At 69.5% G+C, this 113087-nt stretch carries 104 protein-coding genes, 1 tRNA gene and 1 pseudogene (1 of these 106 running past the window's edge); 51 read left to right on the top strand and 55 right to left on the bottom strand.

From position 1 onward, the window contains the following. On the bottom strand, positions 1 to 27 hold the 5' portion of the coding sequence (gene scpA, locus MKK54_RS20785; protein ID WP_244013771.1) for a methylmalonyl-CoA mutase. 2139 nt of this gene lie to the left of the window's left edge; the window shows 27 of its 2166 coding nt (coding positions 1-27); the start codon lies at positions 25 to 27; its stop codon lies beyond the left edge, outside the window. Positions 28 to 209: 182 nt separating this feature from the next. Continuing rightward, complete coding sequence (locus tag MKK54_RS20780) at positions 210 to 1118, bottom strand: N-formylglutamate amidohydrolase (RefSeq protein ID WP_244013769.1); 909 nt, start codon at positions 1116 to 1118, stop codon at positions 210 to 212. Positions 1119 to 1348: 230 nt separating this feature from the next. Here MKK54_RS20780 and cpdR point away from each other — a divergent pair, with 230 nt between their 5' ends. The 4 genes from cpdR to MKK54_RS20760 all read left to right on the top strand — a co-directional run bounded on the left by cpdR (position 1349) and on the right by MKK54_RS20760 (position 3409). Continuing rightward, positions 1349 to 1705 (top strand): cell cycle two-component system response regulator CpdR, encoded by a 357-nt coding sequence (gene cpdR / locus MKK54_RS20775; protein ID WP_003603128.1) that lies wholly within the window; start codon positions 1349 to 1351, stop codon positions 1703 to 1705. A gap of 104 nt (positions 1706 to 1809) precedes the next feature. Then, complete coding sequence (grxC, locus tag MKK54_RS20770; protein WP_244013768.1) at positions 1810 to 2067, top strand: glutaredoxin 3; 258 nt, start codon at positions 1810 to 1812, stop codon at positions 2065 to 2067. After that, positions 2064 to 2909 carry a carbon-nitrogen hydrolase family protein gene (locus tag MKK54_RS20765; protein WP_244013767.1) on the top strand — a complete coding sequence of 282 codons (846 nt, stop codon included), beginning with the start codon at positions 2064 to 2066 and terminating at the stop codon, positions 2907 to 2909. The genes grxC and MKK54_RS20765 overlap by 4 nt, the downstream gene beginning before the upstream one ends. Before the next feature lie 20 nt (positions 2910 to 2929). After that, positions 2930 to 3409, top strand: a complete 480-nt coding sequence (locus MKK54_RS20760) for a DUF1178 family protein (RefSeq protein ID WP_244013766.1) — start codon at positions 2930 to 2932, stop codon at positions 3407 to 3409. Positions 3410 to 3413: 4 nt separating this feature from the next. On the opposite strand, the gene MKK54_RS20755 is transcribed toward MKK54_RS20760, so the two are convergent. After that, entirely contained in the window at positions 3414 to 3902 is a 489-nt protein-coding gene (locus MKK54_RS20755) for a disulfide bond formation protein B (RefSeq protein ID WP_244013765.1), read from the bottom strand. A 23-nt stretch (positions 3903 to 3925) separates the two neighbouring features. After that, a complete protein-coding gene (locus tag MKK54_RS20750; RefSeq protein WP_244013764.1) occupies positions 3926 to 4507 on the bottom strand; it encodes a YqaA family protein in 582 nt (193 codons plus the stop codon). 180 nt (positions 4508 to 4687) lie between these two features. On the opposite strand from MKK54_RS20750, the gene MKK54_RS20745 reads away from it, so the two are divergent. Further along, a tRNA-Leu gene (locus MKK54_RS20745) sits at positions 4688 to 4771 on the top strand. A 261-nt stretch (positions 4772 to 5032) separates the two neighbouring features. Here the strand turns inward: MKK54_RS20745 and MKK54_RS20740 are convergent. Then, positions 5033 to 6865 (bottom strand): glycosyltransferase 61 family protein, encoded by a 1833-nt coding sequence (locus tag MKK54_RS20740; protein ID WP_244013763.1) that lies wholly within the window; start codon positions 6863 to 6865, stop codon positions 5033 to 5035. Positions 6866 to 7238: 373 nt separating this feature from the next. Beyond that, positions 7239 to 8444 carry a ceramide glucosyltransferase gene (locus MKK54_RS20735; protein ID WP_409564217.1) on the bottom strand — a complete coding sequence of 402 codons (1206 nt, stop codon included), beginning with the start codon at positions 8442 to 8444 and terminating at the stop codon, positions 7239 to 7241. A gap of 235 nt (positions 8445 to 8679) precedes the next feature. Here MKK54_RS20735 and MKK54_RS20730 point away from each other — a divergent pair, with 235 nt between their 5' ends. Next, positions 8680 to 9579, top strand: a complete 900-nt coding sequence (locus MKK54_RS20730; protein ID WP_244013762.1) for a histone deacetylase — start codon at positions 8680 to 8682, stop codon at positions 9577 to 9579. A 30-nt stretch (positions 9580 to 9609) separates the two neighbouring features. Here MKK54_RS20730 and chrA read toward each other — a convergent pair whose 3' ends face one another. Together chrA and MKK54_RS20720 are read right to left on the bottom strand one after the other, a co-directional pair. Then, positions 9610 to 10770 carry a chromate efflux transporter gene (gene chrA, locus MKK54_RS20725; protein ID WP_244014609.1) on the bottom strand — a complete coding sequence of 387 codons (1161 nt, stop codon included), beginning with the start codon at positions 10768 to 10770 and terminating at the stop codon, positions 9610 to 9612. Positions 10771 to 11002: 232 nt separating this feature from the next. Beyond that, the gene (locus MKK54_RS20720) at positions 11003 to 11602 is read right to left on the bottom strand and encodes a TetR/AcrR family transcriptional regulator (RefSeq protein ID WP_244013761.1); all 600 of its coding nucleotides are present in this window, start codon (positions 11600 to 11602) and stop codon (positions 11003 to 11005) included. A gap of 203 nt (positions 11603 to 11805) precedes the next feature. On the opposite strand from MKK54_RS20720, the gene MKK54_RS20715 reads away from it, so the two are divergent. Genes MKK54_RS20715 through MKK54_RS20705 form a run of 3 tightly spaced genes read left to right on the top strand, consistent with a single transcriptional unit; the run spans position 11806 to position 17191 of the window. Then, complete coding sequence (locus MKK54_RS20715; RefSeq protein ID WP_244013760.1) at positions 11806 to 12951, top strand: efflux RND transporter periplasmic adaptor subunit; 1146 nt, start codon at positions 11806 to 11808, stop codon at positions 12949 to 12951. Then, a complete protein-coding gene (locus tag MKK54_RS20710) occupies positions 12948 to 14024 on the top strand; it encodes an efflux RND transporter periplasmic adaptor subunit (protein ID WP_244013759.1) in 1077 nt (358 codons plus the stop codon). The genes MKK54_RS20715 and MKK54_RS20710 overlap by 4 nt, the downstream gene beginning before the upstream one ends. A 59-nt stretch (positions 14025 to 14083) precedes the next feature. Further along, complete coding sequence (locus MKK54_RS20705; RefSeq protein ID WP_313898405.1) at positions 14084 to 17191, top strand: efflux RND transporter permease subunit; 3108 nt, start codon at positions 14084 to 14086, stop codon at positions 17189 to 17191. 24 nt (positions 17192 to 17215) lie between these two features. Here MKK54_RS20705 and tsaA read toward each other — a convergent pair whose 3' ends face one another. Next, entirely contained in the window at positions 17216 to 17722 is a 507-nt protein-coding gene (tsaA, locus tag MKK54_RS20700; RefSeq protein ID WP_244013758.1) for a tRNA (N6-threonylcarbamoyladenosine(37)-N6)-methyltransferase TrmO, read from the bottom strand. 191 nt (positions 17723 to 17913) lie between these two features. Between tsaA and MKK54_RS20695 the strand changes: the two genes are divergently transcribed. Next, positions 17914 to 19407 (top strand): AMP nucleosidase, encoded by a 1494-nt coding sequence (locus MKK54_RS20695; RefSeq protein ID WP_409564216.1) that lies wholly within the window; start codon positions 17914 to 17916, stop codon positions 19405 to 19407. Positions 19408 to 19411: 4 nt separating this feature from the next. Here the strand turns inward: MKK54_RS20695 and MKK54_RS20690 are convergent, their stop codons facing one another. From MKK54_RS20690 to MKK54_RS20640, 11 genes are read right to left on the bottom strand one after another with little or no spacing between them, the layout of a single operon-like run. Further along, complete coding sequence (locus tag MKK54_RS20690; protein WP_244013755.1) at positions 19412 to 20689, bottom strand: ATP-binding protein; 1278 nt, start codon at positions 20687 to 20689, stop codon at positions 19412 to 19414. A 28-nt stretch (positions 20690 to 20717) separates the two neighbouring features. Beyond that, positions 20718 to 21779: a lysylphosphatidylglycerol synthase domain-containing protein gene (locus MKK54_RS20685; RefSeq protein ID WP_244014606.1), complete on the bottom strand. Its 1062-nt coding sequence runs from the start codon at positions 21777 to 21779 to the stop codon at positions 20718 to 20720. Positions 21780 to 21836: 57 nt separating this feature from the next. Continuing rightward, positions 21837 to 22547, bottom strand: a complete 711-nt coding sequence (locus MKK54_RS20680; protein WP_244013753.1) for a uracil-DNA glycosylase — start codon at positions 22545 to 22547, stop codon at positions 21837 to 21839. Beyond that, positions 22537 to 23301 (bottom strand): PIG-L deacetylase family protein, encoded by a 765-nt coding sequence (locus MKK54_RS20675; protein WP_244013751.1) that lies wholly within the window; start codon positions 23299 to 23301, stop codon positions 22537 to 22539. Before MKK54_RS20675 ends, MKK54_RS20680 begins: the two co-directional genes overlap by 11 nt. A 5-nt stretch (positions 23302 to 23306) precedes the next feature. Then, entirely contained in the window at positions 23307 to 24530 is a 1224-nt protein-coding gene (locus tag MKK54_RS20670; protein ID WP_244013749.1) for a glycosyltransferase family 4 protein, read from the bottom strand. Beyond that, positions 24527 to 25372: a sugar phosphate isomerase/epimerase family protein gene (locus MKK54_RS20665; protein ID WP_244013747.1), complete on the bottom strand. Its 846-nt coding sequence runs from the start codon at positions 25370 to 25372 to the stop codon at positions 24527 to 24529. The genes MKK54_RS20670 and MKK54_RS20665 overlap by 4 nt, the downstream gene beginning before the upstream one ends. Beyond that, positions 25369 to 26958, bottom strand: coding sequence for a YcaO-like family protein (locus MKK54_RS20660; protein ID WP_244013745.1), 1590 nt, complete (start codon positions 26956 to 26958; stop codon positions 25369 to 25371). The genes MKK54_RS20665 and MKK54_RS20660 overlap by 4 nt, the downstream gene beginning before the upstream one ends. Before the next feature lie 14 nt (positions 26959 to 26972). Beyond that, the gene (locus tag MKK54_RS20655; protein WP_244013743.1) at positions 26973 to 27989 is read right to left on the bottom strand and encodes a Gfo/Idh/MocA family protein; all 1017 of its coding nucleotides are present in this window, start codon (positions 27987 to 27989) and stop codon (positions 26973 to 26975) included. After that, positions 27989 to 29173 (bottom strand): class I SAM-dependent methyltransferase, encoded by a 1185-nt coding sequence (locus MKK54_RS20650; RefSeq protein WP_244013741.1) that lies wholly within the window; start codon positions 29171 to 29173, stop codon positions 27989 to 27991. Before MKK54_RS20650 ends, MKK54_RS20655 begins: the two co-directional genes overlap by 1 nt. 46 nt (positions 29174 to 29219) lie before the next feature. Beyond that, a complete protein-coding gene (locus MKK54_RS20645; protein ID WP_244013739.1) occupies positions 29220 to 30143 on the bottom strand; it encodes an HD domain-containing protein in 924 nt (307 codons plus the stop codon). Then, the gene (locus tag MKK54_RS20640; RefSeq protein ID WP_244013737.1) at positions 30143 to 31333 is read right to left on the bottom strand and encodes an inositol-3-phosphate synthase; all 1191 of its coding nucleotides are present in this window, start codon (positions 31331 to 31333) and stop codon (positions 30143 to 30145) included. The genes MKK54_RS20645 and MKK54_RS20640 overlap by 1 nt, the downstream gene beginning before the upstream one ends. Before the next feature lie 356 nt (positions 31334 to 31689). Here MKK54_RS20640 and MKK54_RS20635 point away from each other — a divergent pair, with 356 nt between their 5' ends. Next, complete coding sequence (locus MKK54_RS20635; protein WP_313898404.1) at positions 31690 to 32859, top strand: lytic transglycosylase domain-containing protein; 1170 nt, start codon at positions 31690 to 31692, stop codon at positions 32857 to 32859. 36 nt (positions 32860 to 32895) lie between these two features. On the opposite strand, the gene MKK54_RS20630 is transcribed toward MKK54_RS20635, so the two are convergent. Next, positions 32896 to 34542 (bottom strand): DHA2 family efflux MFS transporter permease subunit, encoded by a 1647-nt coding sequence (locus MKK54_RS20630; protein WP_409564215.1) that lies wholly within the window; start codon positions 34540 to 34542, stop codon positions 32896 to 32898. Beyond that, positions 34539 to 35756 carry an HlyD family secretion protein gene (locus tag MKK54_RS20625; RefSeq protein ID WP_244013733.1) on the bottom strand — a complete coding sequence of 406 codons (1218 nt, stop codon included), beginning with the start codon at positions 35754 to 35756 and terminating at the stop codon, positions 34539 to 34541. The genes MKK54_RS20630 and MKK54_RS20625 overlap by 4 nt, the downstream gene beginning before the upstream one ends. Before the next feature lie 265 nt (positions 35757 to 36021). Between MKK54_RS20625 and MKK54_RS20620 the strand changes: the two genes are divergently transcribed. After that, complete coding sequence (locus MKK54_RS20620) at positions 36022 to 38526, top strand: PBP1A family penicillin-binding protein (protein WP_244013731.1); 2505 nt, start codon at positions 36022 to 36024, stop codon at positions 38524 to 38526. 10 nt (positions 38527 to 38536) lie between these two features. Here MKK54_RS20620 and MKK54_RS20615 read toward each other — a convergent pair whose 3' ends face one another. From MKK54_RS20615 to MKK54_RS20600, 4 genes are all read right to left on the bottom strand, one after another. Then, entirely contained in the window at positions 38537 to 38800 is a 264-nt protein-coding gene (locus MKK54_RS20615) for a GCG_CRPN prefix-to-repeats domain-containing protein (RefSeq protein WP_244013729.1), read from the bottom strand. A 172-nt stretch (positions 38801 to 38972) separates the two neighbouring features. After that, positions 38973 to 39290 carry a sensor histidine kinase gene (locus MKK54_RS20610; RefSeq protein WP_244013727.1) on the bottom strand — a complete coding sequence of 106 codons (318 nt, stop codon included), beginning with the start codon at positions 39288 to 39290 and terminating at the stop codon, positions 38973 to 38975. A 67-nt stretch (positions 39291 to 39357) separates the two neighbouring features. Continuing rightward, positions 39358 to 39573: a hypothetical protein gene (locus MKK54_RS20605; RefSeq protein WP_244013725.1), complete on the bottom strand. Its 216-nt coding sequence runs from the start codon at positions 39571 to 39573 to the stop codon at positions 39358 to 39360. After that, on the bottom strand, positions 39573 to 40304 hold the full coding sequence (locus MKK54_RS20600; RefSeq protein ID WP_244013723.1) for a response regulator: 732 nt from the start codon (positions 40302 to 40304) through the stop codon (positions 39573 to 39575). The genes MKK54_RS20605 and MKK54_RS20600 overlap by 1 nt, the downstream gene beginning before the upstream one ends. A gap of 162 nt (positions 40305 to 40466) precedes the next feature. Here MKK54_RS20600 and MKK54_RS20595 point away from each other — a divergent pair, with 162 nt between their 5' ends. From MKK54_RS20595 to MKK54_RS20585, 3 genes are all read left to right on the top strand, one after another. Then, entirely contained in the window at positions 40467 to 42941 is a 2475-nt protein-coding gene (locus MKK54_RS20595) for a heavy metal translocating P-type ATPase (protein WP_244013721.1), read from the top strand. After that, positions 42938 to 43420 carry a Cu(I)-responsive transcriptional regulator gene (gene cueR, locus MKK54_RS20590; protein WP_244013719.1) on the top strand — a complete coding sequence of 161 codons (483 nt, stop codon included), beginning with the start codon at positions 42938 to 42940 and terminating at the stop codon, positions 43418 to 43420. The genes MKK54_RS20595 and cueR overlap by 4 nt, the downstream gene beginning before the upstream one ends. A 111-nt stretch (positions 43421 to 43531) precedes the next feature. Beyond that, entirely contained in the window at positions 43532 to 44704 is a 1173-nt protein-coding gene (locus MKK54_RS20585; RefSeq protein WP_244013717.1) for a M20 aminoacylase family protein, read from the top strand. A 109-nt stretch (positions 44705 to 44813) separates the two neighbouring features. Here MKK54_RS20585 and truB read toward each other — a convergent pair whose 3' ends face one another. The 7 genes from truB to rimP form a co-directional block, all read right to left on the bottom strand. Further along, entirely contained in the window at positions 44814 to 45842 is a 1029-nt protein-coding gene (truB, locus tag MKK54_RS20580) for a tRNA pseudouridine(55) synthase TruB (protein ID WP_244013715.1), read from the bottom strand. A 123-nt stretch (positions 45843 to 45965) separates the two neighbouring features. After that, the gene (rbfA, locus tag MKK54_RS20575) at positions 45966 to 46385 is read right to left on the bottom strand and encodes a 30S ribosome-binding factor RbfA (RefSeq protein ID WP_244013713.1); all 420 of its coding nucleotides are present in this window, start codon (positions 46383 to 46385) and stop codon (positions 45966 to 45968) included. A gap of 150 nt (positions 46386 to 46535) precedes the next feature. Beyond that, positions 46536 to 47411, bottom strand: coding sequence for a hypothetical protein (locus tag MKK54_RS20570; protein WP_244013711.1), 876 nt, complete (start codon positions 47409 to 47411; stop codon positions 46536 to 46538). Between the two features lie 213 nt (positions 47412 to 47624). Further along, positions 47625 to 50552: a translation initiation factor IF-2 gene (gene infB, locus MKK54_RS20565; RefSeq protein WP_244013709.1), complete on the bottom strand. Its 2928-nt coding sequence runs from the start codon at positions 50550 to 50552 to the stop codon at positions 47625 to 47627. Positions 50553 to 50625: 73 nt separating this feature from the next. Continuing rightward, positions 50626 to 51372 carry an RNA-binding protein gene (locus MKK54_RS20560; protein ID WP_244014604.1) on the bottom strand — a complete coding sequence of 249 codons (747 nt, stop codon included), beginning with the start codon at positions 51370 to 51372 and terminating at the stop codon, positions 50626 to 50628. 74 nt (positions 51373 to 51446) lie between these two features. Next, a complete protein-coding gene (gene nusA, locus MKK54_RS20555) occupies positions 51447 to 53045 on the bottom strand; it encodes a transcription termination factor NusA (RefSeq protein WP_244013706.1) in 1599 nt (532 codons plus the stop codon). Positions 53046 to 53126: 81 nt separating this feature from the next. Then, positions 53127 to 53924, bottom strand: a complete 798-nt coding sequence (rimP, locus tag MKK54_RS20550; RefSeq protein WP_244013704.1) for a ribosome maturation factor RimP — start codon at positions 53922 to 53924, stop codon at positions 53127 to 53129. A 234-nt stretch (positions 53925 to 54158) separates the two neighbouring features. On the opposite strand from rimP, the gene MKK54_RS20545 reads away from it, so the two are divergent. Beyond that, entirely contained in the window at positions 54159 to 54809 is a 651-nt protein-coding gene (locus tag MKK54_RS20545; RefSeq protein WP_244013702.1) for a CatB-related O-acetyltransferase, read from the top strand. A 42-nt stretch (positions 54810 to 54851) separates the two neighbouring features. Here the strand turns inward: MKK54_RS20545 and MKK54_RS20540 are convergent, their stop codons facing one another. Next, positions 54852 to 56819 carry a methyl-accepting chemotaxis protein gene (locus tag MKK54_RS20540; RefSeq protein ID WP_244013700.1) on the bottom strand — a complete coding sequence of 656 codons (1968 nt, stop codon included), beginning with the start codon at positions 56817 to 56819 and terminating at the stop codon, positions 54852 to 54854. A gap of 444 nt (positions 56820 to 57263) precedes the next feature. Between MKK54_RS20540 and MKK54_RS20535 the strand changes: the two are divergent. Further along, positions 57264 to 58162 (top strand): annotated as a pseudogene (locus MKK54_RS20535) (IS630 family transposase). Positions 58163 to 58588: 426 nt separating this feature from the next. Here MKK54_RS20535 and MKK54_RS20530 read toward each other — a convergent pair. The 6 genes from MKK54_RS20530 to MKK54_RS20505 form a co-directional block, all read right to left on the bottom strand. Further along, complete coding sequence (locus MKK54_RS20530) at positions 58589 to 58885, bottom strand: hypothetical protein (RefSeq protein WP_244013697.1); 297 nt, start codon at positions 58883 to 58885, stop codon at positions 58589 to 58591. 232 nt (positions 58886 to 59117) lie between these two features. Beyond that, positions 59118 to 59855 (bottom strand): hypothetical protein, encoded by a 738-nt coding sequence (locus MKK54_RS20525; protein WP_244013695.1) that lies wholly within the window; start codon positions 59853 to 59855, stop codon positions 59118 to 59120. Positions 59856 to 59885: 30 nt separating this feature from the next. Then, positions 59886 to 60575 carry a hypothetical protein gene (locus MKK54_RS20520; RefSeq protein WP_244013693.1) on the bottom strand — a complete coding sequence of 230 codons (690 nt, stop codon included), beginning with the start codon at positions 60573 to 60575 and terminating at the stop codon, positions 59886 to 59888. Next, positions 60572 to 61687 carry a hypothetical protein gene (locus tag MKK54_RS20515; RefSeq protein WP_244013691.1) on the bottom strand — a complete coding sequence of 372 codons (1116 nt, stop codon included), beginning with the start codon at positions 61685 to 61687 and terminating at the stop codon, positions 60572 to 60574. Before MKK54_RS20515 ends, MKK54_RS20520 begins: the two co-directional genes overlap by 4 nt. Before the next feature lie 279 nt (positions 61688 to 61966). Next, positions 61967 to 62998 carry an aspartate-semialdehyde dehydrogenase gene (locus tag MKK54_RS20510; protein ID WP_244013689.1) on the bottom strand — a complete coding sequence of 344 codons (1032 nt, stop codon included), beginning with the start codon at positions 62996 to 62998 and terminating at the stop codon, positions 61967 to 61969. A 283-nt stretch (positions 62999 to 63281) separates the two neighbouring features. Then, positions 63282 to 64295 (bottom strand): LLM class flavin-dependent oxidoreductase, encoded by a 1014-nt coding sequence (locus MKK54_RS20505; RefSeq protein WP_244013686.1) that lies wholly within the window; start codon positions 64293 to 64295, stop codon positions 63282 to 63284. 158 nt (positions 64296 to 64453) lie between these two features. On the opposite strand from MKK54_RS20505, the gene MKK54_RS20500 reads away from it, so the two are divergent. Both MKK54_RS20500 and MKK54_RS20495 read left to right on the top strand, forming a co-directional pair. Then, a complete protein-coding gene (locus MKK54_RS20500) occupies positions 64454 to 65404 on the top strand; it encodes a hypothetical protein (protein ID WP_244013684.1) in 951 nt (316 codons plus the stop codon). 104 nt (positions 65405 to 65508) lie between these two features. Further along, on the top strand, positions 65509 to 65916 hold the full coding sequence (locus tag MKK54_RS20495) for a hypothetical protein (protein ID WP_244013682.1): 408 nt from the start codon (positions 65509 to 65511) through the stop codon (positions 65914 to 65916). Between the two features lie 98 nt (positions 65917 to 66014). On the opposite strand, the gene leuB is transcribed toward MKK54_RS20495, so the two are convergent. Together leuB and MKK54_RS20485 are read right to left on the bottom strand one after the other, a co-directional pair. Continuing rightward, on the bottom strand, positions 66015 to 67121 hold the full coding sequence (gene leuB, locus MKK54_RS20490; protein WP_244013680.1) for a 3-isopropylmalate dehydrogenase: 1107 nt from the start codon (positions 67119 to 67121) through the stop codon (positions 66015 to 66017). 99 nt (positions 67122 to 67220) lie between these two features. Then, positions 67221 to 68198 (bottom strand): polyprenyl synthetase family protein, encoded by a 978-nt coding sequence (locus MKK54_RS20485; protein ID WP_244013678.1) that lies wholly within the window; start codon positions 68196 to 68198, stop codon positions 67221 to 67223. Positions 68199 to 68311: 113 nt separating this feature from the next. On the opposite strand from MKK54_RS20485, the gene mtgA reads away from it, so the two are divergent. The 4 genes from mtgA (at position 68312) to MKK54_RS20465 (ending at position 71411) form a co-directional block, all read left to right on the top strand. Then, the gene (mtgA, locus tag MKK54_RS20480) at positions 68312 to 69004 is read left to right on the top strand and encodes a monofunctional biosynthetic peptidoglycan transglycosylase (protein WP_244013675.1); all 693 of its coding nucleotides are present in this window, start codon (positions 68312 to 68314) and stop codon (positions 69002 to 69004) included. An 83-nt stretch (positions 69005 to 69087) separates the two neighbouring features. Beyond that, entirely contained in the window at positions 69088 to 69666 is a 579-nt protein-coding gene (locus MKK54_RS20475; RefSeq protein ID WP_244013673.1) for a hypothetical protein, read from the top strand. A gap of 90 nt (positions 69667 to 69756) precedes the next feature. Next, on the top strand, positions 69757 to 70518 hold the full coding sequence (locus MKK54_RS20470) for a histidine phosphatase family protein (protein ID WP_244013671.1): 762 nt from the start codon (positions 69757 to 69759) through the stop codon (positions 70516 to 70518). Next, the gene (locus MKK54_RS20465; RefSeq protein ID WP_244013668.1) at positions 70515 to 71411 is read left to right on the top strand and encodes an NAD(P)H-hydrate dehydratase; all 897 of its coding nucleotides are present in this window, start codon (positions 70515 to 70517) and stop codon (positions 71409 to 71411) included. Before MKK54_RS20470 ends, MKK54_RS20465 begins: the two co-directional genes overlap by 4 nt. A 42-nt stretch (positions 71412 to 71453) precedes the next feature. On the opposite strand, the gene MKK54_RS20460 is transcribed toward MKK54_RS20465, so the two are convergent. Next, entirely contained in the window at positions 71454 to 72695 is a 1242-nt protein-coding gene (locus MKK54_RS20460; RefSeq protein WP_244013666.1) for an argininosuccinate synthase, read from the bottom strand. A 189-nt stretch (positions 72696 to 72884) separates the two neighbouring features. Between MKK54_RS20460 and MKK54_RS20455 the strand changes: the two genes are divergently transcribed. From MKK54_RS20455 to atpC, 8 genes are all read left to right on the top strand, one after another. Continuing rightward, the gene (locus tag MKK54_RS20455; protein ID WP_244013664.1) at positions 72885 to 73511 is read left to right on the top strand and encodes a 2-hydroxychromene-2-carboxylate isomerase; all 627 of its coding nucleotides are present in this window, start codon (positions 72885 to 72887) and stop codon (positions 73509 to 73511) included. Between the two features lie 82 nt (positions 73512 to 73593). Next, complete coding sequence (locus tag MKK54_RS20450; protein WP_244013662.1) at positions 73594 to 74310, top strand: DsbA family protein; 717 nt, start codon at positions 73594 to 73596, stop codon at positions 74308 to 74310. 280 nt (positions 74311 to 74590) lie between these two features. After that, positions 74591 to 75163, top strand: a complete 573-nt coding sequence (locus MKK54_RS20445; protein ID WP_244013659.1) for a F0F1 ATP synthase subunit delta — start codon at positions 74591 to 74593, stop codon at positions 75161 to 75163. 65 nt (positions 75164 to 75228) lie between these two features. Further along, on the top strand, positions 75229 to 76758 hold the full coding sequence (gene atpA / locus MKK54_RS20440) for a F0F1 ATP synthase subunit alpha (RefSeq protein WP_055948223.1): 1530 nt from the start codon (positions 75229 to 75231) through the stop codon (positions 76756 to 76758). A gap of 117 nt (positions 76759 to 76875) precedes the next feature. Next, entirely contained in the window at positions 76876 to 77751 is an 876-nt protein-coding gene (locus MKK54_RS20435; protein WP_244013657.1) for a F0F1 ATP synthase subunit gamma, read from the top strand. Positions 77752 to 77798: 47 nt separating this feature from the next. Continuing rightward, positions 77799 to 79259 carry a F0F1 ATP synthase subunit beta gene (gene atpD / locus MKK54_RS20430; RefSeq protein WP_244013655.1) on the top strand — a complete coding sequence of 487 codons (1461 nt, stop codon included), beginning with the start codon at positions 77799 to 77801 and terminating at the stop codon, positions 79257 to 79259. A 4-nt stretch (positions 79260 to 79263) separates the two neighbouring features. Then, positions 79264 to 79512, top strand: coding sequence for a hypothetical protein (locus MKK54_RS20425; RefSeq protein ID WP_244013653.1), 249 nt, complete (start codon positions 79264 to 79266; stop codon positions 79510 to 79512). An 82-nt stretch (positions 79513 to 79594) separates the two neighbouring features. Beyond that, complete coding sequence (gene atpC, locus MKK54_RS20420; protein WP_244013651.1) at positions 79595 to 79996, top strand: ATP synthase F1 subunit epsilon; 402 nt, start codon at positions 79595 to 79597, stop codon at positions 79994 to 79996. A 4-nt stretch (positions 79997 to 80000) separates the two neighbouring features. Here the strand turns inward: atpC and MKK54_RS20415 are convergent, their stop codons facing one another. Genes MKK54_RS20415 through MKK54_RS20400 form a run of 4 tightly spaced genes read right to left on the bottom strand, consistent with a single transcriptional unit; the run spans position 80001 to position 82818 of the window. Beyond that, on the bottom strand, positions 80001 to 81251 hold the full coding sequence (locus tag MKK54_RS20415) for a CCA tRNA nucleotidyltransferase (protein ID WP_244013649.1): 1251 nt from the start codon (positions 81249 to 81251) through the stop codon (positions 80001 to 80003). Next, entirely contained in the window at positions 81248 to 81505 is a 258-nt protein-coding gene (locus MKK54_RS20410) for a DUF6111 family protein (protein ID WP_244013647.1), read from the bottom strand. The genes MKK54_RS20415 and MKK54_RS20410 overlap by 4 nt, the downstream gene beginning before the upstream one ends. A 45-nt stretch (positions 81506 to 81550) precedes the next feature. Further along, entirely contained in the window at positions 81551 to 82240 is a 690-nt protein-coding gene (locus tag MKK54_RS20405; RefSeq protein ID WP_244013645.1) for a CoA pyrophosphatase, read from the bottom strand. Then, complete coding sequence (locus MKK54_RS20400; protein WP_244013643.1) at positions 82237 to 82818, bottom strand: DUF1285 domain-containing protein; 582 nt, start codon at positions 82816 to 82818, stop codon at positions 82237 to 82239. Before MKK54_RS20400 ends, MKK54_RS20405 begins: the two co-directional genes overlap by 4 nt. Positions 82819 to 83089: 271 nt before the next feature. Between MKK54_RS20400 and MKK54_RS20395 the strand changes: the two genes are divergently transcribed. From MKK54_RS20395 to MKK54_RS20370, 6 genes are all read left to right on the top strand, one after another. Next, complete coding sequence (locus MKK54_RS20395; RefSeq protein WP_244013641.1) at positions 83090 to 84094, top strand: AAA family ATPase; 1005 nt, start codon at positions 83090 to 83092, stop codon at positions 84092 to 84094. A gap of 3 nt (positions 84095 to 84097) precedes the next feature. After that, positions 84098 to 85033 carry a DUF58 domain-containing protein gene (locus MKK54_RS20390; RefSeq protein ID WP_244013639.1) on the top strand — a complete coding sequence of 312 codons (936 nt, stop codon included), beginning with the start codon at positions 84098 to 84100 and terminating at the stop codon, positions 85031 to 85033. Positions 85034 to 85043: 10 nt separating this feature from the next. After that, positions 85044 to 87863: a DUF4159 domain-containing protein gene (locus tag MKK54_RS20385; RefSeq protein ID WP_244013637.1), complete on the top strand. Its 2820-nt coding sequence runs from the start codon at positions 85044 to 85046 to the stop codon at positions 87861 to 87863. Between the two features lie 61 nt (positions 87864 to 87924). Continuing rightward, positions 87925 to 88185, top strand: a complete 261-nt coding sequence (locus MKK54_RS20380; protein ID WP_244013635.1) for a type II toxin-antitoxin system HicA family toxin — start codon at positions 87925 to 87927, stop codon at positions 88183 to 88185. Continuing rightward, entirely contained in the window at positions 88182 to 88511 is a 330-nt protein-coding gene (locus tag MKK54_RS20375) for a type II toxin-antitoxin system HicB family antitoxin (protein WP_244013633.1), read from the top strand. Before MKK54_RS20380 ends, MKK54_RS20375 begins: the two co-directional genes overlap by 4 nt. A gap of 25 nt (positions 88512 to 88536) precedes the next feature. Further along, positions 88537 to 90621 carry a hypothetical protein gene (locus MKK54_RS20370; RefSeq protein ID WP_244013631.1) on the top strand — a complete coding sequence of 695 codons (2085 nt, stop codon included), beginning with the start codon at positions 88537 to 88539 and terminating at the stop codon, positions 90619 to 90621. A 163-nt stretch (positions 90622 to 90784) separates the two neighbouring features. Here MKK54_RS20370 and MKK54_RS20365 read toward each other — a convergent pair whose 3' ends face one another. From MKK54_RS20365 to MKK54_RS20345, 5 genes are read right to left on the bottom strand one after another with little or no spacing between them, the layout of a single operon-like run. Then, on the bottom strand, positions 90785 to 91675 hold the full coding sequence (locus MKK54_RS20365; RefSeq protein WP_244013629.1) for an alpha/beta fold hydrolase: 891 nt from the start codon (positions 91673 to 91675) through the stop codon (positions 90785 to 90787). A gap of 40 nt (positions 91676 to 91715) precedes the next feature. Continuing rightward, the gene (locus tag MKK54_RS20360; protein ID WP_244013627.1) at positions 91716 to 92219 is read right to left on the bottom strand and encodes a GNAT family N-acetyltransferase; all 504 of its coding nucleotides are present in this window, start codon (positions 92217 to 92219) and stop codon (positions 91716 to 91718) included. Continuing rightward, complete coding sequence (locus MKK54_RS20355) at positions 92216 to 93319, bottom strand: microcin C ABC transporter permease YejB (RefSeq protein ID WP_244013624.1); 1104 nt, start codon at positions 93317 to 93319, stop codon at positions 92216 to 92218. The genes MKK54_RS20360 and MKK54_RS20355 overlap by 4 nt, the downstream gene beginning before the upstream one ends. 9 nt (positions 93320 to 93328) lie before the next feature. Continuing rightward, positions 93329 to 95182 (bottom strand): extracellular solute-binding protein, encoded by a 1854-nt coding sequence (locus MKK54_RS20350; RefSeq protein ID WP_244013622.1) that lies wholly within the window; start codon positions 95180 to 95182, stop codon positions 93329 to 93331. Beyond that, positions 95179 to 97062 (bottom strand): extracellular solute-binding protein, encoded by a 1884-nt coding sequence (locus MKK54_RS20345; protein WP_244014603.1) that lies wholly within the window; start codon positions 97060 to 97062, stop codon positions 95179 to 95181. The genes MKK54_RS20350 and MKK54_RS20345 overlap by 4 nt, the downstream gene beginning before the upstream one ends. A 260-nt stretch (positions 97063 to 97322) precedes the next feature. Between MKK54_RS20345 and MKK54_RS20340 the strand changes: the two genes are divergently transcribed. Both MKK54_RS20340 and MKK54_RS20335 read left to right on the top strand, forming a co-directional pair. Next, a complete protein-coding gene (locus tag MKK54_RS20340) occupies positions 97323 to 97565 on the top strand; it encodes a hypothetical protein (protein ID WP_244013620.1) in 243 nt (80 codons plus the stop codon). After that, entirely contained in the window at positions 97558 to 97893 is a 336-nt protein-coding gene (locus MKK54_RS20335) for a type II toxin-antitoxin system PemK/MazF family toxin (protein WP_244013618.1), read from the top strand. Before MKK54_RS20340 ends, MKK54_RS20335 begins: the two co-directional genes overlap by 8 nt. Before the next feature lie 97 nt (positions 97894 to 97990). Here the strand turns inward: MKK54_RS20335 and MKK54_RS20330 are convergent, their stop codons facing one another. Then, positions 97991 to 98887 carry a c-type cytochrome gene (locus MKK54_RS20330; RefSeq protein ID WP_244013616.1) on the bottom strand — a complete coding sequence of 299 codons (897 nt, stop codon included), beginning with the start codon at positions 98885 to 98887 and terminating at the stop codon, positions 97991 to 97993. Between the two features lie 308 nt (positions 98888 to 99195). On the opposite strand from MKK54_RS20330, the gene MKK54_RS20325 reads away from it, so the two are divergent. From MKK54_RS20325 to MKK54_RS20305, 5 genes are all read left to right on the top strand, one after another. After that, positions 99196 to 99939, top strand: a complete 744-nt coding sequence (locus MKK54_RS20325) for a 3-deoxy-manno-octulosonate cytidylyltransferase (protein ID WP_244013614.1) — start codon at positions 99196 to 99198, stop codon at positions 99937 to 99939. Positions 99940 to 100028: 89 nt separating this feature from the next. Further along, entirely contained in the window at positions 100029 to 100886 is an 858-nt protein-coding gene (locus MKK54_RS20320; protein ID WP_244013612.1) for a prephenate dehydratase, read from the top strand. Positions 100887 to 101175: 289 nt separating this feature from the next. Then, entirely contained in the window at positions 101176 to 102462 is a 1287-nt protein-coding gene (oxlT, locus tag MKK54_RS20315; RefSeq protein WP_244013609.1) for an oxalate/formate MFS antiporter, read from the top strand. A gap of 145 nt (positions 102463 to 102607) precedes the next feature. After that, a complete protein-coding gene (locus MKK54_RS20310) occupies positions 102608 to 102808 on the top strand; it encodes a hypothetical protein (protein ID WP_244013606.1) in 201 nt (66 codons plus the stop codon). 198 nt (positions 102809 to 103006) lie between these two features. Next, positions 103007 to 103204: a hypothetical protein gene (locus MKK54_RS20305; protein ID WP_244013604.1), complete on the top strand. Its 198-nt coding sequence runs from the start codon at positions 103007 to 103009 to the stop codon at positions 103202 to 103204. Positions 103205 to 103314: 110 nt separating this feature from the next. On the opposite strand, the gene MKK54_RS20300 is transcribed toward MKK54_RS20305, so the two are convergent. Next, positions 103315 to 104040, bottom strand: coding sequence for a fused DSP-PTPase phosphatase/NAD kinase-like protein (locus MKK54_RS20300; protein WP_244013602.1), 726 nt, complete (start codon positions 104038 to 104040; stop codon positions 103315 to 103317). Between the two features lie 213 nt (positions 104041 to 104253). On the opposite strand from MKK54_RS20300, the gene MKK54_RS20295 reads away from it, so the two are divergent. From MKK54_RS20295 to ppa, 3 genes are all read left to right on the top strand, one after another. Then, entirely contained in the window at positions 104254 to 104760 is a 507-nt protein-coding gene (locus MKK54_RS20295; protein ID WP_244013600.1) for a GNAT family N-acetyltransferase, read from the top strand. Positions 104761 to 104845: 85 nt separating this feature from the next. After that, positions 104846 to 105175 (top strand): hypothetical protein, encoded by a 330-nt coding sequence (locus tag MKK54_RS20290; RefSeq protein ID WP_244013598.1) that lies wholly within the window; start codon positions 104846 to 104848, stop codon positions 105173 to 105175. Positions 105176 to 105301: 126 nt separating this feature from the next. After that, entirely contained in the window at positions 105302 to 105850 is a 549-nt protein-coding gene (gene ppa / locus MKK54_RS20285) for an inorganic diphosphatase (protein WP_244013596.1), read from the top strand. A gap of 97 nt (positions 105851 to 105947) precedes the next feature. On the opposite strand, the gene MKK54_RS20280 is transcribed toward ppa, so the two are convergent. Continuing rightward, positions 105948 to 107219 carry an FAD-dependent monooxygenase gene (locus MKK54_RS20280; RefSeq protein WP_244013594.1) on the bottom strand — a complete coding sequence of 424 codons (1272 nt, stop codon included), beginning with the start codon at positions 107217 to 107219 and terminating at the stop codon, positions 105948 to 105950. A gap of 239 nt (positions 107220 to 107458) precedes the next feature. On the opposite strand from MKK54_RS20280, the gene tesB reads away from it, so the two are divergent. The 4 genes from tesB to MKK54_RS20260 all read left to right on the top strand — a co-directional run. Further along, positions 107459 to 108337: an acyl-CoA thioesterase II gene (gene tesB, locus MKK54_RS20275; protein ID WP_244013591.1), complete on the top strand. Its 879-nt coding sequence runs from the start codon at positions 107459 to 107461 to the stop codon at positions 108335 to 108337. Positions 108338 to 108674: 337 nt separating this feature from the next. Beyond that, the gene (locus MKK54_RS20270) at positions 108675 to 109013 is read left to right on the top strand and encodes a P-II family nitrogen regulator (RefSeq protein ID WP_244013589.1); all 339 of its coding nucleotides are present in this window, start codon (positions 108675 to 108677) and stop codon (positions 109011 to 109013) included. A 106-nt stretch (positions 109014 to 109119) separates the two neighbouring features. Next, positions 109120 to 110625 (top strand): ammonium transporter, encoded by a 1506-nt coding sequence (locus MKK54_RS20265; protein ID WP_244013587.1) that lies wholly within the window; start codon positions 109120 to 109122, stop codon positions 110623 to 110625. Between the two features lie 230 nt (positions 110626 to 110855). Continuing rightward, a partial coding sequence (locus MKK54_RS20260) for a DNA translocase FtsK (RefSeq protein ID WP_244013585.1) occupies positions 110856 to 113087 on the top strand: 2232 nt, incomplete at its 3' end.

Raw genomic sequence — 113087 nt, 5'->3', positions numbered from 1 at the left:
CGCGAAATCGGGGATGCGAGACGTCATGGGCTCTGGCTCGTGGGGCGGCGGCGTCCCGTGCATTATAGGTACGCGCCCGGTCTGGGCTACTCCTAACCGGAGTCGGGCCGGATGCAGCCGGCAAAACCGTCACTTTCGCGCGCGGAGCGGACAAATCTTTTCCGCCCAGCCCCAAATGTTTCTTCTCGGCGAAGGTTTTCAGGGAGGCGCTATTCGGCGGCCATCCGCGCGGGCGCGAGGCCCTGGACCTCGGCCGCCACGGCGGCCACGACGTTGCGCAGGTGCCAGATGAGGTCCGAGAAGCCCGGCGTGATCGCGAGGGTCGCCTCGTTCATGTAGAGGCCTCGGTTGATCTCGATCTGGAGGGCGTGGCGCTCGACGTTGGGCTCCCCGTAATGCTCGGTGATGAAGCCGCCCGCGTAGGGCTTGTTGCGCAGGGTCCGGAAGCCACGCGCCCGCAGGTGATGCTCGAACGTGTCGATGAGGATCGGCGCGCAGGCCGTCCCGAAGCGGTCGCCCAGGACGATGTCGGCGCGCGCCGCCTCGTCGCGGCCCAGGCTCGACGAGGGCATCGAGTGGCAATCGATCAGGATGGCATGCCCGAACTGCCGCGCCGTGCGCTGGATCAGGCCGCGCAGGGTCCGGTGATAGGGCTTGTAGAGCGCCTCGATCCGCTCGATCGCGACCTCGACGGGCAGGCGGCCGCGATAGATCTCCTGTCCGTCGGCGACGAGGCGCGGGATGGTGCCGAGGCCGCCCGCGACCCGCATGGAGCGGGTGTTGGCGAAGGCCGGCAGGCGCCCGTCGAACATGCGCGGGTCGAGTTCGTAGGGCTCGCGGTTCACGTCGAGATAGGCGCGCGGGAAGTGCGCCCGCATCAGCGGCGCGCCGAGGTCGACCACGGGCGCGAACAGGCGGTCCACGTGCGCGTCCTCCGAGCGCCGCAGGGCGAGGCCCGTCAGCCGCGAGGCGGCGAGGAAGGCCGCTGGATAGACCGCGCCGGAATGGGGCGTGTTGAACACGAAGGGGATCGTGTGCGCCGTCGGCTCGTCCACCGCGAAGGGGGGATCGAAGGCGGCCGCTCCGGACGCGTCGTTGGTCGGGGACGGCTCTGTCATCGCGGCGCGGGCGCCTCGGTGCGGACGGGACAACGCATTCGGCCACTTTGCGGTTTGCCGGCTGGCCTGTCCAGCGCGGCGCGGCGCTGCGGCGTGGACCCGCGGTGCCGTTCGACACCCCTCGCGGGGCTCGGGGGCACCCGCGCGGCGGGCGCTTGGCAACGTTCTGTTTACCAAGCCGGTGCTTTGTGGAAAGAACACACCGAATCAAGAGTACGGGACGCCGCTCGATGAAGATCCTCCTGGCGGAAGACGACAACGACATGCGCCGGTTCCTGGCCAAGGCGTTGCAGAACGCCGGCTACGACGTGCTGTCGTTCGACAACGGCCTCTCGGCCTATAACCGCCTGCGCGAAGAGCCCTTCGAACTGCTGCTGACCGACATCGTGATGCCGGAGATGGACGGCATCGAGCTGGCGCGCCGCGCCACCGAGCTCGACCCCGACATCAAGGTGATGTTCATCACGGGCTTCGCCGCCGTGGCGCTGAACCCGGATTCCAAGGCTCCGAAGGACGCCAAGGTGCTCTCGAAGCCGTTCCACCTGCGCGACCTCGTCAACGAGGTCGAGAAGCTGCTGGCCGCCTGAGCGGGCGCCGAGCGCGCGTCCCCGTCGGCCCATCCCATACGGCAGTAGGAAGAGCCGCCCGGCTCGCCTATATGCTGTCGGGATTGGAGTGGGGCGTTGCGACGATGAAGCCGGTCACGATCTACACAACCGCGTGGTGCCCGTACTGCTCGGCGGCCAAGAGCCTGCTGCGCGACAAGGGCATCGCCTTCACGGAGATCGACGTCGAGAAGACGTCCGGCGCGCGCGCGACGATGGTCCAGCGGGCCGCCGGCCGCACCAGCGTGCCGCAGATCTTCGTCGGCGACACGCATGTGGGCGGCTGCGACGACCTCTACGCCCTCAACGGCGCGGGCCGGCTCGACCCGCTGGTGGCCGCATGAGCGAGCCGCGATTCACCGCCGCCTGCGTCCAGATGCGCTCGGGCCGCGACCCCCTCGCCAACCGCGATGCCGCCGTGGCCCTGGTGCGCGAGGCCGCCGATGCCGGCGCGCATTACGTGCAGACGCCCGAGATGACCTCGCTGGTTGAGCGCAGCAAGACGAGCCTCTTCGAGAAGGTGACCGGGCAGGACGAGGACCCGACGCTCGCGGCCCTGCGCGAGGTCGCGCGCGCGCGCGGAATCGTGATCCAGATCGGGTCGCTCGCCGTGCGCAACGGCGACAAGATCGCCAACCGCGCCTTCCTGATCGACGCGGAGGGCGCCATCACCGCCGCTTACGACAAGCTCCATCTCTACGACGTGGACCTGCCCAACGGCGAGCGTTGGCGGGAATCCGCCACCTACACGGGCGGGGCCTGCGCCGTCGTCGCGGACACGCCCTGGGCTCCGATCGGGCTCGCCATCTGCTACGATATCCGCTTCCCGGCGCTGTACCGCGCGCTCGCCGAGGCGGGCGCCACGGTGCTCACCGCGCCGGCCTGCTTCACCAAGCAGACCGGCGAGGCGCATTGGCACGTGCTGCACCGCGCCCGCGCCATCGAGACCGGCGCGTTCATGATCTCGGCGGCCCAGGGCGGCCACCACGAGGACGGGCGCGACACCTACGGCCACTCGCTCATCGTCGATCCCTGGGGCAAGGTCCTGGCCGATGCGGCCGGGGCCGAGCCCGGCGTGATCCTGGCCGAGATCGACCTCGCCCGCGTCACCGAGGCCCGTGCCCGCATCCCGGCGCTCCAGCACGCCCGGCCATTCACCGTCGAGCGGGTCGGCCGTCCCGGCTGACCCGAAAACATCCTGGCGCCATGATCCGCTACACCCTCGTCTGCGAGGCCGAGCACGGCTTCGAGAGCTGGTTCCCGTCGAGCGATTCCTACGACGCGCAGGCCGCCCGCGGCCTGGTGACATGCCCGATCTGCGGTTCGGCCGCGGTCAGCAAGGGCATGATGGCGCCCTCCATCGCCCGCACCGATCGCGGCCGGCGCCCGGAGGCATCCTCCGCGCCGGAGCCGGAGACGCCCTCGGTGCCGCAGGCGGCCCCGATCCTCGCGCCGACCGAGCCCGAGCAGCGCCTGCGCGCCCTGATGCGGGCGATGCGCGCGCAGGCGACGCAGGAGGCCGACGACGTCGGCGCGCGGTTTCCCGAGGAGGCGCGCCGGATGCATTACGGCGAGGCCGAGACCCGTCCGATCTACGGGGAGGCGAGCCTCGACGAGGCACGGGCGCTTCTCGACGAGGGGATCGACGTCGTCCCCCTTCCGCCGGCCGCCGACGACCGGCACTGAGGTTTCAGCGCTTCAGCGCCGCGACCCCCGAGATTGAGGCGAGCGCGAAGGCGACCAGCGCGTTCCAGCCCGCCAGGGAGATCCCGAACAGGCGCCAGGCGGCCGTCGAGCAATCGGCGACCCGCGTGGTCTGGAGTGTGTTCAGGAAATCGCCGACGTCCTTCGGAGTGGCGCCCGAGCCGCCGCCGCAATCGGTGGGGCCCGGCCAGAACGCCCACTCGGCGCCCGCATGGTAGACGCTAAGGCCGGCCCCGTAGAGGAGGCCGAGCGCCGCGAGGCCGAGCACGAGGCGCGTGCCCCGGGCGGGCAGGACGAGCCCGAGAAGCGCGAGGGGAATGGCCGCGTAGTAGGGAATGCGCTCCTCGAGGCAGAGCTTGCACGGCACGTAGCCGAGCCCCCACTGGAAGTAGAAGGCTCCGCCCAGCGTCAGCGCGGCGCCGACGAGGAGGAGGAGGGCGGCCCGGCGCAGGCGCAGCAGCGAAGCGTCGTTCATCTCCATCGAAGCACCCTGCATCTCTATAGAACCACCTTGAACAGGACGAAGCCTAAGATGATCACCGCGACGGAGATCGCCGCCACGACGTTGAGGTGCCGGTCGAGTACCCCACGGATCTGAACGCCGTAGCGCCCGAGAAGTCCCGCCAACAGGAAGAATCGTGCCCCGCGCGTGAGCAGCGACAGCACCACGAACCAGAACAGGTCGTAATGGGCGAAGCCCGAGGTGATGGTGACGAGCTTGAACGGGATCGGCGTCAGGCCCTTCAGCAGGATCACCCAGTGGCCGTACTGGGCGTAGGAGGCCTGGAAGGTCGCCGCCTTGTCGGACAGGCCGTAGACCCGGAACACCCATTGCCCGATGGAATCGAACAGCAGAGCGCCGATCGCGTAGCCGAGGAGCCCGCCCGCCACCGAGCACAGCGTGGTGACGAGCGCGTAGAACCAGACCCGGTCGGGCCGGCTCACCGCCATGGGCACCAGCATCACGTCGGGTGGCACGGGGAAGAACGAACTCTCCGCGAAGGCCACCGCTCCGAGCGCGTAGGGCGCCGACGGCTTGCCCGAGAGGGCGAGGATCCACTCGTAGAGGCGACGGATCATGAGGGGTCCGGATTGGCTGCAAGGGTGGGCGGCGCCCTTTGATCACACCCCGCGCGGGCTGGCGAGCGGCCGCGGGCCGCAGGCGGGGAGAAAACGCGCCTCACCCGGGCTCGAACGCGGCTCCCGCCTCCCGGCACAGGTTGACACGCGCAGGCCTGCGCGGCAGGAGATCGGGCGCGTGCCCGCGTGGTGGAATGGTAGACGCGTCCGACTCAAAATCGGAAGCCGAGAGGCGTGGGGGTTCGAGTCCCTCCGCGGGCACCACGAGCGGTTCAGGCGAAACGCCGAACTGACGGCCGGTCACGAGACGCTGGCCGCATATCGCTCCGAATGAACCTCCATCTCAGCACGATCACGCGACGGCCTCGTCCTGTCGAAGATAGGACGCCACGAGATGGCTATCCAAGCCGATGGAGAGACTGCCGGAGGGTGATTTTCAACGCCGGACGGCGCGTGCCTCCCGCGTCCGCTCGTTCCGATGGATTGAGCGGAGCGGCTTATGTCAGACCTCGATGAGACCGAGTATTATGATCGGCCCAGCGCTTGAGCCAGCGCGCCGGGATTTTGGTATGACGATGTCGAGACCGTTTCGACTTCCTGCATGAAGCCGGCAACAGTCAAATCTTCCAGATCCATCGTCAGCATTTCTTCGACGATTGTGGTGTAGTTTGCGCTGAGGAACGTCGACGAGGGATTGAGATTCGAGATGAGCACGAGGCCTGTCGGGGCGGCATCCAGGCAAATGATATTCAGATCTCTACGATGACGTTTGAGTGCCAGAACGGTCCGCCACACATCCCCGGTCCACCAACCGCCTCTGTGGGGTGCGATCGGCGCCGTGCCGTTTTGGGTTCTGTCCGTCATGGGAATTTCGACCGGCAGACAGTCGTGCAGCGCAATGACCCCGTGAGAAGCTGAATTCCGCTCCGCGTTCATGAAGTCGCGGAGTAGGAACTCGCACCGGTGCATTCCATCCAGAAACGCGAAATCCAGCCGCGCTCCGAGGATGGCTTTCGGGTCGTAATTCTCAAAAAACCTATCGCTTTCCATCTGATAAAATAAGCATAACGGTTTCTGTCCAATGACTTCGGTCGCGATCTGAAACTTGGGGTCGATGGAAATCGATGGAGCTTTTGAGAGATTGAGGGTTCCACCCGTCAAAGTGCCAATTTCCAGATACGAAATCGGATTCAATTCTGTATGCAGGCGTTCAAGTACGGAGCGATAGTTTTCTCCATCATGATCAGGTAAGCAGTTATCATTGTAAATCATGACGGGTTCCGTGCTGGTGTGGCTCTGAAGCCTGAATCCAGGAGTCATCGAGTGAGATGGCAGATGCGTGACGTCTAGAAGATCCGATACGAATTTGCCAACATCTCGAATTTTCCGGGAGATGGCGTAATTAGGAAGATGCGCATTCTCAATGTTGTCGATCGGGTAATAGTAATTTGCTTCGGTATGTTTCAGTTTATCGAGAAGCAAAAAGTTCGTGTTCAAGATCGGATCGAGTGCAACGCATGTGATGTGAGGTGATTGATGGGCGAAAATATGATTATGGAAGGCCGATCCAGCGAAGCCGGCTATATTTTGGCGCGTCGAGAACAGATAGATCTGATCGGAAATCGATAGTTGTTCGGGGAAAACGATATCGAAGCCGTGTTCGGCGAGAGCGTTCTCGATTTCGTGTTCATTTTCGATATGTGAGACACTGAAGGCCGCCAAGCGTGATTTGGACAGCCATACCGGCCGTGTATTCGGTTCTAGGCTTCGGCCTGCGAGCAGCGTGCGGCCGATACGACCCATCGGCTCGACGAAAGCTTCGTGCGCTCGGTTTTGCTCCACAAAAGCCGGGCTCGGAATGGTCAGATTCGTAAATCTGATCTTTTTCGTAGGGCTTACAAATCGACTTTGATGAAGCCCGAGCCCGGATGTCAAAACACCCATGTAGCCTTTAAAATGGGCATCGATCGCCAGATCGGAATGACACAAGAGCGGTTTGTTCTGAAACTCAGGATGAGCGCAATACCACGCTCGAGCAAGGCTGCTGACGAGGAAGTGGCCATAATGCGGGATCAACGGTCCGAAATAGATATGCTCGCGGGACTCGATGTCCATCGTCTCCGAATCGAAATCTTGAAATCGACTTTGACCGATAAGTGCGGATGTTGCGCCTCGGATATAGGAAGCGGCTTCGACAAGCTCTCCATTGGTCTGATAGATTCCCCAGGATGGGTCCTGATCAAAGAATATCTCTTGTGAAAACGGGGCGTACACACAGTCGACACGATGCTGAATTGTCGGTTCGTGCGATACAACGGTCGCTTCGCCGAAAAGCTGCAAGGAGGACGAAAAGGACATCAAGCGCCCGTGATCAGAAGCGAGGATTATGGGCCCTTTTCTAGCCGTCCCAGCTTCAACCGCAACCCGTCGGAGCGCCGCGTGTGAACCTCCGCCACCTCAGATTCTTGACTAAAATTAGAATACTCAGCCGTATATTTGGCATTAATATTATAAAGCGACAATGTAAATCTAAGATAATTTCGCTGCTTTTTGATTAAAATCAAATAAACATTTAATCATATTTAGTTTAAACTCTGTTCTTTTAATTTGGAAGCCGATAAGAGGCGCCTTGCGTCCCGCTCGTGGAAGGTTCACCCGCACTCGGGCAGCGCTTTGCCTCGGCTCTACGCCGAAGAGGCTCCGGTGGGATGCGGAAACCCCTGACGACCGCTCAAGCGGCGCTCGGGCGCGGGCGCCGCCAGGTTCGGCGCGGCCCGGCGCTCGCGTCGAGGTCGGCGCCGCGCGTGCGGATGTCCATCGCGTTGCCGCGCCACAGGATGGCGCCGCGCATCCAGGCGCTGGTCCACACCAGCGGAATCAGCGCGTCGCGGATCAGGAAGGCGAGGAGGAGCCTCGGGCGCCGGTACCAGCCGGCGCGCGCGGCGAGCGCGATCTCGGCGCCGTACCAGAGGCCCAGCAGTCCCAGAAGGCCGGCGGCGAGGGTGAGTGAGGGGGCGGCCGCCAGCGCGAGTCCGAAGGGCAGGAGCGGGCCGCAGGCGATCTCGGGTGCGAAGAAGAGCGGGAAGGTCACCCGGCGCAGACGCGCCCAGCGCAATTGCCGCGACCAGATCTCCGCCAGGGTCCGGCGGCCCAGGGGCTGGTCGAAGGGCATGGCGACGAGGTGGACCCGGGCGCCCGCCGCGCGCACGAGCTTGGTGGCCGCGGCGTCCTCGGCGATCTCGGCCGCTAGGGCCCGGATGCCGCCGCGCGCCTCGAGGAAGGGCTTGTGCCAGAGCATGCTCTTGCCCTGCGCGAAGCCGAGGCCGAGCGCCTCGCCGGTATATTGCCAGCGCGCCTGCAGGGTGTTGAGGAAGGCGCATTCGACCTCGGCGAACAGCCCGAGGGGCCGGGCGCCGATCGGCGTCGAGCAGACGAGGCCGGTATCCGGGCGCCACGCCGCCTGCAGGCGTTGCAGATAGTCCGGCGGCATCGCGACGTTGGAATCGGCGAGCACCACCCAGTCGTGGCGGGCCGCCTCCCAGCCGCGCACGCAATTGTTGAGCTTCGGGTTGTCGCTGATGCGCTCGTCGCCGACGATGAGGCGCGCGGGAACCCCGGGATGCGCCGCCATCAGCCGTCGCAGTAGCGGGACGATGGGGTCCGCCCCGTCCGCGACGCACAAGATCAGTTCGTAGCGCTCATGCGCGAGGCGGAAGCCGCGCGTCAGCAATTCCTCGCTGAAGGCCTCGATTCCGCAGACCGGCCGCACCAGGGAGACCGGGGCGTTCGCCGGAAACACCGGCCGGTGGTTGCGCCGTCCGAGACGACAGGCCGTCACCGCGATGCCGACGAGGTTGAGCAGTGTCAGGGCGGCGCAGAGCCCCAGGGCGACGCTTCCGCCGGTCCCGATCCCGTCCCACATCGGCGCATCCCACATCGGCGACACCTCATCCGGTGAGGCTCGCGGTCTCGCGGCGCGCGGTCCCGGACACGACGCCGCGGCCCGAGCCGCTTCAGCGCCCCTAACAGCCGTGATGCTTCAGTCGTATGACAGGCCTGAGCGGCGAGGGAGGTTTGGGCGTGGCGAGACGGGTGCCTGTGGCTATCGTGGAGACCGGGCCGACCCCCGTGCGGCGGTTCCCGGGGGAACGAACTGACTTGACCCACCGCTCATGAGCCTGCCCATCGCCTTTCACCCGGCCTACGAGGCGACGCTGCCGGAGGGCCATCGCTTTCCCATGCGCAAGTATGGCCGCCTCGCCGAGATCCTGGTGGCGCGGGGCCTCGTGCCCAACGGCTTCGTCCGGCCCGAGCCCGCCGGAGCCGACCTTCTCTCGGCCGCCCATGACCGCGCCTACGTGGAGGCGGTCCTCGCCCTCGACGTGCCACGCGCGGTCGAGCGCAACATCGGCCTGCCCGTGGGCGAGGCGGTCGTAGCCCGTTCCCGCGCCTCCGTGGGCGGCACCCTGCTGGCGGCTCGCCTCGCCCTGGCCCACGGGATCGCGGGCAGCACGGCCGGCGGCAGCCACCACGCCCGGCGGGAGACCGGGGCCGGCTTCTGCATCTTCAACGACGTGGCGGTGGCGGCGCGCCAGCTCCACGCCGAGGGCACCATCGCGCGCTGCCTCGTCGTCGATTGCGACGTCCACCAGGGCGACGGCACCGCCGATTGCCTGAGCGGGACGCCCGACCTCTTCACCCTGTCGATCCATGCCGAGAAGAACTACCCGACCCGGAAGATCGCCAGCGACCGTGACGTCGGCCTGCCCGACGGCGTCGACGATGCCGGGTATCTCGCCGTGCTGGAGGCCCATGTCGGGCCGCTCCTCGACGCGCTCAGGCCCGATCTCGTGTTCTACAACGCGGGTGTCGACCCGCACCGTGACGACCGCCTCGGCCGCCTCGCCCTGACCGATGCAGGACTCCTGGCGCGCGACCGCTTCGTGGTCGGAGCGGTGAGGGGCCGGGGCATCCCGTTCGTGGGCGTCATCGGCGGTGGCTATTCCACCGACATCGACGCCCTGGCCGGCCGCCACGCCCTCGTCTTCTCCGCGATGGCGGAGGCGGCGTAGCGGGCCGCGCGGGGCGCGTGCCACGTCGGGTCAGGTCAGGGTGATCCCACAGAGGGCGGTGAGCAGTACGACGAGCCACGGGGGCGCCCGGCCCACCGTGAGGAGCACGAAGGCCAGCACGACCACGGCGAAATCCCGGGAATGGCCGACCGCCCCGGTCCAGACGGGATCGTAGAGCGCCGCGGCGAGGATGCCGACGACCGCCGCGTTGGTCCCCCGCATGGCCGCCCGCGCGAGCGGGCGCGTCCGGAGGGCGTCCCAGTAGGGCAGGGCGCCGTAGACCAGCAGCAGCCCCGGCAGGAAGATCGCCACCAGCGCGATGGCGGCGCCGAGGACGCCGTGCGGGACCGGCCCGGCCACCGCACCCAGATAGGCGGCGACGGTGAACAGCGGTCCCGGCACGGCCTGGGCCGCGCCGTAGCCGGCCAGAAAGGCGTCGGGGCCGACCCAGCCCTGGCCCACCACCTCGGCGCGCAGAAGCGGCAGCACCACGTGGCCGCCGCCGAAGACCAGGGCGCCGGAATGGTAGAACGCATCGTACAGCGCCAGCGCCTGCGAGCGCAGGGCGACCGCCAGCACCGGCGGCACGACGAGCAGTAGTCCGAACGCGACCAGCGCGGCGGCACCGGCCCGGCGGGAGACTGGAACGGTCAGGCGTCCGCCCGGCGCCTCCGGACCCGTTCGGCAGAGCACGAGGCCGCAGAGGGCGCCGAGCGCGATGGCGCCGAGCTGCCCGAGCGCGCCCGCGACGAACACGGTCAGGAACAACGCCGCCACCGCGATGCCGGCGCGGGGCCGGTCGGGCGCCAGCGTGCGGGCCATGCCCCAGACGGCCTGGGCGACGACGGCGACGGCCACGAGCTTGAGGCCGTGGATCAGGCCCTCCGCCACGGGACCGGTGAGGCTGTTGGCGCCGTAGGCGAAGGCCAGCAGGAGGAGCGCCGAGGGCAGGGTGAACGCCGTCCAGGCGGCGAGGCCCCCCAGCAGGCCGCCGCCCCGCATCACACCGAGGGTGAAGCCGACCTGGCTGGAGGCGGGGCCGGGCAGGAACTGGCACAGGGCCACGAGATCGGCGTAGCCGGCTTCGTCGATCCAGCGGCGGCGGGTCACCAGTTCGTCGCGGAAGTAGCCGAGATGCGCGATGGGGCCGCCGAACGCCGTCAGCCCGAGCGTCAGGAAGGCCCGGAACACTTCGCCGGGCGTCCCCGGGACTCGGGGCGTTTCGGCGGCCCCGGACGGTCCCGAGACTTGCGATCCGTCCGGCCCGCTCGCGTGGCCGACCTGATCCGATGGTAGCGAGGTCACGCGGGAAATCCTCTTGGGCCGAATCGGGTGATCGGCGCCATCGTGTGTGCGCCCGCGGACGGGTGCAGGGCGAGACCAAGCGGGATGCCGCCCGGACGTCCGATGCTGACGCCGCGCGTCAGGTCTCGCCATCCCGGTCCGACGCCGCCGGCGCCCCGGTCTTTGGCAGGCTCTGCGCGGCGTGCTCCATGGCGTCGAACAGCCTCTCCAGTTCGGGGCCCTCCAGGCAGTGGAAGCCGAGCGTCCGGGTGAGGAGCAGGCCGAGGGTCGCGAAGGTCAGCATGGCGCCGGCGCCCGGGCAGCAGGCGACGTCCTCCATCAGGGCGAGGCGCTGCTTCAGGTAGGCGCTGAAACCCGCGAAGGCCTCCGGATTCTCGGCCGAGGCCAGCAGCAGCGCGCGCGGAAACCCGTCCTCGTCGGCGTAGACCTGACGCACGTGCGCGATCAGCGCGAGGGGGAGGGCGGCCGGGCCCGGGCCCTGCTCGGCCTCGTGCGCCGCCACGCTCTCGCGAATCTCCCGCAGCTTGCGCTCGGCGAGCGCCGAGATCAGCGCATCCTTCGAGGCATAGTGATGGAGGACGCCCCCCTTGCTCAGGGAGGCTTCGGCCGCCACCGCGTCGATGGTGAGCGTGCGCGTCCCGACGCGCCGAATCAGGCGCTCGGCGGCGTCGAGGATGACCAGCGGCCGGTCTTCGCGGCGGGTGCGCGCCTTCGTCATCGACAAACCAGCGGGGCGGACGGGGGCCGAAAGGCGGCCCGCATCACCGAGAAGATCGGAAGCATCAAGCACTTACCTGGGAACGTGGCGAGGGAGAAGCCGAAATGTCCAGATAAAAACCGTCTGGACGGTCGGTAAGTTAGCCGATATGGGTGTCCGCCGATAGGGTCCTGTCGAGGCTTGGGCACGCGATGGTGGATTGGATGATCGTTCGGCGGCGCGGATGCGGGGCCGCGTCCCTGTGCGCCGCGATCCTCACCGCCATTCCCTCGGCCAGGGCGGCCGGCGAGCCGGCTGCCACGCGATCCGCGACGCCGGCCCTGGCGCTCGTGCGCACCGTGGTCGCGCGGCCCACCACCATCGCGTCCGACCTGATCTTCACCGGCGACATCCAGGCTCAGTCGCAGGTCAACGTCGCCTTCCGAACCAACGGCAAGATCGCCAAGCGTCTGGTGGAAGTCGGCGACCACGTCAGCGCCGACCAGGTGCTGGCCAAGCTCGACCCGCAGGAGCAGCGGGCCAATCTCAACAACGCCCAGGCCGCGCTCACCTCCGCCGAGGCGCTGCTGACCCAGGCCAAGCTCAACTTCAAGCGCCAGGAGCAGCTGCTCTCCAACGGCTACACCACCCGGCCGAGCTACGACGACGCCGAGCAGCAGCTGCGCACCACCCAGGCCTCGGTCGATTCGGCCAGGGCGGCCTTGGGCACCGCGGAGGAGCAGTTCTCCTATACGGATCTCAAGGCGGGCGTGGACGGCATCGTTCTCAGCCGCACCTTCGAGATGGGCCAGGTGGTCCAGTCCGGTCAGACCGTGCTGGCCCTGGCACAGGACGGTCCACGCGACGCGGTGTTCAACATCTTCGAGGCGGTGCTGGCCGCGCCCCCCGAGAGCAAGACCGTGGAGGTCACGCTCCAGGCCGATCCGCGCGTTAGGGCGGTCGGGCGGGTGCGGGAAATCTCGCCCAGCGTCGACGCCGCCTCCGGCACCGTGCGGGTCAAGGTCGGGCTCGACGAGACGCCCCAGGCCATGGGCCTCGGCGCCGTGGTGATCGGCACCGGCAAGTTCCGGCCGCGCCAGGCGGTCGTCCTGCCCTGGTCGGCCCTCTACCGTTGGGAGAACGGACCGGCGGTCTGGATCCGCGATGCCGCGAACGGCACCGTGAATCCGCGCCCCGTGGCGATCGAGCGCTACGGCCCGAACACCATCGCGCTGAAGGGCGGCATCGCACCCGGCGAGGAGGTCGTCGTCGCGGGCATCCAGCTGCTTCGTCCGGGCCAGACGGTCGAGGTCGCTCAGACCCTCGAAGGCACGGTTCCGGAAGCCAAGGTTCCGGAGGGCACCCGATGATCCGGTCCGTTCGCGGAGTCCTGGCCCTCGTCGCCGTCCTCGGCGCCTGCCAAGCGTCCGAGGAGCCGAAGGCGCCGCCGCCCGTGCGGCCGGTGCTCTTCCGGGTCGTCAAGCCGGTGGATCACAAGGCCTTCGGCCCCTTCGCGGGCGTGGTCGCGCCGCGCTACCAGTCCGAGATCGGCTTCCAGATCGCGGGCCGCATGATCGCCCGCGACGTGACGATGGGCGACATCGTGCGGAAGGGCCAGCGCATCGCCGCCCTCGATCCGGTGGTGACCCGCTTCGCCCTGACCCGGGCGGAAGCCGACCTCGCCGACGCCAAGGCACAGGCCGAGAACGCCAACGCCACGGAGATCCGCCGTCGGCGCCTGTTCGGTGGCGGCAACGTCACCCAGGCGCAGCTCGACACCGCCGTGGCGGGCCGCGACACCGCCCAGGCCCGCCTCGCCCAGGCCGAGGCGAACCTGCAGAAGGCCCGGGACCAGATGGGCTACACCGAGCTTCACGCGGATTTCGACGGCGTCGTCACGGTGCGCAGCGCCGAGGTCGGGCAGATGCTCAGCGCCGGCCAGGCGGTGGCGACCCTCGCGCGCCCCGAGGAACGCGAGGCCGTGGTCGACATCCCGGAGGAACTCGTCGGCACGATGCCCACGGATGCGCAATTCACGGTGGCGCTCCAGAGCGCGCCGGAGGTCACCGCGACGGCGCGGGTGCGCGAGACCGCGCCCTTCGCCGACCCGACCACGCGCACGCGGCGCATCCGCATGACGCTGGTCAAGCCTTCGGAGGCGTTCCGCCTCGGCTCGACCCTCACCGTGACCCTGATGCGGGCGGAGCCCCCCCACGTCGATCTACCCGCCACCGCGCTGCTCACCGAAGGGGGGCGCGACAGCGTCTGGCTCGTCGCGGAGGACGGTCGGAGCGTCCGCCGGCAGGCGGTCACCGTCGCGCATCGCGAGGGCGACCGCGTGTCCATCGGCGACGGCCTGAAGGCCGGGGACCGCGTGGTGCTGGCCGGAATCCACACCCTGAAGGAGGGGCAGGCCGTGCGCCTGTCCGACACGGCGCCGTGAGGCGCGGAGCCGCCCGTTTCGAGATTCAGCCGCCACCCCGGTGAGGCGAGAGCAATTCCGTGAAGAACTTCAATCTCTCCGAATGGGCGCTGGAGCACCGCTCCTTCGTCTGGTTCCTGATGCTGATCTCGGTCGTGGCCGGCTTCCTGGCCTACGAGCGCCTCGGCCGCGAGGAGGACCCGCCCTTCGCGATCAAGACCATGATCGTGCAGGCACGCTGGCCCGGCGCCACCATCAGCGACACCCTCGATCAGGTCACCGAGCGGATCGAGAAGGAATTGCAGCAGATCGACGCCGTCGATTTCAGCCGCAGCTACACCACGCCGGGCCAGGCCACGGTGTTCGTGCAGCTGCGCGAGACGACGCCGCCGAAGACCATTCCGGCGATCTTCTACCAGGTGCGCAAGCGCATCGGCGACATCCAGAACACCTTCCCGCAGGGCATCCAGGGGCCGTTCTTCAACGACGAGTTCGGTGACGTGTTCGGCAACGTCTACGCCTTCACGGCCGATGGCGTGACCCCGCGCCAATTGCGCGACTACGTCGAGCGCGTCCGCGCCGAGGTGAAGAAGGTGCCGTCGGCGGGCAAGATGCAGCTGCTCGGCGCGCAGGACGAGGTGATCTACCTCGACTTCTCCACCCGCAAGCTCGCGGGCCTGGGCCTCGACACCAATTCGGTGATCAAGACCCTGCAATCCCAGAACGCCATCGCGCCCTCCGGCGTGATCCAGGGGGGACCCGAGCGTGTCTCGGTCAGGGTCGGCGGGCAGTTCGTGTCCGAGGACAGCCTGCGGGCCGTGAACCTGCGGGTGAACGACCGCTTCTTCCGCCTCTCCGACGTCGCCGAGATCTCACGCGGCTTCACCGATCCGCCGACCGACCTGTTCCGCTTCAACGGCCGGCCCGCGATCGGTCTGGCCATCGCCATGCAGCCCTCGGGCAACCTGCTCACCTTCGGCCACGACCTGAAGGAGCGCATGCGCAAGCTCGAGGGCGAATTGCCCGTGGGCGTCGGCATCCACCTCGTCTCGGACCAGCCTAGAATCGTCGAGGAGGCGGTGGGCGGCTTCACCAAGGCGCTGGTCGAGGCCGTGGTGATCGTGCTCGCGGTGAGCTTCCTCAGCCTCGGCTGGCGCGCGGGGCTCGTGGTCTCGCTGTCGATCCCGCTGGTGCTCGCCATCGTGTTCGTGGTCATGCAGGTGATGGGCGTGACCCTCCAGCGCATCTCGCTCGGGGCGCTCATCATCGCGCTCGGGCTCCTCGTCGACGACGCCATGATCACCGTCGAGATGATGGTGGCGCGCCTGGAGGTCGGCGACAGTCTGAAGAAGGCCGCGACCTTCGCCTACACCTCCACGGCCTTCCCCATGCTCACCGGCACGCTTGTGACGGTGGCGGGCTTCCTGCCCATCGGCTTCAACGGCTCGTCGGCGGGCGAGTACACCTACTCCCTGTTCGTGGTCATCGCGGCCTCGCTTCTCGTCTCCTGGGTGGTGGCGGTGCTGTTCGCGCCCCTCATCGGCGTGAAGCTCTTGCCCAAGCAGCTCAAGCACAAGCACCAGGACGCACCGAGCCGCTCCATGAGGCTCTTCACCGGGCTGCTCACGGCCGCCATGCGCTGGCGCTGGACCACCGTCGCCGCCTGCGTGGCCATGCTGGCGGCCTCCATCGTCGGCATGGGCTTCGTGCAGCAGCAGTTCTTCCCGGCCTCCGACCGGCCGGAACTCCTCGTCGACATGACGCTGCCGCAGAACGCCAGCATCGCGGAGACGAAGGCCCAGATGGACCGCTTCGAGGCGACGCTGGTGGGCGAGCCCGAGATCGTGCGCTGGTCGTCCTACGTGGGCCAGGGCGCGGTGCGCTTCTACCTGCCGCTGGACCAGCAGCTCGGCAACGCCTTCTTCGGCCAGATCGTCATCGAGACGAAGTCGATCGAGGCGCGCGAGCGCATGAAGCGCAAGCTCGACCGGCTCGCCCGTGAAAAGTTCGTCGGCACCGACTTCCTCATCCACTCCCTCGATCTCGGCCCCCCGGTCGGGCGCCCGGTGCAGTACCGCCTCAGCGGACCCGACCTTCAGACCCTGCGCGGGCACGCGCTGGCGCTCGCCAACATCGTCGGCGCCAACCCGCATCTCGACGTGCCGACCTTCGACTGGAACGAGCCCGGCAAGGTGCTCAAAGTCGACATCATCCAGGACAAGGCGCGCCAGCTCGGCGTGACCTCGGAGGACATCGCGGGGCTCCTCAACGGCATCGTCGGGGGCCGCGCGATCACCCAGGTCCGCGACTCGATCTACCTCGTCAAGGTGGTCGCCCGCGCGCAGGCGGTGGAGCGCAACTCCCTCGACACGCTCCAGAGCCTGCAGATTCCCCTCGCCAACGGCAGCGTCGTGCCGCTGCTCGCCTTCGCGACCATCGGCTACGAGCTGGAACAGCCCATCGTCTGGCGCCGCGACCGCCTGCCGACCATCACGGTGCGGGCCTCGATCGCCGACGACACCCAGCCCGCCACGGTGGTGCAACAGCTCGACGCGAAGATCGCCGGGTTCCGCGAGAGCCTGCCGGACGGCTACGTCCTGGCGGTCGGCGGCGCGGTGGAGGAGAGCGCCAAGGGCCAGGGGCCCATCGCCGCCGTGGCGCCCGTCATGCTGCTGACCATGGCGATGTTCCTGATGATCCAGCTCCAGAGCTTCCAGAAGCTGTTCCTGGTGGCGAGCGTCGCCCCCCTCGGGCTGATCGGCGTGGCGGCGGCGCTCCTGCTGTTCGACAAGCCGATGGGCTTCGTGGCGATCCTCGGCATCCTGGCGCTGATCGGCATCATCGTGCGCAACTCGGTGATCCTGGTGACCCAGATCGACGAGTACGAGCGCGACGGCTTGGCCCCCTGGGACGCCGTGGTGGACGCCACCTGCCACCGCATGCGGCCGATCCTGCTCACGGCGGCGGCGGCGAGCTTCGGCCTCGTGCCTATCGCCCGCGAGGTGTTCTGGGGGCCGATGGCCTACGCGATGATCGGCGGCATCCTGGCGGCGACCTTCCTGACGCTGTTCTTCCTGCCCGCCCTCTATGTCGGCTGGTACCGCATCAAGGCGCCGCCGAAGGGCACGCCGCGCCGGGTCCACGGCGCCGACGGACACGTGCACGCCGCGCCGGTTCAGGCGGGGTGAGGACCCGCCCGCCGGTCGGGGCCCTCAGGCCTCCGCCGCGCGCCGGGTTCCCGCCCGGTCGACGACCGCCTCGGGGCGGGAATCCGTCGTGGCGTAATAGGGCTTGATGTCGAGGAGCGGGGTGCCGTCGCGGCAATCGAGGCCGCGCACGTCGAGGCGCCCCTCGTCCCGGCCGAGGAGTTCGACCACCGACAGGGCGATTGGGTTCGGGCGGACGGGGGAGCGCAGCGAGAACGTGCCCCGGCTGCCCTCCGCGTGGCGCGGGCGCTGGAGCGCGAGGTCGCGCACGGCCTCGTCCATCCAGTAGAGCACGATGAGGTGGCTCGCGCCCTCCACGTTCTGGAGGCCGGCGGCGAAGGGTGGGTCCACCAGCAGCGTGCAGGTCGCCTGGGTCTGGAGCCCGTTCTTCGGGCAGTCCGCCCGGCTCGCCCAGGGCGTGCGGATGCGGCCGATGAAGTAGAGCCCGGCATCGAAGCCCTCGGGCAGCGGAATCGCCACCTCGCCGGGCCGATGTGCTGTCGGGTCGCTCATGTCCAGGGCCTCCGCCGCGCGTGGTGCCGCGCGGAGGATCGGTGTCCCGCAGGATGCCGTCCGGGGCAAGTCGGGAAGCGGATCGGGCGGGCAGCCGTGATCCCGAGACTGCTGGTCGGTGCCTCGGGGTTCGCGTCCCGGAGCGGCGCGGTGTAAGAGGCCGGGGACCGAAGGTTTGGCCGGGAGGCACCGTGATCCGCGACGAATTGCGACCGATGGAATCCGTCTCCGATCCCGAGACCGCCGTGGACCGTCTGGCCGCGCTGCATGCGGGAGCGATCGAGGCGCTGCAATCGGCGCTGTCGCGTTATCTCGACGGCGGCCCGCCCCCCGACGCCACCGAGCGGCTGCAGTTCCGCTATCCCGAACTGCGCGTCACCTACCAGCCGTCCGGCCCGATGCCGAGGGTCTCGCGGGCCACGGCGAAGTTCCAGGCGCCCGGCATCTACGCCACCACCGTGACCCAGCCAGGCCATTTCCGCCGGTACCTGCTGGAGCAGCTGGCGCCCCTGGTGCGCGATTACGGCGCCAGCCTCGAAGTGGGCCTGAGCGCCCAGGAAATCCCCTATCCCTACGTGATCGAGCCCGGCGCCGATCTCGGGCGCAGCGGCGTCACGCCCCGCGATCTGGCCACCTACTTTCCCGTGCCGCTGCTCTCGGTGGTGGGCGACGAGATCGCGGACGGTCTCTGGCAGGATCTGCCCGACGCGCCGCGTCCGCTGGCGCTGTTCGACGCGATCCGCTCGGATTACTCGCTGCGCCGCCTGGTGCATTACACCGGCAGCGACTGGCGCGACGTGCAGCCCTGGATCCTGCTGACGAACTATCATCGCTACGTCGACGGCTTCATCCGCCACGGGCTCGAGCGCCTGGCACGCGGCGACGAGGGCTTCGAGCGCTTGATCCTGCCCGGCGGCGTCTCGGTCTCGCGGGACGAGGCCGCCTCCGTCGATCCGGCGGCGCTCATCGCCGCCTCGCCCTGGCACAAGTACCAGATGCCGGCCTACCACCTCGTCGCCCGTGGGGCCGATGGCAGCCAGCAGGGCACCACGCTGGTGAATATCGGCGTCGGCCCCTCCAACGCGAAGACGATCACCGACCACCTCGCGGTGCTGCGCCCGCATTGCTGGCTGATGGTGGGCCATTGCGGCGGCCTGCGCCAGTCGCAGACCATCGGCGACTACGTGCTCGCCCACGGCTACCTGCGCCGCGACCGCATCCTCGACGAACTCGTGCCGCCCGACGTGCCGGTCCCGGCTTTGGCCGAGGTGCAGCTCGCCCTCCAGGCGGCGGCCGCCCAGATCACCGGCGAGCAGAGCGAGGCCCTCAAGCGCCGCCTGCGCACCGGCACCGTGGTGACCTACGACGACCGCAACTGGGAGCTCCGCTTCAGCCAGGAGCGCCGGCGCATCAACCTCTCGCGCGCCATCGGCGTCGACATGGAGAGCGGCACCATCGCGGCCCAGGGCTACCGCCTGCGCGTCCCCTACGGCACCCTGCTCTGCGTCTCTGACAAGCCCCTGCACGGCGAGATCAAGCTGCCGGGCGCGGCCAACGCCTTCTACGAGCGCGCGGTGGCCGAGCACCTGCTCATCGGTCTCGCCGCCCTCGACAACCTGCGCGCCGAGCGCCACGGCCTGCATTCGCGCAAGCTGCGCAGCTTCGACGAGCCGCCGTTCCGGTAGGGGCTCAAGCGGGCTCGATCGCCAAGTCCGAGGTGTCCGGTTCATAGTCCGGAAAGATCGCCTGCACGCTCGTGCCCTGGTCGGGCACGCTCTCGATGACGAGGCGGCCCCGGTGCCGGTTGACGATGTGCTTGACGATGGCGAGGCCGAGGCCGGTCCCGCCCTGGTCGCGGCTCGAGGCCACGTCGACCCGGTAGAAGCGCTCGGTCAGGCGCGGGATGTGCTCGGCGGCGATGCCCGGCCCCTCGTCGCGCACGTTGAGGTGGATGCCGGTCCGGCCCGTGGCCTCGTCGGTCCGGCGCCGGAGCGAGACCGCCACGAGGCCGCCGCTGCCGCCGTACTTCACCGCGTTCTCGACGAGGTTCTCGACCACGCGCAGGAGTTCGTCGCGCTCGCCCAGGATGGGGAACGGCCCCTCGGCGTCCAGGGTGAGGCTCACGCCCCGCTCGCGGGCGAGGGGGCCTTGCGTGTCGACCATCTGGCGCGCGATGCGGGTGAGGTCGACGGGGCGCGTCGGGGGCACGTGCTCGCGCAACTCGATGCGGGAGAGCGAGAGCAGGTCGTCGACGAGGCGCGCCATGCGCTGCGCCTGGGTCTTCATGATGCCGAGGAAGCGGTCCCGCGCGGGCGGATCGTTGCGGGCGGGCCCCTGCAGGGTCTCGATGAAGCCAAGGAGCGACGCAAGCGGCGTGCGCAACTCGTGGCTGGCATTGGCGACGAAATCGACCCGCATCGCCTCCAGCCGCCGGGCCGAGGTGAGGTCGCGCAGGAACAGGACGACGTTCGGCTGGCCGCCGGCCGCGCCGTCCGGCATCGGCAGGGCGCCGATCTGCACCTCGAAGGCGCGCTCGGTCGGCACGCGCGTCGCGTAGAGGGTCTTCAGCGGCGCGCCCGTGCGCAGCACCTCCTCGATGCCGTCGAGCACGTCGGGCGCGCGCAGGGCGAAGGAGAGGGGGTGGCGCAGCTTCAGGGCCGGCAGCAGGGCGCGGGCGGCCGGATTGACCTCGATCACCACGGCGCGGCGATCGACCAGGATGACCGGATCGGGGATGTTGGCGAGCAGCGCCTCGGCCACCGAGTGGCGCGAGGCGGCGGTGCTCTCCGGGGCGCGCACGATGCGGGAGCGGCCGAGGCTGCCGACGAAGCCTCCCAGACCGGCGACGGCGAGGGAGGCCGCCACCATCGGCCAGTCCAGGGTTCCGCGCCCGGCTGAGAACACGCCGAGCCCCGCCGCCGTCACGGCGGCGGCGGTCCAGGCCGATCGGCGCGCGCCGCGTGCCATGGGCAACCCCGGGGAAGATGGGCCCGCGTCAGGCCTGGATGTCTCGGGACGCCTTCGCGTCCCGAGCCCGCTTGGCGATCTCGTACACGGTGAGCATGGCCAGTGCGATGACAAAGGGAACGAGATAGTAGCAGACGCGGAACAGCAGCAGCGAGCCGAGCACCTGGTCGCGCGGCAGGCTGGAGAGCGCGAGCAGAACGGTCGCCTCGAACACCCCGATGCCGCCCGGCGCGTTGGAGGCGATGCCGAGCATCGCGGCGAGGACGTAGATCGCCAAGAAGGTGGTGAAGCCGATGGAGGTGCCCGCCGGCAGGAGCACCCAGAGTGTAGCCGCCGCCGCGCAGACGTCGCCGATGCCCACCACCATCTGGCTCAGCGAGACGGAGGCGCCGGGCAGTTCCAGGCGCCAGCTCCGCACGCGCACGCTGCGGCGCTTCAGCGACACCCAGAGCAGGTAGGCCACCACCGCCAGCAGCGCGCCGAAGCCGATGCCCTGGTTCAGGGCGATGCTGGTGAAGGTGAGGGCGGCGAGCTGGCCTGCCTCCACGATGAGGCTGAGCCCGAGCACGACGCCCATGCCGAGCCAGAAGGTGAAGCCCGCGATCACCGTGAGCGCCGCGATCTTGGCCGCCGACAGGCCCTTGCTCGAATAGATCCAGTAGCGGATCGTGCCCGCCGTCAGGAGCGGAAACCCCAGCGTGAAGCTGACGGCGTAGCTGGTGAAGGACGCCAGCGCCGTCGTCCGGTAGGGCACCTTGAGCCTGAGTTGCCGTAAGGCCAGCGCGTCGTAGCAGGTGAGGAAGAGGTAGCTCAGGCCCACGAACGCGAAGGCGAGGCCGAGCTGCTCGGCGCTGGCGGCCGTGAAGGCCGCGTGCATCTCCGCCCAGGTGACGGACTGGACGAGCTTCCACAGGACGAAGAGCGAACCGCCGAAGATCGCGACGCTGGCGATGGTGCCGAGCCAGGCATAGCGGCCACCCATCCGGGATTTCGGGCGCGCGGTCTCCACGTCCACGGTCTCGCCCGACGATGCCTCGGAAGCGAGCGCTTCGGCGGCCTCGACCTGCTTGTGCTGTCCCGCAAAGTTCATCGTGTCGGCGTCCGCCTCCGCCGGGCTCACCCCGCTCGGCCTCGTCGGCGGCATGGATCAACCCGAGCTTGTGCCGGACCGCGGCCCGTTGCCCGCATTTAGGGGCATCGGCGGGCAATTGCCAGCAATGGAGGCGCAATGCCCACCGCCGATGCAGGCCGCCGCCCGGGCCAGCCCCGCGCGGATGCGCGTCGCGACGCTCGGCGCGGTGCAGACATAGGTCGGGCTCGGATGCGGAACCGGGATCACGGGGAGGTCCGGCCGCAGGGTCGCCAGCGTGGGGGCCAGCATCCCGGCGACGCGTCCGGCCAGCACCACGACGCGTAGATGCGGCAGGCAGGCCAGGAGCGGCGCGAGGTCGGGGATCGCGGCCAGGATCTCGGATCGGCGCGGGGGCCTGTTCAGCGCGCCCGGCGCGTGGATGACCCACGGGATCGTGTTCCAGATCAGGGTGTCGCGCCGGGGAATGCCGGATTCGGCGAGGAAGCGGAACAGGTTGGCGGCGGTGCCGGTCGGGTTGTCGCGCGAGACGAATCCCGTGCCTCGGATGCTCGGCCCCGGCGTCTCCAGCAGCAGGAGCAGGCGGGCCCCGACGCCGCCATCGAGGGGATCGGGGTCCGGCACCTCGGCCCCGCGTGCTTCCGCGATCCGGCGGGCGAGCGCCCGGATCGGGGCGATGTGCGTCCCGTCGAGCCCCGCCTTCCGCGCCGCCAGCGCCACCGGGTCGCGCAGGCTCTTCGGATCACGCGGCGGCGCTTCAGCCGGCATCGGCGACACGGCGCCTCACGCTGTCCGGCAGCGCGCCCTCCCGGCGGAAACGCTCGATGCCGCCCTCCCGCGCGAGCCGCGCGGCCAGACCCGCCGGGCCGCCGAACTGGAAGCCGAGTTGCGTCGTGTAGGCGGCGCAGGCGGCGGCCTTCGCGGCCTGTCCCTCCGGCCCGAACCGGCACTCGGCCTCGGCCAGATCGGCGAAGCGCGCGCGGAGCGGCTGCTTCGGGGCCTGGCTCCGCACGGTGTAGGGGAAATCACGCCACCAGAGGATCGGCGCGCGCGGACCGGCGATGTCGAGGGCACGCACCACCTGGACATGGTCGACGTGGCCGCCGACCGCCTGGGGCGCCAGCACGAGGTCGGGTGCCGTCTCGGCCAAGAGGTCGCGGATCGCGCGCGCCAGATCGGGCACGATCCCGTCATCGGCGCGCACGTCCTGAAACAATTCGTGCGCCCAGCCGTAGCCGCGATGGGGCGCCTCGCGGAAGGGCAGGTGGCGCGGAGCCTCGATCCCGAGGGCCTCGGCCGCGCCCGCGTCCTCCGCTCGGCGCAGGCGCATGTAGTCGATCTCCGGCCCAAGGCCCTTGTCGGTCTGGCAAGCGAGGGCGAAGCCGGTAGGGCTCGCCACCGAGCCCGTGAACAGCGTCGCCATCACCACCCGCCAGCCGTCCCCCGCCAGGGCGTGCAACAGGCCCCCGCAGGAGAAGGCGGCATCGTCGAGATGGGGCGACAGGGCGAGCGCGGTCGGCATCGGCTTTAGAGCAGGTGGGGTTCGGCGCGGAAGCGGCAGGACGGATCGTGCGGCAGGCGCGTGGCGAAGTCCGTGGCCGGGCGCTCGTTCGCCACGCTCCCGTAGACCTCCATGATCTGGCGGCCCACGGCGCGCCAGGAATAGACCCGGCGGCATTCGGCGAGCCCATCCTCGGCGAGCCGGCGCCGCAGGGGCGCGTCCTCGATCACGCGGGTCAGGGCCTCGGCCAGGGCGGGCACGTCGCCCGGCTGGACCATCAGACCGTTCTCGCCGTCGCGCAGGCAGTCGGAGACCCCGACCGCGTGGGTCGAGACCACCGCGAGGCCTGCGGCCATCGCCTCCAGGATGGTGTTGGAGAACCCCTCCGCATAGGTCGGCGACACGAAGACGTCGGCCTCCCGGTAGAGGTCCGGCACGGTGTCGTAATCGGCGTAGCCCGTGAAGCGGATCTCGGCTTCCGAGAAATTCAGCTCGGCCGCGCGCGCCTTCGAGGAATCCACGTCCGGCCCGATGCCGGAGATGGTCGCCGCGAACGGGATAGCGCGGGCGCGCACCAGCCCCAGCGCGTCGATGAAGTCGAGCACGCCTTTCCGGCGGTCGACGCGGCCATGGTAGAACAGCCGCACCGGGCCGGCATGATCCGCCGGGCCGGGGGTGAAGCGCGCGGTGTCGACGGCACCCGGCACGATGGTGAAGCGCGCGGGGTCCGAGCCGAGGCGGTCGCAGACCTCGTCCACGAAGGAGGCGCCGCCGATCAGCAGGGCGTTGGCGTGGGCCAGCACCTCGCACATGGCGACCCGGTGGGTCTCGCAGCACGAGCCGACCCAGTGGCCGTCCCCGCCCTGGATCGAGACTACGTTCGGCACGCCGATCTGGCGCGAGGCCAAGAGCGTGGCCCAGCCGGTGGGATAGCCGTATTGCGCGTGCAGGATGTCGAAGGGCTTCTTCGCGTGCTCGGCCCGGATGGTCGAAACCATGACGTCGATGTCGCGCTCGAAGTCGCCGCTCTCCTGCTCGCCCGCCTGTTCCAGGCCGATGACGGTGACGCCGGGCACGGCCGGCGGCGGACCGCCGCCATAGACCCGCGTGCCGAAGGCGTCGCCGCGATACTGGGAGATCATCGTGACGTCGTGGCCGGCCTCGACGAGTTCGCGCAGCAGGTTCTGCGCGTAGACGCTCATGCCGGAGATCGCCGGGAAGTAGCGGCGCGAGACGAAGCAGATCCTCACGCGGAGGCTCCCGGGTTCGGATTGCGGCAATCGCGCAGGTACTTGAGGGACGCCGGAACCATGAGGTCGGCGCGGTGGCTCTCGCGGGAGAGTTCGACGCAGACGAGCTTGTCGAAGCGGATCGCGTCGAGCGCATTCAGCACGTCGGGCACGTCCATGTCCCCTTCGCCGAAGGGCAGGTGGATGTGGATGCCGCGCGCCATGTCCTCGATCGCCACGGTGCCGATCCGGTCCGCGAATTCCGCCACCGCGGCGGCGGGGTCGCGCTCGCCGGTGACGAGGCAATGGCCGGTGTCGAGGGCGAGCTTGAGGCCCGGCAGGTCGAGGGCGGCGTAGTCGTCGAGGGTTTCGATCAGCATGCCGGGCTCGGGCTCCAGGCAGGCGACCACATTCTGCTCGGCCGCGTAGGCGACGACCTCGGAGAGGCCCTCGCGCAGCCAGCCCTTCGCCTCCTCGGCATCGATGCCGGGCTTGGGCACGCCGGCCCAGAACGAGACGGCTTCCGAATGCAGGATCGCGCCGATGTCGACGGCGCGCTTGAGGAAGCCGACGCGGCGGGCACGGCCCGCGGCGTCGCCGCTGACGAGCGTCGGCTCGTGCTTGGCCTTCGGGTCGAGGAGGAAGCGCGCGCCGGTCTCGATCACCGAGCCGAGGCCGAGGCGCTGCAGCCGGCTCGACACCCGCTGGGCTTCCTGGAGCCAGTTCTCCGCGAAGGGGTCGAGGTGGTGGATGTCGAGGGTGAGCGCCACGCCCTGGTAGCCGGCCTCGGCGATGAGGTCGATCGCGTCGTCCAGGCGATGATTTGCGGTGCCGTTGGTGTTGTAGGCGAAGCGCAGGCTCATGCGGCGCGCCCCTGCTGGGCAAGGCGGAAGGGCGCGTGGTGCGATTCCGGCTCGCGATAGAGCGGGTAATGCGATCCGACGATCCGGTCCGCGAGCGCCGTGTCGAACAGGGGCTGCCCGCCGAAGCGCTCGATGGCCTCCGGCGTCAGGCGCACGGGCTTCAGAGTGTCGGTGGCCGCGCCGAAGCGGATCAGCGGGTGGTCGCGTTCGATCAGCTTCCGCGCGTTGCGCTCGCCGATGCGGTGATAGCTCATGGTCTCGACCTCGAGGCCCGGCACGATGGCCTTGACCACGCCGACGCTGCCGCCGGGCGGCGAGCAATCGACGTAGAGGACGTCGAACCCGGCCCCCTCCAGGCGCTCGCGGGCGATGCGGCCTCGGGCATGGCCGTCCGGCGCCTCCGTGGTGGGCAGGTCCGTGAAGCGCTTGCTGGCGCGCTCGGAATAGACGGTGTCGCGCAGCGTGTCGGCGATGCCTTCGGCCGGTTGGACGATCCATTCGAGCATCGCCTTGAGGGCACGGCTCTCCTCGAGATCGAGGCTCGGCAGCGCCTTGTCGATGAAGGCCTTCACGTAGCCCGGCGGCGTCACCCGCTCGGCGAAGGCCAGCGGCCCGTGGCCGAACGCCTTGCGCACGCGCGCCGCCTGGAATTCGAGGAGCGCCTTGCGCAGGGCCCGCTCCCGGTCCGGGTCGCAGGCCTCGCCGCAGGCCGAGAGCGCGATCGGCACGGGGGTGTCGGAGAGGTTCCGGTCGTGGCCGACGACGTAGAGGTTGGTCAGCCCGAACTGATCGGTGGCGAATTTCGGCAGGGCCTTGATCCCGAGGGAATCCAGCCGGTCGAGCATGCCGCGCGTCTCGGGGCCCAAGCCCTCCGAGAGGTCGAGCACCACCCCCTGGTCGAGGGCGCGGAACAGGAGGCCGTTGCCATCGCGCTGCAGCAGTTCGAGCAGGCCGTGCCCGAGTGCGAAGTCCACGTCTGGCCCGGCGCCGAGGCCGTTGGTGATGAGGTTGGTGAAGGGCTTGTAGCCCTCCGACAACTCGAAATAATCGGTCGCGGCGATGTCGAGCGGCATAAGCACCGTCTCGCCGGTGCGGGCGCGGATCGCGGCCGTCCATTCGAGCGTGGTGGCGCGCCCCACCGGGCTGCCGGCGGGCAGGCACAGGGTGAGGGGGTCGGCCACCGAACCGGCGCCGTAGACCCGCACGAGGTCGTCGTAGCTGGCGCGCTCCTTCCGGCGCGGCATCACCGCCAGCGAGGGCATCAGATTCTCGGCGATCTCGGCCACCGCGCCGATGATCGCCTCGTCGTCGGTGGCGCCGTAGCCGATGCCGCTCGGCATGGCGCCGACGAAGAACGGATCGTCGAGGAAGAGCGACACGAACCAGACCGGGATGCCGGTGCGGTCGAGCGGCGCGAGGGGGAAGCCGACGATGCGTCCTTCCGGCAGGATGTCGAGATAGGCGCGCACCGGTTCGGGCAGCGCCTCGGGCAGACCTTCGATGCGACGGGGGGCGCCGTGGGTGTAGGCGCGCGGCACCTTGATCCGGCTGTGGCGGGCGCGGTCGTCCTGGTCGTGCTCGGTCACGGTCGTGATGTTCCTCAAGGCAGCGCCGCGTAGGCTCGGGCCAGCAGGCGCATGGTGTGGAGATCGCGCGTCGCGCTGTAGGCCTCGCGCTCCGCCGGCCGGCGCAGGGCCGAGCCGAAGGCCTTCACCTGTTCGAGGAAGGGCGAGGCTTGCGCGTCGAAGGGCAGGGCTTCGGACGCGCCGGTCGCCCCGTCGGTGAAGGCGAGGGTGCCGCCCGCGACCTGCCCCACGGTGTCGATGGCCGTCAGCATGCCCCGCGTGCCCGTCACTTCGAGGCGGCGGCGGGGCAGGGCGTCCGGACAATTGTAGGCGACGTGCAGGTTGGCGAGCACGCCCGATCCGGTTCGCCCGATCAGGAGCGCGCCGTCATCGACGGCGTAATCCTGCGCCCGCGCCTGGGTCAGGGCGGCAAGATCCAGGATCGATTCGTCGAGCAGGAAATCCACGAGGTCGAGGCCGTGGGGCGCGAGGTCCATCAGGGCGCCCCCGCCGGCCTTGGCCGGGTCGATCCGCCAATTATCCTGGCCGGTGAAGGAGGCCCAGGCCCGTGGCAGCCAGCAGGCATAGACGATCCGGATCGCCGTCACGGTGCCGAGCCGCCCCTCGCGGATGGCATCGCGCATGACGCGGTGCGCCGGGTGGTGGCGCTGGTCGAAGGCCGTGCCGTAGAACGTCTCGCCGTCCCCCAGAGCCGCCACCATGGCCTCGGCATCGGCCAGGCAGGCCGCCATCGGCTTCTCGCACAGGATCGCCTTGCCGGATCCCGCCAGGGCCTCGATCGCCGCGCGGTGGAGATGGTTCGGCGTCGCGACGTAGACCGCCTCGACGCTGGCATCGTTCACGAGGTCGAGGAGGTCCGCATAGGCCCGCGCGCCCTCGGCCTCGGCCGCCGCGCGGGACGCCTCGCCCGGATCGGCCACCGCGACCAGCCGATGGCCGGCATCCCGGATGCCCGGCGCCATGTAGTCCCGCGCGACCCAGCCGTAGCCGACGATCCCCCAGCGCACCGGATCTTGGGCGATGGGGTCCATCACCAGCGCTCCGGCAGGTCGACATAGGTCCGGTCGCGGACCTGCTCGCTCTCCGGCGCCTCGACGCCCCCGGTCCAGGCGAGCGTCTCGGGCCCGTCATAGGTCGGCGGGTAGGTGGCGCGCCCGGCATATTCAGCCTCGTAGCGCTCGGACGGCCAGTGGATGGCGTGGTGCCCAGCCGCATCGGACGCATAGAGCGGGTTGAGCGGCAGGGACCGGCCGGGACGCGGCATGGCGATGCCGTCGATCACCGCGCGCGGCGCCGGGCGCATGCCGGGCCCGGCCACCACCGAGAACGCCTCGACCCCGGTGAGGTCCTGCGGCGCCCGCGGGGACGGCGCGCGCCGCTCCACCAGGGCGCGGGTCAACTCGTCGTCGTCGTAGACGAGACCGTCCGGGAACAGGTCCTCGATCTCGGCGGCGGAGACGGCGCGCCCGGCGGAGAAGCCGGGGCGGTCGCTGTTGTGGATGTGGCTGAAGGCGAGCCAGCCGTCGTCGCCCGCGTTCTGGCGCAGGCATTCCAGCACCTCGGCCTTCCGGTCGAGGAAGTAGAACGCATCGTTGCAGACCACGAGGTCGATCGGCGCGCCCGGGATCGGCCAATGCTCCGATCCGGCGTCGAAGCAGACGAGTTGGGCCGACTTGCCCACCACCCAGTGACGAGCGACCCAGAGCTTTGCGAAGACCACGTCGGCGCCCGCGACCTTGATGCCGCGCGTCTGGAATTCGCGCAGGTAATGGCCGATGCCGCAGGCGAACTCGAAGACGCAGACCGGGTCGTTCCAATGCGCCTCGAGCAGCGTCAGCCCGGCCAGGAAGGTCGGGTCCGTCCAGCGGTGCAGGAAGTAGTCGCCGACCCGACCCCAGCCGAGCAGGCGGACGGCATCGCGCAGGGAGCGCCCGTCGCGCTCGCGCACGAGTTCGTGCAGGTCGAGGGGATCGGCCGGCGGGCCGGTCCACCAGTCGTCCTGGTCGGCGAGCAGGCCTTCGAGGGCGCGGTCCGTCTCGCCCGCATCGAGCAGCGCGAGGGTCCGCGTGACGAGTTCGGCCCGGTTGGTCCGCAGGTAGGGAATGCCGTCGATGACGGGCCAGCGCGCCCCGCTCTTCGCCTCGCGCAGCGAGTGGGGCGTATCGGCCTTGAGCGGTTCGCCGGATTCCGGCGAGCGAAGATCGAAGGGGATCATGACGGAGCGCCCGCGCGGTCGCGAGGTTGGATCACCGGACGTGGAATCACGGAATCTGCATGTCCGTCAGCACCCGGTCATGGAAGCCCTTCACGGGACCGGCATGGACGAGTTCCATCTCGTCCAGCACCGTGCCCATGGTCAGGGTCGCGGCGCGCAGGTGCTGGGCGATCTGCAGCACACGGTCGATGCAGTCGGCGGCATGGAAGGCGCGGCCCTCCGCCGTGGCGTCGTCCGGCAGGACGCCGCGCGCGCGCGCGACGGTCTCGCGCAGGGTCGGATCGAGTTCGTCGAGCGCCCATTGCGTCGTCCGCGCCATGATCGGCAGGAGGTGGTCGCCGAGGAGCATCTCCCCGGTGAAGCCCGCATCCGGCATCGCCGCGTTGTGGAAGTGATGCGCCATGGCGGCGAGGAAGACCGTGGTCGGGTCGGCCCGGTAGAACGGGCTGAGAACGACGCCGTAGACCGCCACCATCAGGCAGTGCTCGGCGTGATTCTCGGGCGGCTCCAGCAGGATGCGGGGCTTGCCCGGACAGGTGACGCCAGCGCGCGGCTGGTGCGCCAGGGCCGCGACGAAGCCCGGCAGGGGGCCTTGCGCAAATTCGGCGGGCTGGCGCAACGCGGCGCGGAGCCGGTCCCGCAAGCCGGTTTCGATCTCGCCGGTCACGGCATCGAAGCCGGCGACCAGCACATCCGCCACCGCCGGCCCGTCGAGCCCGGCCGCGGCGAGGAACGCCGCGTCGAGATCGCAGAGCCGCGCCGCGGCGAGGGCCTTGGCGGTGATGTCGAAGGTGACCGCCTCGGGCGAAGCACCCCCCGTGAGGGCGCTCCAACCCTGCGCGAACAGGCGCTCGGCGATCGAGCCGGTGCGGCCCGCCGAGCGGACGCGCTTGAGGTCGTTGACCTCGACGAGGAGGGCGCGAAGCGCCAGCGGGGCCGCGGGACCGGCGCCCTCCGTCAGGCCCGACATCAGTGGGCGCCGAGCCACTCGAGCAGCATGGTCTGCTGCTTGCCGAAATCATGCTCGGGGCCGCGGCCGTTCTTCACCATGGGCGCCTTGAAGAAGCTGGAAAGCTGCTCCTGCACGCCACCGTCGCCGCGCTTCTTGGCGAGTTCGAGCACGCGCGCGATCTCGATGACGAGGGGCGCGGCCAGGATCGAGTCCTTGCAGAGGAAGTTGACCTTGATCTGCATGCGCTGGCCCATGAAGCCGCTGACGTCGATGTTGTCCCAGGCCTCCTTGTCGTCGCCGCGCGGACGGTAATAGTGGATGTGGACCAGATGGTCCTCGACCGGATAGCCGAGGATCGAATCCAGCACCGTGCCCTTGGTGTTGAGCTTCGACTGGAGCGAGTCCTTGTCGTTCAGCGCGAGGCCGTCGCGGTTGCCGAGGATGTTGGTGGAGAACCAGCCGTCCACGTGCAGGGCGCGTGCCTTGAGGGCGGGGGCCAGCACGGTCTTCATCATGGTCTGGCCGGTCTTGCCGTCCTTGCCCGCCACGGGCACGTTCAGCTCCCGGGCGAGTTCGAGGAGGGCCGGCACGTCGGCGGCGACGCTCGGGGTGAAGTTGGCGTAGGGCACGCCGCTCTTGATCGCCGCGTAGGCGTAGAGCATCGCCGGGCTGATCGACTCGTCGCTGCTGTCGAGGCCCTTCTCGAAGGCGTCCGGCGAGTTCAGCACGGCGGCGGTGAGGTCGGGCCAGCGCTCGGTGGAGGCGAGGTTGATCACCACGACCTCGTCGAGATTGCTCTCGGCCTTGAAGCGGCGCAGGTCGTTGGCGATGACCGAGACCGCCTCGCGGTGGTCCTTCGCGACGATGCGGTTGGCACCCTCGATGTTCTTGCAGAACTTGGCGCTGCCGACTGCGGGCCAGGGCTTGATGCCCTTGAGGACCTGGGCGCCGTTCTCGATGTCCTGGACGGTGAGGACGCCGTGACCCGTCGCGGCGGAGGCGAGGTCGTCGTCGTTCAGGTCCCAGCCGCCGAACACGAGGTCCTTGTAGTCGGCCATTCCGGCGACCGCGACGCCCGCGAGGGGCAGGCCGTCAAGCCGGTTCGATCCAGATTTGATCATCTCGATGCCAGCGATGGCGGTGGTGGCGACAGCGCCACCCATGCCAACGAAAGCAACGCCGACGCGGCGACCGGTCTGCATGCTCATTGGAAAACGACTTCCTTCCTTCGGGTCGAACGACAGCCGTGACCAACGCGCAGGCCATTCCGCTCGGCCCTCACTAACTGGTCCGCTGTGGCTGTGTTCCAACCCTGGCCAGGACGCCTTTTTGACGCGGTTCGCGTGAACGGCGTCCGAACGAACCGTTAAAATTCTGTAAATACAATGCCTTAACCGGACGTTAAGGCTGCCACCGTTGAATCACGGAGCTGTCCCATTCTGGTCACAGCGACCGGCGAGACGTCCCCTCGCTGAACGGATCGAAGCCGCGCCCATGAAGGCAGCGGCACGAACAAGGACCAATGATGGGGGTTTTCCCGGAGCCGGCGCCTCGCGCCGACGACGTGAGCCGTCTCGTGCCCAACGAGACCTTCGACGCAGACGACACCGTGGCGTGGCTGCCCCGGACCGAGCGCCGAGCGCGCCGGAATCTCGCCGCCCTTCGCCGCCGGACCCGCGCGACCCTGTTCGCCGGCATCGTCCTCGGCGCCGCCCTGCCGCAGAACGCCCTGGCACCCGCTGCGGCCGCGCACGACCGGATCGACGAGCGCGCGATGACCGCGCAGACGCTGGTCCGCGAACAGAACGATGCGACACGGGCAACCCCCAACGTGTCCGACTGGGCCGGGGTTCCCGTCGTCGAGCAGCAGCCCGCGACCCTCGCACTGATCGAGAGCGATCTCGCCAGTCTCGCCCCGAGCCGCGATGTCTCGGGTGCCGAGCGCCTGCGCTTCGGCGACATGGCGGTGCCGCGCGAGATCGTCGACACCATCCTGCGGGCGGCCTCGGAGACCGGCGTCGATCCGGTCTACATGATGGCGCTGGCCGACAAGGAATCGAGCTTCTCCACCACGGTGAAGGCGTCGACCTCCTCCGCCGAGGGCCTGTTCCAGTTCCTCACCGGGACCTGGCTCGAACTCATCCGCACCTACGGCGCCCGGCACGGGCTCGCCGACGAGGCGGCGGCCGTGAAGGGACGCGGCGGCGCCATCACGATTTCCGACGAGGCCACCCGCACCCGCGTGCTGCGCCTGCGCCAGGACCCCTACGTCGCCGCCCTGATGGCGGGCGAACTCATCAATCGCGACAAGAGCCGGATCGAGCAGCGCATCGGCCGCGACCTGTCGACGGCGGAACTCTACTTCGCGCACTTCCTCGGGACCGCGAGTGCCGGCCGCTTCCTCGCGCTCACCGCCGAGAAGCCGGATCAGGTCGCCAAGCAGGTCTTCAAGGCGGCCGCGAGGGCGAACCGCAGCCTGTTCACCGAGAAGGCCGGCAAGGGCCGGCGCAGCCTCACCGTGGCCGAAGTCCGCGAGAAGATCGGCGGCATGATCGACCGCCGCCTGGACCGGTACGAAGGCGTCGCCGCGCTCAGCCCGCCGGAGCCGAAGACCGAAGTGACGCTCTCGGAGATCGGCACCGCATCGGAGATCCGCACCGCATCGGAGGCGGCTCCGGTGGACGTGGCGGCCAAGCGCGTCCACGTCACCGAGGCGCTCGCGCCGGCCGAGTGACACGGCCTCGCCGTCGAACGGATGTCGTCGCGCGGGTCAGTGCCCGGCCGGCGCCCCGCCGCCGAGCTTGACCTTGCTCAGGATCATGGCCAGCGGCACCGCCGCTCCCGAGACGAGGCAGAGGGACCAGAACACGTCGATGTAGCCCCAGAACGCCACCTGCGTCTGGAGCTGCTGGCCGATCCAGGCGATGGCCTGATTCCGGGCCTCGACGCCGCTGGCCCCGTGGGTCTGGAAGTACTGCGTCGCGGTCCGCAGCGCGTCCTGATAGTTCGGGTTGGCGGGGCTGATGCTCTCGCCGAGCCGGCTCTGGTGGAACTGCTGACGGTAGGCGAGCACGTTCTGGGCGAGGCTCACGCCCATCGAGCCGCCGACATTGCGCGCGACGTTGATCAGGGCCGACGCCTGGTCGGTCTGCGACTTGTCGATGCCCTCGTAGGAGGCGGCGGTGATCGAGATGAAGATCATCGGCAGGCCGATGCCGATATAGATGCGCGACCAGGCGAAGAACCAGAAGCTCGTGTCCCCGTAGAGCCGGGTCAGGTCGTACATGGCGGCCGAGACGATCGCGGCGCCGAGCGCGATGAGGTATTTCGGCTGGACCTTGCCCGAGATGCGCCCGATCACCAGCATCATGAACACGGTGACGAGGCCGCCGGGCGCCAGCACGAGGCCGGCCAGCGTCGCGGTGTAGCCGAAATATTCCTGCACCAATTGCGGCACGAACTGCGTCGTCGCGATGAGGATGGCGCCCGTGGCCATCATCACGAGGAAGCAGGAGCCGAACTGCCGGGTGCCCAGCAGCCGCAGGTCGACGACCGGGTTCTTGCGGGTGAGTTCCCAGGGGATCATCGCCACGAAGGCGACGGCGCAGATCACCGCGAAGATCACGATGAAGTTCGAGCCGAACCAGTCCTTGCGCTGGCCCTCGTCGAGGACGACTTCGAGCGCCCCGAGGAAGGTGGCGACGAGAATGAAGCCGACGAGGTCGAAGCGCACGCCCGCGCGGCGCAGGCGCCTGCGCTCCTCGACGGCCCCCGGCGGATCCTCCAGCAGCACGTGCATCAGCCCGAGGGCGATCAGGCCGATCGGGCCGTTGATGAGGAAGCACCAGTGCCAGGAGACGTTGTCGGAGAGCCAGCCCCCCAGGGTCGGCCCGACGACGGGAGCCACCACCACGGCGAGGCCGTAGAGCGCGAAGGCTTGGCCCCGCTTGGCCGGCGGAAACGAATCCGCCAGGATCGACTGGGCGAGCGGCGCCATGCCGCCGCCGCCGAGGCCCTGGAGCACCCGGAAGACGAGGAGCGATTCGAGGTTCCAGGCGAAGCCGCACAGCACCGAGGCCACGGTGAAGAGCGCGATGCTCCACATAAAGAACGCCTTGCGGCCGAAGCGCTTGGCGAGGAAGCTCGAGGCCGTGAGTACGATGGCGTTGGCGACGAGGTAGCTCGTCACCACCCAGGCCGCCTCGTCAGGTCCGACCGCGAGCCCGCCTGAGATGTAGCGCAGGGCCACGTTGGCGATGGTGGTGTCGAGCACCTCCATGAAGGTGGCGAGCGAGACCACCAGGGCGATGGCCCAAGGGCTGTGACCACCCGGCGCCTTCGGCATCGCGCCCGCTTTTTCGCCCGTATCCTGACCGCCGTTGCCTTTGCCGCCCTGCGCGGACGCGGCCGCGCTCATCGCACGTGGACCCGGGGCACGATCGACATTCCGGGCCCGATGGACACGTCGGTGGGCCACTGGTCGACGACGATCTTGACCGGGATGCGCTGGACCACCTTCACGTAATTGCCCGTGGCGTTCTGGGCCGGCAGCAGGCTGAAGGCGGTGCCGGAGCCGGGCTGCACCGAATCCACGTGTCCGGTGATCTTGCGCTCCGGATAGGCGTCGATCTCGATATCGGCGTGCTGGCCGGGCCGCATGTCGGTGATCTGCGTCTCCTTGTAGTTCGCGATCACCCAGATGTCGTCGGGCACGAAGGTTGAGAGGGTCTGCCCGGCTTGCGCGAACTGCCCCTTGGCGCCGGAAAGCTGCACCAGCCGTCCCGCCTGGGCGGCCCTCACGGTGGTGTAGCCGAGGTTCAGTTCGGCCTGCGCCACCTGGGCCATGCCCATGGCGAGGTTGGCCTCCGCGCCCGCCTTCTGCGCGGCGAGCGCGTTCACCTGGGTGCGCGCACCGGCGAGGTTGGCCTGCGCCCGGTCCAAGCCCGCCTGCTGCTGATCGAGGGTGGAGGTCGAGGATTGCGAGCGCTGAATCGTGCCCGCACCCTTCTCGGCGAGATCCCGGTAGCGCGCCGCGTCCTCGCGGGCGAATTTCAGCGAGGCTTCCGCCTGCTTCACCTCCGATTGCGAGGCTTCGATCTGCGCCTTCTGGCCCTCGATCTGCGCGTCGAAGTTGCGGATCGAGGCCTCGGCCGAGGCCACCTGCGCGCGGGCCTGGGCCAGCGCCACCTCGTAGTCGCGCCGGTCGATCTGGAACAGGACCGCGCCGGCCTCCACGTGCTGATTGTCCGTCACCGGGGTGTCCACGATGTAGCCGGCGACCTTCGGCGCGATCGAGAACTGGCGCGCGTCCACGAAGGCGTCGTCGGTGGATTCGAACGGGTGCAGGCGGATCAGCCAGTAGAAGTACCCGCCGACCGCGATGGCGACGATCCCCAGTGCGATGCCGATCGCCCAGAACGGGTGGCGGCGCAGGACGCCGGGTTTCTTCGCCTCGGACGCGGCGTTCCCGGAGCCGGACGTCGCGTCGTCGTCCGGCTTTGATTCCGCGCCGACGCCTCGGTCGCGATCATCCTCGGGAGCATCGTCTTTCCGGCCCTCGGCCGGCGTTGTGCGTCGCGCCTCGTCGCCGCGTGCGGTCCGCCGACGCACGTCCTGCTGGTCTTCAAGCATCGGTTGCTGGTCCGCACGCACGAAGAGCCTCGCGAAATCATCCCGCGAGACTCGGTCACCCGCCTCAGGAGCATCAAGGTGCAACCCAAGCCAATGTTCCGTCGCGCGGCGAAGCGCTTCCGTCCGCGCTTCGACAGGATTGCCTTCGGCAGGGTCGGAGCGGCGTAGCTTTGCCGGCGGGAGATGGTCTAGAACCGGCTCGATGACCGGCGGCACCGATCGAGGCCGATCGGGCGTTCGCCCGTTCCCGTGACCATGGCTTCCGATGACCCCTCCCGACCCGGAACGCCCGAGCCGCGAACATCCGGACCCGGCGCGGGCCGGTCCTGAGACCCGCGATGCCGACGAGACCCGCGCCGCAGCGCGCGAGGCCGCGGCCGCCGCGAAGGTGCTGGGCCGCCAACTCGGTGTCCTGGCGGCCGGTGCCGCGCGGGGGGCGGGCCGCCGGATCGCCGGTGCGACGCGAGCCTCCGGGCCGGCCTGGGCGGGGTTCGCGAGCCGGTTCAAGGCACGTCCGGCCGAACCCGGTCCGGCCTTTCCCGCCGCCCAGCCTCGAATGGAGAGCGCCGCCGAGCCTTCGGTGAAGACCTCCCTCGTCCTACGCCTGCGCCGCCGGCCCTGGATCGCCGCGATCCTGGCGCTCGTCCTGGTCCCCCTGGCCCTGCTCGCGGGGCTCGTCCTCTACAGCTTCGCCACCCTGCCGCCGCTGGGCGGCGTCGTGCCGGAGGCCGGCCAGCGGGCGCTGACCGTCGAGGCCGATGACGGGCGGGTCTTCGCCACGCGCGGCGCCTTCCAGGGCGAGAAGCTCACCGCCGCCGAGATGCCGCCTCACCTCGCCCAGGCCGTCATCGCCATCGAGGACCGGCGTTTCCGCTCCCACTGGGGCATCGACCCGCGCGGGATTCTGCGCGCGGTCTACCGCAACGTCGTGGGCGGCGGCGTGCGCGAGGGCGCCTCCACCATCACCCAGCAATACGTCCGGCTCACCTCCCTGACCCAGGAGAAGAGCCTGCGCCGCAAGATCCAGGAGGCGTTCCTGGCCCTGCGGGTCGAGGCGACGATGTCGAAGGACGAGATCCTGCTCGGCTACCTCAACACCGCCTATTTCGGGGCCGGCGCCTACGGCATCGATGCCGCTGCCCGGCGCTACTTCGGCAAGGGCGCCAAAGCCCTGACCCTGCCCGAGGCCGCGATGCTGGCGGGGCTCGTGCGCGCGCCCTCGCAACTCGCCCCCACGCGCAATTTCGGCGGCGCCAAGGAGCGCGCCGACGTGGTGCTGCAGACCATGGTCGAGACCGGCGCCATCACCGCCGCCGAGGCCGACAAGGCCCGCGCCCAGACCATCACCCTGCGCACGCCGCCCGAGACGCCGCCGGGCACCAACTACTTCCTCGACATGGTCTCGAACGACGCGAAGCGGCTCGCCGAGGCGCCGGGCGACGTCACCGTCCGCACGACCCTCAACCTCGATCTCCAGAGCCTCGCCGAGGGCGTCGTCGCCCGCCGCCTCGATGCCGAGGGGGCCAAGAAGAAGGCGAGCCAGGCGGCCCTCGTGGTGCTGAACAAGGAGGGGGCGATCCTCGCCATGGTGGGCGGTCGCGACTACGAGGACAGCCAGTTCAACCGCGCCACCCAGGCCAAGCGCCAGGCCGGCTCGCTGTTCAAGCTCTTCGTCTACCTCACGGCCTACGAGACCGGCTTCAACCCCGACACGGTGCTGGTCGACCGCCCGATCCAGATCGGCGATTGGGAGCCGCAGAATTCCACCGGCCGCTTCAAGGGCGCGGTGCCCCTGCGCAGCGCCTTCGCGCAGTCGATCAACACGGTGGCGGCGCAACTCGCCGACGAGGTCGGTATCCCGGCCGTGATCGCCACCGCGCGCCGGATGGGCGTCACGTCCGAACTCCCCAACGTGCCGAGCCTCGCGCTCGGCTCGGCCGAGGTGACGCTCCTGGAAATGACCCGCGCCTATGCGGGGGTGCTGGCCGGGTCGGCGCCGGTGGACGTCCACGGCGTCCATGCCATCCGGGGCGCCCAGCCGCAGCCGCTGTATCTGCGCGCCGACGCCAAGGCCGGCACCGCGCTCTCCGCCGAAAGCCGGGCGATGATGCTCGATTCGCTCCAGGCCGTGGTCGATTCCGGCACGGGCAAGGGTGCCCGCGTCCAGGGCCTTCCCGTCGGCGGAAAGACCGGCACGACGCAGGATTACCGCGACGCCTGGTTCGTCGGCATGACGCCGGACCTCATCGTGGGCATCTGGGTCGGCAACGACGACAATTCCTCCATGAACCGCGTCGGCGGCGGCGACATCCCGGCCAGCATTTTCCGCGATTTCGTGCAGCGGGCCACGGCGCAGCTGGCCAAGGGCCGCAAGCGCCCCTCGACGGCCCGGGCCGAACCGGCGCCGGCCAGGGAGGTCGCCACGAACACGGCCGCTCCGGGCGTGCGCGGCGTGCCCGACGTGATCGATACCGGCACGCTGGCCTTCCGGGGCCGGACCGTGCGCCTCCTGGGCGTGGACGGGGAGGGCGGGGCCCTGGCCCGTCAGCTCGCCCGCTACCTCCGCCGCCGCGAGGTGAGCTGCGCCCCGGCCGCCGGGGCCGAGGCGAGCACCGAGCAGCTACGCTGCCAGATCGACGGCGACGACCTCGCATCGCTCATCCTCACGGCCGGCGGGGCCCGGGCCGCCGAGGACGCGCCCGCCGATCTGCTGGCCGCCGAGGAGCAGGCCCGTTCCGAGCGGGCGGGCCTCTGGGGACGGCGGCGCTAAGGCTCCTCCGTCAGTTCGGCCAGCAGCGACGTCCGTAGGGACCGAGATGGAAGCCGGGCGGGCAGGCGCGGCCCCGGACATAGCCACCCCACTGTCCGCCCCGGCGGCAGCCGCCATAGGGCCCGCGATGGCCGTAGGGGCCGCAGCCGCCATAGACCTGGATGATCCGCGCGTCCCCGGCCCCCGTCGCGACCGCGTTGTCGAGCGGCAGGGCGCTGGCGGGCGCCGCCACCGCGAAGGCGAGGATTGTCGCGGAGAGAAATGACTTCAACATGCGTGAACTCCATCCGGTGTCTCGAACCGGGCCGGGCGGGTCGTGAACCGCTCTGCCCCACGCGCCGGCATCGTTGGTCGCCGCGGTGTGAGGACAGGTTCGCCCATGGTGTCTGCCCGCCTGTGACGGGAATGCCGCCGCATGTAACGTTGCGTGACGTTTCGTGTCGGCCTCACGGCTCCAGCGGCAGGACCAGGGTGAGGCGCGCGCCGCCGAGCCCGCCCGCGCCGGCCTCCACCGTGCCGCCATGCGCCTCCACGATCTGCCGCACGATGGCGAGGCCGAGGCCGCTGCCGCCGGTGCGGCGGTTCCGCGATCGCTTGATGCGGTAGAAGGGGCTGAACACCGCCACGCGCTCGTCCTCGGCGATGCCCGGCCCGTCGTCCTCGACGGTGGCGCGGCAGGTGCGCCCGGCCCGCGCGACCGCGACCGCGACCGCGACGGAGAACCGCCCGAACTTCACGCCGTTCTCGATCAGGTTGGCGATCACGGTTCGCGGATCAGCCCGGTCTCGTCCGGGGCCGTGTCCAGGATCTCGGCCTTCAGGGCCTCGCCCGTCACCGCCCTGAGGATCGCTGACCGCAGCGCTGGGTCGGAATCCCGCAGCAGGCTGACGATGCTCGCCGCCTGATCGACGCGGGAAAGCGCGTGGCGTAGGGCGACTGCTCCTGGCTCCGCTGCCAGCGGTCGAGGGCGACGGTGGCGAGCACCAGGATCGAGAGGGCACCCAGCAGGATCGGCATGATCCGGCCGAGCAGGCCGATCCGGCCCATCAGGAGCCAACCGCCGCCACGGGCGCGGCCAGGATGTAGCCGGCGTTTCGCACGGTCTTCAGGAGCGCGGCAACACCGCTGCCGGACGCATCGAGCCGGTGACGCAGCCGGCTCACCTGCACGTCGATGGTCCGGTCGAAGGCGTCCGCCGACCGGCCCCGCGTCCAGTCGAGGAGCTGGTCGCGCGAGAGCACCCGCTGCGGGCGCGTGACGAAGCAGTGCAGGAGGTCGTATTCCGCGCTGGTGAGCGGAACCTCGGCGCCCTCCGGTCCGGACCGCACCGTCCGCGCGGCGACGTCGATCGTGAGGTCGCCGACGCGCAGCCGCTCCGGCGCGGCCACGTCCGGCATCGGGCCGCCGCGCGCGCGGCGCAGCACGGCCCGGATGCGGGCGAGCAGGACGCGCGGGTTGAACGGCTTCGACACGTAGTCGTCGGCCCCCATCTCCAGGCCGAGCACCCGGTCGATGTCCTCGTCCTTGGCGGTCAGCATCACGATGGGCGGACCACCCGCTTCCCGCAGGCGCCGGCAGATCGACAGGCCATCCTCGCCGGGCAGCATCCAGTCGAGCACGACGAGATCGGGCGCCGGCCCCCGCGCCAGCAGCCGGTCGAGGCTCGCGCCGCCCTCGAGGCTCACGACGCGAAAGCCCTCGCCCTCCAGGTAGCCCGCGAGGAGGGCGCGGATGTCGCCGTCATCCTCGACGATCGCGATCGTGGTGTCCTCGTTCATGGCCCGACCATAGGGAGCCGCCCGGGTCCGGCAACGGGAAAGCCGCCGCTGTCACACAACGTTACATCGGCTGCGCGCCCTCCCGTCCTCCGTGGCGGCAACCCGTCGCAGCCACGCGATGCCCTTGACCTTCCCACCGTGGGAAGCCCCACATGAGGGGGCATGGACAATCGCCAGAGCCCGAACCCCGTCGTCCCCGCGCCCGGCCGCCGCCTCAGCATTCCCGTGGAGGGCCTCTCCTGCGCCTCCTGCGTCGGGCGGGTCGAGCGCGCCCTCGCGCGGGTATCCGGGGCCTCCGAGATCGCCGTCAACCTCGCGACCGGGCGGGCCGACCTGCGCCTGACCGGGGCGGATGCCGAGGCGGTCGAGGCCATCCGGCGGGCCGGCTACGCCGTACCGGAGGCCGTCACCACGGTGGGGGTGGCGGGCCTGTCCTGCGCGGCCTGCGTCGGCCGCGTCGAGCGGGCCTTGCGGTCCGTTCCGAACGTCGCGGACGCCTCCGTGAACCTCGTCACGGGGCGCGCCGAGATACGCCACCCCGAGGGGCTGGTCTCGCGGGCGGAGCTGGAGGCCGCCATCGCCAAGGCCGGGTACGAGCCGCTGACCATTGCCGAGGCGACGCCCGACACGCGCGCGGCGCGGCGCTCCGAGGAGGGCGCGCGCCTCCGCCGCGACGTGATCCGGGCGGCCGTCCTCGCGGCTCCGGTGGTGATCCTCGACATGGGCGGGCACCTCGTGCCGGGCTTCGCGCAGGCGGTCCACGGCGCGCTCGGCGGCACGGGGGCCGGGCTGCTCCAGGCCGTCCTGGCCACGCTGGTCCTCGCCGGGCCCGGCGCGCGCTTCTTCCGCCAGGGCATCCCGAACCTGCTGCGCGGGCACCCGGACATGAACCCCCTCGTGGCCCTCGGGGCCGGAGCCGCCTACCTCTATTCCCTGGTCTCGGTGCTGGCGCCCGGATCGCTGCCCCCCGGCACGGCGCATCTCTACTTCGAGGCGGCGGTCCTCATCGTCACGCTGATCCTGCTCGGGCGAACCCTGGAGGCGGGCGCCAAGGGCCGCACGGGCGCGGCGATCGCCCGCCTCGTCGGCCTCGCGCCCGCCACCGCGCGCGTGATCCGCGATGGCCGCGAGGGCGAGGTGGCGCAGGGGGCCCTGACCATCGGCGACGTGGTCCGGGTCCGGCCCGGCGAGCGCGTGGCGGCCGACGGCGTTCTGGTCTCGGGCGCGAGCTACGTCGACGAGAGCATGGTGACCGGCGAGCCGGTGCCGGTCGCCAAGGCACCCGGCGACGCGGTGGTGGGCGGCACGCTGAACACGAACGGCAGCTTCGACCTGCGGGTGACCTCCGTCGGGGCCGACACGGTGCTGGCGCGGATCGTCCGCATGGTCGAGGCGGCGCAAGGGGCCAAGCTCCCGATCCAGGCCCTGGTCGACCGCGTGACGGGCTGGTTCGTGCCCGCCGTGATCGGCGCCGCCCTCCTCACCTTCGCCGCCTGGTTCGCCCTCGGCCCGAGCCCGGCGCTCGGCTTCGCGCTCGTCAACGCCATCGCGGTGCTCATCATCGCCTGCCCCTGCGCCATGGGTCTGGCGACCCCGACCTCGATCATGGTCGGCACGGGGCGCGCGGCGGAGCGCGGCGTACTCTTCCGCAACGGCGGCGCGCTCCAGCGCCTGCGCGAGGTCCGGGTCGTCGCCCTCGACAAGACCGGCACCCTGACGGAGGGGCGACCGACGCTGACCGACCTGATCCCCATGCCCGGTCTCGACGCCGACGAGACCCTGCGCCTCGCCGCGAGCCTCGAATCGCGCTCCGAGCACCCGATCGCCCGCAGCATCGTGGCGGCGGCCGAGGCGAAGGGCCTCGCCCTCGGCGAGGTGAGCGCCTTCGAGGCCGAACCCGGCTACGGCATCGCCGGCATCGTCGACGGCCGGCGAGTGGTCGTCGGCGCGCGGCGCTTCCTCGATCGCCTCGGGATCGCGGCGGAGGGGCTCGACGTCGAGGCCGCCCGCCTCGGCGCGGAGGGACGCAGCCCGCTCCACGTCGCGCTCGACGGGCACCTCGCCGCCCTCGTGGCGGTCGCCGATCCGATCAAACCGGGCGCGGCCGAGATCGTGGCGGACCTGCGAGCGCGGGGCCTCGCGGTGGCGATGATCACCGGGGATGCGCGCGGGCCGGCCGAGGCCGTGGCCCGCCGGCTCGGCATCGCGGAGGTCTCTTCCGAGATCCTGCCCGGCGGCAAGGTTGCGGCGGTTCAGGCCCTGCGCGAACGCCACGGCCCGGTCGCCTTCGTGGGCGACGGCATCAACGACGCGCCGGCGCTCGCCGAGGCGGATGTCGGCCTCGCCATCGGCACCGGCACCGACATCGCGGTGGAGAGCGCCGACGTGGTGCTGATGTCGGGCGCGCTCGGCGGCATCGTCACCGCCATCCGGCTCTCGCGCGCGGTCATGCGCAACATCCGCCAGAACCTGTTCTGGGCCTTCGCCTACAACGTCGCGCTGATTCCGGTGGCGGCGGGCCTGCTCCACGCCTTCGGCGGGCCGCTGCTCTCGCCGGTGCTCGCGGCCGGCGCCATGGCCCTGTCGAGCGTGTTCGTACTGGCCAATGCCCTGCGCCTGCGCCGGGCCGCCGCATGAGCGGGGCGCCCGTCACCATCGGCGAGGCCGCCCGTGCCACCGGCGTCTCGGCCAAGATGATCCGCTACTACGAGGAGACCGGGCTGATCGCCCCGGCCGCGCGCACACGCAGCGGCTACCGCCTCTACGTGGCGTCCGATCTGCACGCCCTGCGCTTCGTGCGCCGGGCCCGCGACCTCGGCTTCGCGGTGGAGGACATCCGGGCGCTGCTCGCCCTCTGGCACGACCGGGCGCGGGCGAGCGCCGAGGTGCGGGCGCTGGCGCTGGCGCACGTGACCGACCTGCGCCGTCGTATCGACGCGCTGGAGGACATGGCCCGCACGCTGGAGGATCTCGCGGCCCATTGCGGCGGGGATGCCCGGCCGGACTGCCCGATCCTCGACGATCTCGCCGCCGGGCCCCCTCCGAAGCCGGCCGCGACACCGACGCGGGGGAGTCGCGCCGGCAAAGCGTCCGCGTTGCCGCTTCGGTCGCGTTGACCGCGCCCCTGGCCTCTTGTTTGCTGCTGGCCTCTTGTTTGCTGAGGAAGCGCCGTCGTAACTCCGGCGCGTCCCGTCTTGAGAGCCGTCGCCTCTCGAAAGTCGCTTCTCATGCCCGTCCTCGACCGGATCGCCGCCTTCGCGGACGAGATCGCCGCCTGGCGCCACGATCTCCACGCGAACCCCGAGCTGCAATACGACGTCCACCGCACCGCCGGCTTCGTCGCCGACAAGCTGCGGGCCTTCGGCTGCGACGCGGTCGTCACCGGGATCGGCCGGACGGGCGTGGTCGGACTCATCCGGGGCCGCGCCCACGGTTCGAACCGGGCCATCGGCCTGCGCGCCGACATGGACGCACTGCCGATCGAGGAGGTGCGCGACCTGCCCTACCGCTCGACCGTACCCGGCCGGATGCACGCCTGCGGGCATGACGGGCACACCGCGATGCTGCTCGGCGCCGCGCGCTACCTCGCCGAGACCCGCGACTTCGACGGCACGGCGGTGATGATCTTCCAGCCGGCGGAAGAGGGCGGCGGCGGCGGCGAGGCCATGGTGCGCGACGGACTGATGGAGCGTTTCGGCGTCGAGGCGGTCTACGGCATGCACAACATCCCGGGGCAGGCGCTGGGCACCTTCGCCATCCGGCCCGGCCCGATCATGGCCTCGACCGACCGCTTCACCATCACCATCGAGGGCAAAGGCGGGCACGCGGCCCAGCCGCACAACGCCATCGACAGCGTGCTGGTGGCGAGCCACGTCATCGTGGCGCTGCAATCCGTGGTGTCGCGGACGGTCGACCCCCTCGACAGCGCCGTGGTCTCGGTCTGCGCGCTGGAGGCCGGCGAGGCCTTCAACGTGTTGCCGCAATGCGTGATCCTGCGCGGCACCATGCGGGCGCTCTCGAAGCCGGTGCGGGCGATGATGCAGGCTCGGATCGCCGAGATCGTCGCCCATGTGCCGCGCGGGTTCGGGGCGACGGGGAGCATCGACTTCAACAGCGGCTATCCGGTCACCGAGAACCACCCGGCCGAGACGGATTTCATCGCGGACGTCGCCGCAAGTCTCGTCGGCGAGGCGGGCATCGACCGGTCGGTGGCCCCGATGATGGCGGCCGAGGATTTCTCCTACATGCTCGCCCATCGCCCCGGCGCCTACATCTTCCTCGGCAATGGCGACAGCGCCGGCCTGCACCACCCGGAATACGATTTCAACGACGCGGCCGCGCCCTACGGCGCCTCGCTCTGGGCGCGGGTGATCGAGGCCGGGCTGCCGATCCGGGCTTAGAGTGCCTCACAAGACTCCCGACCACCGCCGGTCCTTACTCCGGGCACGGCGGCGCAGCGAGAGTTTTGTGAGAGACACTTAGGGGCGCCGCCTCGGCGACGCCAGCGCGTCAGGCCGGGCGGTTGGCCGTCCCGCCGAGGTGGAAGACCCGGTGCGGCACGAGTTCGCCGCGCTCCACGTCGCCGACCGCCACGAGGATGCCGCCGCAGGTGGCGAAGGCCTTGCCCTCCACGGGGGCGTCGCGCCCGCGCAGGATCACGGGCTGGCCGCGCATCAGGCGCAGAGCCATGTCGCGGGAGACCGGCACCGAGGGCACCGCGTCGAGGGCGGTCTCGACCGGATGCAGGGCGGCGGCATTGCCGTCCGGTCCCGCCGCTTCCAGGGCGGCGACCTGGCAGGAATCCGCCACCGTGAAGGGGCCGACGCGGGTGCGGCGCAGGGCCGAGACGTGGCCGTGGCAACCGAGCAGGCGGCCAAGGTCGCGGGCCAGCGCCCGCACGTAGGTGCCCTTGCCGCAGGCGGCCTCGATCACGGTCCGCTCCGGGCTGTGCTCGACCACCGCGAGGTGGTCGATCTGCACGGGACGCGCCACCAGCACCACCTCCTCGCCGTCGCGGGCGAGGTCGTAGGCGCGCTCGCCCGCGATCTTGATGGCCGAGTAGCGCGGCGGCACCTGCTCGATGGCGCCGATGAAGGTCGGCAGCGCGGCCTCCACCGCCTCGCGGGTCGGGCGGGCGTCGCTGGTCGCCACCGGGCGCCCCTCGGCGTCGTCGGTGTCGGTCTCGATGCCCCAGGTCACGGTGAAGACGTAGGCCTTGCGCCCGTCCATCACGAACGGAACGGTCTTGGTCGCTTCGCCGAGAGCGATCGGCAGGATGCCGGAGGCCAGCGGGTCGAGGGTGCCGGCATGCCCGGCCTTCTTGGCGTTGAAGGCTCGCTTCACCACCGCGACCGCGTGGGTCGAGGTCATGCCCACGCCCTTGTCGAGAATGACCCAGCCGTTGACGTCGCGGCGCTTCGGCCGATCCGGGCGCGGGGCGCCGCGCGGCGGGCGACGGCCCTCGGCGGACGTGGGCCGCTCCGCCGCATTCGGCGGGACGACGCCCTCGGTACGCTCGACGGTCGGTTCGTTGATCATGGGGTCCTCGGTCAATGATCGCGGGGGCCGGGCGGCACGCGCTGCGCCGTCATCCGTCCCGTTCAGACGCTGGAATGGGGTTCCTGCCGCCGCCTCGGGCGGGAGAATCGGGGTTGCTCGGCTTCAGGCCGCGTCGGGGTCCGTGTCGGGCGCCGGTGATTCGAGGTCGCGCCGCACCTTATCAGTCCGCAGCAGGGCGTCGATCCGGTCTGCCTCGTCGAAGGTCTCGTCGCGCAGAAAGCGCAGGTCGGGCGCGAATTTGAGGTTCACCCGGCGGGCGACCTCCTGGCGCAGGGCTTTCTTGTTCCGCTCCAGGGCCGCGATCACCGGCGCCTCGTTGAGCCCACCGAGCGGCATGACGTAGGCCGTGGCGAGCTTCAGGTCCGGCGACATGCGGACCTCCGGCACCGTGATGACGTGGGCGTTGAGCACAGCGTCCTGGATGTCCCCGCGCTGGAGCACCTCGGCGATCGCGTGGCGGATCAGCTCGGCGACGCGCTGCTGGCGCTGCGAAGGTCCGGTGGGGGTCTGTCTCTGGGCCATGAAGAATTCTGATCGTCTTGTCGCCGGAACGGTTCGACACCGGCGCACCCGGTGCCGTGGACGACGCGTCGCTGGAACGGAGCATCGGTGTGCCGCCGCACGGAAGAGGCCGAACCGGCCGGAACGCCGCGGATGCCGAAGGCGCCCCTCTTAGCGCAAATACTCGTTCGGGATATAGGCCTGTTGCGCGCGTTTCGCCGTCGCGGGCGTCCGGGCCGGGTGATCGTGGATATGCGCCGTGAACATGCGGTCGATCCATTGCGCGTTTTTGAAGATGCGCTTCGAGCGCAGGAGATTGAACGGCGCGAGCTTGCGCAAGGGATGGCGCGCGTTGAACTCGGCCGCGGCCAGCAACTCGCCGTTCCAGGGATTGGCCCCGTCCATGCCGACATCGTCGAGGTAGACCGGCAGGATCGGAAGGTACTGCTCCGGGCGCCCTTCGAGCACCTTCAGGGTGTTCACGGCCGAGGAGTAATAATCCACGTCCACCGAGACGAACCCGATCGGCGCCTCGGCACCGACGCCCGCGAGGTAGGCGGGAATCGTCTCGGCGACGTCGCCGAGGATGAGCTTGCAACGGCTCGGCAGCGACCGGCGCAGGGCCTCGAAATCCATCGGGTAGTCGCCCTCCTGGAAGTATTCCGGCATATCGCGGTAATCGACGGCCGGCGGCATGCCGCTGCCCGTGTCGAAGCCCACCACCTCGATGGCGATGCCGGTCGCGGCCTCGGTGCGCGCCGCGCAGTCGCAGAGGTTGAGCAGCCCGGCCCCGGTGGCGACGCCGAATTCGAGGACCTGAATGCGGCCGAGCCCGAGCTTGCGCGCCGCGTCGGCGGCGAACAGGACGGGAAAGGCGTATTGCTGGCGCACCATCAGGTCGAAGGCGACCTTGGCCCGGTAGCTGCCGAACAGCGCGACGCCCGCCGAGATCAGGTTGAGATGCAGCGGCTCGGTCAGCCGCTCCACGAAGATCTTCTTGTATTTGCCGTCCGACAGGGCCCGCTTCAGGGCATAGGAACTCAGCATCGCGCCGCCTCGATCACGCCGTCGTGCCGGCTCTTGTGCGTGCCGGCTCCCATGCCGCCAGGTTAGCCGGAGCGGCCTCCGCGCGGAGGAGGCGGCACGGCCGGTCCCCAGGCAATCTGTCGGACGCGGTTAAGGGGCGAAGGCTCCGAAAAACGCGAACGGGGCCGCGATGGATTCGCGACCCCGTTTCCGTTCGTGGTGAAGGCCGGACGCTCAGAGCGTGCGGCGGATCTCCTCGACCCGGTAGCACTCGATGGTGTCACCGGCCCGCATATCCTGGAAGTTCTCGAAGGACATGCCGCACTCGTAGCCGGCGGTGACTTCCTTCGCGTCGTCCTTCAGGCGCTTCAGCTGGGCGAGCTTGCCCTCGTGGATGACCACGCTGTCGCGGATGAGGCGAACATGGGCGCCGCGCTGGACCACGCCGTCGAGAATGCGACAACCGGCGATCTTGCCGACCTTCGACACGTCGAAGATCTGCAGGATCTGGGCCTCGCCCAGGCGCTCCTCGCGGAGCGTCGGCGGCAGCATGCCCGAGAGGGTCGACTTAATGTCATCCACGAGGTCGTAGATGATGTTGTAGTAGCGGATCTCGACACCGTTCCGTTCGGCCAATTCGCGCGCTTCCTTGTGGGCCCGCACGTTGAAGCCGATGACGACGGCCTTGGAGGCCTCCGCCAGGGTGATGTCCGATTCGGTGATGCCGCCGACGCCCGCGAGCAGGATGCGCGCCGACACCTCGTCGTTGCCGAGCTTCTCCAGCGCACCGTTGATGGCCTCGACCGAACCTTGCACGTCGCCCTTGACGACGAGCGCGAGTTCCTTGCGGCCGGCGCCCTCCTTGAGGTCGCGCATCATGTCGACGAGCGAGCGGTTGGCGCCACCGGTGCGGGCGGCAATGCGCTCGCGCTTCTGGCGGGCACGATACTCGGTGACCTCGCGGGCACGGGCCTCGTTCGGAACCACCGCGACGCGGTCGCCCGCATCCGGCGTGCCGTTGAAGCCGAGCACCTCCACGGGGACCGAGGGACCCGCGTAGGGGACGTTCTCGCCCTTGTCGTCGATGAGGGCGCGGACGCGGCCCCACTCGGCGCCGGCGACCACGATGTCGCCGGTGAACAGGGTGCCGCGCTGCACGAGCACGGTGGCGACGGGGCCGCGACCGCGATCGAGCTTGGCCTCGATGACCGTGCCCTCGCCGTCACGCGCCTCGTTGGCGCGCAGGTTCAGGATCTCGGCCTGGAGCTGGAGACCTTCGAGAAGGTCCGGCAGACCGTCGCCGGTCTTGGCCGAGACCTCGAATTCGAGGGTTTCGCCGCCCATCGACTCCACCTGGATGTCGTGCTGCAGAAGCTCGGTGCGCACCCGCTGCGGGTTCGCGTCGGGCTTGTCGATCTTGTTGATCGCCACGATGAGCGGCACGCCGGCCGCCTTGGCGTGGGAGATCGCCTCGACCGTCTGGGGCATGACGCCGTCATCGGCGGCCACCACAAGCACGACGACGTCCGTCACCTTGGCGCCACGGGCGCGCATGGAGGTGAAGGCCGCGTGGCCGGGAGTGTCGATGAAGGTGACCATTTCCCCCGAGGGCGTCGACACCTGATAGGCGCCGATGTGCTGGGTGATGCCGCCGGCCTCGCCCGAGACCACGTTGGCCTTGCGGATCGCGTCGAGCAGCGAGGTCTTGCCGTGGTCGACGTGGCCCATGATCGTGACGACCGGGGGACGCGGATCGAGATCCTCCTCCAGGTCCGGCTCGTCGTTGAACAGGCCCTCTTCCACGTCCGATTCCGCGACGCGGCGCACGGTGTGGCCGAGTTCCTCGGCGATGAGCTGCGCGGAGTCCGAATCGATCACATCGGTGATCTTGTGGATCTGACCCTGCTTCATCAGCAGGCGGATCACGTCCACGGCCCGCTCCGACATGCGGTTGGCGAGTTCCTGGATGGTGATCGTCTCGGGAATCGTCACCTCGCGGGAGAGCTTTTCCTTCTGCTCCACCTGCCGGTTGCCGCTCATGCGCTGCTGTCGGCGGCGGAATGAGGCGACGGAGCGCGTGCGCTCGTCCTCGCCCGACGTGGCGGTGGCGATGGTGAGACGGCCGCGATTCCGGTCGCCGCCCGGCTGCTTCGGGGTCTTGGGCGGCGTGATGATCTTCAGCGGCATGCCGGGGCGGCGGATCACGCGCTTCTGCTCGTTCTCCTCCTCGGCGGCCTGCGGCCGGCCGGCCGTACGGGCCGGCGTCGCGCCACCGGCGGGACGCGCGGCAGTGGCCGCCGTCGGTGCCGTGGGCTCGGGCTCGGGCGCCGGAGCGGGCCGGGCCATGAAGTTCAGGTCGCGCGGCTTGCGCACGTCGGCCGTGATGGTCTTGCGCGGCTCGGCGGGGGTCGGGCGAGCGGTCAGCGGCGGACGGGCCGCCGGGGTGGCCGGACGCGCAGGCGCCGCCGGACGGGCGGCCGGAGCGGGACGCTCGGCCACCGGGGCCGCAGCGGCGGGTGCCGGGGGGGCGGCGCGCACGATGGTCGGGGCTGCCGGCATCGGAGCGGTCTTCGACACGGTCGGCGTGGGCGCCGGCGTGCCTTCGGTGGCGCTGGCAGCCTTGGCGGCTTCCTGGGCCGCGGCCTCGGACGCGCGGCGCGCCTCCTCGGCGGCGAGGCGATCCTCTTCCTCCTTGCGGCGGCGGGCGTCCTCCTCGCGCTTCTTGGCCTCGACGGCCTCACGCTCGCGCTGCTCGGCGGCGAGGCGCTCGCGCTCGGCGGCGGCCTCGGCTTCCACGCGCTTCTGGGCCTCGGCCTCGCGGCGCTTGGCGTCGGCGAGCGCGGCCGCGCGGGCATTGCTCTCCTGCTCGCTGAGCGTACGCAGCACGACGCCGTTGGCGGAACGCTGAGCTTGGCGCGGCGCGGCGGGCGGCGGGGGCGGTGCCACGCGCGTCGCGGGAGCGACCGGTGTCGTCTCGCGCGCGGGTGCGGCCGGCGCCGCGCCGATGACGCGGCGCTTCACCGTCTCGACCACGACCTGCTTGGAGCGGCCATGGGAGAAGCTCTGACGCACCGTTCCCTGCTCGATCGGGCGCTTCAAGGACAGCGGCTTCGAAGGGGGTCTCGCCTGCGTCTTGTCGCCCGGATTGTTCGTATCGCTCATTCAGTCCAAACCCTGAGGGTTTCCATCGTCCCGTGAACCGGCAAACTGCTGTGCGCCGGGTAAATCCGTCATCTCAGTCGTCGTGCAGATCGAAGGCGGCCTGCCCATCGCGGACGGGACCGGCCTCCTCGGCCGTCGTCGCCAATCCCTCGAAGGAGCGGAGCCGACGCCAACGCGCAAGGCAGCCGGAAGCTCCGACTCCTGCGACGAGAGCCGCATGTATCACATGATCCCGACCCAAGGCCATGTCCAATTCGGTGTTGGACAGGTCATCGATGACGGGAATGCACGATATGGCACTGCCATGCCGCCTGTGCAATGCCGCGACGATCTTGCGCCGTCCGTCGGCGGAGCCGTCGGAGGCCTGGATCACCGCCGCGACACCGGCCTTGTCGCCGATGGCCGATTCGACCTTGGCGAACCCCGCCACCACGCATCCGGCCTTATTGGCCAGCGACAGGGATTGGCGCAGATCCGCCCGCAGGCCTTCCGCGACCCGGTCGGCGAGGTCCGCCGGGGCGGCGGCCTCCTTGGTCTTGAAGGCGCGCTGGAAGGCGCGGCGCTTCACCGCCTCGTTCAGCACGGCGCGGGTCGGCGTGAGCCAGGCCCCGCGGCCGGGCAGGCGCGCCCGGAGGTCCGGCACCACGGCGCCGTCCGGGCCGAGAACGAAGCGGATCATCCCGCCGGGGGCTTGCGAGACGCGGGTGACGAGGCATGTGCGCAGCGCATTGGCCCGGCCGCGCCCGAGGCCGGAATCGAGCAGGGTGCTCGGGTCCGGCTCGGCCGCCTCTGGGTTCGGGTCTGCGGTCTCGCCCGTCATGCGGCGCTGGAGGCTTTCGTCTGGGGACATCACGTCCCCGCGATCCTTCGAATCGCGGGGGTCGGGGAGGGGGCTCAGGCGGTGGCGGTCTCGTCCTCGGCCGCCTCGGGCTCCGGCTCGGCCGGGGCCTCGATCCAGCCCGCATGGACGCGGGCGGCCATGACCATGGCCTCGGCCTCGGCGCGCGAGACCTCGAAGCCGTCGAGATAGCCCGCGTGGCGCTTGGCCTCGGGGCCGCGCCCCTCGGTGTAGCCGACGAGATCGTCGGTGGCGCAGCCGGCCAGATCCTCGATGGTCTTCACCTCGTTCTCGCCCAGCGCCACCAGCATCGGGGTGGTGATGCCGTCGATCTCACGCAGTTCGTCCTGCACGCCGAGTTCCTGGCGCTTGGCATCGAATTCCGATTCGACGCGGGCGAGGTGGTCCTGGGCGCGGGCCTGGATCTCGGTGCCGCTCTCCTCGTCGAGGCCCTGGATGTTGGCGAGTTCGCCGGGCTCGACATAGGCGATCTCCTCGACGTTGCGGAAGCCTTCCGCCGCGAGGAGCTGGCCCACGGTCTCGTCCACGTCGAGGGCTTCCATGAAGATGGCGGTGCGCTCGGCGAATTCCTTCTGGCGGCGCTCCGATTCCTCGGCTTCCGTCAGGATGTCGATGTCCCAGCCCGTGAGCTGGGAGGCGAGGCGCACGTTCTGGCCCCGGCGGCCGATGGCGAGCGAGAGCTGGTCGTCCGGCACCACCACCTCGATGCGGTCGGCCTCCTCGTCGAGCACCACCTTGACGACTTCCGCCGGCTGGAGCGCGTTGACGATGAAGGTGGCCTGATCCTCGGACCAGGGGATGATGTCGATCTTCTCGCCCTGGAGTTCGCCGACCACCGCCTGGACGCGCGAACCGCGCATGCCCACGCAGGCACCGACCGGATCGATCGAGCCGTCGCGCGAGATCACCGCGATCTTGGCGCGCGAGCCCGGATCGCGGGCCACTGCCTTCACCTCGACGATGCCGTCGTAGATCTCCGGCACTTCCTGGCCGAAGAGCTTGGCCATGAATTGCGGGTGCGAGCGCGAGAGGAAGATCTGCGGCCCGCGCACTTCGCGGCGCACGTCGAACAGGTAGGAGCGGATGCGGTCGCCGGGGCGGAAGGTCTCGCGCGGGATCATCTCGTCGCGGCGCACGATGCCCTCGCCGCGCCCGAGATCGACGATGACGTTGCCGTACTCGACGCGCTTCACGAGGCCGTTCACGACCTCGCCGATACGGTCCTTGTACTCGTCGAACTGGCGGTCGCGCTCGGCGTCGCGCACCTTCTGCACGATCACCTGCTTGGCCGACTGGGCGGCGACGCGGCCGAAATCGAAGGGCGGCAGGGTGTCGGAGATCACGTCGCCGACCAACGCCCCGGGGTTGTAGCGCCGGGCCTGCTCCAGGGTGACCTCGCGGGCGTCGTTTTCGACCTCGTCCACCACCACGAGATGGCGCGACAGGCGAAGCGCCCCGGTCTTGGGGTCGATCTCGGCGTGCACGTCGGTCTCGGCGCCGTAGCGCGAGCGCGCGGCCTTGGCGATGGCCTCCTCCATCGCGTCGATGACGATGGAGCGGTCGATCACCTTCTCGCGGGCAACCGCTTCGGCGATCTGCAGGAGTTCGAGCCTGTTGGCGCTGACGACGGCCATCGGTTTTCGTCCTTCTCTTCGTCGTAAGGTGTTCGCATCCGGGCCCCGAACCGCTGCGCGATGTTCGGGACTCCGACGAAATCAGTGCAGCTTGCCGTCTTCCTTCACCCGCACCGCCTTGGTGCGGACGGGCTTGGCCTTGTTCTTCGCCTTGATGGCGAGGCTCTCCTCGGTCTCGACCTTCACGGGCTTCGGCCGCTGCGAGGCCTTGGGCTTGAGGGGCCGCGAGACCTTCTTCTTGAGCGGGGCCGGCGCCGGCTCGGCCTCGATCTCCGGATCGTCCTCGTCCGGCGCATCGTCCCCGTCGTCGAGGCTCGGGGGACCGCCGCGGCGCAGCGATTCGCGCACCAGCTCGTCGGTGAGCACGAGATAGGCGTCGCCGAGGTCCCGCAGCGGCAGGTCGATGCGGCTTGGCAGGCCCTCCTTCACGTCGGGCAGGTCGATCGGCACGGTGAGCCCGTCCGGGTTCGGCGCGCCGATGAGGCCCCGGAAGCGCTTGCGGCCGTCCATCGGCACGGCCAGCTCGACCTTGGCCTCGTAGCCGGCCCAGCGCGCGAAATCGACGGCCCGCACCAGCGGCCGGTCGATGCCCGGCGAGGAGACCTCGAGGTAGTAGGCCTTGCCCACGGGATCGTCGAGGTCGAGGAGCGGGGAGATCGCCCGGCTCACCGCCTCGCAATCGTCCACCGTCATGGTGCCGTCCGGCCGCTCGGCCATGATCTGCACCGTGCAGCCGTTGGCGCTCGACACCTTCACCCGGACCACGCGATAGCCGAGCCCGAGAATCGAGGCCTCGATGACCTGCACCACCCGCGCGGCAACACCCGTCTCGGTGATGAGGCGCTTTTCGAGAATGTCGCTGTGGGGATTGTCCGCCATGCTGCGCTTGAAGTCCGGCCTTGTCCGAGGCGATCCGGCGCGGGCGACGTTGCGGCAATAAAAAAGAGCGGACCCGGTGGGGCCCACTCCCGAACCGCAGTCTCACAACTGCAACCAGAACTGATGCTCTGTAATTAGGCGGGTTCGCGCCGGTTTTCAAGCGGTTTTCAAGGAGCGATGCATCGTTATCCTCCCCCGGACGCGATGAAGCCCGTCCGCATCCGGAGCCCAGTCATGCCTCACGATCCCCGCTTCGGCCCCGATCCGGACGCGCTCCACCCCCTGCCGGACCACCCGCGCGTCACCTTCCTCCGCAACCTCGCCCTGCCGCCGAACGTCGAGGTCGGCGCCTACACCTATTACGACGATCCCGCCGGACCGGGGGCCTTCCTCGACAACATCCTCTACCACTTCGCCTTCCTGGGCGACCGCCTGCGCATCGGCCGCTTCTGCGCCCTCGCGGCGGGCACGCGCTTCCTCATGAACGGCGGCAACCATCGCCTCGACGCGCCCTCCACCTATCCGTTCTCGATCTTCGGCGGGGCCTGGGCGGGACGCTTCCCGGAAGAGGCCACGTTTCCGAACCGGGGCGACACGGTGATCGGCAACGACGTCTGGCTCGGGTACGACAGCACCATCCTGCCCGGCGTCACGGTGGGCGACGGCGCCGTCGAGGCGGCCAAATCCGTCGTGACCCGCGACGTGCCGCCCTACGCCATCGTCGCCGGGAACCCGGCCACCCTCGTGCGCAGGCGGGTGCCGCCGGAGGTGGCCGCGCGGTTGCAGGCCCTGGCGTGGTGGGAGTGGGACATTGCGCGGATCACGCGGTGCCTGCCGGCGATCAGCGGTGGGGATGTGGCGGCGTTGGAGGCCGAGGCGTGGTGAGGCATGACTGGCTCTGTGCTCCGGCCCTCATGGCTCCGGCCCTCATGCGGCGCGCAGGAGATTCAGGAAGCGATCGACCTCGGCACTGAGGTTCGCCGATTGTCGCGAGAGGTCTGAGGCGGAAGCGAGCACCTGAGAGGCCGCCACCCCTGTCGCTTCAGCGGCGCTCGCCACGCCCGCGACGGTGCCCGTGACCTCGCCGGTGCCTGCCGCCGCCTGGGCGACATTGTGAGCGATCTCCTGCGTGGCGGCACCCTGTGCCTCGACGGAGGCGGCCACCGCGTCGGACACTTCGCTGATCTCCTCGATGCGCGCCACCACCGTGCCGATCGCGGCCGTCGCCTGGCCCGTTGAGGCCTGGATCCGGGCGATCTGATCTGCAATCTCAGCGGTGGCCTGTGTGGTCTGGTTGGCCAGATCCTTGACCTCGGCCGCCACCACCGCGAAGCCGCGTCCGGACTCGCCGGCCCTGGCCGCCTCGATCGTCGCGTTGAGTGCCAGGAGGTTGGTCCGCCCGGCGATGTCGCTGATGAGGTGTGTCACGTCACCGATCCGCGCCACGACGCCGTTGAGATCCTGCATGAGGGCGACGGTGTGTCCCGCATCGTTCGCTGCCGCCCGGGCCAAAGTCGCCGAACCGTCCACCTGCCGCCCGATGTCCTGCACCGAGACGTCGAGTTCTTCGGCGGCGGCGGCGACGGCGTTGACGTTGGCGGTCGCCTCCTCTGCGGCCGCGGCCGCCGTGGCGGAGCGACGGGCCGTGTCCACGGCCATGCCCGACATGCCCTCGGCGGTGGTTTGCAGCGCGACGGCGGCGCTCGCGACGATGCCGATGATGCCGCCGACAGCCGTCTCGAAGCGGTCCGCCATCGCCCGGAGGGCGTCCTTTCGCTCGGCTTCGCTCCGCGCGCGTCCGCTTGCTTGCGCCTGGGTGAGTTCGCCGTTCTCCGCCATCTTGTCGCGGAAGGTCGCAAAGGCGCGGGCGATGGCACCGATCTCGTCGCGGCGGCGGGCATGCGCGACGTGGACGGTCAGGTCCCCGTCGGCCAGCCGTTCCATCGCCCGCGCCATGGTGGTGAGAGGGCCCGAGAGGCGCTGTCCGACCCACCAGGACAGGGCGCCCGCGCACAAGATGCTGAGCGCGAGTAAGCACCAGGTGAGCCGGGCGTACCAATCGCTCGCGACAGCACTCTCGGCGCGCGCCTGAGCGTCTTCTGCCTGGGACATCTCGACCACTTGCGCGAGGATCGGCTCGATCCGGCCGTAGATCGAGGTCAGGTCGTCGGATTCTTCCCTGAGAGTCGAGGCGCCGGCCGCGTAGGCCAGGAAGCGACTCTCATAGGTGCCGACCAGGGCCTTGAGTTCTGCCTTGATGGTGTCGGCGAGGGGGGCGGCGGCGAGGGCGGTCTCGAATTCCGTCACGCGCTCGCGCAGAGCGTCGCTATATCGGTCTTCCCCACGCAGGATGAAATCCTTCTCGTGCCGGCGCATCATCAGCATCGGCACGGTGAGGCTCGGTTGGTCGAATCGGGAGAGCCGTTCCTCCACGGCGTGGACCGCCGCCCGCAGGTTCCCTTGCAAGCCTTCCTTCTCGGTGAAGCCGAGGGTGCGCCGGGCAGCCACGACGTTCTGGAACCGCACCGCGTAGAGGTTCAGGCCGACCCGGATGGTCTCGGCCCTGCGCAGAGGATCGTCAGCCGCCCGCGTCGCGACGCGTTCCTCGACCGCCGCGAGGTTCTCTTCGGCGCGGGCGATCTGGTCCTGACGCTGCGCGATCAGGGCTTCGCGGCTCTGCAGTAGAAACTCGGTCTCGATCTGATGCGCCGCGAGCAGGTGGTGGCGGAATTCGGCGAGTCGCGTCCGTAATTCCCGGCTCTGATCGACGATCGCTTGAAAGTGTCCCTGCGCGTGCGATCCGAACGCCGAGATCAGACCGAGGGCTAGCACGCCCCCGATGCCGAGTGCCGCGATCTGCACGCGTAAGCTGGGGCGGAAAGAGCGCAGGCGCATGGGAAATCCGTCTCGGTAATGTCTGTATTGATAAAAAATAATCGTGAAAGCCAAATTAATAGCTTTTTCTATAGAAAAATGTTTATTATAAAAATCTATCCAATAGATGTGGGAATGATTAGTGTGCAGATTTATGAGGGTTTGATGCCTTTCGTTTCAGGCAGGACGGATTCGCTCTCGATTCTGGGAACTATTGCGTTGCTTCATCTGTCTCGAGGATGCCTTCCGGTCATGCGAAGGAATCGGAAGTACTGAATGATCGCTGTTAAGCCGGCTCCGAAACTTTTCTCGTCTACGGCACCGGAACGTGACGGGTGCACAGACGTGTCGCCGCTTCAATCGTCGCTCCAACCTCGATGGCGGAGGGTGTGAAGCTCGAGCGCGACAGGACTTATACCAACCCTCATTGATGGGGACTCACGGGGTAGCATCGGGAGCTGAGTGGTGATTCTGTCTTCGGGTTTGGAGCCTGAGGAGGATGTCGTGTCTGCTCCTGTGCTGCTGCGGCGGGACTTCGACGCCGAGGGCCTGCGCGCTCTGGCCAAGGCCGCGCGCGATCCTGCCCAGACCCGGCGCCTGCTGGCTTTGTCGGCGATCTACGCGGGCGGCTCACGCTCGGCCGCTGCCGCGCTCGGCGGGGTCGGGCTGCAGACGGTGCGGGACTGGGTGGTGGCGTTCAACGCGCACGGTCCGGACGGGCTGATCGGCGGCAAGGCCCCTGGCGCCCGCCCGCGCCATCACGCTCAAGCCCCGGACGCGATCCCCGCTTTTAAAAAGCCTTCCCCGCCCGCATGGCGGAGATCGCGCGGGCCGTCGGCGGCAAGCCGATAGAGGTCTGGTTCGCCGACGAGGCTCGCGTCGGCCAGAAGAACACGATCACCCGGCGCTGGACCAAGCGCGGCACGCGCCCCTCAGCCCCGAAGGACCAGCGCGCCGCCTTCGCCTACATCTTCGGAGCCATCTGCCCGGCACGGGGAACGGGCGCCGGTCTCGTCATGCCCCGCTGCACCACCGAGGCGATGGCCCTGCACCTCGAAGAGATCGCCCAGGCCGTCGCCCCTGGTGCGCACGCCGTTCTGCTGCTCGATCGGGCCGGGTGGCACACGACGAAGAACCTCGCGGTGCCCGCCAACATCACCCTGCTGCCGTTGCCGGCCCGTTCCCCCGAACTCAACCCGGTCGAGAACCTCTGGCAGTTCATGCGCGACAACTGGCTCGGCAATCGAACCTTCACATCCTACGCCGACATCCTCGACCACTGCTGCCACGCCTGGAACACCCTTATCAACCGACCCGGGCGCATCATGTCGATCGGACTCCGCGAATGGGCCTATGAGTTCTGATCAATGAGGATTGGTATCAGACCGCTTGAGCCCGCTTCGGCAGCTTGCGGTTCGCCAGCATCTCGGAGATCTGCACGGTGTGTTTCCGGCGCGTCCTCGTCGACAGCCTGCGTTGCGGAACCCGCCCCTGATACGGCTGCGTTGGGGGGCTGCATCGATGTGCGGGATGGCGCGTTCGGCGAAGCGCTCGGTCAATATCTCAATCTCGACCGTTGTCGCGACGATTGAGTTTCAATAACATCGCATAATATCTAGTTTCGTTGTCTATAGAGTATAAAAAAATGGCAGAAAAACTATAGATCTTCTTCGATAGGAAATGGTGTAGTGGTTCGAAGGGCGCCGATTTGCTCTCTGCGACATTCTCTGCATCCCAGTTGTGAAGCAGGTCCGCAAGCGCGCGCCGATCATCGGCCATCAGCGGCTTGCCTATCTGACAGATGCGGTCGTAACGCGGCTGGAAATAGGGATCCTCGAAGAGAAGCCTTCCTCGTAATAGGCTTCGATGCCGGTCCAGATGACCCTGGCATCGTCGAGATTGCCGAGCGCATCGGTCAGGACCAGGATCTTGGCTGTCATGCCGCCCTTGGAACGGCCGATGGCTTGGCTCGAAGTTCCCCCTTTAACGCTTTGACCGTGACGGTGGACCTTCATGATGGTGGCATCCACCATCGCATACCCCATGTCCGGCTCGTCCGAGACGGCCTCAAACAGGCGGGCGAACACGCCGGCGGCGACCCAATTGCAAAAGCGCGTGTCGATCGAGTTCTACGGACCGAACCTCGGCGGCAGATCCCGCCACGGGCTTCCAGTCCAAATGATCCCGAGAACCGCCCCGACGAACGGCGGATTGTCGGCCCCACTTCGACCGGGGCCGCCGAGCTTGCCCAGACACTGGGGTTCTATCTTCGCCCATTGGGGCATCGTCAGAATGAAGCGATTCCATCCCAACCTTGAATCACAGGCGCGTCCAAGCCGAAATCCTAAAGCCCAACAAGCCTTGATCAACACCCTCCAGCGGAAACGCATTCCGCTGCCAGTACGGTTCCAAAGGGCTCCCGACGAGGTTTTCCGCCTCCCATTGCGCCAGGAGGGCACAAAGCGCCGCGCGATTCCCAGAACGCAGCGGCTGGTCCAGCGCCCGAAGGCGCTCGTAACGTCGCTGTTCCGGCAGGGTTTCCGCAGGTTGCTCCCAGACACGGTGAGCTCTCAACGGAGCAAAGAGCTCCTGCGCCCTTTCGATTTCGCCGAGTGCAAGGAAGGCACCCAGATGCCAGTAATGATCCAGGTAACCGCTTCGCTGCGGGTCACCCCGCTGGAATTCAAGACATCTGCGCGTCGTGTCCAGGGACCGGAGCAGAGGCAACGCGTCCGCCTCGACGCGATCGATGAAATCTTCGTAGATCGTCGGATCGGACCAGCGCCAGCCCCATCCACCCGGAAAGTGCTTGGATCGGCCAATTCGATCGCCGCAACGTCCCAGGCTGAACCACGATGGCGTTCCGGGCATGAAGAATCCGACGACATGCCAACTAATAGCGCACGAATCCGGGTTGGAGGTTCGATCGATGAAGATCAACCGCCCGACGTGATTGATCGGAGTCAGCCACAGCGTGTTCTTTCCGGCATCCACGAGATCCGGATTCCGGGCAAGAAGCGGCGCCGTCAGGCCTTTGACCTGTCGAACGGTTGTCATAGGCACGTATGGCTCAATTGACCACACGCCCTAGACGAAGTCTTCGATTGGAAGCGGTTCGCGAGTCCAGAAAGCCGCATGCCGACTGCCGACCGCATTCTCGGTGATCCAGACCCGAAGGAGATTCATCAGCGCGGCTCGATCGTCAGCCAACAACGGAGGGCCGAGTTGCCGATAACGGTCGTAGGTTTTCTGGTCTCGTCGGCACTCGAAAATGTGGCCCGCTTCATAAAACGCTCCATTTTCCAACCAGATTGCGCGGGCATCATCGAGATTCCCGAGAGCAATCTCCGTCATCAGGTGCCAGGTCCAGCCGTAACGACCCCGCGACCCAGGATGGGATCGAGCGAATTCCAAGCGTTTCCGATCGGTGTCCAATGGTTCCAGAATGGGGATGACATCTCGTTCGCAGCGAACGACGAAATCGTCGGCCATCGCTGAATCGCTCCAGAGCCATCCATCGCGCCGTGCTTCCGTGCGAAAGATGAAGCTGCTGCATCGACCGAAGGCGCCCCCGTCGTAGCCCTCTGGGAGAAAACATTCCGTCAGGTGCCAGCGGAGTTGGAACCGATCCGGATCGCTGGATCGATCGATGATGATTTCTCTCACCACATTGCCTGTCGGTGGGAACCAGATCGAATACGAACCGACAAGGGCAAGGCCTGGATTGCGCGCCAGCAACGGAGCGGCGAGAGCTTTGATTTGACGCTTCGTGGTCATGTTTCCGGTCTCACCTGCACCAGAACGAATCCATCTGCGGAGGGGTGATATTTCTTTGCTGCATTGTAAAGTTCCAAGGCACGAGGCGCACTGAGGCCCTCATTTCCGACTTTGAAGTCATAGACGCAGACCATGTTTTCTGGGGTGAGTTCAAAAACATCAAGCCGAACTGAATATTTATTGCCGTAATTAACTTCAACGCCGGATCTATCTAAAGAAAATTCAACACGAAAATTTGGATCAGGCGGCTTGGAAAAGAATTGAGCGATCCGATAGTGAACCAGAGTGCCGAGTTCTTTTCCTTTTAGATCTGGAAATTCTGCTTTCACTTCCGCGGTGATACGATTGGTGACCTGAAGGATTTCTCCGAAGCGCGGGCAAGCTCTCGCAAATTCATCAGATCTGAGATCCTTGATGATTGGAGTTGGTATCTCCGACTTGCTCTTTGGATCTATCTCATAGCTTCGGGCAGTCATTCCCAGGGCCGGCCCAAAGCCTCGATGACGGGCAGCCAGCACCGTAAAGAGCAGCGCCACCGCTTCGAACGTCGCGTTGGCCGCCGCAGCGGCGGCCGCGCCGATCAGCGGCGCGGCCGGCAGGAACGCCGGCTGGACCGTCGCTTCCGCGGCGATCCCCGATGACGAGAACGTCGTCCGCGACAGAACCTCGCCCGAATGCCCGTCGCGAATCGTCTGGGTCTCACCCGAATTTTCGAAGATTCGACTTTCGCCCTCGGGTGTGACGACCTTGTGCTGTTCCTCCCAATCGCTGCGTCCGGACCGAACCCGGAGGGTGAGAACCTCGCCGCCATCCAGGAGGGTGCGTTGCGGGGCCTCCGATCCCGGTTCGGCCGCGTCGAGGGAGGCCCAGCGCCCGCTCCTATGCGGCAGCTGGTCGATCAGGGGACCGCCTGAATCGCCGCCCTGCGACACCCAGCGCCCGCCGTCGCTCTGTCCCGCGGGTGCCCGGGGCTGATCGCTGCTGTATTTCCGGCTCAAGGATCGACGCAGGCGGATCAGCTTTGTCTCGGTACGCAGCACCGCGAGGAGGAGGCGCAGATTGCGCGCCTCGGCGGCCTTACCCGGTTGTACCCAACGCTGCATCTCGGACATCGCGATCGCCTATGTTCACTGTATGTCCCATAAATGGATAGGCGATAATCGGATAATATTCAAGGAAAATAGTCTTATTTCTGTTACGAGCTAGGGCGGACGCTTCTGGAGCGCGCCTCAAGATGACGGCGCGGTCGCGCGCCCTGTCTTCCCCAAACCGGAAGGAGCAGCCCCACCCGATCGCAGCGCGCTCATGCAAAACGCCGCCCCGCAAGCGGGACGGCGTCGATGGAACCCGGTTCGCCCCCAATACCGGAGACTGAACGATTTCGCCGACCCTCAGGCCGCCTGCGCCCGCTTCAGAAGCTTCCGGTTCACCAGCATCTCGGCGATCTGCACGGTGTTGAGCGCGGCGCCCTTGCGCAGGTTATCGGAGACGCACCAGAAGCTGAGGCCGTTCTCCACCGTGGCGTCCTCGCGGATGCGCGAGACGTAGGTGGCGTCCTCGCCGGCCGCCTCGTGCGGGGTCATGTAGCCGCCGGGCTCGCGCTTATCGACCACCATGATCCCGGGCGCCGAGCGCAGGATCGCGGTGGCCTGCTCGGCCGTGATCGGTCGCTCGAACTCGACGTTGACCGCCTCGGCGTGGCCGATGAAGACCGGCACGCGCACGGCGGTGGCCGTGAGCTTGATCTTGGGGTCGAGCATCTTCTTGGTCTCGGCGACCATCTTCCACTCTTCCTTCGTGTAGCCGTCCTCCATGAACACGTCGATGTGCGGGATGACGTTGAAGGCGATGCGCTTGGGGAACTTCTCCGCCTTGATCTCGCCGGCGGTGAAGACCGAGCGGGTCTGCTGGAAGAGTTCGTCCATGGCGTCCTTGCCGGCGCCGGAGACCGACTGGTAGGTCGCCACCACCACGCGCTTGATCGTGGCGGCGTCGTGGAGCGGCTTCAGGGCCACCACGAGCTGCGCCGTCGAGCAGTTCGGGTTGGCGATGATGTTGAGCTTGGAGAAGCCGTGGATCGCGTCGGGGTTCACCTCCGGAACGATCAGCGGCACGTCCTGGTGGTAGCGGAAGGCCGACGAGTTATCGATGACGACGCAGCCGGACTGGCCGATGCGGGGCGACCATTCCTTCGAGGTCTCGCCGCCGGCCGACATCAGGCAGATGTCGGTGTCGGAGAAGTCGTAGGTGTCGAGCGCCTTCACCTTCAGGATCTTGTCGCCGAAGGACACGTCCTGGCCGGCCGAGCGGCGCGAGGCCAGCGCCACCACCTCGTCCGCCGGAAAGGCGCGCTCGGACAGGATGTCCAGCATCTCGCGGCCCACATTGCCCGTGGCACCCACGACGGCGACCTTGTAACCCATGGCTCATCACTCCGCTCTGTACGGGCGCCGGGGCCGGGGCGGCGCACCGATGGGCGAGCCGCAGCGTCCGGGTCCGGCGCCGAAACGTCTGGCCTCCCTGCCGTGCGCCGGCCCATCGCGCGCGATGGCCGGCGGCCTGCCGGCCGCGAAGGTGCGCGGTCCGTTCCCGGCCCGCTCTGGTTCGGCGCACACCGCATCGCAGCATGAGTCGCCGAGCGCGGGAGCAAGACGCCTCGCCCCCGCCCGTGTCAAGCACTCTTGAGTCGAGCGCTCTCGCCGCCGGTCACGCCACCAGTGCGGCCGGGCCGGCGGCCAACGCGTCCCGCGCCTCGGCCAGGATGGCGTAGGAGCGCCGCCGCGCCGCCGGGTCGTGAATCGCCGAGGCGACCATGATCTCGTCGGCCCCCGTCTCGGCGATGATCTCGGCGAGTCCCCGCCGGATGGTCTCGGGCGAGCCGACCAGGGCGCGCGCCAGCATCCGCGAGGCCTGGGCCTTCTCGTGCGGCGCCCAGTAGGTCTCGATGTCGTCGATCGGCGGCCTGAGCAGCCCGCGCGTGCCGCGCACGAGGTTGGTGAATTGCTGCTGCGCCGAGGTGAACAGCCGGCGCGCCTCCGCGTCGGTCTCCGCCGCGACCACGTTCAGGCCGATCATCGCGTGGGGCGCGGCCCGCTGTGCGGAGGGCTCGAAGCGCGCGCGGTAGGTCGCCAACGCCGCGAGGAGCTGGTCCGGCGCGAAGTGCGAGGCGAAGGCGTAGGGCAGCCCCAGCATCGCCGCGAGCTGCGCGCCGTAGAGGCTCGATCCCAGGATCCAGAGCGGCACCTTGAGGCCGGTGCCGGGCACCGCCTGCACCGCCTGTCCGGGCTCGGCGTCGTCGAAATAGCCCCGCAGTTCGAGCACGTCCTGCGGGAAGGTGTCGGCCGCCTCATGCGAGCGCCGCAGCGCCCGGGTGGTGCGGGGATCGGTGCCGGGCGCCCGCCCGAGCCCGAGGTCGATCCGGCCCGGAAACAGGGCTTCCAGGGTGCCGAACTGCTCCGCGATCACCAGCGGCGCGTGGTTCGGAAGCATGATCCCGCCGGCACCCACCCGGATCGTCGTCGTGCCCGCGGCCACGTGGCCGATCACCACGGCGGTCGCCGCGCTGGCGACCCCGACCATGTTGTGGTGCTCGGCCAGCCAGAACCGGCGGTAGCCGAGCGCTTCCGCGTGGCGCGCGAGGTCGACGCTGCTGCGCAGGGCATCGCCAAGCGTCGTGCCCTCCGGCACGAAGGCGAGGTCGAGGACGGAGAGGGGAATCATGTGGTCCCTGATGGTTGTCGCTGCCCCTCCCGACAGATCGCCACGGCGTCCGACCGGTGCAACCCCCGCTCCGGCATGCGCGCGCCGCATGGATCGATACCAAGCGTTCACCGTGCGAACCGAAACACGCAAGGTCTCCGGCCACCGGAAACCGCTTGGTGAGCGCGCATCGCCAAGATCCGCCGGGCGTGGCGGCCGACGCCGCCGGCAAGCCCCGGGACGCGATGCTGACGGAATCCGAGAACGCCGACACACGGGACGCGGTCACATCCTCGCCGAACCGGAGCCGTCCGGTTCGCGCCCTGCGCGGAGGGAGCCAGGCCCTGGTGGCGATCGGCGCCATTGCCCTTCTGAGCCTCGTCGCGCGCGAGCACCGGTCGGCCGCCACGCCATCGCCGGAGACGCCCGAGACCGCCCCGGCGGCCGCCCTCGTGCCCTCGGCCTCGCGGCTCGCTCGTCCCGCCGTGCCGCTCGCGTTCTCGGCACCGCGCTTTCGCCTCGACGATCCGGAGGCCCTTGAGCCGGCGCGCGCCGAGGCCGCCCGTCTCAACACCTCCACCGGGTTGCGCGAGGATGGGCTGGCGCAGGGAGGCTTCGCGACGATCGAGGCTCCTTACCTGCGCCTGACACTGACCGAGACCCCGACCCTGGAGCCGATGCCGAGCCTGTTCGTCACCCTCGCCCGGCGCGCGGCCGACGGGCAGGCGCTGGCCGTCATCCGCACCGGTGAGCGCGGCGCGATCGAGACCAAGTTCGGCGCGATCGAGACCCTCGACATCACCCTCGGCGGCGAGGGCAAGCGGACCTGCACGGGCTTCGCCACGCTTCGGCCGGGCCCCTTCCGTCTCGACGGATGGCTCTGCGCGCCCCTCGGGCAGGCTCCGGAACCGCGCGCGATCCTCTGCGCCCTCGACAAGCTGGCACTGAACGGTCAAGCTTCGTCCGAGATGGATGGCCGCTTCGCGGCGCTCATTGCCCGGCGTGATCCCGATTGCCAATCAGCGGCGGTGACGGCACGGGACGTGGGCGGCGAGACGGGATCGATCCCCAGCCGGCGCACACGGAAAAATGAGGCCAAACTGCGGCAATCCCGCGAAGCGCGGCCATAATCATGGGAACCACGGCCGCGCTGGCACGTCTTCCCCCCATACGGATGGCCGACTTTCTTAAGGAAACCCGGCCTAGAATTCACCAGCTTCAACGAAGGTGCGTCATGCGCTCTGCCTCGATTGCCCTGATGGGTGCCCTCACTCTCGCTGCCGTCGGCGCGAACACCGCCGCCGAGGCCCAGGGCCGCTACGCGCCCGCCGGATACCGGGTCAGCGCGCCGCTACCGATCCGCATCCGCCCGCGCAGCTGGCTCGATGCCGGCAATGTGGTCGAGGCCAATAACGGTTCGGTCGGCAACCCGGCCACCAACCCGCACTTCATCACGGCGAGCTACCTGAACTCGCCGCCCTACGGCCGCAACGATCGCTTCGGCGGCGGCATCCTGCCCGATCCGATCACCAACGGTCCGTTCATCGGCGCCCGTTCGAGCGCGATCCGCAACGTGGACTTCTCGGCGGTCGACGCGATCGACCCGACCTCCTACGTCTCGCGCTACGGCAACCCCTACTGAGCCCAGCCTCCCGGCCAGACATGCGACGGGCCCCTCGCGGGGCCCGTTTTCGTTCGTGGTTCCGGGCGACGTCCCGGTCGGATGATGGGCGCCGCGCCTCAGGCGACGGCGTGCTTCAACTCGCGGATGATCGTGTCGCCCATCTCGGCCGTGCTGATCGGCGTCACGCCCTCGCCGGCGATGTCGCGGGTGCGGGCACCCGAGGCGAGGGTGCGGGTGATCGCGGATTCGAGGAGGTCGGCGGCCTCGCCGAGACCGAACGAGTAGCGCAGGCACATGGCCAGCGAGCCGATCATGGCGATCGGGTTGGCATAGCCCTTTCCGGCGATGTCGGGAGCCGAGCCGTGAACGGGCTCGTAGAGCGCCTTGCGGCTGCCCTTGGCATCCACCGCACCGAGCGAGGCGGAGGGCAGCATGCCGAGCGAGCCCGTGAGCATCGCCGCCACGTCCGAGAGCACGTCGCCGAACAGGTTGTCCGTCACCAGCACGTCGTACTGCTTCGGCCGGCGCACCAGCTGCATGGCGCAATTGTCGGCGAGCACGTGCTCCAGGCTGACGTCGCTATACTCGGCGTGGACCCGGGTCACGACTTCCTTCCAGAGCACGCCGGACTTCATCACGTTGTGCTTCTCGGCCGAGGCGACGCGGCCCGAGCGCTTGCGCGCGAGATCGAAGGCCACGTGGGCGATCCGCTCGATCTCGCCCGTGGTGTAGACCTGCGTGTCGACGGCGCGCTTCGTGCCGTCCGGCAGGGTGGTGATCTCCTTCGGCTCGCCGAAATACACGCCGCCGGTAAGCTCGCGCACGATCATGATGTCGAGGCCCTCGACCAGCTCGCGCTTGAGGGCCGAGGCGTCGGCGAGCGCCGGGTAGCAGATCGCGGGGCGCAGGTTGGCGAACAGGCCGAGATCCTTGCGCAGGCGCAGCAGGCCCGCCTCGGGGCGGATCTCATAGGCCACGTCGGCCCATTTCGGGCCGCCGACCGCGCCGAGCAGGATGGCGTCCGCGGCGTCCGCCCGCGCCAGGGCCTCGTCGGTCAGCGGCTTGCCGTGGGCGTCGAGGGCGCTGCCGCCGACGAGGTCGCGCTCGATCTCGAAGGTGGCGAGACCCGTCTCGGCCAGGGTGCCGATCACCTTCTCGACTTGCGTCATCACCTCGGGGCCGATGCCGTCGCCGGGCAGGAGCAGGAGCTTGTAGGCGGTCATGGGATCAACTCGCAGTCGGTTGTCGGAGCGCTCGTATCCACCGTCGGGAGTACGATCGCGGAAACGGAAGCGTCCAGGCCTCTGTCCTCAGACCTTGCCTCAGACCTTGCGCGCCACCGTGAAGCGCGCCGCCTGCCGCAGGGTCTCGGCCCGGTCGCCCCAGGCGGAGACCGCCTCCTCGCAGACGCCGACGAGGCGGTCGCACTCGGCCCGCGCGCCGTCGAGACCGAGGCGGTCGACGAGGGTCGCCTTGCCGGCCTCCTTGTCCTTGCCGGTGGCCTTGCCCATGGCTTCCGGCGAGGCCTCGCGGTCGAGGATGTCGTCGGCGATCTGGAAGGCCTGCCCGAGAGCGTGGCCGTAGCGCAGAAGGGCCTTGCGCTGGTCCGGGCTCGCGCCGCCCACGATGGCGCCGGCCTCCACCGAGAAGGCCAGGATGGCGCCGGTCTTCATCGCCTGAAGCTGGAGCGTGTCGTCGACGTCGAGCGAGACGGGGCCGAAGCGGCCCTCCGCGCCGAGGTCGAGGAGCTGGCCGCCGACCATGCCGCCGAGGCCCGAGGCCTTGGCGAGCCCGAGGACGAGGTCGGCTCGGATCGCCGGGTCGGGCTGCCAGGTCGAGTCCGCGAGAATCTCGAAGGCCAGCGTCTGGAGGGCGTCACCGACCAGGATCGCCGTGGCCTCGTCATAGGCCTTGTGAACGGTCGGCTTGCCGCGACGCATGTCGTCGTCGTCCATGGCCGGCATGTCGTCGTGGACCAGCGAGTAGCAGTGCACGAGTTCGATGCCCGATCCGGCCGCGAGTGCTCCCGTCTCGGAGCCGCCGAGCATCCGCGCAGTCTCGATGGCGAGGAAGGGGCGCAGGCGCTTGCCGCCGCCGAGCACGGCGTGGCGCATCGCTTCCATCAGGCGCGCCGGCCGAGTGATCTCGCCGGCCTGGGTCTCGGGCGTCAGCCGCTCGGCCAGGTAGGCCTCGACCGTGTCGGCGACCGTGCCAAGCCTGTGGGAAAACGCATCCCCCGGGGCATCCGCCTTGACCGAAGCGTGAGATCCTTGCGTGTGAGATCCTGGCGTTGAGGTCATGTTCGGTCGGGCCTTCGATCAGGATGAGCGTGTCGCGGGTGGAGGAGGTTCGAATTCAGGACGGGCACGAGAGCGCGGAGCGGCCTCTGCGTCCGGTCGCGGCGCGCCCGCCGATGCGCACGGATCCGAACCGGAGAGGGCGCGTTCGGCGGATCGTCAATCGCATCCTGCTCCTCCCCGTCATCGCCCTCGTCCTCGTGGTGTCACTCGCGCTCGTCTATAGCGCGCTGACGCCGCCCTCAACCCTGATGCTCGGCCGATGGTTGACGCTGCGCTCCGTCGATCGTCAGGCCGTGAGCCTGGATGCGATCTCGCCTCACCTCGTCCAGGCGGTCGTCGCCTCGGAGGATCAGCGCTACTGCCTGCATAACGGAGTGGATTGGGGCGCCCTGCGGGACGTGGTGGACGACGAGGAGGGGCCGAGCCGCGGCGCCTCGACGATCCCGATGCAGACGGTGAAGAACGTCTTCCTCTGGCCGGGCCGCTCGGTGATTCGCAAAGCCCTCGAAATTCCGCTGGCCCTCGTGGCCGACACCCTGTGGGGAAAGCGCCGCACCATGGAGATCTACCTCAACATCGCCGAGTGGGGGGAGGGCACCTTCGGGGCCGAGGCCGCCGCGCAGCGCTGGTTCGGCAAGCCGGCCCGGGCGCTCACGCGAGGCGAGGCGGCGCTGCTGGCCGCCGTCCTGCCGAATCCGATCCAGCGCAATCCCGCCCTGCCGTCGCGGGGCGTCCGGGCGCAGGCCAGCCGCATCCAGGCGCGGATGAACGGCGTCTCCGGTCTGATGGGATGCCTGAAACGGTAGCCCGTGGCGGTCGGATCGGCTACCTGCCGCCCATCCCTGATCCAAGCGGCCTCCCGGGGCGACGCGCGCGAAAGACCGACCCCATGTCCGAGTCCCTCTCCGAGCCGACCTTCGAACTCACCCTGGAGCGCATCGCGCTGATTCGCCGGATGGTGGTGGCCTGGAACCGCGAGGGCGTCGGCGCGCCCATCGTCCACCCCGACGCGCCCTATGGCAGCACGGATCGGGACGGCGACATCTTCAATGTCACGGGCGACGACGACGGCGCGGACGAGGAGCACCGGGCGCTGGGCGATGCGCTCGCGGTCTTCCTGCACAACGCCGTGCTCAAACCCGGCCGCTACGCCTACCACAACACCTTGGCCAAACTCGATTCCGCCGATGTCGGCGACGTGTTCCGCGACGATGCCACGGGCGAGACGCCGGAGCACGTCACGTTCGACGTCTCGGCCGAGCACGCCGCGCTGATCCGCAGGTTCGTCGTCCTCTGGGATGCGGGCCGCGACGTGCCGGCGATCGATGCGGGCGCGCCCTACGGCGCCGGCGGCGACGTGCCGGCCCGGCATCACGAGATGCAGCCTGCCCTCCAGATCTTCCTGCGCTACGCCGATCTCGGCCCCGGAGATTTTCGCCGCACGGCCGAGGGATGGCAGCCCGCCTGATCGGCGCGCTCGGGCGTGAAGGACGCAGGCCCCGAACGCATGCGCATCGGCGAACGTTGGCTGAGGAGGATCGAGCCGAGGACGTGACCGATGCTGCAACGCTGGCCGAGCCGGATCTGGGTCGTTCGACACGGCGAGAGCGCCGGGAACGTCGCCCGGGACGCGGCGGTCGGCGCGGGCCTCGCGCGCATCGACATCGCGGAGCGCGACGTCGATGTGCCGCTCAGCGATCGCGGCCAGCAGCAGGCCACGGCCCTGGGGCACTGGTTCGCGGCGATGCCGGACGCGGAGCGGCCGAACGTCATCCTGACCTCGCCCTACCGGCGCGCGCAGCAGACCGTGGCGGGCATCCGCCGGGCCGGCGGGGCCGCGAACGATGCGCCCGAGAACGTCGTCGACGAACGGCTCCGCGAGAAGGAACTCGGGCTGCTCGACGGCCTCACCCGCGCGGGAATCGAGGAATTCCACCCCGAGCAGGCCGCTCTGCGCGCGCGCCTCGGCAAGTTCTACTACCGCCCGACCTGCGGCGAGAGCTGGTGCGACGTCATCCTGCGCCTGCGCGGCGCCATGGATACGATTTCCCTGCATCACGGCGAGAAGCGCGTGCTGATCGTCGCGCATCAGGTCGTCGTGCTCTGCCTGCGCTACCTCCTCGAAAACATGACCGAGGCCGAGATCCTGGGGATCGACGCCGAGGGCGACGTCCTGAACTGCTCGGTCACCGAATACGCCTACGCGGCGGAGGCGGGGACGACCGGGCGGGTTAGGCTGGAGCGCTACAACTTCGTCGCCCCGATGGAGCGGGAGGGCGCGCCCGTCACCACCGAGCCCTCGAAGGAGGACGTGTCGTGACGGGGACGCGCCTGAACGCCGAGCGGCTGAGGCAGCGTCCCCTGCCGACGCCGCAGGCCGGCAGCAAGGACGATCGCGGCAGCGTGCTCGTCCTCGGCGGCTGCGCCGAGGTCCCCGGCGCCGTGTTCCTGGCCGGCGTCGCGGCCCTGCGGGCGGGGGCGGGCAAGCTCAAGATCGCTTCCGTGCGCAGCGTCGCCGTGGCGATGGCGCTCGCCGTCCCCGAGGCGATGGTGATCGGTCTGCCGGAGACCGAGGCCGGTGCGATCGACCCCGAGCCGGCGGCGGCGCACATCGCCGCGGCGTCCAAGCGCTGTGATGCCGTCCTCCTCGGCCCCGGCATGGGCACGGGCGAGGGCACCATGGCGCTCGTCCGCGCCATCCTGGCGGCGCGGCCGGACATCGCCTACGTGCTCGATGCCGGCGCGATCTGCGGGCTCGCCGGCCATGTCGATGTCGTTCGGGCGCTGGAGCGGTCGCCGGTGATCACCCCGCATGCCGGCGAGATGGCGCAACTCCTCGGATGGGAGCGCGAGGCCGTCGAGGCCGAGCCCCTGGAGGCCGCCCGCCGCGCCGCCGACCTGACGCGGGCGGTGGTGATCATGAAGGGGGCCGAGAGCTGGATCGTCGCTCCGGACGGTGCGTGCTGGCGCTACGAGGGCGGCGGTGTCGGCCTCGCCACGTCCGGTTCGGGCGATGCGCTCGCGGGCATCGTCGCCGGCATCCTGGCGCGGGGCGCCGATCCGCTCACGGCCGCCCTTTGGGGCGTGTACCTGCACGGCGAGGCGGGTGCGCGCCTCGCTTCGTCCATCGGTCCGGTGGGATTTCTGGCGCGGGAGATTTCCGGCGAGGTCCCGGCGATCCTCAGCGGTTTCGCGAGCGAGGAGGTCAGTTAGGCCGGTCCTCCCGAGACTGAGGACCGGCCATAGGGCGTTGGCTCAGGCGCCGAGCTTCTTCTTGCGCTGGGCCAGGGTGCGCAGGCGCAGGGCATTGAGCTTGATGAAGCCCGCCGCGTCGCGGTGGTCGTAGGCGACAGCACCCTCCTCGAAGGTGACGAGGTCCTGGTCGTAGAGGGAGTTCGGGCTGGTGCGGCCGATGACGTGGACGCCGCCCTTGTAGAGCTTCAGCCGCACCTCACCGGTGACCATCTCCTGGCTCTTGTCGATCAGGGCCTGGAGCATCTCGCGCTCGGGGCTGAACCAGAAGCCGTTGTAGATCAGCTCCGCGTATTGCGGCATGATCTGGTCCTTGAGGTGCGCCGCGCCGCGATCCAGGGTGATCGACTCGATGGCGCGGTGGGCCGGCAAAAGGATGGTGCCGCCGGGCGTCTCGTACATGCCGCGGCTCTTCATGCCGACGAAGCGGTTTTCCACGAGGTCGAGGCGGCCGATGCCGTTGTCGTGGCCGAACTGGTTCAGCCGGGCGAGCAGGGTCGCGGGCGACAGCTTCTCGCCGTCGATGGAGACGGCGTCGCCCTTCTCGAACCCGATGGTGACGATCGTCGGCGTGTCGGGCGCCTCTTCCGGCGAGATCGTGCGCGAGTAGACGTAGTCCGGCACCTCGTCGGCGGGGTCCTCCAGCACCTTGCCCTCCGAGGAGGCGTGCAGCAGGTTGGCGTCCACCGAGAACGGGCTCTCGCCGCGCTTGTCCTTCGAGATCGGAATCTGGTGCTGCTCGGCGAAGGCGATGAGCTGTTCGCGGCTCTTCAGGTCCCATTCGCGCCAGGGGGCGATCACCGTGACGTCGGGCTTCAGGGCATAGTAGCCGAGCTCGAACCGGACCTGGTCGTTGCCCTTGCCAGTGGCGCCGTGACAGACGGCGTCGGCGCCGAGGCGCTCGGCGATCTCGATCTGCTTCTTGGCGATCAGCGGCCTGGCGATGGAGGTGCCGAGGAGATAGACGCCTTCGTAGACGGCGTTGGCGCGGAACATCGGGAACACGTAGTCGCGCACGAATTCCTCGCGCAGGTCCTCGATGAAGATGTTCTCCGGCTTGATGCCGAGGAGTTCCGCCTTCCTGCGGGCCGGCTCCAGCTCCTCGCCCTGGCCGAGATCGGCCGTGAAGGTGATGACCTCGCAGCCATAGGTGGTCTGCAGCCACTTCAGGATGATCGAGGTGTCGAGGCCGCCCGAATAGGCGAGCACGACCTTGTTGACGGGCTTCGAATTCGCGTCGGTCATGGGGCTCGCTTCAGGTTCTGGCCGAGGCCGAGGATTGCGCTGGCGGCGGCTTATCAGCGGAGCGCGGGGCGGTGCAACCGCCGTGCCGCGCGAAGCGTTCGCTCAGCGTGGCCGTGGCACGACACCGCCTTGTCGCGGCCCCGTTGGCGGGCGACACTCACGACAATCCTCGTTCCGGAGTTTCGACGCATGCCGCGCAGGCCGACCCTCGAATTCTGGTACGAGTTCGCATCGACCTATTCCTACCTCGCGGCGATGCGGATCGAGGCCCTGGCGTCGGCGGCGGGCGTCGAGGTGCGCTGGCGGCCCTTCCTCGTCGGGCCGATCTTCGCCTCCCAGGGGTGGAATTCCTCGCCCTTCAATCTCTACGCCGCCAAGGGCCGGCACATGTGGCGCGACGTGGAGCGCGAGGCCGCGCGCATGGGGCTGCCGCCGCTCAAGCGTCCGGACCCGTTCCCCCAGAACAGCCTCAGCGCCACGCGGGCGGCGACCTACGGCATGGATCACGACTGGCTCGTGCCCTTCTCCAAGGCCGTCTACGAGAGCGAGTTCGCGCGCGGCCTGTCGATCGCGGAGCCGCCCGCCGTGGTGGCGCTCCTGAACGGCCTCGGGCTCGACGGCACCATCATCCTCAAGCAGGCGGCCGCCGAGAACAACAAGGGCCGCCTGCGCGTCAACGGCGAGGAGGCGCGCTCGCGCGGCATCTTCGGGGCCCCGACCTTCCTCACGGACGACGGCGAATTGTTCTGGGGCAACGACCGCCTGGAGCATGCGCTCGCCTGGGCGGCGGGCGACCGGCCGGGGGCCATGCGCTGACGCGGCCGGGTGTGGCGCTGGCGGTGGGGCGACGGCGGGTCTAGAAGCCGGGCCGTTCCTCCTCGCGCATCCGGATCCCCTCATGAGCTTCGATCGTCGGCGCTTTCTCCTCGCATCCGCAGGCGTCGCCTCGGGTCTCGGCGCGACCGCCGCCTTGGATCTGGGCGGGGCCGCCGCCTGGGCTCAGGGCTACGGGCAGGCCTTCAAGGTGGACAACGACGACGGCCGTCCCGTCGCCAACACGCGGCTGCCCGGCGAGATCGTGGGCGAGATCCCGGCCCTGCGCGGCGTCACCTACGTGGGTCCGGCGGACGCGGAGACGACGCTCTACGAGTTCTTCGACTACAATTGCCCGTATTGCCGGAAGGCGGCCGCCGACATGGTTTCGCTGTCCGAGAGCGATCCCTCCCTGCGAATCGGCCTCGTCAACAACCCGATCCTCGCCGTGCAATCCGCTCAGGCCGCCAAGGTCGCCCTCGCGATCCAGCGCAAGCTCGGCTCGGCCGCCGCCTGGAGCCTGTACCGGACGCTGCTCGCCAAGCCCGGCAAGATCGACGGACCGGGGGCGCTCCAGGCCGCCGCCAAGCTCGGCGTACCCGCGGCCGAGATCGAGAGCATCGCCGACAGCGAGGAGGTCCGCCTCGCCCTGAAGGCGCAGATGCGGATGGCGGCGGATCTCGGCCTGTCCGCGACGCCGTCCTACGTGCTGGGAAACACCGGTCTCCTCGGGCATCCGGGTCCGAAGGCCCTGGCGCGGATGATCGCCTCGGTCCGCCGCTGCGACCGGATCGCCTGCTGAGGATTCGTCGGCTTTCCGGGCGGAACATCGCCTCACCTTCGCCACCGTTTCGGCTCAACGGAACGGGGTTGGGCATCCCGCGTTGCACAACGCCTCGGCGCGAGGCCCATCGTCTTGCGCCCCCCTTACACGCATGCTAGGCCCTCGCCGCGCCGGAAGGGCGGGCTTTTCATGGCCCGCGCAGACCGGCACGTTCCCAATCCTGACGGTTCCAGAGCCCGCGCCGAGCACGGTGCGACACGGCCGGAACCCTCAGGCAGGATTGAAGAGAGAGCGGCGCGTGGCGCAGAACGGTTCCGAGGCGGGTTCCCCGGTTGCAGGCGTGGCGGCGCGTTACGCGTCGGCCTTGTTCGAACTGGCGCGCGATGAGCGCGATATCGACGGCGTCGCGGCGAGCCTCGACCAGTTCGACGCGCTACTGAAGGAGAGCGCGGATCTCCGCCGCTTCGTGCGCAGTCCGGTCTTCTCGGGCGCCGAGCAGGAAGCCGCCATCGTCGCCCTGCTGGAGAAGGCCGGCATCGGTGGGCTCGGCGCGAACTTCATCCGCCTCGCCGCCTCCAACCGTCGCCTGTTCGCCCTGCCGGATATGATCCGCGGGTTCCGCACCCTGGTGCGGGAATCGAAGGGTATCGTGCGCGCCGAGGTCACCGTCGCCGAGCGTCCCTCGGACGCCGTGATCGAGGAGATCAAGGCATCGCTCCGCGACGTCGCCAAGTCGGAGATCGACCTCGACCTCCGGATCGACCCCAGCCTGATCGGCGGCCTCGTGGTCAAGATCGGCAGCCGCATGGTGGACGCCTCGCTGCGCACCAAGCTCAACGGCATTCGCCTCGCGATGCGGGAAGCCCGGTAAGGGCCTCCGAGGCCCGACCGCTTCCCGTCCCAACATTCATTCAATCAACGACAAGAGGCCCGACGATGGACATCCGCGCCGCCGAGATCTCCGCGATCCTGAAGGATCAGATCAAGAATTTCGGCCAGGAAGCCGAAGTCACCGAGGTGGGCCAGGTTCTGTCCGTCGGTGACGGCATCGCCCGCGCCTACGGCCTCGACAGCGTCCAGGCCGGCGAGATGGTCGAGTTCGAGTCGGGCGTGCGCGGCATGGCCCTCAACCTCGAGCAGGACAACGTCGGCATCGTGATCTTCGGGTCCGATCGTGACATCAAGGAAGGCCAGACCGTCAAGCGCACGGGCGCCATCGTGGACGTCCCCGTCGGCAAGGCGCTGCTCGGCCGCGTCGTCGACGCGCTGGGCAACCCCATCGACGGCAAGGGCCCCATCGCCACCACCGAGCGTCGCCGCGTCGACGTGAAGGCCCCGGGCATCATCCCGCGCAAGTCGGTCCACGAACCGATGGCCACCGGCCTGAAGGCCATCGACGCCCTGATCCCCGTCGGCCGCGGCCAGCGCGAGCTCATCATCGGCGATCGCCAGACCGGCAAGACCGCCATCGCCCTCGACACCATCCTGAACCAGAAGCCGGCCCATGCGGGCACCGACGAGAACGCCAAGCTCTACTGCGTCTACGTCGCCATCGGCCAGAAGCGCTCCACCGTCGCCCAGTTCGTGAAGTCGCTGGAGGACAACGGCGCGCTCGAATACTCCATCGTCATCGCCGCCACGGCCTCCGACGCCGCGCCGATGCAGTTCATCGCGCCGTTCGCCGGCTGCGCCATGGGCGAGTATTTTCGCGATAACGGCATGCACGCCGTGATCGTGTACGACGATCTCTCGAAGCAGGCCGTGGCCTACCGCCAGATGTCCCTGCTCCTGCGCCGCCCGCCGGGCCGCGAGGCCTATCCCGGCGACGTGTTCTACCTGCACTCGCGTCTCCTCGAGCGCGCCGCCAAGATGGGCGACGCCGCCGGCAACGGTTCGCTCACCGCCCTGCCTGTCATCGAGACCCAGGCCAACGACGTCTCGGCCTACATCCCCACCAACGTGATCTCGATCACCGACGGCCAGATCTTCCTCGAGACCGACCTGTTCTACCAGGGCATCCGCCCGGCGGTGAACGTCGGCCTCTCGGTGTCCCGCGTGGGCTCCTCGGCCCAGACGAAGGCGATGAAGAAGGTCGCCGGCAAGATCAAGGGCGAGCTCGCCCAGTACCGCGAGATGGCCGCCTTCGCGCAGTTCGGCTCGGACCTCGACGCCTCGACCCAGAAGCTCCTGAACCGCGGCTCGCGTCTCACCGAGCTCCTGAAGCAGCCGCAGTTCTCGCCGCTGAAGATGGAAGAGCAGGTCGCGGTGATCTATGCCGGCGTGAACGGCTACCTCGACAGCCTGCCGCTGAACAAGGTCCGCCCCTTCGAGGACGCCCTGCTCTCGGCCCTGCGGACCAAGCACGCCGACCTGCTGACCAAGATCCGCGATTCGAAGGACCTGTCCGACGACAGTGCCAAGACGCTGAAGGGCGTCGTGGAGAGCGTCGCCAAGTCCCTCGCCTAAGGGGCATCGACGGCACGACCGGCCGCCCCCGGGTGGCTGGACCTCAGTGAGAGCAGGCGCCCGGATCGTTCGGGCGCCTCGCCTTGAGCGGCAGCGGATGGATCTGGAAGTCACCCCATGGCGAGTTTGAAGGATCTGCGGAACCGCATCACTTCGGTGAAGGGCACGCAGAAGATCACCAAGGCGATGCAGATGGTCGCCGCCGCCAAGCTGCGGCGCGCTCAGATGGCCGCCGAGAGCGCGCGTCCCTACGCCGAGAAGATGTCCCAGGTGCTCGGCAACCTCGCGGCGAACCTCGTCGGCGGCGTGCAGGGACCCCGGCTCCTCTCCGGCACCGGCTCCGAGAAGACCCACCTGCTCGTCGTCTGCACCGCCGATCGCGGCCTGTGCGGCGGCTTCAACTCCTCGATCGCGCGTCTGGCCCGCGAGCACGCCCGCAAGCTGGTCGCCGAGGGCAAGACGGTGAAGATCATCACCGTCGGCAAGAAGGGCTACGACCTGCTCCGCCGCCAGTTCCGTGACGAGATCATCGAGAACCGGGACCTGCGCGGCAACAAGGCGGTCGATTACGAATTCGCCTCCGAGATCGCCGACAGCATCATCAGTCGGTTCGATGCCGGCGAGTTCGATGTGGCGACGCTGTTCTACTCGCGCTTCCGCTCGGTGATCTCGCAGATCCCGACGGCGCAGAAGCTGATCCCGGCCGAATTGCCGGAGGCCGGGGCGACCGCACCCGACGCCGCGCTCCAGTTCGAGCCGAGCGAAGAGGTCATCCTCGACACGCTGCTGCCGCGCAACCTCACCGTCCAGGTGTTCCGCGCGCTCCTGGAGAACGCCGCCTCCGAGCAGGGCGCCCGCACGGGCGCCATGGATTCCGCCACGCGCAACGCGGGCGAGATGATCAAGAAGCAGACGCAGATCTACAACCGTACGCGTCAGGCCATGATCACCAAGGAACTCATCGAGATCATCTCGGGCGCCGAAGCGCTCTGAAGCGCTCCCCGACGCCCTGACCGCAACATCTCTCAAGGACCGTTAACATGGCGAACACCGCGATCCCCGGCGCCGGCTCCAACAAGACCGGCAAGATCACCCAGGTCATCGGCCCCGTCGTCGACGTGCATTTCGACGGCCACCTGCCCGAGATCCTGAACGCCCTCGAGACCAAGAACAACGGCAACCGCCTCGTTCTCGAAGTCGCCATGCAACTCGGCGAGAGCACCGTGCGCTGCATCGCCATGGACACCTCCGAGGGTCTGGTCCGCGGCCAGGAGGTCACCGACACCGGCGAGGCCATCAAGGTGCCGGTGGGCTTCAACACCCTCGGCCGCATCATGAACGTCATCGGCGAGCCCATCGACGAGGCCGGCCCGATCCAGTCCGACACCCTGCGCGCCATCCACCAGCCGGCGCCCGCCTATTCCGAGCAGTCCACCGAGTCGCAGATCCTCGTCACCGGCATCAAGGTGGTGGACCTCCTCGCCCCCTACGCCAAGGGCGGCAAGATCGGCCTGTTCGGCGGCGCCGGCGTCGGCAAGACCGTGCTGATCATGGAGCTCATCAACAACATCGCCAAGGTGCATTCGGGCTACTCGGTGTTCGCCGGCGTGGGTGAGCGCACCCGCGAGGGCAACGATCTCTACCACGAGATGATCGAGTCCAAGGTGAACATGGACCCCAAGGAGCATAACGGCTCGGCCGAAGGCTCCAAGTGCGCCCTCGTCTACGGTCAGATGAACGAGTCCCCCGGCGCCCGCTCGCGCGTGGCGCTCACCGGCCTCACCATCGCGGAAGACTTCCGCGACCAGGGCCAGGACGTGCTGTTCTTCGTGGACAACATCTTCCGCTTCACCCAGGCCGGCTCTGAGGTGTCCGCACTTCTCGGCCGCATCCCCTCGGCGGTGGGCTACCAGCCGACGCTCGCCACCGACATGGGCGCCCTGCAGGAGCGCATCACCACCACCACCAAGGGCTCGATCACCTCGGTGCAGGCCATCTACGTGCCGGCCGACGATCTGACCGATCCGGCGCCCGCCGCCTCGTTCGCCCACCTCGACGCCACGACCGTGCTTTCGCGCTCCATCGCCGAGAAGGGCATCTACCCGGCCGTGGACCCGCTGGACTCCACCTCGCGCATGCTCAACCCCGCCGTCCTCGGCGAGGAGCATTACGAGGTGGCCCGCAAGGTCCAGCAGACCCTGCAGCGCTACAAGGCCCTTCAGGACATCATCGCGATCCTGGGCATGGACGAGCTCTCGGAAGAGGACAAGCTCACCGTGGCCCGCGCCCGCAAGATCGAGCGCTTCTTCTCGCAGCCCTTCTCGGTGGCCGAGATCTTCACCGGCTCGCCGGGCATCCAGGTCCCGCTGGCCGACACGATCAAGGGCTTCAAGGGCCTCGTGAACGGCGAGTACGACGATCTGCCGGAGGCGGCGTTCTACATGGTCGGCACCATCGAGGACGCCAAGGAGAAGGCCAAGAAGATCGCGGCGGCGGCCTGAAGACTTGAACGCCAGGATCGTTCTCCTCCTCGTCGGTCTCGTGGTCGGTGGCCTCGCCGGGTATCTCACCCGGCCCGAGGCCGCCGAGATCAAGATCGGCTCGTTCAGCCTCGAAGTTCAGGGTGACTCACCGGCGGGAACGCGCGGCGGTTCCCTGACCACGGGCCAGATGCAGCATATCGGCATCTTCGCCGTCATCGGCGCGGTGCTGGGCCTCGGGATCGGCTTCGTCGCCGATCGTCGCCGGGCCTGACCACGAACGCGGCGCGCGACCTCTTCGGGGATCGGCGCGTCGCCACCCCATCACGACAACCCGAGCCGGGATCTTCGACCTCATGGCCACCTTCCAGTTCGATTTCGTCGGCCCCGAGCGGACGCTCTACTCCGGTCAGATCGAGGCCGTGCAGCTTCCCGGCGCCGAGGGCGAAATGACCGTGCTGCCGGGCCACGCGCCCGTGCTCACCGCGCTCAAGGTCGGTGTCATCGTCATCAACGAGGCCGGTCACGCCGGCAAGCGCGTGCTGGTCCGTGGCGGCTTCGCCGATATCGGCCCCACCTCCGTGACCGTCATCGCCGAGCGGGCGAACCCGTTCGAGGAGATCACGCCCGAGTCCCTCGATCGTGACATCGAGGCCGTCGAGCTCCTGCGCGACGCCACCGAGGACTTCGCCAAGAAGGACGAGTTGACCGGCCAGATCGTGCAGCTGCGCGACGCCAAGGTCGCCCTCAACTTCTGAAGCTCTACGCGGTCGCGCGCTGGAGCAGAGCCTCGCGCGCGGCCTCGCCCTCCGGGCACCCTTGCGCCAGCCAGAGGGCGCCCGTCTCGGCGAGGCGCCGTCCGATCTCCGGACCCGGCGGCACGCCGCGTGCCACGAGATCCGCGCCCGCGATCGGCAGGACCGGCGGCGCGGCGATTCCAGCGATCAGATCAGCCAGATAGGCGCAGGCCGCCGGTGTCCAGGTCGGGCGCGGCTCACCGCGTGTCGCCCGTGCCGCGAGGCTCAACCCGGCCGTGCCATGCGCGGCGGCGAGCCGACGCATCTCGGGGCCGTCGATCGAGGCCCGGCCGTGCAGCGCGATCAGCGCCCGCGCATACCCGATCAGCGCGGCGTGCTCGGCCTTCGACAGCCGCAGCCCGAGCCGCAGGCGCTCGGCATCGGCCTGCGAGAACACCGCGAGCACCGCGAGCCGGTCGATATCGCGTGGTCTCGACGCTCCGCCGGACGCGTCCGCGAGGCTGCGGGCGAAGCGTCCGAGGTCGCCGATCCCGCCGGTCAGGCGCATCAGCAGCCCGGTCTCGCTCAAGGTCGTGAGCGCCGCCACGGCGCCCGGCGCCATCAGCAGCTTCAGGAATTCCGCCCGGACGCGCTCGCGCGAGAGCCCGTCCAGCGCGCCGCGCGCCGCGATACAGGCCGCCAGACCCTCCGGGTCCGGCGTCTCGCCCCCGTAGCGGGCCTGGAACCGGAAGAAGCGCAGGACGCGCAGGGCGTCCTCGCGGATGCGCGTGGGCGCATCGCCGATGAAGCGCACCCGGCCCGCCCGCAGGTCCGCCACGCCGCCGGTCGTGTCGTGCAGGGTGCCGTCCGGCGCGAGCGAGAGGGCGTTGATCGTGAAGTCCCGCCTCTGCGCATCCAGGGCGAAGTCGCGGCCGAAGCGGACCACCGCGTGGCGCCCGTCGGTCTCGACGTCCTCCCGCAGGGTGGTGACCTCGAAGGTCTTGCGCCCGGCGAGCAGCGTGACGGTACCGTGCTCGATGCCGGTCGGGACGGCGCGCAGCCCGTTCCGCGCCGCCCTAGCGATCACGGCTTCGGGCCGCAGCGTCGTGGTCAGGTCGATGTCGTCGCCGACCCGCCCGAGCAGCGCGTCCCGGACACTGCCGCCGACCACGCGCGTCGCCTCGCCCTCGCCCGCCAGCGCCGAGAGCACGCGGCCGAGATCGGGATCGTCCAGCAGCCGGCGAGGGCCGTCGTGATCGAGGGCGTGTCCACTCACTGGAAGCGCCCGGGCACCACCTGCCCGTTCTCCAGGTGCGGCGGGACGTAGCCGCCCCGGTGGCGCTCCGCGAACAGCCCGGTGGCGACGAGGGACAGGATGACGAAGCCGATGCCTGCCAGGGTCAGGCGGAAGACCTGTCCGTCCCAGTGCTCGCGATCGTGCAGCCGGCGTCCGCTGACCGCGAGATACAGTGCGAACAGCAGGAAGGGCAGGAGGAAGATCAGCACTTCCTCGACGACGCGACGGATCATGAAGCTCTCGGACAGCGGCGGGATGAGCGTGGGGGGATCGGCGTGTCAGGGATATAAGCGCTCGTGGAGATTGTTCACGATGCCGGCGGTGACGCCCCAGATCCGGAATTCGCCGTAGGTGATGGCATAGTAGCGCCGCTGGCGTCCGCGCCAGACGGCCTGCTCGATCCGGCGCTCGCTACGATCGAGCAGATGGATCAGGGGCGCCTCGAAGGTCGCCGCGACCTCCTGCGGATTCACCGAGAGGCGTGCCGCCGGGTCGACGAGACCGAGGACGGGCAGGACCAGGAAGCCCGTGGCCGACAGGTAGGGATCGAGGTAGCCCAGCACCCGGATCGACTCCGCCATGAGGCCGACCTCCTCCTGGGCTTCCCGCAGGGCGGCCTCGGCGGGGGTCGCGTCGCCGGGATCGATCTTGCCGCCCGGAAACGCGATCTGCCCGGAATGGTCGCGCAGGTGCGAGGCCCGGACCGTGAACAGCACCCGCAGGCCGTCGCCGCGCGGCACGACCGGCACCAGAACGGCCGCGCGCCGGTGCGGGCGCGGCGGCACGATCGCGGGATTCGCCCCGTCGAGATCGTGGTCGCCGCGCGGGTTCCAAGCCCGGAAATCCGAGGCGGGCGGGTTCGAGGTCGGGTCACCTTCGCCGGGTGGTTCGGCGGAGAGGTATCGGGCGGCGCGCGCCAGGAAGTCCGGCAAAGGATCGAGGTCCGCCGGCGCGTCGTCCGGCGTCATAGGCTCGCGGAGGGCGCGATGCGGTGAAAGTGGCCGCCGGCCTCGATGCCGAGCCAGTCGTCCCGCTCCTCCCCCAGGGCCAGGAGGTCGTAGGTGAGGGCGCGGGTCAGCAGCGCCCAGAGGCCGCGGCGGACATGGACGTAGGGGCGCAGGCCCCCGCCCGCATCCTGCTTGAACCGGAGCGCGTGGTCGGCATCCACCGGGACGAGATCGTCGACATTGGTGCGGAATGCGATCCGCCGCCCGGAGCCGTCGCCCTCGACCTCCATCGCCACCGCCACGAAGGGCGCGTCCTCGACCGTGATGCCGACGCTCTCGACGGGGGTGACGAGCACGATGCGGCCATCCGCCTCGCGGCGCAGGATCGAGGCGAAGAGCTTCACCATCGCGGGACGCCGGATGGGGCTGCCGTTGTGGAACCAGGTTCCATCGGCGGCGATGCGCATGTCGATGTCGCCGCAGAAGGGCGGGTTCCAGCGCTCGACCGGCGGCGGTCCCCGGCGCGCCACGTCCCCGAGGGCGGCGCTGAGGCGGTCGATGGTCGGGTCGCCCGAGGCGGCGGAATCGGCTTGGCTCATGGAGAGATCAGATAGCGCATCCGCTGCCGGAGGGAACGCGCGCGCCGACGCGGATCGCGCTTCACGCGGGCCTGAAGCCTGCGTCGTCGCGCCGACCTTGCCAGCGTGCCGCAAACGGCGCCACACTCGCGGGGCCGAACAGGGGCCGAAGGTCGGGATCCGGCCTGCCGCAGATCTCGTTTGCAGCCGCACGCGTCTGCGGCGGGGCCTGCCCATCCGCCGCCGCGATCGACCTCACGAGGCCGACGCCGATTAGCCAGGACAGACACGCATGATGCAGGGCTCGCAGCCGGCCACGACCCTCGATGACGGCATCGTCGCCACGGCGGAAGCCTGTCTCGGCGCCGTGGGGCAGGCGCGGGAGGCGATCCACAAGGTCATCTTCGGCCAGGAGCAGGTGGTCGACCTCGCCCTCGTGACCATCCTGGCCGGCGGCCACGGCCTCCTCGTCGGCCTGCCGGGTCTCGCCAAGACCAAGCTCGTCGAGACCCTCGGCACCGTGCTCGGCCTGGACGCTCGCCGGGTACAGTTCACGCCCGACCTGATGCCCTCCGACATCCTCGGCACCGAGATCCTCGACGAGGATGCCGACCGGCACCGCTCCTTCCGCTTCGTGAAGGGGCCGGTCTTCACCCAGCTCCTCATGGCCGACGAGATCAACCGCGCCAGCCCCCGCACCCAGTCGGCGCTGCTCCAGGCGATGCAGGAGCACTTCGTCTCGGTGGCGGGCGAGCGCCACGATCTGCCGCGCCCCTTCCACGTGCTGGCGACCCAGAACCCGATCGAGCAGGAGGGCACCTATCCCCTGCCCGAAGCGCAGCTCGACCGCTTCCTGCTGGAAATCGACGTCGGTTATCCGGACCGCGCCGCCGAGCGCCGCATCCTGATCGAGACGACGGGCGTCGACGAGCACAGGCCCGTGGCGGTGATGTCCACCGAGGCGCTGCTCACGGCCCAGCGCCTCGTGCGCCGCCTGCCCGTGGGCGACGCGGTGGTGGACGCGATCCTCGACCTCGTGCGCGCCGCGCGGCCCGAGGGCGGCGACCCGTCGCTGAAGGGCAAGCTGCTCTGGGGGCCGGGCCCGCGCGCCAGCCAGGCGCTCACCCTGGCGGTCCGCGCCCGCGCCCTGATCGAGGGGCGCGTCGCGCCCTCGATCGCCGACGTGAAGGCGCTCGCCGAGCCGGTGCTGAAGCACCGCATGGCGCTCAGCTTCGCCGCGCGCGCCGATGGCGAGACGGTGTCGGGCCTCATCGCCCAGCTCGCCGGCAAGCTCTAGCGCATGGCCATTCCCCGGCCCGGAGGCGCCACGGCGCGGGTCCTCGACGCAGGCGCCCGCAATCCGGGACGGCGCGAGACCGAGAGCGCCCTGGCCCTGGCCGAGCGGATGCCGCGCCTCATCCTCGAATCCCGCCGGGTCTCCTCGACCCTGGCCCACGGAATCCACGGCCGCAGGCGCGCCGGGCCGGGCGAGAGCTTCTGGCAGTTCCGTCCCTTCGTCGCCGGGGAGGCCGCCGCGCGCATCGACTGGCGCCGCTCGGCCCGCGACGACCGGCTCTACGTGCGCGAGCGCGAGTGGGAGGCCACGCACAACATCTGGTTCTGGATCGACCGCTCGGCCTCTATGGGCTTCGCCTCGCACCTCGCGCAGGCCCCAAAGGTGGAGCGTGCGTTGATTCTCGGCTTCGCCCTCGCCGACGCCCTGGTGGAGGGCGGCGAGCGCACGGGGCTGCTCGGGCTCACCCGCGCCACCGCCTCGCGCCGCATCGTCGAGACCATGGCCCAGGCCCTGGTCGCCGACATGAAGGGGCAGGACGACGCCGCGCCGCCCCGCGCCACGCCGGGACGGTTCGACGAGGCCCTGCTCATCAGCGATTTTCTCTCGCCGCTGGCGGAGATCAAGACGTCCGTCGACCATCTCGCCGGCCGGGGCACGCGGGGGCATCTCGTGATGATCGTCGATCCCGTCGAGGAGACCTTCCCGTTCTCGGGCCAGGCGGTGCTGCACGACCTCGAATCGAACCTCAGCCTCGATGTCGGCGATGCCGGCGCCTGGGGCGAGGCCTACCGCGTGCGGATCGCGGCCCATCGCGAGGGCCTCGCGGAGATCGCCCGCGCGCAGGGCTGGACCCTGACGATCCACCGGACCGACCGTCCCGCGAGCGAAGCGGCCCTTCGCCTCCTGACCCTCGTCGCCGCCGCGCGCGGGACCGGCTGAGGATCGCCGCATGCTCGGATTGCCCCTGACCTTCGCCGCACCCCTGGCGCTCGCCGCCCTCGTCGCGCTGCCGGCCCTGTGGTTCCTTCTGCGTGTGACGCCGCCGCGCCCGCGCCGGATCGACTTCCCGCCGCTCGCGATCATGGCCGACCTCCTGGGCCGGCGCGAGACGCCGGCGCGCACTCCGCCCTGGCTGCTCGTCCTGCGCATCCTCGCCGCCGCCTGCCTGATCCTCGCGGTCTCGGGGCCGGTCTGGAACCCGTCCGGTACCGGCGCGGGGGCGGGGCGCACGCCGCTCCTCGTCATGCTCGACAATGGCTTCGCCTCGGCCAACGACTGGCGCGAGCGCCAGCGCGTCGCCACCGATGCGATCGAGGCGGCCGCCCGCGATGGCCGCCCCGTGGCGGTGGCGGCCTTGGCCGAGCCGGCCGCACCCCTGGAGGCCAAGGTTCCGGCCGCTGCCCTCGACCGCCTGCGCGCCATCGCGCCCCGACCGCACTGGGCCGAGCGCGACGCCTACCTGCCCGCCCTCGGCACGTTCCTCGAGCGCAGCCCGAACACCGCGATCCTGTGGATCAGCGACGGCGTCGCGGGCCCCGGTGCGGAGGCGTTCGGCCCGCGTCTCGCCGAACTCGTGAACCGGCACGGCGCATCCCTGACGATCCTCAGGTCCGACCACCCGCCGGCCCTGGCCCTCTCGGCCGCGGAGGCGGGCGGGCGCCTCACCGCGCACGTGCTGCGCGCCGGCCCGAACGGCCGCGACACCGGTCTGGTGCGCGCCCTCGACCAGAAGGGCCTGCCGCTGGCCGAGCACGATTTCCGGTTCCCGCCCGAGGCCAGCGAGACGGAGATCGGCTTCGACCTGCCGGTGGAACTGCGCAACGGCATCAGTCGCCTGGAGATCGCGGGCGAGCGCTCCGCCGGGGCGGTGACCCTGGTGGACGAGCGCGGCAAGCGCCGCCGCGTCGGTCTCGTCTTCGGCGGCACCAGCGATCAGGCCCAGCCCCTCCTGGCGCCGACCTACTACCTGTCGCGCGCGCTCAGCCCTTACGCCGACGTGCAGGAGCCGCGCGGGGCCAAGGGTGTGGCCGAATCCATCGCGCAGCTGCTCGACAGCCAGGTCTCGGTCCTCGTCCTGGCGGATGTGGGCGCCCTCGACGGGCCGACCCTTTCACGGGTGGAGCAGTTCGTGGAAGAGGGTGGCCTGCTCCTGCGCTTCGCCGGGCCCCGCCTCGCCGCCGGCAACGATCCCCTCGTGCCGGTGCGCCTTCGCCGGGGCGGTCGGACGCTGGGCGGCACGCTCTCCTGGGACAGCCCCAAGACCCTGGCCGCCTTCGCGCCGGAGAGCCCCTTTGCCGGGCTGACGCCGCCGGCCGATATCGGCGTGCGCCGCCAGATCCTGGCCGAGCCCGACGGCGACCTGCCGGGCCGGACCTGGGCCTCGCTCCAGGACGGCACGCCCATCGTCACCGCGCAGAAGCGGGGGCAGGGCCTCATCGTGCTCTTCCACGTCACGGCCGACACCACGTGGTCGAACCTGCCCCTGTCGGGCCTGTTCATCGACATGCTGCGCCGGGTGGTGAACCTCGCGGGCGCCAAGGCCCTGCCGGTGGGCGATGCGGGCGCGCGGGCCACCGCCGTCCTCGCGCCCCGGCTGACCCTCGACGGGTTCGGTGCCCTCGGCACGCCGCCGGCCGGCGCCACCGCCGTCTCGGCCGACACCGCCGAGCGCGCCACGCTGGAGCATCCGCCGGGCTTCTACGGCCTGGCCGATGGCGGGGTCGCGGTCAACGCCCTGCGGGTCGAGGATCGTCTGAAGCCCCTCGATTTCACGCCCCTGTCCACGGCTCGCGTCGGATCCCTCGCGGGGGCCGAAACCCTCGACCTGCGCGCCACCCTCTTCACCCTGGCCCTGATGCTGCTCATCCTCGACACCCTCGCGGGCCTCTGGCTCGGCGGCTTCATCCGGCGCGGTCGCGGGCTCGTCTCGCGCCCGGCCGTGCTCCTTCTCGCCGTCCTGGCGGCAGGCGCGATTCCGGCCGCGCCTGTGCCGGCGCGGGCCCAGCAGGCCGCTCCGGCCCCCACGGGCGCGTTCGACTCGGCCCTGGCGACCCGGCTCGCCTACGTGATCACCGGCGACGAGGCCGCTGATACCGCGAGCCGCGCCGGCCTCGGCGGGCTGACCCAGATGCTGGCGAGCCGCACCGCCCTCGAGCCCGGCGACCCGATCGGGATCGATCCGGCCAAGGACGAGCTTGCCTTCTACCCGTTGATCTACTGGCCCATCGTCGCCGGCCGGCCGCAGCCGAGCGAGACCGCGATCCGGCGGATCGACGCCTTCATGCGCAACGGAGGCACGGTGATCTTCGACACGCGCGACGCCCTGACCGCGCGCCCCGGTGGCCCGCCGACGCCCGAGGGCGCCTACCTGCGCAAGATGCTGGCGACCCTGGAAGTGCCCGAACTGGAGCCGGTCCCGCCCGACCACGTGCTGACCAAGGCCTTCTACCTCGTCGACAACTTCCCCGGCCGCTACGCCACCGGCCAGACCTGGGTCGAGACCTTGCCGCCCGCCGGCGAGGGCGGCGACCGCCGGCCGGCGCGGGCCGGGGACGGCGTCTCGCCCATCGTCATCACCGGCAACGACCTCGCCGCTGCCTGGGCGGTGGGCAAGCGCGGCGAGCCGCTCTACCCCATCGTCGGCGGCGACCAGCGCCAGCGCGAGATGGCCTTCCGCGGCGGCATCAACCTCGTGATCTACACGCTGACCGGCAACTACAAGGCCGATCAGGTCCACGTTCCGGCGCTGTTGGAGCGCCTGGGCCAGTGACACTCGCTCGCAGACGGATGATTCCAGCCCCATGAATAGCGATACTGAAACATGATACTAGATGAGGGTGAGTGGACGGCACCGCGCGACCCTGGAGGCGATCTTCGCCGAACCGGTCCGGGCCAGCATCCCCTGGAGCGACATCGAGGCAGTGCTGAGGGCGCTCGGCGCCGAGATGGAGGAAGGACGCGGATCGCGCGTCAGGGTCGCGCTGAACGGTATCCGAGCGGTGTTTCACCGTCCGCATACGCAGAAGGAGAGCGACAAGGGCGCGGTGAAGTCCACGAAGTGCTTTCTGACCGAAGCCGAAACCACGCCATGACGACCATGCATTGCAAGGGCTACGAAACCGTCGTCGAGTACGATGCCGAGGCGGAACTCTTCCACGGCGAAGTCATCGACATGCGCGACGTCGTGACCTTTCAGGGGCGATCCGTCGATGAGCTCAAGCAGGCATTCTCCGACAGCATCGACGACTACCTGGCCTTCTGTGCCGAGCGCGGCGAGGAGCCCGAGAGGCCCTATTCGGGGCAGTTCGTCGTGCGTGTCGAGCCGGTCCTGCATCGCGCCGTCGTCTCGGCCGCCAGGCGGGCCGGGATCAGTCTGAACAAGTGGGTTGCCCGCACCCTCGAACGGGCGACGATATGACGTTGGCTCGGGAGGCCATCCGCCCATGCTGAGCCTCAGCTTCACGCCCCTCGTGCCCTGGCCGGTCCTGATCGGCTTCGGCATCCTCGTCGCGGTCTTCGTCGTGCTGGCGCTCCTGGCGCGGGGCCGCGTCGCGCTGCTGCGGGCGGTCGCCCTCGCGCTCGTGCTGCTCGCCATCGCCAACCCGTCGCTGGTGCGCGAGGACCGCGAGCCGGTGAAGGACATCGCCGCCATCGTGGTCGACCGCTCGGGCTCGCAGGGGCTCGGGGACCGTCCGGCGGTGACGGATGCGGTGCGGGCCGAATTGCAGCGCCGCTTCGGCGCGTTGACCAACATCGAACCGCGTTTCATTGATGTGCCCGACGCCAAGGACGGCGACGAGGGCACCCGGCTGTTCACCGCCCTGTCGCAGGCGCTGGCCGACGTGCCGGCCGAGCGGCTGGCCGGCGTGGTCATGCTCACCGACGGCGTCGTGCACGACATCCCGGCCTCGGTGGCGGCGTTGGGCCTGAAGGGGCCGCTCCACGTCCTCGTCACCGGGCATCCGGACGAGCGCGACCGGCAGATCAAGCTGATCGAGGCGCCCCGCTTCGGTATCGTCGGGCGCGACCTCACGATTCGCGCCGAGGTGATGGAGCGCGGCGGCACGGGCTCGGCCGCCGTCACCGTGCGCCGCGACGGCGAGGAGGTCGGCCGCCGTACCTTCCCGACCGGCCAGCCCTTCTCCCTGACCATGCGGATCGAGCATGGCGGCCCGAACGTGGTCGAGATCGAAGTAGAGCCGCTGCCGGGCGAACTCACGACGATCAACAATCGCGCGGTCCTGCCCATCGAGGGCATCCGCGAGAAGCTGCGCGTGCTACTCGTCTCGGGCGAGCCGCACCAGGGCGAGCGGACCTGGCGCAACCTCCTGAAATCCGACGCGAACGTGGACCTCGTCCACTTCACCATCCTGCGCCCGCCAGAGAAGCAGGACGGCACGCCGATCTCCGAACTCTCCCTGATCGCCTTTCCGACACGCGAATTGTTCGTTCAGAAGATCAAGGATTTCGACCTCATCATCTTCGACCGCTACGCCAACCAGAGCGTGCTGCCTTCGGCCTATTTCGACAACATCGTCCGCTACGTCCGCGAGGGCGGGGCGCTGCTCATCGCCGCCGGGCCGGAATTCGCCTCCAGCGCCAGCCTCGCGCGCACGCGGCTCGCCGCGATCCTGCCCGGCGAGCCGAACGGGCGCGTGATCGAGCAGCCCTACAAGGCGTCGCTGACCGAGATCGGCAAGCGCCATCCCGTCACCCGGGCGCTGCCGGGTTCCGAGGCCTCGCCGCCGGCCTGGGGCGACTGGCTGCGCCTCGTCTCCGCGCAGGTGAGGCCCGGCATCCAGCCGATCCTGCAGGGGCCGAACGCCGCGCCGCTGCTCGCCCTGTCGCGGGAGGACAAGGGCCGGGTGGCCCTGCTCTTGTCCGACCACGCCTGGCTGTGGGCACGCGGCTACCAGGAGGGCGGCCCCTATCTCGACCTGCTGCGCCGCCTCGGCCACTGGCTGATGAAGGAGCCCGCCCTCGAGGAGGAGGCCCTGCGCGCCCAGACCACGGGGCGCGGGCGCGAGGTCCGGGTCGAGCGCCAGACCATGGCCGAGACGGTGGAGCCGGTGACCGTCACCGGCCCCACCGGCGGCCAGCGCACCCTGACGCTGACGCAAGGGGCGCCCGGCCTGTTCTCGGCCACCTTCGAGGCCACCGAGCTCGGGCTGCACACCCTGCGCTCCGGCACCCTCGTGGCCTTCGTCAGCGTCGGGCCGCCGAACCCGCGCGAACTCGCGGACGTCTTCAGCGACACCGAGCGCCTGAAGGCCCTGGCCGAGGGCACCGGCGGCTCGATCCGCCGCGTCGCGGAGGCCGGCGGCGGCACGGCCGTGCCGCGCCTGCAATCGGTGCGCGGCGGCCGCCTCGCCGGTGCCGACTGGATCGGCTTCCGCCCGAGCGACAGCGCCAATGTCCGCGGCGTCGAGGTCTACCCCCTGGCCCTCGGCCTGTGGGCCCTGGTGGCCCTGGCCGGTGCGGTGCTGGCGATGTGGCTGGTCGAGGGGCGGCGCGGCCGGGCGACGTAGGGTCTCTAACCCTCCCCCTCTGCGGGGGAGGGTGGTCGCGGAGCGACCGGGAGCGGGGACGACCTTTTCGGACAATGCGCTCCCCTCATCCGACCCGCTTTGCGGGCCACCTTCTCCCGCAGAGGGGAGAAGGATCGCGCGCGAGAAACGGCGCCGAGTCAGATCACCCCGCCAACCCATCGAAGAATCGCGCGATCTCCGCCGCCGCGAGGTCTGGGTTCTCCCGATGCGGGAAATGTCCCACCCCCGTCAGCTTCGCGAGGTCGAGGTCTGAAAAGGTCTCGGCCAAGCGGTCCGTCCAGGCATAGGGAAACAGCGGGTCGGAATCGCCCCAGCGCACGCAGGTCGGCACCGGGATCGGCGGCAGGCTCGGGGCCTCGCCCCGGATCATCGCCAGCCGTCCGGCCTGCGAACTCACGTACCAGTTGAAGCCGCCCTGGAGGTTGCCCGGCGCGAGGAAGTTGTCGACGAAGGCGTCGAGCACGTCATCGAAGGCGGCCGGGTTGCCCCCGGCCCAGTGACGCAGGAAGTGGCCGATATAGAGCCGGCAGGCCTCGCGCGAGGCGCCGACCTGGGCCGCCGCGAACGGCTTCACGTGATAGGATTGATACCAGATCTCGGCGAGCCTCTCGGGCGCGGCGAGGCGCGGGCCGATGCCGGGATAGGGACAGTTGAAGGTGAACAGCCCGGTCAGCCGTTCCGGTGCCGCCCGGCCGAGCGCCTGGACCACGTAGGCCCCGACATCGTGGCCGACGATGCCGGCCCGCCGGATCTCCAAGGCATCGAGCAGCGCCACCACGTCGGCGGCATGCACCTGCGCGCCCGCCTTGTCGCTGGGGCCGGCGTCGGGCTTCTCGCTGGCGCCGAACCCGCGCAGGTCGGGGGCGATGAGTTCGAAGCGGTCGGCGAGCCGCCGCATCACCGGTTCCCAGGTCAGCCAGAATTCCGGCCAGCCGTGCAGAAGCACCAGGGGCCGCCCGCTCCCGAGCCGCGCCACGTGGAGCGCGACGCCGTTCGCCTCGATCCTCTCGTGCCGGATGTCCGTCTGATCCATCTCCGTCGATCCCCTGCGGCGCCGCGCGCCCTGCACCGGGTCAACGCGCGCGCAGGGCCGTGACGTTCCCCGCGACCGTCGCGGCCGCGCCCGCATGAAGCTCACGCCAGAGGAACCGGGCGGGATCGACGGGAGAGGGCGGGTTCAGGCGTCCTGGTGGGATCGGGGCGAAGCCGAAGCGCCGGTAATAGGGCGCGTCGCCGATGAGGATCACGAGGCCGTGCCCAGCCTCCGTCGCGGCGTCGAGGCAGGCCGTCATCAGGGACGCGCCGATGCCGCGCCCCTCGAAACTCGGATCGACGGCGAGCGGCCCCAGCACCAGCAATCGGCCGCCCGCCTCCGCCGGGCCGATCCGGATCGAACCGACGAGGTAGGTCGCCACCATGGCGGTGAAGCAGAGCCCGGCGATCGGCGCCGTGCCCTCGCGCAGGCGATAGGCGGTGCGGGCGAACCGGCCGGGCCCGAAGGCGCGGGCGTGCAGGCGCTCGATCGCCTCGGCATCGTTCGCGTGCTCGTGCCGGATGACCAGGGACAGGGCGGTCACGTGGCCCGCGCCGAGAAGTCGATGCGCGGGTCGATCCAGGTGTAGATCAGGTCGGAGAGCAGGTTCACCGCAAGCCCCAGCAGGGAGAAGATATAGAGGGTCGCGAACACCACGGGGTAGTCGCGCCCGACGATCGAGGTGAAAGACAGGAGCCCGAGCCCGTCCAGCGAGAAGATCGTCTCGATCAGGAGCGAGCCGGTGAAGAAGGCCGAGATGAAGGCCGCCGGGAAGCCCGCGATGACGATGAGCATGGCGTTGCGGAAGACGTGCCCGTAGAGCACCCGGCGCTCGGACAGGCCCTTCATGCGCGCGGTGAGCACGTACTGCTTGCGGATCTCGTCGAGGAAGGAGTTCTTCGTCAGCAGCGTCGAGGTGGCGAAGGCGCCGAGCACCAGGGCGGCGAGCGGCAGCGCCATGTGCCACGCGTAATCGACCGCCTTGCCCCAGAGGCTCAGGGAGTCGAAGTTCTCGCTGGTGAGCCCCCGGATCGGGAAGATCTGCACGAACGAGCCGCCCGCGAACAGGATGATCAGCGCGATGCCGAACAGGAAGCTCGGAATCGCGTAGCCGATGATGACGACCGTCGAGGTCCAGAGGTCGAAGCGCGAGCCGTCATGCACCGCCTTGCGGATCCCGAGCGGAATCGAGATCGCGTAGGAGATCAGCGTCATCCAGAGGCCGAGCGAGATCGACACCGGCAGGCGTTCGCGGATCAGCTGCAGCACGGAGACGTCACGAAAGTAGCTGTTGCCGAAATCGAACCGGACATAGTCCCCGATCATCTTGGCGAAGCGCTCGGGCGCCGGCTTGTCGAAGCCGAATTGCTGCTCCAGCTTCCTGATGAAGGCCGGGTCGAGCCCTTGAGCCCCGCGATAGCGGGCATTCGTCTCGCCCCCGCCGGAACTGCGCGCCGCGCCTCCGAGGTCGCCGGCCCCGCCGCTGACGCGGGAGAGGCTGCCCTCGCTCTGGCCCTGCAACTGGGCCAGCACCCGCTCGACGGGTCCGCCCGGGGCGAACTGCACGATGACGAAGGTGATGAGCATGATCCCGAAGATGGTCGGGACCATGAGCGCGATGCGGCGCAGGATGTAGCCGAGCACGGGCGCTCCTCAGGTTCGGCCGATGCGCCGGGCCCTGGCGGCATCGTACCACCAGATTCCGGGCACGCCGAGATCGTAGGTCGGCCCCTTGGGCGGACGGCCGTAGACGTCCCAGAGCGCGAGGCGGTGATCCGCCTTGTACCACATGGGCACCCAGTAGCGCCCGGCCCGCAGCACGCGGTCGAGGGCGCGCGCCGCGTGGATCATGTCCGCGCGCGAGGTCGCCTCCGTCACCCGCTCGATCAGCGCGTCGATGGCGGGGCTGGCGATGCCCGCGAGGTTGTTGGAGCCCGGCGTGCCGGCGCTGCGCGCGCCGTAGGCCTCGCGCAGTTCGGGGCCGGGCGTGAGGCCGCTGCCGAAGCGCCGGACGGTGACGTCGAAGTCGAAATCCTTGACCCGCGCCTGATACTGCGAGGCGTCCACGAGGCGGATGCTGGCGCGGATGCCGATCAGCCCGAGGTTGCGGATGAAGGGCTGCGTCACCGGCTGGAACACCGGGTCGTTGTCGAGGAATTCGATCTCCAGCGGCTTGCCGGAGGCTAAGCGGATCACGCTGCCCTCGCGGGTGCAGCCGGCCTCGCGCAGGAGCGCCACGGCGCGGCTGAGGAGCGCGCGGTCCTGGCCCGAACCGTCCGAGGCCGGGGGGCTCCAGGCCTCGCCGAACACCTCGGCGGCCAGGTCGGCGCGCATGGGGTCGAGGAGCGCGAGTTCCTCAGGGGAGGGCCGGCCGCTGGCCTTCAGCTCGGAATTCTCGAAGTAGGAGGCGGTGCGGATATAGGCGCCGTACATCAGGTTGGCGTTCGACCAGTCGAAGTCGAAGCACAGGCCGATCGCCTCCCGCACGCGGGGATCGCGGAACGCCTCGCGCCGGGTGTTCAGCCACCAGCCCTGCGTGCCCGAGGGGCGGGCATCCGGCACCACCTCCTTGCGCACGCGGCCTTCCTGCGCGGCGGGAAACGTGTAGCCCGTGGCCCAGACGCGGGCGGTGAACTCCTCGCGGAAGGTGAAGGCCCCGCCCTTGAACGCCTCGAACGCCACCTGCCGGTCGCGAAAATACTCGTAGCGGATGGCGTCGAAATTGTTCTGGCCGACATTCACCGGCAGCTCGGCGCCCCAGTAATCCTTCACCCGCTCCAGCTCGATGAAGCGGCCCGGCTCCAGGCGCCCGACCTGATAGGGGCCCGAGCCGAGGGGGGGCTCCAGGGACGAGGCCTCGAAATCGCGCGTGGCGTAGTAGGCGGCCGAGAACACCGGCAGGGTCGCGACGAACAGCGGCAGATCGCGGCTTCGGCCGGCGGCGAAGCGGAGCGACACCGTGGCGTCGTCCTCGGCGACGATCTCGGTGAGGTCGCGGAGGACCTGCGAGATCTCCGGGTGGCCCTTCTCCTTGAGCAACGTCAGGGAGGCCGCGATGTCGCGCGCGGTGAGGCGCGAGCCGTCGTGGAAGCGCGCCTGCGGACGCAGAGCGAAGCGGTAGGTGAGCCCGTCCTCGGAGACCTCCACCGACCGGGCGAGGAGGCCGTAGAGCGCGTCCGGCTCGTCCAGCGCCCGGACCATCAGCGAATCAAAGGTCAGGTTCATGCCGGCGGCGCCGTCGCCGCGCAGGACGTAGATGTTCAGGGTGTTGAAGGTGTCGGAGGCCTGGTTGCCGAGCGTGGAGGCGAGTTGCGCGGCGAAGCGACCGCCGCGCGGCGCGTCCGGATTGACGTAGTCGAAGGCCCGGAAGTCGGGCGGGTATTTCAGGTCGCCGAAGCTCGACAGGCCGTGGCTCGCGCGCCCCGCCGCCCGGGCCGGCAGGACCAGGGTGGCGGCTAGCGCGCCGGCACCCGCGACGACGGCGCGCCGGGTCGGCCCGGCGCTCACCGGGGCGCCCCGGTCTTCGCCGCGAGCGCCTCGTCGTACCACCAGGTGGTGGGGAAGCCCGAGCTTCCGTATTTCGGCAGCACGGCCGGGTGGCCGAAGCGGTTCCAGCGCAGGGTGCGCGAGACGTTCGAGGCCCATTGCGGAACCACGTAGTCGTGGGCCAGCAGCACCCGGTCGAGGGCATGCGTCGCGGCCAGGACGCCCGGACGGTCATGCGCGTAGATCACCCGCTCGATCAGCGCGTCGATGGCGGGGTCCTTGATCCCGATGAGGTTGCGCGAGCCGGGCTTGTCGGCGGCGGCCGAGCCCCAATACTCGCGCTGCTCGTTGCCGGGCGAGAGCGATTGCGGCCAGGAACTGGTGGTCACGTCGAAGTCGAAGGCGCGCAGGCGGTTCTGGTACTGGGCCTGGTCAATCACCCGCAGGGAGCTGTTGATGCCGATGAGTTTCAACTGCGCCGCGAAGGGCAGCACCACCCGCTCGAACACGCTCTGGAACTCCAGGAACTCGACGGTGAGCGGCTCGCCGCTCTTCACGTCGGTCATCTGCCCGTTGCGCAACTCGTAGCCGGCCTGCTTCAGGAGGCCGACCGCCTCGCGCAGATGCGCGCGCACGGCCTCCGGCGTGCCGTTGACGGGGTTGGCGTAGGGCGTGGTGAAGGCGGCGGGCGGGACCTTGTCCTTCACGGCGTCGAGGATCGCGCGTTCGTCGCCCTCGGGCAGGCCCGAGGAGGCCAGTTCCGAGCCGAAATAATAGGAGTCGATCCGCTTGTAGAGGCCGAAGAACAACGAGCGGTTCATCTCCTCGAAGTTCATCGCGAGGTTGAAGGCCCGGCGCACGCGCGGATCGGCGAATTTCGGCCGGCGCGTGTTGAAGACGAAGGCCTGCATGTTGCCGTTGCCGCGATCGGGGAACTCCTCCTTGATCAGGCGGCCCTCCTTCACGGCGGGGAAGGAATCGTAGGCAGTGGCCCAGTTGCGGGCCACGTTCTCGGTCCGAAAGTCGAAGAGGTCGCCCTTCAACGCCTCGATCAGCACCGTCGCATCGCGAAAGTACTCGTTGCGCATCGTGCCGAAATTGTTGCGGCCGGCATTCACCGGCAGGTCCTTGCCCCAGTAATCCGCCACGCGCTCGTAGGTGGCGCTGCGCCCGGCCTCGAACTTCGCCAGCCGGTACGGGCCGGAGCCAAGAGGAATCTCCAGGGTGGTCTGGGTGGCGTCGCGGGGGCGCCCCTGCGCGTCCGTGCCCGTCCACCAGTGCTTGGGCAGGATGCGCAGCTGTCCCAGAACCTGCGGCAACTCCCGGTTGCCGGATTCCGAGAAGGTGAAGGTCACCTCGCGCGGGCCCGTCACCGCCGCCTTGGTCACGGTCTGATAATAGGCCGAGTAGAACGGGCTATTGGCCTTCAGAGTATCGAAGGACCAGACCACGTCCTCGGGCGTCACCGGCTTGCCGTCGTGCCAATGCGCGCCCTCGCGCAGGCGATAGGAGACGGACGAGAGGTCGTCCGCCAGGCGCACGCCCTCGGCCAGGAGGCCGTAGGAGGTGAACGGTTCGTCGGCCGATTCCGTCATCAGCGTATCGTAGATCTGGACGATCCCGCCCTCGAGATCGCCCTTCAGACCCGCGACCACGTAGTTGAAGTTGTCGAAGCCGCCCTGCGCGCCGAGGCGAACGAGACCGCCCTTCGGGGCGTTCGGGTCCGCATACTCGAAGTGCTTGAAATCGGGACCGTATTTCGGCGCGCCCATCAGCGTGACCGCGTGCATCCAGGCACCCTGCGGCGCCGCGGGTTCCGGATCGGGCGCCGCCCGGGCGGGCAGGCCCCAGGCCAGGAAGGCGAGGGCGGCGAGAAGGCGTCCGATCAGGGCTGGTCGCATCACGGGCTGGCGGTCTCCGGATTCCGGGGTCGCGGGGGGCCCACCGCCGCACCGGCGACGGCAGGCGCACGTTCTAGGACGGACCCGTGGCGAACGCCAAGCGGGCGTGTGCGCGCATGACGGAAGGATGGTCCGCATCGCCGGCGCCACAGTTCGTATGTCTGCAGCGGCCGCGAGGCCGAGCCCTCAGGCTTTCGTCCATCGTTGCCGACATGTATGCTGAAATGTAGGACAGATTGGATCATACAGAGGAGCAGGGCGTGGCACGTGACAGCACGATCCTGCAAGTGCGGTTGGACGAACGTCTCAAGCAGGCTTTCGCGGACGCCGCGCGGCGGGACAGCACGACCCCGTCCGGGGCGTTGCGCATGCTCGTCGAGGAATACGTCAGGGAAAGCCGTCGCAAGGAAGCGCGCCGCCAGAGCCGCCTAGTCTCTGCTGCGAGCGATGCCAGGGAAACCAATGCCCTGATCTCCGACGTGCAGGATCTCGACCATGGTTGAGCGGCAAGGGATCGTGATCCTCACCGTCAAGGGAAGCTACACCAGCAAGCCGCGTCCCTGCGTCGTCATCCAGGGCGACGATTTTCTCGAAACCGACAGTGTCACGCTGTGCTTGATGACGAGCGAACGCGTTTTCGGCGCTCCCATGCTGCGCGTCGACGTGCAGCCGAGTCGAGTCAACGGACTTCGCGAGCCCAGTCAGATCCAGGTCGACAAGATCGTGACCGTGCCGCGTGCCAAGATCAAAGACACGGTCGGGCGTCTAGAAGACGAATACATGCGTCGGCTCGACGAAGCTGTGCGATTTTTCCTGGATCTCGATCGCTGATCGAGGCGGACGCGGCGCGGTGATCGCGACGTCCCCGTGCCAAACGAAAAAAGGCCAGGCGATGCCCGGCCTCGTCTGATCGCCCGATGCCCGCCGCTTACGGCTGCGCGGGTTTCTCGGCCGGCACGGTCGTAGCGGGCTCCGAGGGCGCAGCGGGGGACGCCTGGACCGGGGTGTCGTCGGCGGGCTTCACGGAGGCCGGCTTGTTGGCGTCCTCACCCGCGACGGTCGGCTTGGCGGCGGTGCCCGGAACGTTCACTTCAGGCTTCTGGTCCTCGGACGGTTTCGCCTTGTCCGAGCCCTTCTGCCCCGCATCCTTCGCGGTCTCCTCGCGCCGGACCTCGGCGGCGGGCTTCGAATCCGGGGCGGCCTTCGCCTCGGCCGGCTTGTCCGCCGGCTTGGCATCGGCCGCTGCCGGCTTGGTATCGGCCGGCTTCTCGGCCTCGGCCTTCTTCTCCACGGCCGGCAGCGGGGCCGGGGTGTCGGCGAGAGTGCGCAGGTACGTGATCACGTCGGCACGCTCGGTCGGCGAGGAGATGCCGGCGAACGCCATCTTGGTGCCGGGGACGTAGCCCTTCGGATTGGTCAGGAAGTGGTCGAGCTCGTCGTAGGTCCAGGTGCCGCCCTTCTCCTTCAGGGCGGCAGAGTACTCGAAGCCGGGCTCGTGCGCGCGCTGACGGTCGACGACACCCCAGAGATGCGGGCCGACCTTGTTCGGGCCGCCCTTCTCGAAGCTGTGGCAGGAGGCGCACTTCTTGGCGGCGGCCTGTCCCTTGTCGGCGCTGGCGCTGGCGAGGCGGATGGGCAGGGGCTCGGCCTTGGCCTCCGGCGCCGCGCCGCCGCCCGCCTTCGCCTGCGGCTCAGGGAGCGCGTAGCCAGCCGGGCCCGCGGGCTTCGGGTGATAGATCAGTTCGGCGACGAAGCCCGACCCCACGGCGAACAGCAGCGCGCCGAGCGCGGCACCCGCGACCTTGTTCAGCTCGAAAGAGTCCATTCTCGACAACTCCGGTGCGGCCGGCCTGAGGGGATAGGGGTCAGGGCGAAGTGCGGCGCCTGATGGGCCGAACTTTGGAAACGGTCGAGGGTGCTTAGCCGCTGAAGCCCGACCTTGACAATGCTGGACTCGGGCGGACTCGACGTTCGCGTCGTCGCAGAGCGGGGAGTGTCGCCCAGTTTCCTCACTCGCTTCCTCGCCGTCTCGAGACGTTCGCGCCCTCGTTCGGCTCCGAGGGGCGACCGGCATGACAACCCGGACCGCCGCTGTTAAGCACCGGCGCTAGCCGGAGCAGGGTCAGAAGCGCGATGTCCGATCCCCTCGTCCTCATTCCCGCGCGCATGGCCGCGACCCGCCTGCCGAACAAGCCGATGGCGGATCTGGCCGGGGAGCCGATGATCGTCCATGTCTGGCGCCGCGCCGTGGAGGCCGGCATCGGGCCCGTGGTCGTGGCCACGGATACGCCCGCCATCGTCGAGGCCATCGAGGCCGTCGGCGGCCTCGCGGTGATGACGCGACCCGATCATCCCTCCGGCTCCGACCGCCTTGCGGAAGCCCTGGAGATCATCGATCCGCAGGGCAATCACGACGTCGTCGTGAACGTGCAGGGCGACCTGCCCACCATCGATCCGGGCATCATCGGCGCCGCGATCCTGCCGCTTGCCGACCGCTCGGTGGACATCGCGACCCTCTGCGCGATCATCACCCACGAGGCCGAGCGGCGCGACCCGAACGTGGTCAAGCTCATCGGTCACGCCGTCGGCACCCGCCGCCTGCGCGCGCTCTATTTCACCCGCGCCGAAGCGCCGTGGGGGGAGGGGCCGCTCTATCATCACATCGGCCTCTACGCGTATCGCCGGAAGGCGCTGGCGCGGTTCATGGCCCTGCCGCCCGGCGAGCTGGAGACGCGCGAGAAGCTCGAACAGCTCCGCGCCCTGGAGGCGGGCATGCGCATCGACGCCATCGTGGTCGACGATCTGCCGCTCGGCGTCGACACGCCCGCCGACCTGGAGCGCGCACGCGCCATCCTGGCGGCCCGCCGGCTGAACTGATACGGCGTCCGCCCGAGCCAAGCCGACGTCCCGCGTGGCCAAGCGATCACGCGGACGTCGCACGAAGTCCGGAACAAGACAGGTCCGCCATGCCCCAACGCACGATCTCCTATCAGGGCGAGCCCGGCGCGAATTCCCACATCATCTGCGCCCAGGCTTACCCGGACTGGACGCCGCTGCCGTGCCCGAGCTTCGAGGACGCCTTCGCGGCGGTGAAGGAGGGCCGCGCGGCGCGGGCCATGATCCCGATCGAGAACTCGATCGCGGGCCGCGTCGCGGACATCCACCACCTCATCCCGACCTCGGGCCTGCACATCGTGGCCGAGCATTTCCTGCCGATCCACTTCCAGCTGATGGTCCTGCCCGGCACGCCCGTCGACGCCCTGAAGAGCGTGCACACCCACGTCCATGCCCTGGGCCAGTGCCGCAAGATCATCCGGCGCCTCGGCCTCCGGCCCGTGGTGGCCGGCGACACGGCCGGCGCCGCCCGCGAGATCGCGGAAGCCGGCGATCCGAGCCGGGCCGCCCTGGCGCCGGCCCTCGCGGCGGAGGTCTACGGCCTCGACATCCTGGCCCGCGACGTCGAGGACGAGAGCCACAACACCACCCGCTTCGTCGTGTTCTCGCCCGAGCCCGAGGCGGTCGAGCCCGAATCCGGTCCTGTCGTCACCAGCTTCGTCTTCCGGGTCCGCAACATCCCGGCCGCGCTCTACAAGGCGCTCGGCGGCTTCGCCACGAACGGCGTCAACATGTCGAAGCTCGAGAGCTACATGGTCGAGGGCCAATTCTCGGCCACGCAGTTCTACGCCGAGGTCGACGGCCACCCGGACGAGCCCGGCCTGTCCCGCGCGCTCGCCGAACTCGCCTACTTCTCGCGGGAGGTTCGGATCATCGGAACCTATCCGGCTCATCCCTACCGCGAGGCGAGCCGCGTCGCAGCGGAGTGAGACGGCTTCCGCCCGATCGAAGCGGAGGCGACTGAGCCGCGCCCGCGCGGGCCGGGCACCTCCGTTCTCGCCGGGTCCGGACCGTGAAGGCCGGCGGCGTCCGGCGAGCCTCGACGCGCGTTCGATCCGACGTCACGCCCCTGCGTTGCACGATCCTGCCGACGCCATCGCGCTTTGTGTCGGCCGCACGTTCTGAATCACATTTCATTCCCTGGTATATTGCATACAAAGAATTTTGGTGCATGGTGTCGCGGTCGGCACGAAGAATCCGATCGAGAAGGAATCCGGGATGGAACGTCAGGACTCACCGTCCGCCAAGTGGTGGCAGCTTGCCTTCGGCGTGCTCTGCATGGCGATGATCGCCAATCTCCAATACGGCTGGACCCTCTTCGTCGACCCGATCGACGCCAAGTTTCACTGGGGCCGCGCCGCCATCCAGTTCGCCTTCACGATCTTCGTCGCCACCGAGACCTGGCTGGTCCCGGTCGAGGCCTGGTTCGTCGACCGCTACGGCCCGCGCATCGTCGTCTGCTTCGGCGGCGTGATGATCGCGCTGGCCTGGTTCATCAACGCGCACGCGGACTCGCTCTTCCTGCTCTACGCGGCCTCCGTCGTCGGCGGCATCGGAGCCGGCTCCGTCTACGGCACCTGCGTCGGCAACGCGCTGAAGTGGTTCCCGCACCGGCGCGGCCTCGCCGCCGGCGCCACGGCGGCCGGTTTCGGAGCGGGCGCCGCCGTCACCGTGATCCCGATCGCCAAGATGATCGCCACCAGCGGCTACCAGGATGCCTTCCTGACCTTCGGCCTCGGCCAGGGCGCGATCGTCGTCCTGCTCTCGTTCTTCCTGCGCAAGCCGTCGCTGGCCGTGCCGGTCCAGCGCAAGACCCTGCGCCTGCCCCAGACCCGGATCGACCGGACCCCGCGCGAGGTGGTGCGCACCCCGGTCTTCTGGCTGATGTACGTGATCTTCGTGATGGTGGCCTCCGGCGGCCTGATGGCGGCGGCGCAGATCGCCCCGATCGCCCACGACTTCAAGGTCGCGGACGTGCCGGTCAGCCTCTTCGGCCTGCAGATGGCGGCGCTCACCTTCGCGATTTCCCTCGACCGGATCTTCGATGGCTTCGGGCGGCCGTTCTTCGGCTTCGTCTCCGATAATCTCGGACGCGAGAACACCATGTTCATCGCCTTCTCGATCGCGGCTCTGGCCATCATCACCCTGCTGACCTACGGCACTCATCCGCTGGTCTTCGTCTTCGCCACGGCGGTCTATTTCGGGGTGTTCGGCGAGATCTACTCGTTGTTTCCGGCCACCTGCGGCGACACGTTCGGCTCGAAGTTCGCGACCACCAATGCCGGCCTGCTCTACACCGCGAAGGGCACCGCCTCCTTCCTGGTGCCGATCGCGAGCGTGATCTCGGCCACCTATGGCTGGTCGGCGGTGTTCTCGATCATCATCGGGCTCAACGTCGTCGCGGCGATCCTGGCGATGTTCGTCCTGAAGCCGATGCGGTCCCGCTTCCTCACCGAGGACGGCGTCGAGCTCCCCCTCGCGTCGCAGCCGGTCCGGCTGGCCTGAACGGGCTTCGTCCGGGCCCGCGCCCGCCAGCCCGTCGCGGTTGCAACCGATCGGCCGGTGAGACGATACCGAGAGTCCGGTGGGCCGACCTGGCCCGCCGGAATGGTCGACCGGGCAATCGCGCGGATAGGGGTCGAGGCCGGGCATGAACATCGCAGCGACGCTCACCCTCCAAAGTCTCCCGTTCGCCGGGATCGTCCTCGCGACGAGCAAGAACAAGGACTTGTTCCTGCTGGTCTACCTGAGCTGCGTCGGTTTGATCCTGACGCTCGTGGTCCTGTTCGGCGACACGTTGGTCGATAGGGCCTCCTTCGAGGCGATGATCGAGGGCCTCGCGACGAACTGATTTCGCAATGCGGCATGCGGTGTTCCCGAACCCCGCCTCCGCGCTCATCGCGAATGGAAGCGTTGCGCCGGACTCAGCCTTCCGATGCACAGGACGCCGTCGAACGCGGGTGACGACGCTCTGAGGGGGATCGCGATGCGATGCCTGCATGGGTGGTGTGTAGAATTTGGTATACCAGCGCGAATGGTGCGGTGCCATATGCGGCTCATCGCACCTGCTCTGGGACACCTTCCGATGATCGCTCTCTTCGTTGCCGCCGCCGCTGCCTTGAACGTCTCGCTGGTCTTCATCGCCGCCAATGCCCTGACGCCGAAGAGCGGTCCGCTGTCGACTTCCGGCCGCTTCATCGCCGGCAACGAGAACGCGCCGTCGTCGGCCGTCCGTCTCGCCGCCTGAGCGCAGGCCGTCGCGGGGTCGCCGACCGGCCCCGCGATCCAATATCGGATGACGTCGATCATGGCATCGACCGCGCCCGCCCGGCTTCGCCGCGGCGGGTTTTTTTCCGGCTATTCCCGCTTGATGATCCGGTCGACCACCAGATCCGACCAGAATCCCGGACGGAACGAGCGCTTGAGGGCTTCCGGATCGTAGTCCGTCTCGACCCAGGTCAGGAAATCGAGCCCCTTCGCCTCGCCCTCGCGCCGGTAGAGCGCGAAGAACGCGTCCAGGATACCCGTCTTGGCGAAGCGGAAATGGCCGTACCGCGCCGAGAGCTGGCCCATCGCCTCGGCCACCGGCAGCTTCTCGTGCAGGATCAGGTAGAGGGCGGCGCCGAGCCCGGCCCGGTCCGCCCCCGACTTGCAATGCATGATCGCCGGATACTCGACCCCGTCGAAGAACGCCTTCGCCGCCAGGATGGTCTCGCGCGAAGGGGCCTCACGCGAGCGCAGGACGAATTCGACCAGGGTCAGGCCCTGGCGCTCGCAGGCCTCCCGCTGGAGAGGCCAGGAGCCGTGCTCGCGCCCGCCCCGGAGCGAGATCACCGTGCGCACCCCCTGCCGCTTGAACCAGGCCAGCTGATGCGGCGTCGGCTGTGCCGAGCGCCAGACCTTGCCCTGGCCGATCCGGTGCCGGTTCAGGTAGGCGAGGCGGAACACCCCGTGATCCACCAGCAGCATGTTCGCCCAGGCCTTGGCCCGCGAGACCGGGCCGGCGATCGGCCGCTCGAAGCGGGCGATCCGCGCCATGCGGCGCGCGTCGCGGATCTCGGAGGTCAGGAAGCGCTTGAACACGGGGGTGGCGGTACCGATGCGGGATGGGATCGAGGCCCGGCTCTAACAGCGGGGCACGGCCACGGCAAACCAGCGGCACTTCCAAGGAGTAATGTCCGGCATCGACCTTGCGTTGGCAAAGGTCGCCTTGTCTTCGCCCGGATCGTCACCTCCGATGCGGTGATCGACACCGATGCGAACCGTCATTCGTTTCTTCGAGCGCGGGGAACCGTCATGCGTACGAGCACCATCAGCCTCCGCCGTGCCCGCCCGGCCGACGCGGACCGTATCGCCGACCTGTTCGACGAGACCTGGCGCGAGGCCTATCGCGGGATCATTCCGGGCGTCGCCCTGGAACGGATGATCTCGCAACGCAGCTCGCAATGGTGGCTCGGGGCCGCCCAGCGCAACCGGCCGCTCGTCGTGGTCGATACCGGGGAGGCGGTGGTCGGCTATGCCGTCTACGGACCCGCGCGCGGGCGCCTGCTTCGTGCCGCCGGCGAGATCGACGAGCTCTATATCCGCCCCGATCACCAGGGCCTCGGCCTCGGCCGGCGCCTGTTCCGGGCCATCCGCAACGATCTGGCCGACCACGGCCTCGCCGATGCGGGCGTCTGGGCCCTCGAGGAGAACGCGCGCGCGCTGAGCTTCTACGCGGGTCTCGGCGGCGTCGAAGCGGCGCGTTCCGTCGACCGTATCGCCGGCGCAGTGCTGCCGAAAATCGGGTTTCGCTTCGGCTGAACCTCGCGAACGGGTGGAAGCGACACCATCTCCTGCCGGCTCGCCCGGACAGATCCGGGCGTCACGGGAGAGGTCGGGTCGCCGGATGAATGTCACCCCGCAGGACTGGGACAGGCGCGTCGACGCGCTCAGCGCGAAGCTGCCGGATCGCTTGCGCCGCGCCGTCGACTGGCTGCGCGAGCCCTCGCGCGTCTGGATTCGTCTCGCCGCCGCCTTCCTGTTCATCCTCGGCGGCATCTTCTCGATCCTGCCCGTTCTCGGCCTGTGGATGCTGCCCGTCGGCTTGGCCCTGCTCGCCCAGGACGTGCCGGGCCTGAAGGTTCCGCTGGAGCACGCAGCGCGCTGGATCGAGCGCGCCTGGGCGCGGCTGGTCCAGGCCTGGCGGCGGCGTTCCGGGCCGTCGGATCGTTCCTGAAGGCGGAGCCCGACATTTTCGCGCAAACGTCGCGCCCTGGCCGACGGGACGATTTCCTTCACGGCCGAAGGGCCTTAAGAGACCGGGCAGCGGGGTTTCAACGCCCGTATTCCGGGAGCACACGTCATGATCATCGATGCGGTCTCGATCGGCAAGAATCCGCCGGACGACGTCAACGTCATCATCGAGGTGCCGATCGGTGGCGATCCGATCAAGTACGAGATGGACAAGGAAGCCGGTGCGCTCGTCGTCGACCGCTTCCTCTATACGGCGATGCATTACCCGGGGAACTACGGCTTCATCCCCCACACCCTGTCGGGGGACGGTGACCCGTGCGACGTGCTGGTGGCCAACACGCGCGCCATCGCCCCCGGCGCGATCATCAGCGCCCGGCCGATCGGCGTCCTCGTGATGGAGGACAATTCGGGTGAGGACGAGAAGATCATCGCCGTGCCGTCGCGCCACCTGACCATGCGCTACGACCGGATCGAGAACTACACCGACCTGCCCGACATCACGATCCACCAGATCCAGCACTTCTTCGAGCACTACAAGGATCTGGAGCCCGGCAAGTGGGTGAAGATCAAGCGCTGGGGCGGCAAGGAAGAGGCGCACCGCCTGATCCTCGAGGGCATCGAGCGCGAGAAGGCCAACAAGGCCGCCAAGGCCAAGTAAGCAAGGTAGACGAAACGCGATCCAGGCCCGTACGGGGACTGCGACCGTGGCATCGACGGCGACCTTTCCCGAACGGGGAGGGTCGCCGTTCTGGTTTTCAGAGTGCCTCGCCGCGCAGGAGGCGCGGCAGCGATCCGCGCGAGGCGGCCGCCTCGCCGATGAACAGGCGCTTGAGCGCCGGCAGCCGGTCCACGAGGCCGAGGCCGAGATCGCGCGCGAGGCGCAGGGGCAGCACGTCGTTGGAGAACAGACGGTTGAGCCCGTCCGTCATCGCACCCATCGCCAGGGTGTCGAAGCGGCGCTCCCGCTCGTAGTGCCGCAGCACGTCTCGGCTGCCGGGATCGAGGCCGAGGCGCAGGGCGTCCGTCACCGCCTCCGCCAGCACCGCGGCCCCGGCCAATCCGAGGTTGAGCCCCTGGCCGGCGATCGGATGGATGACGTGCGCCGCGTCTCCGAGGAGCGCCAGCCGCTCGCCCCGAAAGCTGCGGGCGAGGCCGAAGGCGAGGGGATGCGCGCTCGGTCCCCGCTCCAGGACCAGGCGCCCGAAATTGAGGCCGAACCGCCGCTCGATCTCGGCCAAGGTCTCCTCCGGACCGCCGCCCGTCAGCGCCGGCACATCGGCGGCCCGCTCCGTCCAGACGATGGACGAGCGGTGCCCGAGGGCACCGCCATTCACCAGGGGCAGGATCGCGAAGGGGCCGCCCGGCAGGAAGTGCTCGTAGGCCCGGCCCTCGTGATCGCGCGCGTGGCCGATCGTGGCGACGAGACCCATCTGCGGGTAGGACCAGCCGACCCAGCCGATCTTGGCGGCCTCGCGCAGGCGCGATCGGCCCCCATCGGCCGCGACGAGGAGGGCTGCTTCCAGCATCCGCCCACCGCTCAGCGCGATGCGGGTGACGCCCCCCGCCGGCGTCGCTTCGACGATCCCGTGGTTCTCGAACGTCACCCCGGCCCGCTCGGCGGCGGCCAGCAATGCCGCGGCCAGCGGCTCGGCCTCCACCATGTGGGCGAAGGGCGCATCGGCCTCGGCGTCCTGGCCGGCATGATCCTGCGCGAAGGTGAGAAAGACCGGACGGATCGGGTCCGCGAGGCGGCTGTCGCTCACCACCATCTCGCGGATGGGCTGTGCCGCGCGGCTCGCCGCCTCCCAGATGCCGAGGCGCGCGAGCATGCGGCGGCCACCGGCCGCCACCGCATAGGCACGCCCGGCATGGCGGGCCGCTCCGGTGCCGAGGCTCGGGTCGCACAGGGTCACGGAGAGGGCGGCGCCGTTCGCCTGGGCCAGGGCGAGCGCGAGGGTGAGGCCCGGGATTCCGGCTCCGGCGATCACGATGCTGCGCCGACCCGCGCGCGTCCCCGTTTCACCCATGACCTGACCGCTCATGCCGTTGCCCACAAAGCCTCGCTGCGCGATCGGAGTGACATTCCTGGCCGCCGGGGGCAACGCATCAGGGTCGCGATCCGGTCCGGGATCGCGACACGGCGATCGGCCTCTCATCGAGCCTTGCCTGCTCGAACCTTGCCTTCGAGATCGTTCACATGTGAAGGATTTTGCGCGGCGCCCCGGCCACCCCGTTCCGGGGGCGAGCGATCGACCAGGAAGGCCGAATGGCAGGCATCGTCACCGAACTCCTCGACATCCTCGATCTGGAGCCCCTGCGGCCGGACCTTTTTCGAGGGGAGAGCCTGCAGACCGGGTGGTTCCGGGTGTTCGGGGGGCAGGTCGTGGCACAGGCCCTGGTCGCGGCCTCGCGCACGGTGCCCGAGAGTCGGCCGCCCCACTCGCTGCACGCCTATTTCCTGTTGGGCGGCGATCCGAAGGCACCGATCGATTACGCGGTGGAACGCATTCGCGACGGGCGCAGCTTCGCCACCCGCCGGGTGGTGGCGCACCAGCACGACCGCCCGATCTTCTCGATGTCCGTCTCCTATCACGATGCCGAGGCGGGTGCCTCGCACCAGGCGGCCATGCCGGATGTGCCGCCGCCCGAGGCGGTTCCGGAGGCCCCCGCCGCCACCGAGGAGGCCGAGCGCCTTGGTTTGGCGATTCCGGCGCCGATCCTCTCCTATTTCGGCCGGCGTCGCCCGATCGAACTGCGTCCGGTCGAGATCGAGCGCTACCTTCGCCGCGCCCCGCGCGATCCGCGCTTCCACGTCTGGATGCGGGCCGTGGACCGTCTGCCGGACGATCCGGCGGTTCATCGCGCGGTCCTGGCTTACGCCTCCGACATGACGCTCCTCGACGCGACCCTGATCCCGCACGGGCAAACGGTGTTCGATCCGGAGATCCAGTCCGCCAGTCTGGATCACGCCCTGTGGTTCCACCGTCCGTTCCGCGCCGACGAATGGCTGCTCTACGCGCAGGACAGCCCGAGCGCCGAGGGAGCCCGTGGTTTCGCGCGTGGCCAGATCTTCAGCCGTGACGGTACGCTCGTGGCTTCGGTCGCCCAGGAAGGCATGATCCGCCCGCGCCGTACGGGGGTCTGACGTCGACGTCGAGAGGCTGTCCTCCAGGACAATGGGCCTCCCGTGCCTATTTCGTCATCACTTTGTTCAATCGAAATGCAAACTTGGCGGGACGATCGCCGGTTCGGCCATCAGTCCGCGGCCACTTCTTGGGCAGAATGGCGGAACGGGAAAAAGTTCCGCTTGGCATAGTCCTTGAATAAGTGGGGCGAGCGCACGGGGCCGCAAACCTCGGCGCGCCGGCTTCGCCGATCGTGCCGCGCCGAGAGGTGCGCCGAACGGCGGCCTTCACTCACGCTCGTTTCACCACAGCCGAATTCACTCGCACATTCACTCGCAAGCCAAGGGGGCGTCGCCCATGAAAATCGTGATGGCCATCATCAAGCCGTTCAAGCTGGAGGAGGTCCGCGACGCCCTCACCGGCATCGGCGTTCACGGCCTCACCGTCACCGAGGTCAAGGGCTACGGCCGCCAGAAAGGCCATACCGAGATCTATCGTGGGGCCGAGTACGCCGTGAGCTTCCTGCCGAAGCTGAAGATCGAGGTCGCGGTCGCGGCCGACCTGACGGGGAGCGTCATCGACGCGATCGCCGCCGCCGCGCGCACCGGCCAGATCGGCGACGGCAAGATCTTCGTCGTTCCCCTCGAGAAGGCCGTCCGCATCCGCACCGGCGAGACCGACGCCGACGCCCTCTGAGGCGGCGCCTTTCCGGGCGGCCTCGTCCGGCAATCCTTCGAGCCATCCCTCGAAACCGCCAACCCTTCCACATCAGCATCGCACCGCGATCGGGAGTCTCGTTTCCATGAAGCTTCGCAATGCCCTGGCGCTCGGGCTGGGAGGCGCCGCGCTGGCGCTCCTGTTCATCGAGCCATCCCTTGCGCAGACGCCGACGACGGAGGCCGTCCCGGCCGCCGCGAGCGCCGCGCCCGTGCCGAACAAGGGCGACACCGCCTGGATGCTCATCTCCAGCGCCCTGGTGCTGCTGATGGTCGTGCCGGGCCTGGCGCTGTTCTACGGCGGCCTCGTGCGCACCAAGAACATGCTCTCGGTGCTGACGCAGGTCTTCGCCATCGCCTGCATCTCCTGCCTGCTGTTCGTGATCTTCGGCTACAGCCTCGCCTTCACCAACGGCGGCGGCCTCAACGACTTCGTCGGCGGCTTCTCGAAGGCCTTCCTGAAGGGCATCGACCCGAACTCCACGGTCGCCACCTTCTCGAACGGCGTCGTGATCCCCGAGTACGTCTACATCTGCTTCCAGATGACGTTCGCGATGATCACCCCGGCCCTCATCGTCGGCGCCTTCGCCGAGCGGATGAAGTTCTCGGCGCTGGTCGTGTTCATGATCCTCTGGACCACGCTGATCTACTTCCCGATGGCGCACATGGTCTGGTACTGGGGCGGCCCGGATGCGGTCGGCAACGCCGCCAAGGCGCTTGCCGCCGCCACCGACGACGCCTCGAAGGCCACCGCGCAGGCGGCCCTCGACGCGGTGAACGCCGATGCGGGCATGCTCTTCAAGTGGGGCGCCCTCGACTTCGCCGGCGGCACCGTGGTGCACATCAATGCCGGTATCGCGGGCTTCGTCGGCTGCCTCATGCTCGGCAAGCGCATCGGCTACGGCCGTGACCTGCTCGCCCCGCACTCCCTGACCATGACCTCCATCGGCGCCTCGCTGCTGTGGGTCGGCTGGTTCGGCTTCAACGCCGGCTCCAACCTCGAGTCCAACGGCACCGCCGCCATGGCCATGCTCAACACCTTCGTGGCCACCGCCGCCGCCGCCATCTCCTGGCTGTTCGTGGAGTGGATGCTGAAGGGCAAGCCGTCCCTCCTCGGCATGCTGTCGGGCGCCATCGCGGGCCTCGTCGCCGTGACCCCGGCCGCCGGTTTCGCGGGCCCGATGGGCTCGATCGTCCTCGGCCTCGTCGCCGGCGCGGTCTGCTTCATCATGTGCTCCACGGTGAAGAACGCGCTCGGCTACGACGACTCCCTCGACGTGTTCGGCGTGCACTGCATCGGCGGCATCCTGGGCGCCATCGCCACGGGTATCCTCGTGAACACCGAGTTCGGCGGCGTCGGCCTGCCCGACTACACCTCCAAGCCGGGTGAACTCGCGGTCGGAACCTACGAGACGGCGGCCGCGCTGATGAGCCAGCTCAAGGCGGTCGGCTTCACCATCGTGTGGTCGGGCGTCGGCTCCGCCATCCTGTACAAGCTCGTCGATCTCACCATCGGCCTGCGCGTGACCCAGGACGAAGAGCGCGAAGGCCTCGACATCGCCGACCACGGCGAGCGCGCCTACAACTACTGAGACCCGCGACGGCGCACGCGCCGTCCAGGAAGGCCCCGGTCCCCGTGACCGGGGCCTTTCGCGTTTCACCGACGGAATCGGCTCGTGACGCTCGGGCGTGAATGGGCCGGGCTCGCACCCGAAACCGAGGAATCCCCCGGGCGATCGGCAGGGAAGTCTCAACCTTAGCCAGCCGTTAACTTCACGGACGTTAGCGTTACCGGACAGTTCCCCATCGCGTCTGGTTCCGTATGCGCTCGCTCCGCCGTTCCGCATCGCCCTACGACACCTTCGTCGACAGCTTTCGCCCGTTCCTGGCCAAGCGGATGACGGAGTTAGGCGGTCTCGTGCTGTTTGCCGGTGCCACCGCGCTGACGGTCGCCCTGGCGACGTGGTCGATCGACGACCCGAGCCTCAACCACGCCACGGATCACCCCGCCCACAACGTCCTCGGCACCGGCGGCGCCGTGGTCTCCGACCTCGCGATGCAGCTCCTCGGTCTCGGCTCGCTCGCCTTCGTGCTGCCGCCGGCCTTGTGGGGGCTCCAGCTCATGCGCTCGCGCATGCTCCCGCGCGGGGGCCTGCGCCTGACCCTCTGGATCATCGGCTTCTTCGCGGCGAGCGCGGTCGCGAGCGCGCTGCCCTCCACCGCGCGCTGGCCGCTTCCCACGGGGCTCGGCGGAGTCGCCGGGGACGCGCTGATGCATACCGCCCGGACCATGCTGGGCATCGTCGCGACACCGTTCCTGGGGTTCGCGGGCTTCCTGTTCGCGGGCGTCGCGATTCTCTGCCTCACCGGGGCCTGCCGGGTCGGCGAAGCCGAAGCCGAGGAGGAGGATGCCTACGATCCCCCGGCCGTCCCGGCTCGCCAGACCGGACGCGGGCGTCCGGATACCAGCCACGATGGGCGCTACGAGGACGACGAGCCGAGCCTCGGCATCGTCTCCCTCGGTGCCATGGCCCAGGCCGTCATGGGTGGACGGGCCGCGTTGGCGGCCCGGATCGGCGATTGGCGCGCCGAGCGCGCCGCGGCCGCGACCGCGCTCGCCTATGCGGGGGCCTCGCCGGCTCTCGCGGCGCAGCGTGCCTTCGCGGCTCCCGAGGACGCGCCTTGGGCGACGCAGGCGCCCGCCGCCCGCCCGGCCGCCTCTCCGGACGGACGGCGCGAGCCGGTCTTCGAACCAGGTCCCCAGGCGGCGCCGGTGCCGCAGCGTCGACCCGCTCCTATCCTGCACGACGAGGATGCGGACGAGGCCGACGACCGCTACGAACCCCACGAGGACGAGACTCCGGCGCCGGCCCGCTCGCGCGTGGCTCCGCCATCGCCGCCGCCCGCTCCGGCCCCGGTCCGCCGGGCCGCCCCGCCGCCGCACCCGGATGCGGAGAATTACCGGCACCCCGCGCTGGAACTCCTCGCCGACGCGCCGCGCCTGCCCGCATCGAGCCAGATCTCGTCGGAGGCCCTGGAGCAGAACGCGACCCTGCTGGAGGCGACGCTCAGCGATTTTGGCGTGCGCGGCGACATCCTCGCGGTGCGGCCCGGTCCCGTCGTGACGCTCTACGAACTGGAGCCTGCGCCCGGCACCAAGTCGAGCCGCGTGATCTCGCTCGCCGACGACATCGCCCGCTCGATGTCGGCGGTCTCGGCCCGCGTCGCGGTCGTGCCCGGCCGCAACGCCATCGGCATCGAGTTGCCGAATGCGCGGCGCGAGACCGTTTATCTGCGCGAACTCCTCGCTTCTGCCGATTTCGCCGAGACGAAGCAGAGCCTCGCCCTGTGCCTGGGCAAGAACATCGGCGGCGAGCCGATCATCGCCGATCTCGCCAAGATGCCCCACCTGCTGGTGGCGGGCACCACGGGCTCGGGCAAGTCGGTGGCGATCAACACAATGATCCTGTCGCTCCTCTACCGGATGAAGCCGGAGGAGTGCCGTCTCATCATGGTCGACCCCAAGATGCTGGAACTGTCGGTCTATGACGGCATCCCGCACCTGCTCTCGCCCGTCGTCACCGACCCGAAGAAGGCGGTGATCGCCCTCAAATGGGCCGTGCGCGAGATGGAGGAGCGCTACAAGAAGATGTCGAAGGTCGGTGTGCGCAACATCGACGGCTTCAATGCCCGCCTCGCCGAGGCGCGCGGGCGCGGCGAGATCCTGACCCGGACCGTGCAGACGGGCTTCGACCGGGAGACCGGCGAGGCCGTCTACGAGACGGAGGAGATGGACCTCTCGGCGCTGCCCTACATCGTGATCGTGGTCGACGAGATGGCCGACCTGATGATGGTGGCGGGCAAGGACATCGAGGGGGCGATCCAGCGTCTGGCCCAGATGGCACGCGCGGCCGGCATCCACCTGATCATGGCCACGCAGCGTCCGTCGGTGGACGTGATCACGGGCACGATCAAGGCGAACTTCCCGACCCGGATCTCCTTCCAGGTGACCAGCAAGATCGACAGCCGCACGATCCTGGGCGAGATGGGCGCC

It is taken from the genome of Methylobacterium sp. J-068, from assembly GCF_022829445.1.
Classification (GTDB): domain Bacteria; phylum Pseudomonadota; class Alphaproteobacteria; order Rhizobiales; family Beijerinckiaceae; genus Methylobacterium.
This window is presented reverse-complemented; position numbering and strand designations above follow the sequence as displayed.

Excerpts from the sequence above, each read along its gene's own strand:
- MKK54_RS20380 (WP_244013635.1), top strand. The coding sequence starts at position 87,925 with ATGAGGGTGAGTGGACGGCACCGCGCGACCCTGGAGGCGATCTTCGCC.
- ppa (WP_244013596.1), top strand. The coding sequence starts at position 105,302 with ATGATCATCGATGCGGTCTCGATCGGCAAGAATCCGCCGGACGACGTC.
- MKK54_RS20365 (WP_244013629.1), bottom strand. The coding sequence starts at position 91,675 with ATGGATCAGACGGACATCCGGCACGAGAGGATCGAGGCGAACGGCGTC.
- MKK54_RS20520 (WP_244013693.1), bottom strand. The coding sequence starts at position 60,575 with ATGACCACGAAGCGTCAAATCAAAGCTCTCGCCGCTCCGTTGCTGGCG.
- MKK54_RS20305 (WP_244013604.1), top strand. The coding sequence starts at position 103,007 with ATGCGGCTCATCGCACCTGCTCTGGGACACCTTCCGATGATCGCTCTC.
- mtgA (WP_244013675.1), top strand. The coding sequence starts at position 68,312 with ATGCGCACGGATCCGAACCGGAGAGGGCGCGTTCGGCGGATCGTCAAT.
- tsaA (WP_244013758.1), bottom strand. The coding sequence starts at position 17,722 with ATGAGCGACCCGACAGCACATCGGCCCGGCGAGGTGGCGATTCCGCTG.
- leuB (WP_244013680.1), bottom strand. The coding sequence starts at position 67,121 with ATGACCGCCTACAAGCTCCTGCTCCTGCCCGGCGACGGCATCGGCCCC.
- MKK54_RS20385 (WP_244013637.1), top strand. The coding sequence starts at position 85,044 with ATGCTCGGATTGCCCCTGACCTTCGCCGCACCCCTGGCGCTCGCCGCC.
- MKK54_RS20310 (WP_244013606.1), top strand. The coding sequence starts at position 102,608 with ATGAACATCGCAGCGACGCTCACCCTCCAAAGTCTCCCGTTCGCCGGG.
- MKK54_RS20370 (WP_244013631.1), top strand. The coding sequence starts at position 88,537 with ATGCTGAGCCTCAGCTTCACGCCCCTCGTGCCCTGGCCGGTCCTGATC.
- grxC (WP_244013768.1), top strand. The coding sequence starts at position 1,810 with ATGAAGCCGGTCACGATCTACACAACCGCGTGGTGCCCGTACTGCTCG.
- infB (WP_244013709.1), bottom strand. The coding sequence starts at position 50,552 with ATGAGCGATACGAACAATCCGGGCGACAAGACGCAGGCGAGACCCCCT.
- MKK54_RS20620 (WP_244013731.1), top strand. The coding sequence starts at position 36,022 with ATGACCCCTCCCGACCCGGAACGCCCGAGCCGCGAACATCCGGACCCG.
- MKK54_RS20630 (WP_409564215.1), bottom strand. The coding sequence starts at position 34,542 with ATGAGCGCGGCCGCGTCCGCGCAGGGCGGCAAAGGCAACGGCGGTCAG.
- MKK54_RS20715 (WP_244013760.1), top strand. The coding sequence starts at position 11,806 with ATGATCGTTCGGCGGCGCGGATGCGGGGCCGCGTCCCTGTGCGCCGCG.
- atpA (WP_055948223.1), top strand. The coding sequence starts at position 75,229 with ATGGACATCCGCGCCGCCGAGATCTCCGCGATCCTGAAGGATCAGATC.
- MKK54_RS20690 (WP_244013755.1), bottom strand. The coding sequence starts at position 20,689 with ATGGCACGCGGCGCGCGCCGATCGGCCTGGACCGCCGCCGCCGTGACG.
- MKK54_RS20290 (WP_244013598.1), top strand. The coding sequence starts at position 104,846 with ATGAATGTCACCCCGCAGGACTGGGACAGGCGCGTCGACGCGCTCAGC.
- MKK54_RS20680 (WP_244013753.1), bottom strand. The coding sequence starts at position 22,547 with ATGCCGGCTGAAGCGCCGCCGCGTGATCCGAAGAGCCTGCGCGACCCG.
- MKK54_RS20405 (WP_244013645.1), bottom strand. The coding sequence starts at position 82,240 with ATGACGCCGGACGACGCGCCGGCGGACCTCGATCCTTTGCCGGACTTC.
- MKK54_RS20515 (WP_244013691.1), bottom strand. The coding sequence starts at position 61,687 with ATGTCCGAGATGCAGCGTTGGGTACAACCGGGTAAGGCCGCCGAGGCG.
- MKK54_RS20505 (WP_244013686.1), bottom strand. The coding sequence starts at position 64,295 with ATGATTCCCCTCTCCGTCCTCGACCTCGCCTTCGTGCCGGAGGGCACG.
- MKK54_RS20645 (WP_244013739.1), bottom strand. The coding sequence starts at position 30,143 with ATGTCGGGCCTGACGGAGGGCGCCGGTCCCGCGGCCCCGCTGGCGCTT.
- MKK54_RS20765 (WP_244013767.1), top strand. The coding sequence starts at position 2,064 with ATGAGCGAGCCGCGATTCACCGCCGCCTGCGTCCAGATGCGCTCGGGC.
- MKK54_RS20600 (WP_244013723.1), bottom strand. The coding sequence starts at position 40,304 with ATGAACGAGGACACCACGATCGCGATCGTCGAGGATGACGGCGACATC.
- MKK54_RS20525 (WP_244013695.1), bottom strand. The coding sequence starts at position 59,855 with ATGACAACCGTTCGACAGGTCAAAGGCCTGACGGCGCCGCTTCTTGCC.
- MKK54_RS20595 (WP_244013721.1), top strand. The coding sequence starts at position 40,467 with ATGGACAATCGCCAGAGCCCGAACCCCGTCGTCCCCGCGCCCGGCCGC.
- MKK54_RS20755 (WP_244013765.1), bottom strand. The coding sequence starts at position 3,902 with ATGAACGACGCTTCGCTGCTGCGCCTGCGCCGGGCCGCCCTCCTCCTC.
- MKK54_RS20760 (WP_244013766.1), top strand. The coding sequence starts at position 2,930 with ATGATCCGCTACACCCTCGTCTGCGAGGCCGAGCACGGCTTCGAGAGC.
- rimP (WP_244013704.1), bottom strand. The coding sequence starts at position 53,924 with ATGGCGGACAATCCCCACAGCGACATTCTCGAAAAGCGCCTCATCACC.
- MKK54_RS20650 (WP_244013741.1), bottom strand. The coding sequence starts at position 29,173 with ATGATCCCCTTCGATCTTCGCTCGCCGGAATCCGGCGAACCGCTCAAG.
- MKK54_RS20685 (WP_244014606.1), bottom strand. The coding sequence starts at position 21,779 with ATGAACTTTGCGGGACAGCACAAGCAGGTCGAGGCCGCCGAAGCGCTC.
- MKK54_RS20545 (WP_244013702.1), top strand. The coding sequence starts at position 54,159 with ATGCCTCACGATCCCCGCTTCGGCCCCGATCCGGACGCGCTCCACCCC.
- nusA (WP_244013706.1), bottom strand. The coding sequence starts at position 53,045 with ATGGCCGTCGTCAGCGCCAACAGGCTCGAACTCCTGCAGATCGCCGAA.
- MKK54_RS20570 (WP_244013711.1), bottom strand. The coding sequence starts at position 47,411 with ATGCTGAGTTCCTATGCCCTGAAGCGGGCCCTGTCGGACGGCAAATAC.
- MKK54_RS20655 (WP_244013743.1), bottom strand. The coding sequence starts at position 27,989 with ATGGACCCCATCGCCCAAGATCCGGTGCGCTGGGGGATCGTCGGCTAC.
- MKK54_RS20455 (WP_244013664.1), top strand. The coding sequence starts at position 72,885 with ATGCCGCGCAGGCCGACCCTCGAATTCTGGTACGAGTTCGCATCGACC.
- MKK54_RS20375 (WP_244013633.1), top strand. The coding sequence starts at position 88,182 with ATGACGACCATGCATTGCAAGGGCTACGAAACCGTCGTCGAGTACGAT.
- MKK54_RS20730 (WP_244013762.1), top strand. The coding sequence starts at position 8,680 with ATGAGCCTGCCCATCGCCTTTCACCCGGCCTACGAGGCGACGCTGCCG.
- MKK54_RS20625 (WP_244013733.1), bottom strand. The coding sequence starts at position 35,756 with ATGCTTGAAGACCAGCAGGACGTGCGTCGGCGGACCGCACGCGGCGAC.
- MKK54_RS20540 (WP_244013700.1), bottom strand. The coding sequence starts at position 56,819 with ATGCGCCTGCGCTCTTTCCGCCCCAGCTTACGCGTGCAGATCGCGGCA.
- oxlT (WP_244013609.1), top strand. The coding sequence starts at position 101,176 with ATGGAACGTCAGGACTCACCGTCCGCCAAGTGGTGGCAGCTTGCCTTC.
- MKK54_RS20675 (WP_244013751.1), bottom strand. The coding sequence starts at position 23,301 with ATGCCGACCGCGCTCGCCCTGTCGCCCCATCTCGACGATGCCGCCTTC.
- cpdR (WP_003603128.1), top strand. The coding sequence starts at position 1,349 with ATGAAGATCCTCCTGGCGGAAGACGACAACGACATGCGCCGGTTCCTG.
- MKK54_RS20265 (WP_244013587.1), top strand. The coding sequence starts at position 109,120 with ATGAAGCTTCGCAATGCCCTGGCGCTCGGGCTGGGAGGCGCCGCGCTG.
- MKK54_RS20735 (WP_409564217.1), bottom strand. The coding sequence starts at position 8,444 with ATGTGGGATGCGCCGATGTGGGACGGGATCGGGACCGGCGGAAGCGTC.
- MKK54_RS20335 (WP_244013618.1), top strand. The coding sequence starts at position 97,558 with ATGGTTGAGCGGCAAGGGATCGTGATCCTCACCGTCAAGGGAAGCTAC.
- MKK54_RS20320 (WP_244013612.1), top strand. The coding sequence starts at position 100,029 with ATGCCCCAACGCACGATCTCCTATCAGGGCGAGCCCGGCGCGAATTCC.
- MKK54_RS20780 (WP_244013769.1), bottom strand. The coding sequence starts at position 1,118 with ATGACAGAGCCGTCCCCGACCAACGACGCGTCCGGAGCGGCCGCCTTC.
- MKK54_RS20560 (WP_244014604.1), bottom strand. The coding sequence starts at position 51,372 with ATGACGGGCGAGACCGCAGACCCGAACCCAGAGGCGGCCGAGCCGGAC.
- MKK54_RS20750 (WP_244013764.1), bottom strand. The coding sequence starts at position 4,507 with ATGATCCGTCGCCTCTACGAGTGGATCCTCGCCCTCTCGGGCAAGCCG.
- MKK54_RS20740 (WP_244013763.1), bottom strand. The coding sequence starts at position 6,865 with ATGTCCTTTTCGTCCTCCTTGCAGCTTTTCGGCGAAGCGACCGTTGTA.
- MKK54_RS20640 (WP_244013737.1), bottom strand. The coding sequence starts at position 31,333 with ATGAGCATGCAGACCGGTCGCCGCGTCGGCGTTGCTTTCGTTGGCATG.
- MKK54_RS20390 (WP_244013639.1), top strand. The coding sequence starts at position 84,098 with ATGGCCATTCCCCGGCCCGGAGGCGCCACGGCGCGGGTCCTCGACGCA.
- MKK54_RS20270 (WP_244013589.1), top strand. The coding sequence starts at position 108,675 with ATGAAAATCGTGATGGCCATCATCAAGCCGTTCAAGCTGGAGGAGGTC.
- MKK54_RS20510 (WP_244013689.1), bottom strand. The coding sequence starts at position 62,998 with ATGGGTTACAAGGTCGCCGTCGTGGGTGCCACGGGCAATGTGGGCCGC.
- truB (WP_244013715.1), bottom strand. The coding sequence starts at position 45,842 with ATGATCAACGAACCGACCGTCGAGCGTACCGAGGGCGTCGTCCCGCCG.
- atpC (WP_244013651.1), top strand. The coding sequence starts at position 79,595 with ATGGCCACCTTCCAGTTCGATTTCGTCGGCCCCGAGCGGACGCTCTAC.
- MKK54_RS20710 (WP_244013759.1), top strand. The coding sequence starts at position 12,948 with ATGATCCGGTCCGTTCGCGGAGTCCTGGCCCTCGTCGCCGTCCTCGGC.
- MKK54_RS20330 (WP_244013616.1), bottom strand. The coding sequence starts at position 98,887 with ATGGACTCTTTCGAGCTGAACAAGGTCGCGGGTGCCGCGCTCGGCGCG.
- MKK54_RS20435 (WP_244013657.1), top strand. The coding sequence starts at position 76,876 with ATGGCGAGTTTGAAGGATCTGCGGAACCGCATCACTTCGGTGAAGGGC.
- MKK54_RS20605 (WP_244013725.1), bottom strand. The coding sequence starts at position 39,573 with ATGGGCCGGATCGGCCTGCTCGGCCGGATCATGCCGATCCTGCTGGGT.
- MKK54_RS20615 (WP_244013729.1), bottom strand. The coding sequence starts at position 38,800 with ATGTTGAAGTCATTTCTCTCCGCGACAATCCTCGCCTTCGCGGTGGCG.
- MKK54_RS20345 (WP_244014603.1), bottom strand. The coding sequence starts at position 97,062 with ATGCGACCAGCCCTGATCGGACGCCTTCTCGCCGCCCTCGCCTTCCTG.
- MKK54_RS20450 (WP_244013662.1), top strand. The coding sequence starts at position 73,594 with ATGAGCTTCGATCGTCGGCGCTTTCTCCTCGCATCCGCAGGCGTCGCC.
- MKK54_RS20470 (WP_244013671.1), top strand. The coding sequence starts at position 69,757 with ATGCTGCAACGCTGGCCGAGCCGGATCTGGGTCGTTCGACACGGCGAG.
- MKK54_RS20325 (WP_244013614.1), top strand. The coding sequence starts at position 99,196 with ATGTCCGATCCCCTCGTCCTCATTCCCGCGCGCATGGCCGCGACCCGC.
- MKK54_RS20410 (WP_244013647.1), bottom strand. The coding sequence starts at position 81,505 with ATGATCCGTCGCGTCGTCGAGGAAGTGCTGATCTTCCTCCTGCCCTTC.
- MKK54_RS20720 (WP_244013761.1), bottom strand. The coding sequence starts at position 11,602 with ATGACGAAGGCGCGCACCCGCCGCGAAGACCGGCCGCTGGTCATCCTC.
- MKK54_RS20295 (WP_244013600.1), top strand. The coding sequence starts at position 104,254 with ATGCGTACGAGCACCATCAGCCTCCGCCGTGCCCGCCCGGCCGACGCG.
- rbfA (WP_244013713.1), bottom strand. The coding sequence starts at position 46,385 with ATGGCCCAGAGACAGACCCCCACCGGACCTTCGCAGCGCCAGCAGCGC.
- tesB (WP_244013591.1), top strand. The coding sequence starts at position 107,459 with ATGGCAGGCATCGTCACCGAACTCCTCGACATCCTCGATCTGGAGCCC.
- MKK54_RS20475 (WP_244013673.1), top strand. The coding sequence starts at position 69,088 with ATGTCCGAGTCCCTCTCCGAGCCGACCTTCGAACTCACCCTGGAGCGC.
- MKK54_RS20460 (WP_244013666.1), bottom strand. The coding sequence starts at position 72,695 with ATGACCGACGCGAATTCGAAGCCCGTCAACAAGGTCGTGCTCGCCTAT.
- MKK54_RS20665 (WP_244013747.1), bottom strand. The coding sequence starts at position 25,372 with ATGAGCCTGCGCTTCGCCTACAACACCAACGGCACCGCAAATCATCGC.
- atpD (WP_244013655.1), top strand. The coding sequence starts at position 77,799 with ATGGCGAACACCGCGATCCCCGGCGCCGGCTCCAACAAGACCGGCAAG.
- MKK54_RS20395 (WP_244013641.1), top strand. The coding sequence starts at position 83,090 with ATGATGCAGGGCTCGCAGCCGGCCACGACCCTCGATGACGGCATCGTC.
- MKK54_RS20280 (WP_244013594.1), bottom strand. The coding sequence starts at position 107,219 with ATGGGTGAAACGGGGACGCGCGCGGGTCGGCGCAGCATCGTGATCGCC.
- cueR (WP_244013719.1), top strand. The coding sequence starts at position 42,938 with ATGAGCGGGGCGCCCGTCACCATCGGCGAGGCCGCCCGTGCCACCGGC.
- MKK54_RS20495 (WP_244013682.1), top strand. The coding sequence starts at position 65,509 with ATGCGCTCTGCCTCGATTGCCCTGATGGGTGCCCTCACTCTCGCTGCC.
- MKK54_RS20485 (WP_244013678.1), bottom strand. The coding sequence starts at position 68,198 with ATGACCTCAACGCCAGGATCTCACACGCAAGGATCTCACGCTTCGGTC.
- MKK54_RS20585 (WP_244013717.1), top strand. The coding sequence starts at position 43,532 with ATGCCCGTCCTCGACCGGATCGCCGCCTTCGCGGACGAGATCGCCGCC.
- MKK54_RS20400 (WP_244013643.1), bottom strand. The coding sequence starts at position 82,818 with ATGAGCCAAGCCGATTCCGCCGCCTCGGGCGACCCGACCATCGACCGC.